At 30.3% G+C, this 115,343-nt stretch carries 94 protein-coding genes and 1 other annotated feature (1 of these 95 running past the window's edge); of the genes, 41 read left to right on the top strand and 53 right to left on the bottom strand.

From position 1 onward, the window contains the following. The 13 genes from ACX6CF_RS01925 to ACX6CF_RS01865 all read right to left on the bottom strand — a co-directional run. On the bottom strand, positions 1-661 hold the 5' portion of the coding sequence (locus tag ACX6CF_RS01925; RefSeq protein WP_458783607.1) for a glycosyltransferase family 2 protein. 272 nt of this gene lie to the left of the window's left edge; only the first 661 of its 933 coding nucleotides appear in the window; the start codon lies at positions 659-661; its stop codon lies off the left edge, out of view. A gap of 275 nt (positions 662-936) precedes the next feature. Continuing rightward, entirely contained in the window at positions 937-1,944 is a 1,008-nt protein-coding gene (locus ACX6CF_RS01920) for a LacI family DNA-binding transcriptional regulator (protein WP_458783606.1), read from the bottom strand. Between the two features lie 160 nt (positions 1,945-2,104). Further along, complete coding sequence (locus tag ACX6CF_RS01915) at positions 2,105-4,366, bottom strand: alpha-galactosidase (protein WP_458783605.1); 2,262 nt, start codon at positions 4,364-4,366, stop codon at positions 2,105-2,107. Positions 4,367-4,471: 105 nt separating this feature from the next. Further along, positions 4,472-5,287: a carbohydrate ABC transporter permease gene (locus ACX6CF_RS01910; protein WP_458783604.1), complete on the bottom strand. Its 816-nt coding sequence runs from the start codon at positions 5,285-5,287 to the stop codon at positions 4,472-4,474. Then, positions 5,287-6,213 carry a carbohydrate ABC transporter permease gene (locus tag ACX6CF_RS01905; RefSeq protein WP_458783603.1) on the bottom strand — a complete coding sequence of 309 codons (927 nt, stop codon included), beginning with the start codon at positions 6,211-6,213 and terminating at the stop codon, positions 5,287-5,289. Before ACX6CF_RS01905 ends, ACX6CF_RS01910 begins: the two co-directional genes overlap by 1 nt. A 90-nt stretch (positions 6,214-6,303) precedes the next feature. Next, the gene (locus ACX6CF_RS01900; RefSeq protein ID WP_458783602.1) at positions 6,304-7,575 is read right to left on the bottom strand and encodes an ABC transporter substrate-binding protein; all 1,272 of its coding nucleotides are present in this window, start codon (positions 7,573-7,575) and stop codon (positions 6,304-6,306) included. 238 nt (positions 7,576-7,813) lie between these two features. After that, the gene (locus ACX6CF_RS01895; RefSeq protein ID WP_458783601.1) at positions 7,814-8,041 is read right to left on the bottom strand and encodes a hypothetical protein; all 228 of its coding nucleotides are present in this window, start codon (positions 8,039-8,041) and stop codon (positions 7,814-7,816) included. 67 nt (positions 8,042-8,108) lie between these two features. Next, on the bottom strand, positions 8,109-9,758 hold the full coding sequence (locus tag ACX6CF_RS01890) for a DUF6056 family protein (RefSeq protein WP_458783600.1): 1,650 nt from the start codon (positions 9,756-9,758) through the stop codon (positions 8,109-8,111). 27 nt (positions 9,759-9,785) lie between these two features. After that, complete coding sequence (locus ACX6CF_RS01885; protein ID WP_458783599.1) at positions 9,786-10,214, bottom strand: GtrA family protein; 429 nt, start codon at positions 10,212-10,214, stop codon at positions 9,786-9,788. Then, positions 10,211-11,158: a glycosyltransferase family 2 protein gene (locus ACX6CF_RS01880; RefSeq protein ID WP_458783598.1), complete on the bottom strand. Its 948-nt coding sequence runs from the start codon at positions 11,156-11,158 to the stop codon at positions 10,211-10,213. Before ACX6CF_RS01880 ends, ACX6CF_RS01885 begins: the two co-directional genes overlap by 4 nt. A gap of 564 nt (positions 11,159-11,722) precedes the next feature. Continuing rightward, the gene (locus ACX6CF_RS01875) at positions 11,723-12,136 is read right to left on the bottom strand and encodes an acyl-CoA thioesterase (RefSeq protein ID WP_458783597.1); all 414 of its coding nucleotides are present in this window, start codon (positions 12,134-12,136) and stop codon (positions 11,723-11,725) included. Between the two features lies 1 nt (position 12,137). Next, positions 12,138-13,532, bottom strand: coding sequence for a sensor histidine kinase (locus tag ACX6CF_RS01870; RefSeq protein ID WP_458783596.1), 1,395 nt, complete (start codon positions 13,530-13,532; stop codon positions 12,138-12,140). A 1-nt stretch (position 13,533) separates the two neighbouring features. After that, complete coding sequence (locus tag ACX6CF_RS01865) at positions 13,534-14,244, bottom strand: response regulator transcription factor (RefSeq protein ID WP_458783595.1); 711 nt, start codon at positions 14,242-14,244, stop codon at positions 13,534-13,536. 172 nt (positions 14,245-14,416) lie between these two features. Between ACX6CF_RS01865 and ACX6CF_RS01860 the strand changes: the two genes are divergently transcribed. From ACX6CF_RS01860 to ACX6CF_RS01845, 4 genes are read left to right on the top strand one after another with little or no spacing between them, the layout of a single operon-like run. After that, positions 14,417-15,334, top strand: a complete 918-nt coding sequence (locus tag ACX6CF_RS01860) for an ABC transporter ATP-binding protein (protein WP_458783594.1) — start codon at positions 14,417-14,419, stop codon at positions 15,332-15,334. Then, entirely contained in the window at positions 15,334-16,083 is a 750-nt protein-coding gene (locus ACX6CF_RS01855; RefSeq protein WP_458783593.1) for an ABC transporter permease, read from the top strand. The genes ACX6CF_RS01860 and ACX6CF_RS01855 overlap by 1 nt, the downstream gene beginning before the upstream one ends. A 13-nt stretch (positions 16,084-16,096) precedes the next feature. Further along, positions 16,097-16,828 carry an ABC transporter permease gene (locus tag ACX6CF_RS01850; protein ID WP_458783592.1) on the top strand — a complete coding sequence of 244 codons (732 nt, stop codon included), beginning with the start codon at positions 16,097-16,099 and terminating at the stop codon, positions 16,826-16,828. 19 nt (positions 16,829-16,847) lie between these two features. Then, positions 16,848-17,225: a YxeA family protein gene (locus ACX6CF_RS01845; RefSeq protein WP_458783591.1), complete on the top strand. Its 378-nt coding sequence runs from the start codon at positions 16,848-16,850 to the stop codon at positions 17,223-17,225. Between the two features lie 120 nt (positions 17,226-17,345). On the opposite strand, the gene ACX6CF_RS01840 is transcribed toward ACX6CF_RS01845, so the two are convergent. Together ACX6CF_RS01840 and ACX6CF_RS01835 are read right to left on the bottom strand one after the other, a co-directional pair. After that, entirely contained in the window at positions 17,346-18,479 is a 1,134-nt protein-coding gene (locus tag ACX6CF_RS01840; RefSeq protein ID WP_458783590.1) for a pyridoxal-phosphate-dependent aminotransferase family protein, read from the bottom strand. A 234-nt stretch (positions 18,480-18,713) separates the two neighbouring features. Beyond that, positions 18,714-19,547, bottom strand: a complete 834-nt coding sequence (locus ACX6CF_RS01835; RefSeq protein ID WP_458783589.1) for an AraC family transcriptional regulator — start codon at positions 19,545-19,547, stop codon at positions 18,714-18,716. Positions 19,548-19,663: 116 nt separating this feature from the next. Between ACX6CF_RS01835 and ACX6CF_RS01830 the strand changes: the two genes are divergently transcribed. From ACX6CF_RS01830 to ACX6CF_RS01800, 7 genes are all read left to right on the top strand, one after another. Next, entirely contained in the window at positions 19,664-20,776 is a 1,113-nt protein-coding gene (locus ACX6CF_RS01830) for a uroporphyrinogen decarboxylase family protein (protein WP_458783588.1), read from the top strand. A gap of 201 nt (positions 20,777-20,977) precedes the next feature. Next, positions 20,978-22,066: a hypothetical protein gene (locus ACX6CF_RS01825; RefSeq protein WP_458783587.1), complete on the top strand. Its 1,089-nt coding sequence runs from the start codon at positions 20,978-20,980 to the stop codon at positions 22,064-22,066. 105 nt (positions 22,067-22,171) lie between these two features. Then, positions 22,172-22,382, top strand: a binding site (T-box leader). 46 nt (positions 22,383-22,428) lie between these two features. Continuing rightward, positions 22,429-23,865, top strand: a complete 1,437-nt coding sequence (gene proS / locus ACX6CF_RS01820; RefSeq protein ID WP_458783586.1) for a proline--tRNA ligase — start codon at positions 22,429-22,431, stop codon at positions 23,863-23,865. A gap of 788 nt (positions 23,866-24,653) precedes the next feature. Then, positions 24,654-24,881, top strand: coding sequence for a helix-turn-helix domain-containing protein (locus ACX6CF_RS01815; RefSeq protein WP_458783585.1), 228 nt, complete (start codon positions 24,654-24,656; stop codon positions 24,879-24,881). A gap of 21 nt (positions 24,882-24,902) precedes the next feature. Then, positions 24,903-25,877: an ABC-three component system protein gene (locus ACX6CF_RS01810; RefSeq protein ID WP_458783584.1), complete on the top strand. Its 975-nt coding sequence runs from the start codon at positions 24,903-24,905 to the stop codon at positions 25,875-25,877. Next, a complete protein-coding gene (locus ACX6CF_RS01805) occupies positions 25,861-26,088 on the top strand; it encodes an ABC-three component system middle component 6 (RefSeq protein WP_458783583.1) in 228 nt (75 codons plus the stop codon). The genes ACX6CF_RS01810 and ACX6CF_RS01805 overlap by 17 nt, the downstream gene beginning before the upstream one ends. After that, positions 26,079-27,803, top strand: coding sequence for a DUF2326 domain-containing protein (locus ACX6CF_RS01800; RefSeq protein WP_458783582.1), 1,725 nt, complete (start codon positions 26,079-26,081; stop codon positions 27,801-27,803). The genes ACX6CF_RS01805 and ACX6CF_RS01800 overlap by 10 nt, the downstream gene beginning before the upstream one ends. A 261-nt stretch (positions 27,804-28,064) precedes the next feature. Here the strand turns inward: ACX6CF_RS01800 and ACX6CF_RS01795 are convergent, their stop codons facing one another. From ACX6CF_RS01795 to ACX6CF_RS01700, 20 genes are all read right to left on the bottom strand, one after another. Then, the gene (locus tag ACX6CF_RS01795) at positions 28,065-29,342 is read right to left on the bottom strand and encodes a hypothetical protein (protein ID WP_458783581.1); all 1,278 of its coding nucleotides are present in this window, start codon (positions 29,340-29,342) and stop codon (positions 28,065-28,067) included. A gap of 20 nt (positions 29,343-29,362) precedes the next feature. Further along, on the bottom strand, positions 29,363-31,375 hold the full coding sequence (locus tag ACX6CF_RS01790; RefSeq protein ID WP_458783580.1) for a peptidoglycan-binding domain-containing protein: 2,013 nt from the start codon (positions 31,373-31,375) through the stop codon (positions 29,363-29,365). Positions 31,376-31,466: 91 nt separating this feature from the next. Further along, positions 31,467-31,859, bottom strand: a complete 393-nt coding sequence (locus ACX6CF_RS01785) for a hypothetical protein (protein WP_458783579.1) — start codon at positions 31,857-31,859, stop codon at positions 31,467-31,469. Between the two features lie 282 nt (positions 31,860-32,141). Further along, on the bottom strand, positions 32,142-32,801 hold the full coding sequence (locus ACX6CF_RS01780; RefSeq protein ID WP_458783578.1) for a hypothetical protein: 660 nt from the start codon (positions 32,799-32,801) through the stop codon (positions 32,142-32,144). A gap of 15 nt (positions 32,802-32,816) precedes the next feature. Beyond that, positions 32,817-33,797 carry a hypothetical protein gene (locus ACX6CF_RS01775; RefSeq protein WP_458783577.1) on the bottom strand — a complete coding sequence of 327 codons (981 nt, stop codon included), beginning with the start codon at positions 33,795-33,797 and terminating at the stop codon, positions 32,817-32,819. 207 nt (positions 33,798-34,004) lie between these two features. Continuing rightward, the gene (locus ACX6CF_RS01770; RefSeq protein WP_458783576.1) at positions 34,005-34,247 is read right to left on the bottom strand and encodes an Imm59 family immunity protein; all 243 of its coding nucleotides are present in this window, start codon (positions 34,245-34,247) and stop codon (positions 34,005-34,007) included. A gap of 12 nt (positions 34,248-34,259) precedes the next feature. After that, entirely contained in the window at positions 34,260-36,545 is a 2,286-nt protein-coding gene (locus tag ACX6CF_RS01765) for a TNT domain-containing protein (protein WP_458783670.1), read from the bottom strand. 83 nt (positions 36,546-36,628) lie between these two features. Then, positions 36,629-37,117, bottom strand: coding sequence for a hypothetical protein (locus ACX6CF_RS01760; RefSeq protein ID WP_458783575.1), 489 nt, complete (start codon positions 37,115-37,117; stop codon positions 36,629-36,631). A gap of 149 nt (positions 37,118-37,266) precedes the next feature. After that, positions 37,267-37,566, bottom strand: coding sequence for a WXG100 family type VII secretion target (locus ACX6CF_RS01755; RefSeq protein ID WP_458783574.1), 300 nt, complete (start codon positions 37,564-37,566; stop codon positions 37,267-37,269). A gap of 36 nt (positions 37,567-37,602) precedes the next feature. Continuing rightward, on the bottom strand, positions 37,603-37,905 hold the full coding sequence (locus tag ACX6CF_RS01750) for a WXG100 family type VII secretion target (RefSeq protein WP_458783573.1): 303 nt from the start codon (positions 37,903-37,905) through the stop codon (positions 37,603-37,605). Positions 37,906-37,950: 45 nt separating this feature from the next. Continuing rightward, positions 37,951-38,277, bottom strand: a complete 327-nt coding sequence (locus ACX6CF_RS01745; protein WP_458783572.1) for a WXG100 family type VII secretion target — start codon at positions 38,275-38,277, stop codon at positions 37,951-37,953. Positions 38,278-38,692: 415 nt separating this feature from the next. Then, the gene (locus ACX6CF_RS01740; RefSeq protein ID WP_458783571.1) at positions 38,693-39,334 is read right to left on the bottom strand and encodes a hypothetical protein; all 642 of its coding nucleotides are present in this window, start codon (positions 39,332-39,334) and stop codon (positions 38,693-38,695) included. Continuing rightward, entirely contained in the window at positions 39,327-39,566 is a 240-nt protein-coding gene (locus ACX6CF_RS01735; RefSeq protein WP_458783570.1) for a hypothetical protein, read from the bottom strand. The genes ACX6CF_RS01740 and ACX6CF_RS01735 overlap by 8 nt, the downstream gene beginning before the upstream one ends. Positions 39,567-39,632: 66 nt before the next feature. Beyond that, positions 39,633-40,037: a hypothetical protein gene (locus ACX6CF_RS01730; RefSeq protein WP_458783569.1), complete on the bottom strand. Its 405-nt coding sequence runs from the start codon at positions 40,035-40,037 to the stop codon at positions 39,633-39,635. A 30-nt stretch (positions 40,038-40,067) separates the two neighbouring features. Continuing rightward, the gene (locus ACX6CF_RS01725) at positions 40,068-41,666 is read right to left on the bottom strand and encodes a deaminase domain-containing protein (protein WP_458783568.1); all 1,599 of its coding nucleotides are present in this window, start codon (positions 41,664-41,666) and stop codon (positions 40,068-40,070) included. After that, positions 41,663-41,911 carry a hypothetical protein gene (locus ACX6CF_RS01720; protein ID WP_458783567.1) on the bottom strand — a complete coding sequence of 83 codons (249 nt, stop codon included), beginning with the start codon at positions 41,909-41,911 and terminating at the stop codon, positions 41,663-41,665. Before ACX6CF_RS01720 ends, ACX6CF_RS01725 begins: the two co-directional genes overlap by 4 nt. Before the next feature lie 20 nt (positions 41,912-41,931). Continuing rightward, positions 41,932-42,747 (bottom strand): hypothetical protein, encoded by an 816-nt coding sequence (locus ACX6CF_RS01715; RefSeq protein ID WP_458783566.1) that lies wholly within the window; start codon positions 42,745-42,747, stop codon positions 41,932-41,934. Between the two features lie 19 nt (positions 42,748-42,766). Beyond that, complete coding sequence (locus ACX6CF_RS01710; RefSeq protein ID WP_458783565.1) at positions 42,767-43,492, bottom strand: LytR/AlgR family response regulator transcription factor; 726 nt, start codon at positions 43,490-43,492, stop codon at positions 42,767-42,769. A gap of 15 nt (positions 43,493-43,507) precedes the next feature. Then, positions 43,508-48,076, bottom strand: a complete 4,569-nt coding sequence (essC, locus tag ACX6CF_RS01705) for a type VII secretion protein EssC (RefSeq protein ID WP_458783564.1) — start codon at positions 48,074-48,076, stop codon at positions 43,508-43,510. Between the two features lie 352 nt (positions 48,077-48,428). Beyond that, a complete protein-coding gene (locus ACX6CF_RS01700) occupies positions 48,429-49,769 on the bottom strand; it encodes a hypothetical protein (RefSeq protein ID WP_458783563.1) in 1,341 nt (446 codons plus the stop codon). 330 nt (positions 49,770-50,099) lie between these two features. Here ACX6CF_RS01700 and ACX6CF_RS01695 point away from each other — a divergent pair, with 330 nt between their 5' ends. From ACX6CF_RS01695 to ACX6CF_RS01575, 25 genes are all read left to right on the top strand, one after another. Then, positions 50,100-50,522 (top strand): sigma-70 family RNA polymerase sigma factor, encoded by a 423-nt coding sequence (locus tag ACX6CF_RS01695; protein ID WP_458783562.1) that lies wholly within the window; start codon positions 50,100-50,102, stop codon positions 50,520-50,522. A 376-nt stretch (positions 50,523-50,898) separates the two neighbouring features. Further along, positions 50,899-51,528, top strand: coding sequence for an HD-GYP domain-containing protein (locus ACX6CF_RS01690; protein WP_458783669.1), 630 nt, complete (start codon positions 50,899-50,901; stop codon positions 51,526-51,528). A 3-nt stretch (positions 51,529-51,531) separates the two neighbouring features. Further along, entirely contained in the window at positions 51,532-52,062 is a 531-nt protein-coding gene (locus ACX6CF_RS01685; RefSeq protein WP_458783561.1) for a hypothetical protein, read from the top strand. A 45-nt stretch (positions 52,063-52,107) separates the two neighbouring features. After that, entirely contained in the window at positions 52,108-53,103 is a 996-nt protein-coding gene (locus ACX6CF_RS01680; RefSeq protein ID WP_458783560.1) for an SAF domain-containing protein, read from the top strand. After that, complete coding sequence (locus tag ACX6CF_RS01675) at positions 53,103-53,681, top strand: hypothetical protein (RefSeq protein WP_458783559.1); 579 nt, start codon at positions 53,103-53,105, stop codon at positions 53,679-53,681. The genes ACX6CF_RS01680 and ACX6CF_RS01675 overlap by 1 nt, the downstream gene beginning before the upstream one ends. Continuing rightward, positions 53,678-54,460 carry a hypothetical protein gene (locus ACX6CF_RS01670; protein WP_458783558.1) on the top strand — a complete coding sequence of 261 codons (783 nt, stop codon included), beginning with the start codon at positions 53,678-53,680 and terminating at the stop codon, positions 54,458-54,460. The genes ACX6CF_RS01675 and ACX6CF_RS01670 overlap by 4 nt, the downstream gene beginning before the upstream one ends. Continuing rightward, positions 54,457-56,277, top strand: a complete 1,821-nt coding sequence (locus ACX6CF_RS01665) for a hypothetical protein (protein ID WP_458783557.1) — start codon at positions 54,457-54,459, stop codon at positions 56,275-56,277. The genes ACX6CF_RS01670 and ACX6CF_RS01665 overlap by 4 nt, the downstream gene beginning before the upstream one ends. Before the next feature lie 6 nt (positions 56,278-56,283). Next, entirely contained in the window at positions 56,284-58,266 is a 1,983-nt protein-coding gene (locus ACX6CF_RS01660) for a hypothetical protein (protein ID WP_458783556.1), read from the top strand. 13 nt (positions 58,267-58,279) lie between these two features. Beyond that, on the top strand, positions 58,280-58,831 hold the full coding sequence (locus tag ACX6CF_RS01655; RefSeq protein WP_458783555.1) for a hypothetical protein: 552 nt from the start codon (positions 58,280-58,282) through the stop codon (positions 58,829-58,831). 90 nt (positions 58,832-58,921) lie between these two features. Further along, positions 58,922-59,485 (top strand): hypothetical protein, encoded by a 564-nt coding sequence (locus ACX6CF_RS01650; RefSeq protein ID WP_458783554.1) that lies wholly within the window; start codon positions 58,922-58,924, stop codon positions 59,483-59,485. 74 nt (positions 59,486-59,559) lie between these two features. After that, positions 59,560-60,006, top strand: a complete 447-nt coding sequence (locus ACX6CF_RS01645) for a hypothetical protein (protein ID WP_458783553.1) — start codon at positions 59,560-59,562, stop codon at positions 60,004-60,006. After that, complete coding sequence (locus ACX6CF_RS01640) at positions 59,996-60,370, top strand: hypothetical protein (RefSeq protein ID WP_458783552.1); 375 nt, start codon at positions 59,996-59,998, stop codon at positions 60,368-60,370. Before ACX6CF_RS01645 ends, ACX6CF_RS01640 begins: the two co-directional genes overlap by 11 nt. Before the next feature lie 11 nt (positions 60,371-60,381). Next, positions 60,382-60,789 (top strand): hypothetical protein, encoded by a 408-nt coding sequence (locus ACX6CF_RS01635; RefSeq protein WP_458783551.1) that lies wholly within the window; start codon positions 60,382-60,384, stop codon positions 60,787-60,789. Beyond that, positions 60,782-61,228: a hypothetical protein gene (locus ACX6CF_RS01630; protein WP_458783550.1), complete on the top strand. Its 447-nt coding sequence runs from the start codon at positions 60,782-60,784 to the stop codon at positions 61,226-61,228. Before ACX6CF_RS01635 ends, ACX6CF_RS01630 begins: the two co-directional genes overlap by 8 nt. 26 nt (positions 61,229-61,254) lie before the next feature. After that, positions 61,255-62,214: a hypothetical protein gene (locus tag ACX6CF_RS01625; RefSeq protein ID WP_458783549.1), complete on the top strand. Its 960-nt coding sequence runs from the start codon at positions 61,255-61,257 to the stop codon at positions 62,212-62,214. 325 nt (positions 62,215-62,539) lie between these two features. After that, positions 62,540-64,069: an S-layer homology domain-containing protein gene (locus ACX6CF_RS01620; protein WP_458783548.1), complete on the top strand. Its 1,530-nt coding sequence runs from the start codon at positions 62,540-62,542 to the stop codon at positions 64,067-64,069. A gap of 84 nt (positions 64,070-64,153) precedes the next feature. Next, entirely contained in the window at positions 64,154-70,879 is a 6,726-nt protein-coding gene (locus tag ACX6CF_RS01615; protein WP_458783547.1) for a glycine rich domain-containing protein, read from the top strand. A gap of 43 nt (positions 70,880-70,922) precedes the next feature. Next, a complete protein-coding gene (locus ACX6CF_RS01610; RefSeq protein WP_458783546.1) occupies positions 70,923-71,870 on the top strand; it encodes a M23 family metallopeptidase in 948 nt (315 codons plus the stop codon). Positions 71,871-71,919: 49 nt separating this feature from the next. Next, on the top strand, positions 71,920-72,561 hold the full coding sequence (locus ACX6CF_RS01605; RefSeq protein ID WP_458783545.1) for a hypothetical protein: 642 nt from the start codon (positions 71,920-71,922) through the stop codon (positions 72,559-72,561). A gap of 12 nt (positions 72,562-72,573) precedes the next feature. Next, positions 72,574-72,858 (top strand): hypothetical protein, encoded by a 285-nt coding sequence (locus ACX6CF_RS01600; RefSeq protein ID WP_458783544.1) that lies wholly within the window; start codon positions 72,574-72,576, stop codon positions 72,856-72,858. Positions 72,859-72,865: 7 nt separating this feature from the next. After that, positions 72,866-73,219, top strand: coding sequence for a hypothetical protein (locus ACX6CF_RS01595; protein WP_458783543.1), 354 nt, complete (start codon positions 72,866-72,868; stop codon positions 73,217-73,219). Between the two features lie 50 nt (positions 73,220-73,269). Continuing rightward, positions 73,270-75,276 (top strand): hypothetical protein, encoded by a 2,007-nt coding sequence (locus tag ACX6CF_RS01590; protein ID WP_458783542.1) that lies wholly within the window; start codon positions 73,270-73,272, stop codon positions 75,274-75,276. 608 nt (positions 75,277-75,884) lie between these two features. Then, positions 75,885-77,024, top strand: coding sequence for an S-layer homology domain-containing protein (locus ACX6CF_RS01585; RefSeq protein WP_458783541.1), 1,140 nt, complete (start codon positions 75,885-75,887; stop codon positions 77,022-77,024). A 107-nt stretch (positions 77,025-77,131) separates the two neighbouring features. After that, positions 77,132-83,872, top strand: coding sequence for a glycine-rich protein (locus ACX6CF_RS01580; protein ID WP_458783540.1), 6,741 nt, complete (start codon positions 77,132-77,134; stop codon positions 83,870-83,872). Positions 83,873-84,046: 174 nt separating this feature from the next. Continuing rightward, entirely contained in the window at positions 84,047-84,556 is a 510-nt protein-coding gene (locus ACX6CF_RS01575) for a ferritin family protein (protein ID WP_458783539.1), read from the top strand. Positions 84,557-84,613: 57 nt separating this feature from the next. On the opposite strand, the gene ACX6CF_RS01570 is transcribed toward ACX6CF_RS01575, so the two are convergent. The 9 genes from ACX6CF_RS01570 to ACX6CF_RS01530 all read right to left on the bottom strand — a co-directional run bounded on the left by ACX6CF_RS01570 (position 84,614) and on the right by ACX6CF_RS01530 (position 93,080). Then, positions 84,614-84,793 (bottom strand): PspC domain-containing protein, encoded by a 180-nt coding sequence (locus tag ACX6CF_RS01570; protein ID WP_458783538.1) that lies wholly within the window; start codon positions 84,791-84,793, stop codon positions 84,614-84,616. Between the two features lie 27 nt (positions 84,794-84,820). Beyond that, complete coding sequence (locus tag ACX6CF_RS01565) at positions 84,821-85,528, bottom strand: HAD family hydrolase (RefSeq protein WP_458783537.1); 708 nt, start codon at positions 85,526-85,528, stop codon at positions 84,821-84,823. A gap of 152 nt (positions 85,529-85,680) precedes the next feature. Beyond that, on the bottom strand, positions 85,681-86,889 hold the full coding sequence (locus tag ACX6CF_RS01560; protein WP_458783536.1) for an AI-2E family transporter: 1,209 nt from the start codon (positions 86,887-86,889) through the stop codon (positions 85,681-85,683). Between the two features lie 263 nt (positions 86,890-87,152). Beyond that, positions 87,153-87,830: a response regulator transcription factor gene (locus tag ACX6CF_RS01555; RefSeq protein WP_458783535.1), complete on the bottom strand. Its 678-nt coding sequence runs from the start codon at positions 87,828-87,830 to the stop codon at positions 87,153-87,155. Positions 87,831-88,258: 428 nt separating this feature from the next. Further along, positions 88,259-89,215 carry a DUF4003 family protein gene (locus ACX6CF_RS01550; protein ID WP_458783534.1) on the bottom strand — a complete coding sequence of 319 codons (957 nt, stop codon included), beginning with the start codon at positions 89,213-89,215 and terminating at the stop codon, positions 88,259-88,261. 87 nt (positions 89,216-89,302) lie between these two features. Next, positions 89,303-90,493 (bottom strand): class I SAM-dependent rRNA methyltransferase, encoded by a 1,191-nt coding sequence (locus ACX6CF_RS01545; RefSeq protein WP_458783533.1) that lies wholly within the window; start codon positions 90,491-90,493, stop codon positions 89,303-89,305. Between the two features lie 28 nt (positions 90,494-90,521). Further along, entirely contained in the window at positions 90,522-91,553 is a 1,032-nt protein-coding gene (locus ACX6CF_RS01540; protein ID WP_458783532.1) for a TRM11 family SAM-dependent methyltransferase, read from the bottom strand. Positions 91,554-91,577: 24 nt separating this feature from the next. Further along, positions 91,578-92,453: an N-acetyltransferase family protein gene (locus tag ACX6CF_RS01535; protein ID WP_458783531.1), complete on the bottom strand. Its 876-nt coding sequence runs from the start codon at positions 92,451-92,453 to the stop codon at positions 91,578-91,580. Between the two features lie 90 nt (positions 92,454-92,543). Next, positions 92,544-93,080 (bottom strand): TetR/AcrR family transcriptional regulator, encoded by a 537-nt coding sequence (locus tag ACX6CF_RS01530; RefSeq protein WP_458783530.1) that lies wholly within the window; start codon positions 93,078-93,080, stop codon positions 92,544-92,546. A 165-nt stretch (positions 93,081-93,245) separates the two neighbouring features. Here ACX6CF_RS01530 and ACX6CF_RS01525 point away from each other — a divergent pair, with 165 nt between their 5' ends. From ACX6CF_RS01525 to ACX6CF_RS01515, 3 genes are all read left to right on the top strand, one after another. Beyond that, positions 93,246-93,713: a hypothetical protein gene (locus ACX6CF_RS01525; RefSeq protein ID WP_458783529.1), complete on the top strand. Its 468-nt coding sequence runs from the start codon at positions 93,246-93,248 to the stop codon at positions 93,711-93,713. Positions 93,714-94,614: 901 nt separating this feature from the next. Next, a complete protein-coding gene (locus ACX6CF_RS01520) occupies positions 94,615-95,094 on the top strand; it encodes a TrmO family methyltransferase domain-containing protein (protein ID WP_458783528.1) in 480 nt (159 codons plus the stop codon). A 9-nt stretch (positions 95,095-95,103) separates the two neighbouring features. Continuing rightward, positions 95,104-95,976, top strand: coding sequence for an AraC family transcriptional regulator (locus tag ACX6CF_RS01515; RefSeq protein WP_458783527.1), 873 nt, complete (start codon positions 95,104-95,106; stop codon positions 95,974-95,976). Between the two features lie 203 nt (positions 95,977-96,179). Here the strand turns inward: ACX6CF_RS01515 and rlmH are convergent, their stop codons facing one another. The 8 genes from rlmH to ACX6CF_RS01475 form a co-directional block, all read right to left on the bottom strand. After that, positions 96,180-96,659: a 23S rRNA (pseudouridine(1915)-N(3))-methyltransferase RlmH gene (gene rlmH, locus ACX6CF_RS01510; RefSeq protein ID WP_458783526.1), complete on the bottom strand. Its 480-nt coding sequence runs from the start codon at positions 96,657-96,659 to the stop codon at positions 96,180-96,182. Between the two features lie 112 nt (positions 96,660-96,771). Next, complete coding sequence (locus ACX6CF_RS01505) at positions 96,772-98,058, bottom strand: UDP-N-acetylglucosamine 1-carboxyvinyltransferase (protein ID WP_458783525.1); 1,287 nt, start codon at positions 98,056-98,058, stop codon at positions 96,772-96,774. A 177-nt stretch (positions 98,059-98,235) separates the two neighbouring features. Next, entirely contained in the window at positions 98,236-99,138 is a 903-nt protein-coding gene (locus tag ACX6CF_RS01500; protein ID WP_458783524.1) for a two-component system regulatory protein YycI, read from the bottom strand. Between the two features lie 45 nt (positions 99,139-99,183). Next, positions 99,184-100,593 (bottom strand): hypothetical protein, encoded by a 1,410-nt coding sequence (locus ACX6CF_RS01495; protein ID WP_458783523.1) that lies wholly within the window; start codon positions 100,591-100,593, stop codon positions 99,184-99,186. Between the two features lie 40 nt (positions 100,594-100,633). Beyond that, positions 100,634-101,413, bottom strand: coding sequence for a hypothetical protein (locus tag ACX6CF_RS01490; RefSeq protein WP_458783522.1), 780 nt, complete (start codon positions 101,411-101,413; stop codon positions 100,634-100,636). A gap of 225 nt (positions 101,414-101,638) precedes the next feature. Next, positions 101,639-103,387, bottom strand: a complete 1,749-nt coding sequence (locus ACX6CF_RS01485; protein WP_458783521.1) for an ATP-binding protein — start codon at positions 103,385-103,387, stop codon at positions 101,639-101,641. A gap of 24 nt (positions 103,388-103,411) precedes the next feature. Continuing rightward, positions 103,412-104,098 (bottom strand): response regulator, encoded by a 687-nt coding sequence (locus ACX6CF_RS01480; protein ID WP_458783520.1) that lies wholly within the window; start codon positions 104,096-104,098, stop codon positions 103,412-103,414. A 212-nt stretch (positions 104,099-104,310) separates the two neighbouring features. Then, positions 104,311-105,897, bottom strand: a complete 1,587-nt coding sequence (locus ACX6CF_RS01475; protein WP_458783519.1) for a peptidoglycan DD-metalloendopeptidase family protein — start codon at positions 105,895-105,897, stop codon at positions 104,311-104,313. A 575-nt stretch (positions 105,898-106,472) separates the two neighbouring features. Here ACX6CF_RS01475 and ACX6CF_RS01470 point away from each other — a divergent pair. Further along, a complete protein-coding gene (locus ACX6CF_RS01470; RefSeq protein ID WP_458783518.1) occupies positions 106,473-109,874 on the top strand; it encodes a hypothetical protein in 3,402 nt (1,133 codons plus the stop codon). 411 nt (positions 109,875-110,285) lie between these two features. After that, a complete protein-coding gene (locus tag ACX6CF_RS01465; RefSeq protein WP_458783517.1) occupies positions 110,286-111,110 on the top strand; it encodes a hypothetical protein in 825 nt (274 codons plus the stop codon). An 81-nt stretch (positions 111,111-111,191) separates the two neighbouring features. Here the strand turns inward: ACX6CF_RS01465 and ACX6CF_RS01460 are convergent, their stop codons facing one another. Then, positions 111,192-115,157, bottom strand: a complete 3,966-nt coding sequence (locus ACX6CF_RS01460) for a fibronectin type III domain-containing protein (RefSeq protein ID WP_458783516.1) — start codon at positions 115,155-115,157, stop codon at positions 111,192-111,194. Positions 115,158-115,343 lie beyond the last annotated feature (186 nt).

Genomic DNA, 115,343 nt, shown 5'->3' with positions numbered 1-115,343 from the left:
TAGTTATACCTTCTATGGCAAGTCCCATCAGCTTACAATAGTTCCACTTGGTTTTTCCTGCTGCTCTTTCATCTCTATCAAACAGAATTTCTTTTTTATTGAATCCTATCAAACTGAATAATCCCTTTGTATATCTTCCAGTTTCCTTGAACTGTTTTAGTGCATCAATTGCTTTACGGTTAAGTAAACGGAAGTCACCTGTATCTTCTTGAATCTCAACTTTTGAGAGTTTTCCTAATAATTTATAAAAGCAATGGGCAGTGAATTTTTTTGTGAAACTTTCACCTTTTCTGCTGGACCTCTTCGCATAGACATCATCATATCCTGCTTCCCATTCTTTTATCATCACTGGTATAAGTTTTGGAGGATCTTGCAGATCAGCATCCATTATAATTACAGCATCTCCAGAAGCATGATCAAGACCTGCAGCCATAGCAATCTCTTTTCCATAGTTCCTTGATAAGTCTACATATGAAACTCTACTATCTTGTAATCTTAATGATATTATTTTGGCTAAAGTCCTATCTTTACTACCATCATTGACAAATAACAGTTCAAATCTATAATCTATATTATTAATTACTTTTATTACTTCATCATAAAACATGTCAATTACTTCTTCTTCGTTATAGCATGGTACCAAAATTGTTATGGTCTTCAACTCTTCTGCCTCCTAAATACCAATATTATGTAAACTCAATGTGTAAGGTGAGTATTTTTATTGTTAATAAATCCATAATAGTATTTTTCAATATGGTTGATATTATACATTTTAGTAAAGCTTTCTATTTCTTACACATTTTGTTTTTTTATCTCTTGTCAGTATAACTATTTAATAATTAAGATTATATTAATAAAAAAGTACCGGTTAAGTAATGTTATATTACTTAATGGTACTTTTTTATGTTATCACTAATAGCAAACGAAAGGTCTACTTTATCTTATTTTTCTACTACTTTCCCTAATTATTAATTTTGAAGGTATAGTTATTTTCTTAGGAATATTTCTTCCTGTATTAATACGTTCAACTATTGTTTCTACAGCTGTCTCCCCCATGAATTCCGTATAAACTCTAATGGTTGAAAGAGGCGGAATAATATATTTAGCAGTTGGAATATCATCACAACCAATAATTGATATATCTTCGGGTACTTTTAATGAAGCTTCATGTAACGCTCGCAACGCTCCAATCGCCATAATATCACTTCCAATAAAAATTGCTGTTGGTCTATCTTTTTGTTCAATCATCTTTTTACATAATTGGTATCCATTTTTCACATCAAAATCGCCAATTTGTATATAATTACAATCTAGCAAACTTTTATTTTCCATTACATTATAAAAAGTCTTTTCTCGAATATCCTGTATTATAGTTTTATCATCACCGACTATTACTTTACCACCTATATAGCCAATTTTTTTGTGTCCACTACTCACAAAATACTCTAATACATCTTTTGTAGCTTTTTGTAAATCTATTATAACAGAATCAAATATATTTTCATCAGGTGATGAGTCAATAAATATTATATTATTTGTGATTTTTTGTAATTCCTTAATTTCTTTGTCACTAAAATTTCCAATTGCCATTATTCCATCAACAGCTGTTAAATTTGTTTCTATAATACTATTTTCTTTCCTGAAAATCTTTGTAATCTCAATTTGTTCTTCATAGCATTTTCTTTCCAAACCCATACGGATTGAAAGGTAATATGGATCCTCAAGTTCTTGCTTCTCCGAAAAATGATGTACAATTCCTAGTTTCATATGATTTATTATTTTTTTTCTCTCTCTTACTGTTGTATAATCTAATTTCTCAGCTATCTCAAGAATCTTTTTTCTTGTCTCATCTAAGACAGATAGCGTTGAATCACAGTTTAATACTCTCGACACCGTAGCCGGGGATACCCCAGCTTCTTTTGCAATATCTTTTATTGTAGGCATCAGAACCACACCTCCGAAAATTCATATCATTATTATTTACTATTAATGCTATCTAATCAACTTTAAAGTTTAATTGTTTTTTCTATTCTCTTATTTATATCACCTTTAATGCATTTTGTCTACTTTCACCATATTTTCTGGAGGATATCTTCTATCTCTATTATTTTGACTTCAGAACAAGAATTTGTGATGAATAGTCTCCAAATCCAAATTTACCCATTGGCTTTTTACCTTCAACAACCTCTTTCATTCCTAAATCATTTTCAACCATAATCTCATCAAAAATAAATCCAATATTCATTAATTCATCACCATAAAAAGTTCGAGACATATTATCTATAGTATAATTAAAATTATCATTTAGTCCCTGTAATCTAATTCTTTCAAATCTTGGATTAGGTTTTGCTAAACATTGATATATACCTACGATAGCTTCTTTCTTGTCTCTACTTACAACCATCCATGATGTAATATTTTTTTCAAAAGGACTTTCTAATCTATAAAAATCTCCGCCATAAATTAAGCTACTGTATTTCTTAAAAAATTCAATTTGTTGTTTAATTAATTTCATCTCAGTGTCTGTACATTTTGTTATATCCAATTCATATCCAAAAGTTCCAAAATAAGCTACATTAGCTCTTGTTGGAAGAGACGTTGCACGTCCAATTTGATGATTAGGCACAGCTGAAACATGAGAACCCATTGATTTTAATGGATATATTAAAGAAGTACCATATTGAATTTTAAGTCGTTCCATAGCATCCGTATCATCACTTGTCCATGCCTGTGGTGAATAATATAACATCCCTGGATCAAATCGACCTCCACCACTTGCGCAAGATTCAAATAATATTTGAGGAAACTTTGTTGTCAAACGTTCATACAAATTATAAACGCCTAGAATATATCTATGCATCATTTCACCTTGTCTATCAATAGGTAAATTATCAGAATATGGTTCAGAAATGCTTCTATTCATATCCCATTTTATATATGAAATAGGTGCTTTTTCTAATATTTTAGCAATCATATTATAAATATACTCAACAACTTCTTCTCTTGAAAAATCCAATACAAACTGATTACGCCCAGGTGATTCTCTTCTGTTTGGAGTACTAATAATCCAATCTGGATGTTCTTCATAAAGATTACTTATTTTATTTACCATTTCTGGCTCTATCCATAATCCAAACTCCATACCTATTTCATTAATCTTTTCACCCAATCCTGCAATACCGTTAGGTAATTTATTGTAATCTACAAACCAGTCTCCTAGTGCAGCCTTATCATTGTTTCTTCCCTGAAACCATCCATCATCTAAAACAAATAGCTCAATACCAACTTCTTTTGCGACCTTTGCAAGAGTAACTATTTTTTCTTCATTAAAGTCAAAATATGTAGCTTCCCAGTTATTTATTAAAACTGGACATCTTTCGTCTCTCCATCTACCTCTAATAAGTCTTTCTTGGTATAACTTATGATAAGTTTGGCTCATACCATTTAATCCAGTTCCGCTAAAAACCATAACCACTTCAGGGGTTTGGAACTCTTGTCCTGATTCTAATAACCACTCAAAATTGAAAGGATTGATTCCCATAGTCATACGTGTTCTGTCATAATGATTTACTTCTACTTGCGCTAAAAAATTCCCACTATAAACTAGATTAAATCCATAAACCTCTCCACAATGTTCAGTAGTATCCGCTCTTTTAAGTGCAAGGAAAGGATTATGATTTGCACTACTAGCTCCACGAGTACTTGATATAGCTTGAATTCCTGAATTCAAAAGTCTATTTTCCAGATGTCTTTCTCTTGCCCATGCTCCAGATAATTGAATCATCTCATACTCTTTATCATCAAAATCCACACATGCACTTAGTGCACGTTGTATGATCAATTTTTCATTTCCATTGTTAATAAACCTTGTATTCCTAGTTATGACATTTCTATTCTCATAAATTGTATATGTTAATATCAATTCCGAATTTATTAATTTATCTACCAATATAATTTCTAGAGTTGTTGCTTCATTATTATTTTCTACATAAGTTGCAGGCATTTTACCATCCATTAACTTAGGCTTGCCTGAATATATCCTATAACTTTTATATTCATAATCAGTAATGATACTACCATTTTCTTGTTTTATCTGGAATGCGCCTTCACTATAATCCGATGTTCCATATGTTGGGTATTCTTGTTTAATATAATCTAATGAAAACTCTGAATCCCCTTCAAACTGACAAACAGTTAGTGGTCTTGGTGCTAATTTTAACAAATGCTTATAGGACTCTCTATGCTTAATTTTTTTACCATAATACAAATGTCCTAATTGATTATTCTTTAATATTCCAAATATATAACTTACACTATCATTATAAAGATGAAACTCTTTAGTTTCATCATTAAACACAATTGACATATTGATCCTCCACTCTAATATACTAACATAAATATTTACAATAACCTTTGACTTCTTTATATATAACTCCAATCCATACTAAGAAATAGCTTAAATCCAACTATATTATCCTTTTACCGCACTATCTACCATTCCTTGTACAAAATATTTTTGTAAGAAAATAAATAAAGTTGCAATAGGCATAATCGCAATTAGAGCCGACGCTGCTGCTCCACCTAAATTCGTTGACGATTGCGCAAAAAACGTAGCTACTGATAAAGTAACAACTCTCATATCAGTTGACTGTAATAAAAATAGGGAAAATTGATATTCGTTCCAAATAGCTACACCCGTTAAAATAATAACTGTTGAGGTAACAGATTTTAGTAATGGTAAAATAACTCTATAAAAAACACTAAATTTACTACATCCATCAATTGTCGCGGCTTCGTCTAAGCTTTTTGGAATAGTCGTTATAAAATTGGTATATAAAAATATACTTATTGGCAATTGAAATGTTGATACAACTAATATAATACCCCAGTAAGTACTAATACCATTTATTTTAGACATCATTGTTAACAAAGGTACTAATACACTAAGTGGTGGAACCATCATTACTGCTATCACTAGATTAAGAACTATTTTATTAGTCTTTGTTCTATTTCTAGCTAATGGATAAGCTGCCATAGCACCAATTAATGTAATTATTACAATAGATATCACTGTTATAATAAAACTATTTTTCATAGCAGCAAATATATTAGCCTTTTTAATAGCATATATGAAATTTTCTAAATATAATTCTTTGGGCAAAGCCCATCTTGATGTTAAATCCGTTTTCGATTTAAATGCTACGTTAATCGCAATTAAGAACGGAATAAAATGTAAAAACGAAATAATAATAGCCAATGGTGTTTTCCATAACGTTGACTTTTTCATCAATATTCTACCTCCCTCTTATTAAACGCTTTTTGCATAGCCAAGCTTATAACCATGATAATTATGAATAAGATAATACCCATTGCCGAAGCATATCCAGCTGACTGACTTCTAAAATAAACAGAATCTATTAAAGTTGAAATAGAATGTGATTCATAACCTGGACCCCCATTTGTTAATGCTTTAATTGTATCGAATAACTTCAAACCTCCAATTAAGTTCAACGTTACACTTGTCACAATAGCAGGCATTAATAAAGGCACTGTAATGTTTTTGAATTGTTGAAATTTCTTGGCACCATCAATATCTGCTGCTTCATAATATACCTTAGAAATTCCTTGTAAACCAGCTAAATATATAACCATAGAAACACCAACAAACTGTAATGTATTTACAATTACAATAATCCATACCGCTCTGTTTCCATCTGCTAACCAATCAAGCCTATCTAAACCAAAACTCATCATTATATCATTTAATGCACCATGGTTGTATTGAAATATAAAGTACCAAATGTATCCCATAATAACTGCTGAAATTAATACTGGTAAATATATTATAGTTCTTGCAAGTGTTCGTCCTTTAAATTTTTTATTTAAAAACACTGCATAACTAAGTCCCAAGATTTGTTGAATAAATGTACTACCAAATCCATAAATAAGAGTATTTCTAAAAGCTATTAACATATTTTTATCTTTAAATAAATTCATAAAATTATCAAATCCGATATAACTATATTTCTGAGAATAACCATTCCAATCAGTAAATGAAATTCGCAAACCACTTATAAATGGATATATTACAAATATCAGAAATAAAATTAATGCAGGCATATACATAATATTGATTGCATTCTTAGATTTTAAAAATCCACTATAGTTTTTTTCATGACATTTTTTTGATGTTTTTAATTTATTCGTTTTCATTAACACCATCCTTTATTAATTAAAAAGGTAGGATTTTAATAACTCCTACCTAATGTTTTTTGTCCAAATTTCTAAGTCATATTACAATTCTTATTTATATAATTTATTAAAATCTTCTAGCATTTTATTTGCTGCTTCTTCTTTTGTCATACCACCTGCTATAATCCCTGAGCCTGTTGAACACATTGTATCCCACATACCACTTGGTAAATATTCTCTATCAAAGAATGGGAATGCCTCAACATTTTTCCATAGTTCATAGCTATCTGCTAAATTACCTGTATCACTTGTCGCTGTAGTTAATCCAGCTGGAATGCTATTAGCTGTAGCTATTTTAGCTACAACCTCAGGTTTTGCTAAATAATCTAAGAATAATTTTGCTTCCTCTGGATGTTTAGAATCTTTCCAGATACCTACTGCTGTACGTTCACCCGAAATCAATGATGGCTCATCTCCTTCATAATAAGCTGGTACAGGGAAAAATCCTAAATTAGCTTCTGGATTATAAGTCAAAGCTTCTGAAATAACATAATTACCAAAGAATTCAAATGCAGCTGTCCCTTCCGCTAAAGCTCTAGCTGAATCTGAAAACGCAGAAGTTAAAGCATCTACATTCAAATATTCATTATCTCTTAATTGTGTCATTAATCCGGCAGCTATTTTCCATCTTTCAATATCAAATTCTCCCGCCTTTAATTCATCACCTAAATAATTATCTTCATCTGTTATAAACATTGAAGGGGCTACCCAATCAAAAAAGTTACCTACTGTCCATTGATCTTTTCCACCAATATGAACTGGTGTAACACCTGATTTTTTAATTTTTTCCATGGCATCAAACATATCTTCCCAATTAATAATTTTTGTTACATCGACACCAGCTGCTTCAACAACATCTTTATTATATGCAATTCCAGAAATATCAACATCCATTGGTAACACATAAATATGACCATCTTTATCTGTAATTACTGGCTTAATTGCAGGATGTAAATCTTTAACCCATGATTGATCATCTAAAGTCATCATGTATTCACTATAGCGAGCAACTGACCATCCATGTGTAGTCCATAGATCCGGTAAATCATTAGTCGCCATTTTTGTTTTTAATATAACTTCATAATCTGATGTACCTGGAATATAATCAATCTCTATTTCAGGATGTTCCTTCATGAAATCTCCAACTACTTCTTCTAATGCCTCTGTTACAGGTTCATAAGCTTGAAAGTTTTCCATGAAAGTTAGTTTAACTGTTTCCTTTTTTGTATCTTTATTTGTTTCTTCCCCATCTTTCTTTTCTCCACATCCAGCCAAAGAAAATACTAATACCATTACTAGTAATAGAGCATAAATCTTTTTCATAATTTTTACCTCCAATATTTTTTCTTATTATAACAATTTTTGTTTACCTGATTATTTTAGTAAACTTTTACTAAAATGTCAATACTATTTTTCTTTTTACAACAAATTATTATAAATAAACCTTTATTCCTCCCATTAGTATGTTTATTATATTCACTAATTTGCCTTTTATCCGTTGAGCAAATTGTTTATTGCAAATAAGCTTTCCTAATCCAGAGTAAATATTTACTAAAATATTCTATTTTTTATTGTGTTCATTACCTTTATTAAAATATTTCCTTAGTATGAAGACTATCCATAGAATAATACTATATATCATTATGTTAATCATTAATTCTTTACATGTTTCTGGTGATATCTGTCCCAACCTTCTATAATGATTTAACTCTATGAAAACAAATCCCATAAAACATAAAATTATATATATTGTCTTAATCTGCAATTTCTCATATATATTTTTTTTCATTATTCTCTCCCTAATTAAGTTAAAAAAAACTGCCTTAAATATCTTATAAGACAGCTTTTTCTTTATTTTATTTCATCCAATTAATCTCATAATCTTTATCAAACCCAAGATACAAATCATAATATGTTGAATAATAATCATTATGATAAGGCATTACCCAACCATATATATACTTAGGTAATTTCTTCTGATCAATAGGTCCTACTTTATTCTCTTCAATAAATTGTTTTGCATATTCAACGTTTTCATCATACACTACTGCGTTATCAGCATATCCCTTAATAATAGGTATCAAAATGGTAAATGAAACCAATACAATAGTTAAATATCCAATTATAATACCTGATTTCTTGTATTTTACTTTGTCATATCTGCCCTTGTTAGCTGTTACTAACATATATGCAGTAATAGGAATAGGTAGTAACCAAGGCAAATTAAACACTATACAACCTAGACATCCACATATAGCTGAAATACCATACTTATTCAGTTTTGGTATTAAACAAGCACTATATAAAGCTAACATGAATATAGGAAATACAAGATTACGTGGTCCAAACACTGGAGATATAATCATCATAAACTGAGCACCAAAGGCTAAAATAACTGCAATAATTGGAAGTGCATTATTAGTGATAAATTTATTTTTATAAACTAATATTCCTGCATAAATCAATGTATATAAATAACCCAAACCAATAAATGCTTCAATACAAAATTGTCCAAGTGTACCATAATAATAAATAACTTTTCCTGTTATCACTTGCAATAATAATGAAGCACATGCACTACCGCCAAAAATAACAGCAAGATTTCTTGTCCACCTAAACCTGTCTGATATTTCCCCCCCATATTTCCTAATAACTCCAAAGGAAGCTATTATGCTTAACATATGATAAGGTAACATAATTTTTGAAAACAAGAAATAATCACCTTGTTTTATTAAATTATGTTTTATCAAAGGTAAGAATCCTTCTACAGGTGAATCTTCAATAGAAGCACGCAATAATACAGCTGGTGAACAAATAACAGTTAACATTCCTAGAGTTGCTGCTACTAATGTTACTATTTCCATCTTGTTAATTTTATTTTTTCTGAAAAATCTTTTTTCCAACAATATAAGCAAGGTTAATCCAAATGTCATAATACTTGATTGTTCAACAGTTGCAGCGGATAAAAAAGCCAACACCGGAACATACCATTTCATTTTATTACTATATGTAGAACGACTTAATAAGTACCAATAAACCAGTAATATGAAAATAGGATAAACATAATTAAAGGAACCCGTTAACCAATAAACACTTTGTCTAGTTAAGTCAGGGTCCAAAAACGCAATTGCTATTGCCATAATAGTGGCAGAATAACCTATTAAAGATTTTTTTTCTTGTACTTCTATTCCCATACATATTTTTGCTCCAAAAAATACTATTCCTGCAAGCATTAAAGAATTACAGATAGCCCAAAAATACTGGTTAACACCTAAAAAAATAGTTGCAAGCAAATGTACTATAGCTCTACCATTGGCCCTCATATAATGATCTAGATGCCTGGTTACAAAATAATCAAAATCTACCCGAGTAAAACATGCATAGAAAAAATCATCTCCATATAACCTAACATTGAAATTGACTATTGCTGTTATAATAAATGTCAATAACGTTATAAAAATCAATCCGTATTTATTCCAAAAATTTCTTCTATTGATATCCTTCAATTCTCCAATCTCCTTAATATAATAAAATCATGTTCTGAATACTAAAAACTGTGAAAACAGGTAATTAAGTACAAGTACTACTACACTAATGATTATTTTTGATATCATTGCTTCGACTTTTAGAGATGTAAGTACAAATACTCCACCTATTTCAATTAACATCGTAACCCCTCTAGATGAGAAGAAACTAAGAGCTTCAAGAATAAATTCTTTAGTATTACGACATTTGCTTCTAAAAACGAATATCTTGTTAGTTACATAAGCAAAAATAACTGCACAAATAACAGAGATTATATTTGCAATATTAGGATTCATATTCACTGGATAGACAAGAAGCCAAAATACTCCAAAGCTGACTAAAGTAGTCAAGCCACCAATAAATACATATCTAAATATCTTCATCAATTGTTCATTATGCATCATTTCTTCTATATAATTAATTAGTCTTTTTATCATATGATTTTCCTGTCCTTTTTAATGCTACTGCTAAGATTATGAGATACTATATATTTGGGTCTGCCTTTAACTTCATCATAAATACGGGAAATATATACACCTATCATTCCTAATGACAACATGATTACAGATCCAGTGAAAAGTATTAATAATATAACGGTTGAAAAACCACTAATAGCATCGCCGGAAAAATAATTAACCAGCGTTTGAATTCCTAAAATTACTGCAAACAAAAGAAAAATCCCACCGCCAAAAAAAGTTAGATACAAAGGTTTACTTGTATGAGAAAGTATAGCATTAAAAGCTAATTTCATTAGTTTATAGAGAGAAAAACTAGTCTCTCCTTCTAATCTTTCTTCAACGGTAAAGAAATAATTGGTTCTTTCAAAACCAACCCAATCAATTAGTCCTCTGAAGAAAAGATTACTCTCTTTGAACTGTCTGATTGTATCTACTACACTACGGTCAATCAATTTAAAATCCGAAGAATTGTCCAAATCAAGACCTGTTGTTTTCTTTAATATGTCATAAAACCTTTTTGCAGTAAATCTATATATAAAATTTTCTTTTCCTCTTTGTTGTTTAACTCCATCAACGATATTAACCTGTGACCTATCCATAAGCAAAAGCATATCTTTTACACATTTTGGAGGATGTTGTAAATCAGAATCCATAATAAGATATCTACTAGCATCTATATTATCTAAACCAGCACAAATAGCCATCTCTTTACCAAAATTTCGGGCAAATCTAATGGCTGATACATTGCTATATTCTTTTTCCAATTTACTTATTTCAAGCCATGTAGTATCTGACGAACCATCATCAATAATCATATACTGACAAGAAATATTGTCCTCTAAAAACGTATCATAAATAACAGCAAAATTCTTACATATTGCCTGCGCTTCATTATAGACAGGTATAATAACTGCAAGATCCACTTATAACCACTCCTTAAACATATATACTCCTTTTAATTATTTCATAGAAAGTCATACTATATCAGTTCAATATATATATTATTTTTATAGATTATCCTTAATATGTTTATAATATTTTTCAATATTCAACAAATACTAGTATACACTTTAATATATCAATTATCAATAATTATATATTGCTTCATATTATAGCAAATACATCTACTTTTGTATATACATACATGGTACAACACTACGGCAATTTCATGAAAGCTATCCTTTTTGCTACAGCCATATTTTCAGGGGCTACATCTTTTCTTGTTATATTGGCATCATCTTTTCTTGTTACATCCAAACTCCAATGCATACTTTCTACTCCCTAATGCTCTCTCGCTGCTTTCCCGAACTCTTCTGCATTTTGTACACTCCCAATATAATATCTTTTTTCAGTTCGTAACTTCCCTTTTTCCTCTATCTTGCTTTCTATCGTACCTATTTCCTCTTATACCATGCCAAATTATCATTACAATACCAAGAGGTATTTTAGCTACTTTAGTACCTATAAAGACACACCCAGAAATAAACTTAATAAATATTTTCTAATTTCTCCCATATTTCAGTCTTAACTTTTTTTATATTGACTATTTTAAAGTTGTTATTTACAAAAGTATGTTTGGTACTACCTTTTGCAATAATTTTATTATCTATTTCTCTTACCACGTGGTAATTGAAAACCATTTTAACTGGATTCATTTCTTCTATCCAAGTCTTAATAATAATTTCATCTTCATATTTAGCACCCTCTATATATTTACACCATGATTCTAATACAGGCATCATAATGCCCTCTTCTTCCATTTCTCTATATGTCATTCCTACCTCTTTTATAAATTCACCTCTCGCCAATTCAAACCATGGGTAATATTTTGAATGATGTACAACCCCCATCTGGTCTGTTTCAACATATCTTACTTTTAATTTTGTTTCATGAATATACATATTATGCCTCCTGTTTTTTATTAGATTGTTGGAATCTTATTATTGCTTCAAATCCTTTTCCATAATCACTCTTTAAAATAAGTTCACCTTTATGTGCTTTAGCAATTCTAGCTACCATGGGCAGGCCTAACCCATGCCCATTATCTGACGAACATTTATTGTTAGATGTATATGGCAGTTGGGTTAAATAAGATAATTCATTTCGTAAAACACCTTTCCCATTATCAGATACGCTGAACCAACATTGCTCATTATCTTCTATGGATGTTTTTATAATTATTTCACATCCTTCAGGGTTATGTTTAATACTATTTAATACTAAGTTATAAATTGCTCTTATTAACAACTTTTCATCTGCTATGATTTCTATGTTCTCATTAGGTATATCCAAAGTAATTATAAATTTTTCATCTAGTCCATTGTTAAGGAAATCAACCACCACCTGCCTAACAATCTTAGATAACCTTATGGTCTTAAGATTAATTGGCTGCATTTCATATTCTAACATAGACACAAGATTCAAATCACTAACAAGTGAACGAAGTTTTTCACCTTGTTGTCTAATAATACCCGCTTGTTGTCTCTGTTCCACAGGGACATCTATATTTTCCTCTAATCCACTAGCATAACCTAGAACCATAGATAGTGGTGTACGAATATCATGAGAAATACCTGCTATCCAATTGGATCTTGCTTCATCTCGTACTTTTAATGCTGTATTTTTTTCTTGTAATATATTAGAAGTATTATTAATACTATTAGCAATATCATATAATACACCATTTGTTCTAATCGATATTGGTTTTTCCTTTGCAAGACTGTGTATCCCCCTAATAAGAGGTTTTACTGATTTTATTAACTTTGTCCCTATTATAATTGATAATAGTAACGCTAGAGCAATATTGATAATTAACATTGCAACTATTTTTAACGGCAATGAGCTAATCCAATTAACAGGAACCTGATACTGATATTTAGCATAACTTCTTTTGGGATAGCCTACTACAATAAGACCATCCATATGTTCCCACACAAAAACTGGATAGTTCTTTAAATAGTTTCTTGAAAGCTTTGCAATATCAGTTAATGTGTATGAATAGGGAATTTCTTGTGGTAACCTATAATCCCAAATAACTTGTCCATTATTATCTATAAGCATTGCCCATACATTTTTTTGTAATAGCTGTTTTTTAGTAATATCACTTAAAATATAGTTTAAATTATTATCACTAAAATCTCTAGCTATATTTTTCAACATATTTCCAGGTGAATGCCCTCCATTCATTCCTTTAAATACAAAAGAAGCCAAAATTGTATAATTAAGTATCAGTATAAGAATACATATTATAATTGTTGAGCCTATGAAGCGACGTAATATACGGGATATACCATTCATTTTATTCCTCCTTAACCATTAACTTATATCCTAACCCTCTTACTGTAATAAGGTTCTTTGGTTTAGAAGGATTTATTTCAATTTTTTCTCTTATACGCCTAATATGTACCATTAAAGTATTTTCATAACTATAATAATCATCGCCCCAAACTGCTTGACACAGAGCATCAGTAGTAACGATACGTCCTTTATTATCGTACAATTTCAATAGTAGTCCATGCTCCTTTGCTGTTAGAGACTGTTCTTCTTTATCATTTCTCACTTGTGCACTTTCTAAATCAATAATATACCCTTTTACTTCAAAGCTAGGCAAATACCTAGGCGTTATAGTAGTATATACACGTTTAAGTACCGCTGTAAGTCTTAAAATAAGCTCTCTAGGCAAAAAAGGTTTAACTATATAATCATCCGCACCCAATCCAAGCCCCAATAACCTATCTTCATCTTCACCTTTTGCAGATAAATAAAGCACCGGCATATTAGAAAATTTTCTTATTGAAGAAAGCAAATCAAATCCATTACCATCAGGGAGCATAACATCTAATATGGCAATATCAGGATTATTAGCACAACAAATAGCTAAAGCATCAAAACAATTAGCCGCATGGTATATACGAAAAAAACCCTCTTTACATAAAAATCGCTCTATCATATTTCTAATTTCAACCTCATCATCAACAATGAGTATTTTTTTATCTTTTATATTTTGCATATGTAATCACCCATCTTCTATTATACATAACATTTTCATTATTTCCATTATCCTTATACCTATAATTTAGATTTAAGGTATTTGTAAGGTATTCTTTAGCTATTTGAAAGGTGACAAAGTTATAATTATGTTGAATTTAAATAAATATTTCAGAATGGAGTTGAACTAAAGAATGAATACAATCGTATCAACACACCAACTATCCAAACATTATAATGGTATATGTAGAGTTAATGAAGTCGATATGACAGTATATGAAGGAGATATATACGGTTTTCTTGGTCCAAATGGAGCAGGAAAATCAACTACTCTAAAAATGCTGTTAGGACTTGCTAAGCCTACTAATGGTGATGTATTTATATTTGGTAAAGATTTTAATAAAAATCGCCAAAGCATTTTAAGTAAAACAGGGTCATTAATTGAATCACCTTCTTATTACGAACATCTAACAGGATTAGAAAATATGCGCATAATACAAAGACTTTGTAACGCACCCCAAAAAAATATTGACGAAGCTTTACATATAGTTCGTCTGGAAAATCAAAAGAATAAACAAGTGAAACATTATTCTCTTGGCATGAAACAACGTCTTGGTATTGCAATGGCACTAATAAATTTCCCTAAATTATTAATATTAGATGAACCAACTAATGGTCTTGACCCTAACGGAATAAGAGAGATTCGAGAACTTATTAAATCATTACCTCAAAAGTACGGTATTACTGTTTTAATATCTACTCATCTTCTATCAGAAATAGAACAAATGGCTACTTCTGTTGGTATTATTAATGATGGCAATCTTTTATTTCAAGGGGCTATGGATTTATTACAAGCTAAGAGCAAATCTTATACTTGTATAAAATCATTAAATACTTCTCTAGCTAAGAAAGTATTACTTGCAAAGACTTATACCCCTTTACCCGAAGCAAAAGATAATTGTCTGATATTTAAAAATATAAATGATAATCAAGTAGCTGATATAAATAAACTTCTTGTTGAATCAGGTGTAAAAGTAACTCGAATTGAAGAAAGCAAAAAAAGTTTGGAGGATATTTTCCTAGAACTTACAGGAAAGGAGCGAAGTCTTTAATGAAAATTCTTATGTTAGAATTTCTGAAATTACACCGCAAAAGAATAATTCTAATGATTACCTTATTTATAGGTATAGAGATATTATGGGCTCTTATGTCAGTCAGTATAGCCTTGTCTCGTAATCCTAGCGATACTGGTTGGATAGCAACTATGGTAACTTTATCTTCAATGAACGGATTGTTCTTACCAATAATTTCATCAGTGGTAATGTCTCGTATTTGTGATATGGAATATAAGGGTAATACATGGAAACTTTTAATGTCTGTTAATGTGAAACCAAGTAAAGTATATGCGGCTAAATATATATGTGGTAATGTACTCCTATTATATGCTGTTCTTTTGCAAGCTCTGTCCATAATAGTTTTTAGTATTCTCAAAGGCTTTGCTGAACCAATACCAATTTCTATGGTGCTAAAATTTATAGGTGGAACAGTACTTACCACTATGGCTATACTAGCTTTACAACAATGGATTTCCCTGTCAATAAAAAATCAAACTTTTGCTTTGTGTTTAGGAATGATTGGTGGTTTTTTAGGTATGACAGCAGATTTTTACCCTATATTTGTTCGTCGTATTTTTATTTGGTCTTATTACACTGGTTTATGCCCTGTTACATACCATTTTGCTAATAATTCAGCAGATTATATTATTCAAAATCATGGAATAGGTATTTTTGCTACTGTTATTATAATGACTATTATATTTTATAATGCTGGAAGTTTTCATATTTCTAGGCAAGAAATGTAGGAGGTAATTGGATATGATAAAAAGAATAATTTCTGCAGAAATATTAAAACTTCGCCATTCTCATTTAATTATAGTTCTTATGATACTCCCCTTCTTAAGCATAATAATTGGTTGTACTAATTATTATTTTAATCAAGGTGTATTACAGAACGGATGGTATAGCCTATGGACACAAGTAGGTCTATTTTATAGTGAATTTTTTCTACCTATATTAATAGGCATATGTTGTGCCTATATATGCAGATTAGAACATCTAAATAGAAACTGGAATAAAATAATGACCGCCCCAATACCCGCTTCAAGTGTATTTATTGCCAAACTTATCGTAATTAGTGGAATTATCATTATAGTACAAATATTTTTCCTTACTCTTTATTTTTTTGCTGGTAAACTTTTTGGATTTTCATCATCATTTCCTAAAGAAATTTGGGGTTGGGTACTTAAAGGTTGCTTGACTTGTATAACTATATCTTCGCTACAACTTGGATTATCTATGCGTATTAGAAGTTTTGCTGCTCCTATCGGCATTAGTCTTTGCGGTGTTTTTATTGGTTTGGGAATGTATGTAGCTAAGGCTGGTATGTTCTTTCCTTATTCTTTATTAACCATTGGAATGAGTGCTCTTAGCGTGGAAAGTACAACTGGTTTTACTAGTATATTGTTTTTTATTAACAATATTTTATTTATTATACTGTTTTCATCAATTGCAATTAATAGATTGAAAAAAGTTGATATAAGAAGTTAATGAAAGGAGAAATTATTATATGAAGAAAAAAAAATTGTTTTTTTTAATTTTCATTTTGGGGATAGTATTTTTAGTGATATGGATTATAGCATCTTGGTTTTTTAATCCTGAACGACTAACTCCTGAAAATTCTAGTGGAAAAAAAGCATATTATACTATGGTAGATAATACTGATGTTAAGCACGGTAAAACGGATGAACGTTATGCCTATTTACTTCCTTGCTATAGTAAAAAAGGTACTGAGAAAAAGCTGTCTTTTTCTGCAAGTAAGCAGCTAAGAGAGGGCGCTTATCTTGAATTATATGTAACTACTTTAAGAGGTGTTACTTACTGGCAGGAAGTTGAATTTAGTGAATTACCTGAAAATGTTCAAAGGATTTATACTCCAAAAAAGTGACTTAGTCACGTGATCTCAAATTATACAGTAGCTGTCACCTATAAGTTAATCGTATTACAAAATACTTTAACAAATAATATGTGACAGCTACTTAATTATCAATAAATTTCTAATAATATTTTATATTACTTTGATAAATACTTCATGCATTTTACATTTCAAATTAACATTGTACTTTCTTAGAACTGCATCTAGTGCTTTTAAAGTCATATATAATTTATCTTCATAACAATTTTCACCCATATGTCCTATTCTAATTACTTTATCTTTCAGAAAGTCAAATGCACCTGATATCATAATATGATGGTCTTCAACCATATCATTAAGTATTGATTCACTGTTTACACCTAATGGTATACAAATCGTAGTAACTGTATTAGAAAACCCTGACATAGGATATAACTTAAGTCCTGCTTCTTGTATAGCTTTTCTGACTCCTTTTGCTATCTTACTGTGTCTTAGAATCATATTTTCATCATCTAACACTCTATTAACTGCTTCATCAAGAGCATATATATCACTGATTGATTGGGTATAAGGAAACCATTTATCCTCATACCAATTTTTCCATAAGGAAAGATTACAATAAAAACTTGATATAGGATTATCTCTATTCAAGATTTTATCCCATGCTTTATCACTTATGCCAAGCAATGTCAATCCTGGTGGTGCTGATAGACATTTTTGTGAACCACCTAATATGATATCTATCTTCCACTTGTCCACTTGTACTGTTTCTCCACCCATTGATGATACCGCATCTACAATAGAGATAATACCATATTTATTTAATAATGGACAAATTTTATCAATAGGATTAGTAATCCCTGATGGTGTTTCACAATGTACTAAAGTGGCTACCTGAAAATCATGATTCTCCTGCAAGAATAACTCTAGCTTATCTACATCAATCTCTTTGGTATAATCTCCAGAAAAGTAAGTTACATCACCACCATATAGTTTAGCAAAATCCCCAAAACCTTTTCCAAAAATACCATTATCAATACATAAAACTTTATCGTCCCGTTCAATTAATGATGCACATGCTGCTTCCAAGCCTAGAATACCTTCTCCTGCTAAGACAAGAACATCATTTTCTGTATTAATTATCTTCTTAATTTTATTACATGTTTCTTTATAGAAATCATAGAAGTTAGTATCAAAATCAGGGTTTGTTATAGATTTTGCCATTGCCATTCTAACTTCTTCACTTACATATGTTGGTCCTGGTGTCATTAATAATTGATTTTTCATAGCTACCTCCCTTTCTATACAAGATATTGTAATCAACTCTTCTGGATTTACTATATCATATATAGAATTTTAGTCATTCTTATTTATTGTGAATTAATCTTATTATATATAAAAACTGTCTATATAGTAAGAGACAGTTTTTATAATTTAGAAGTGTACAGCAAATAATATATTTTATTAAAGATATTGATAGTAGGGATATAACAATATAGGTTTACGTAAATTTTTTACTTACTATATTCTTTTTGCATACATTGTTGGTGTCATACCCTCATGCTTTTTAAAATACTTACTAAAGTAATAAATATCACTAAACCCCGTTTTTTTAGCACATTCTGAAATTTTATACCCATCATCTATTAATTGTTTTGCTCTAGTTAACCGTATATTCATCAAATAATCTATAGGTGATTTTTGGGTTACTTCTTTAAATATATTTCCTAGATAGGATATACTTATGTTAACCATGGAAGCTAACTCTTCTAATGTAATTTTCTCATTATAATGTTTACACATATAATCTATAATTGTATCAACTTTTTTTATATTATAATAGTTTATTCCCTCTTGTGTCTTCCATGATATTAGATAGTTCATCAATTCCATGAAATGGGCTTTCATCTTTAATTCTTTAAAAGATTTATTGGAGAGCCAAAGGCTGTTTAATTCGCTCATTGTCTTTTTTATTGCACTAAAAAAGTATTCATCATTAATCTTTTGCCCTAACTCAAATGGTAAGGGGGTAGATTTTAACTCCCATTCATTAGTCTCATCATTAAATTCAGGGCATGTATATTGAAAGACGATTGCATAACACTTCATCAAATCATCCTTATATGTATAAGCATATCTATCTGAATTGGGAGGAAAATATATTAAATCACCTTTGCTTCCCTCATAAACCTCTTTGTTGTTTCTCTCAAAATGAGCTCTACCCTCATAAATCAAAATAAAGTTATGCCTATAAAATGGTCCTCTAAATGACCAGCTTGGAGTACACACTCGGCGAACGCTGTATTTTAATTCCGGCATAATATTTTTCAATAGATTATAATCAACTGATTCCATTGGGTACCTCCAACATTATAATAAGATATTACAAATTCTATTATATACTACATTGTTCAATTACGTAAATAACCCTATAATTAATTATGAAATAATACAAATTGGAGGTTATAATTATGTTACCTGTAGATTTAGAACAGTTTTGGAAAGATGACGAGTTAGCTCATAAGGATAATTGCTTTAATACTGATTCTCCCCAAGTCGCATTAGGAATAAGGATGAGTAATGAATGTGTTTTTGCTGAATTAGGTGAAGAAGGCAATCCCTGGGGATACACACCAAAAGAATTCAGAATAGAATTAAATAAACGATATAATGATAAAGCTGAAAAAATTGTTGGTAAAAGATTATTAAAAGAAGATTTTCCCACTGAAGTTGAATCTTTCCCACAAATAAAGCAGATCGGTGAAGTTTTTAGCGGTCGTTACGAAGATAATAATAACAGCACTTGGCTTCATGGATCTTGCAGTACACCTAAAGAACTAGAAAATGTATTAGATAAAGTAGACAAATTGGATATTAGAGAATTCATGTTACCATCTAACTGGGAAAGTGAAAAGAAAAGGATTTTTGAAATCTATGGTAAAAAGCCAAAATTATTGCGCCATGTAAGAGGTCCAGTTACGTTAGCTATGTCTATATATGGTGATATCAACTTAATCTATTTGATGTATGATTTACCAGATTTAGCAAAGCGTTTCAGTGATACAATTATTGATGTAATTATTGAAATGGGTAAAATCATGGATGAAGAAGCTGGTTATAACCCTGAAGAAGCTCCTCATGGTTTTTCTTTTGCAGATGATAATTGTTCTTTACTTACTCCAGAAATGTATGAACTTTTTGGTTACCCAGTTTTAAAAAGAATATTTGATTATTGGTCACCTAATGAAAATGATAAACGCTTTCAACATTCGGATTCTGAAATGGGTCACTTATTACCTATCCTAGGCAAATTAAATCTTACAGGATGTAATTTTGGTCCAACAGTATTAGTAGATGAAATAAGAAAATATATGCCCAGAACAAGAATAGATGGTTGTCTAGCCCCCTTTACATTTATGAATAACGACAAGGATAAGATCATTGAAGAAGTAAAAAGAGATTGTCTAATGGCAAAAGAATATAAAGGTCTAAACTTATTAACTGCAGGTTCTATTAACAACGGAAGTTTGTTGACCAGTATGCGAGCTGTCATGTATGCCATTCAAAATTATGGTCGCTACTAAAATAAATATACCTGTATATATTGACTTCACATTTATGATAAAGTAAAATTGTATCTATATAAGTTGAATTAAATAATTGCTAATGAGCCGACAATTATTTTGTTCTATTCAAGTTATAAAATCAAGAAAAATATATTGAAATAGTGTATAGATGTTTAAGTTCAATATATATATGTTTTATCATAATGAGAGGTGGAAAGTATGAATAATAATAAATCGGAAAGCGTATTGCTTGATGGAGTCAGGTCTGCATTAATAGCTTTTTTAATTACTTTAGGATTTTCTTTAGTAATATCAATAATTTTTAATATGTCCTTTTTTGAAGATTTCAATAATCTTATGTCAGGTAATTTAGGTGGGGACAAAGGAGCTACAGCAACTAGTATAGTACGAATAACTGTCATGATATTTAACTTTTCATTATTTAACGCTGTAGGAACTATTAAATTTGGAATCTTAATTTTAATTTTTATACCTGTTATAGCCTTTTGGTTAGCTAATAAGCAAATTGATAGAAAAGGTAATATGAATTCGTCCAACATAATTGTTTATGTAATAAGCTCCTTCATATTTGCTTTGTTACAATTTTTTATTTCCTTGATTACTAAGGGAGATCTTGTAGAAGGTATACCAATTAATTTTGCTACTTTTGGTAATCTTTTAACTACTTTTATACTATGCTTATTAATTCAACTTTTTATTAAACTTAATTATAAGAGAGATTCAAAAAATGGTGGAATAAAGTCTTTTAAGAATACTTACAGGATAATGGGATTAATAGGAATTGTTATTATATTAGCAGGTCTTATCTCGGGATTTGGTAACTATAGCAAACATGGTATATTGATAATTATAGCAATTATACTTATGTTACCTAATATGATTGCTTATAGTTTCTTTTATATGATAGGTCTTACAATGGAATTTAATGATAAGCTTCAAGAAGCATTGAACAAGTTTATTAATATTGATTTAACTTTTGAGAATAATATGTATATCAGATATTTAGCAATAGTAATATTTGTTTTAATTGTAGCCTATATTATTTATAAAATGGATAAGGAAAAGTTAATAAAGAATTCTCTCATATATTCAGTATCCCTAGGTCTTTTTATTGGAACTCTAGGATATTGTTCAAGTATTAATTTTATTGATATTGATTTTATTGGTAGTATTGAATTTAGTGTAAGTAACATTTTCTTATCAGCTTTTATACCTTTTGCAACAGTATGGATTATAGTTTTAATCTATTATTTGATTAAAAAGGTTAAAGATGTTATCAAGGAATAGTAATTATTCATATAAAAATATATAACATAAAAATTACATACCTTGACAAAAATGATATTCTACATTAGAATCATATAATAAATAGTACTATAACTTGATTATAGATATTTGATGTTGAAAAGAACTAGTAGATATTGATGTATCATTTCAGAGAAGAAGTTATAGCTGAGAAACTTCTATGAAACCAATATTGAACCTATCTTGGAATCCTGTATGAAAATACAGCGGTTGCCTTCCGTTATAAGGTCACGAGATAATAATTATATTCATTAATTATTAACTAGGGTGGTACCACGAATATAACTTCGTCCCTTTCGGGATGGAGTTTTTTTAATATATAGATATCGAAGGAGAGTGAAACTATGGCTAAGAAAAATAAGTTTGTAGAAGCAATTACATCAATGGATGAAGATTTTGCTAAATGGTATACTGATGTAGTTAAAAAAGCTGAGTTAGTTGATTATTCAAGTGTTAGAGGATGTATGGTTATAAAACCTTATGGTTATGCCATATGGGAATTACTTCAAAGACAATTAGATGACAGATTCAAGGCAACTGGACATGAAAATGTTTATATGCCAATGTTCATACCAGAAAGTTTACTTGAAAAAGAAAAGAGTCATGTAGAAGGTTTTGCTCCAGAAGTAGCTTGGGTTACACATGGAGGTACAGAAAAATTAACTGAAAGATTATGTGTAAGACCAACTTCAGAAACATTATTTTGCGAACATTATTCTAATGAAATTCAATCTTATAGGGATTTGCCTAAATTATACAATCAATGGTGTTCTGTAGTTAGATGGGAAAAGACTACAAGACCATTCCTACGCTCATTAGAATTTTTATGGCAAGAAGGTCATACAGCTCATGCTACAGCTGATGAAGCAATGGACGAGACAATTAATATCCTTAATCTGTATGCGAAATTCTGTGAAGATGTTCTTGCTATACCAATGATTAAAGGGCAAAAAACAGATAAAGAGAAATTTGCAGGAGCAAAAGCAACTTATACTATTGAAAGTCTAATGCATGATGGAAAAGCTCTTCAATCTGGTACATCTCATAATTTTGGAGATGGATTCGCAAAAGCTTTTGATATCACTTATACTGATAAGGATAATAAGTTATCTTATGTTCATCAAACATCTTGGGGCGTATCCACAAGATTATTAGGTGGTATAATAATGGTTCATGGTGATGATAACGGATTAGTTCTCCCACCAATGATTGCTCCAACACAAGTTATTATCATACCTATAATGCAGAAAAAAGAAGGGGTACTTGATAAAGCTAATGAAGTCAAGGAAACTCTTAGCAAATTTGCTAGAGTTAAGATTGATGATTCTGATAAGAGTCCTGGATGGAAATTCAGCGAACATGAAATGAAAGGTATTCCTCTAAGAGTTGAATTAGGCCCTAAGGATATAGAGAAAAATCAAGCTGTAATTGTAAGAAGAGATACTAGAGAGAAATATTTTGTATCCCTTGATGAGCTTGAAACTAAAGTCACTGAACTTTTACAAGATGTCCAAAAGAGTATGCTTGAAAAAGCAAGAATCCATAGAGATAAACATACCTACACTGCAACAACTATGGATGAATTATCAGATATAATGAACAATAATCCAGGTTTTGTAAAAGCAATGTGGTGTGGAGATACTGCTTGCGAAGAAAAGATTAAGGAAGAAACAGGCGCTACATCTAGATGTATCCCATTTGAGCAGGAAGAAGTCTCGGATGTATGTATTTGCTGTGGTAAACCAACTAAGAAAATGGTTTATTGGGGTAAAGCGTATTAATAAAATTCTTTTTTATGATATTTTATGTAAACGTTAAATTGTAAAAAATTTGATGAAAACTTTATATCCTAAAAATTCAAATATATTAATAACTCAACTTTCCCACCTTTAATTTAATGCAGGTAAATTAAGGATTATAGGTTTGGTTCGCAGAATAAAAAGATAGAAGAAACGCCTATATTTTTATTCTGCAAAGCCTTTTAATTAGCTTACCTGCATAGAATATTGAAGTGGGAAAGTTGAGTTAATAATCATTTTGATTATTATGGGTTTTGCTATTATATAAGATGTATGAGTAAGCACTCTCCTAGTTCAAATGGGAATATAGTGGAGAGCATCATGGATTTTCCATGGTTTTAGTTTATAACGAAGGTTGAGAGTATATTGCAGAAAAAAAGCCAATGCTTGTTTTTTCTGCGTTGCTTTTAACCTCTTTTTTTATATAAAAATATATTAAAAGGCGTGAACCTCTATGATGGTAGTAGCGAGCTATTGTGCTATATAATAATTCATTTGGGTATATTTGTGGTAAATAGGTTAGCATAAAAAATCTCCTTTATCAGTAACAATATGGTATATAAAATTAGTATTTAATAAAAGTTGATATTTTATTTATTATGTATTAATTAATAAGTATAGTAACTAGACTTTTGAAAGAGATACTGGAATATAAGGAGTTGAAAATCTTATTTCAAATTAAATCATTAGAAGCATTTTGAATGTGACTATTGTATGTTGACTTATTGTATGCTTTTCGTGTAATATATATAATAAGGTAGGTGAAATATATGGATATCATTAAGGTGTTTGCCTATAACGTGAAAAAATATAGAACTGCGAAGGGGTTATCTCAAGAGGCTTTTGCAGAAAAGTCAGGACTCCACAGGACATATATAAGTGCTGTAGAGCGTAAAAAAAGAAGTATTGCATTAGATAATGTTCAAAAAATAGCTAATGCATTTGAGATAGAAACATATTTGCTTTTTATAGAAGATAAGCAGACAAAAGAAGAGTGAAAAAAATTTGGGGGCATATTGATGAATAGATCATATTATTTTAATTATATTGAAGAAAAACTACAAGTATTGGCTTATAGAATTTCTCAACGTGGGAAATTGAATATCTTAGACTTGAATATCTATTCGGAGACGTTCTTTGCAGATTTATTAAATATCCTTTTTAATCTTGAATTAAAAAATATGAATGTATACAAACAAAATGTTGAAGGAATAGATTTAGTAGATGATAAAAATAAAATCATTGCTCAAGTTTCATCTACGAGTACTAAACATAAAATCGAGAAATCTTTGAGTAAAGATATTTTTAAAAAGTATGTCGGATATAGATTTATATTTATTTCTATTGCCAAAGAAGCCATTAATTTAAGAGGACATAGTTATACTAATCCACATGGTGCATTATTTTCACCTAAAGATGATATTGTGGACATCGGTACAATATTAAATATAGTTTTAAGTATGGCTATTGATAAGCAAAAAGAATTCTATGAGTTTATTAAAAAAGAGCTAGGGTCAGAAATAGATATAGTTCAAGTGGATACAAATTTAGCTACAATTATAAATATATTAGCATCAGAAAATTTAAACGAAAGTATAGATTCCCCGGAGATTAATATCTTTGAAATTAATAGGAAGATTGAGTTTAACGATCTTGTAAGTGTCAAAGATACAATTGATGATTATAAGATATATTATCATAGACTGGACGAAAAATATTCTGCGTTTGATAGAGAAGGAGCAAACAAGAGTTTGTCTGTTTTTCAAATAATAAGAAAACAATATGTACTATTACAAAATGAAGAAAGAACTTCTTCCATTGTGTTTTTTAGTATTATTGATAATATTATTGAAATTATTACTAAGAGTAAAAATTACGTTGAAATTCCGTATGAAGAATTAGAAATGTGTGTATATATATTAATAGTTGATGCATTTATAAGATGTAAAATCTTTAAGAATCCGGAGGACTATAATCATGTTATTACCAGATAATATACATCCAGAACTTAGTATTTATTATAATGGTTCTGTAGTTCTGACGGAACTTAAGATTAAATCGAAGCAACAAATACTTGATTTATATCAACAAGTTAAAAACAGAAATGATATGTCATTTCCCACTTTTGTATTGAGTTTAGATTGGCTATATCTACTTGATGTAGCCAAAATAGATGAGAATGGGTGTGTGGATTTATGTTCTTAAAAAGTTTAAAGATATCAAACCAGAATGAAGTTTTACGAGAAATGCACTTCATTTCCGGCTTGAATTTAATAATTGATGAAACTCCGACTACTGATGCGCAATCAACTGGTAATAATGTTGGAAAAACCACTGTATTAAAATTAATTGATTTTTGTTTAGGCGGAAAACCATCCATCATATATACTGACACTGAAAATAAAAAAGAAATATATAATTTGGTAAAAAAATATTTGATTGATTATGAAATTTTAATCACATTAGTTCTTGTTGAGAGTTTATCTGATGAAAACTCTAACAAGATTTTAATTGAGAGAAATTTTCTTTCTAGAAAAAAAGCTATTAGAAGAATTAATGGGAAAGACATCCTTGATAAAGATTATGAGGATGAATTATTAAAATTTATAATACCACAGCAAAAATCAGAAAAACCTACTTTTAGGCAAATAATATCTCATAATATAAGATATAAGGATGAGAATATTAACAATACCTTAAAAACATTGAATAGATTTACATCGGATGTAGAATATGAATCATTGTATTTATTTTTATTAGGTTGTACTTTTGATGATGGCGCAAAAAAACAATCAGTATTAGCAAAAATAAAACAAGAAGAAACTTATCGTGTTAGACTTGAAAAGAAACAAACAAAAACAGCTTATGAAATTGCACTTTCAATGATAGAAGACGATATTGTAACTTTAAATGAAAAGAAATCTACTTTAACTATAAATGAGAATTTTGAAGAAGATTTAGAGCGACTTAATTTGGTTAAATATAAAATAAATAAGAGTAGTTCAATGATAAGCAAGATGGAAATTCGTAAAAATCTTATCCAAGAAGCTCAACAAGAAATGGAGCATAATATATCAACAATTGATTTGAAACAACTTGAATTACTGTATAAAGAAGTAAAAAGCAATATTTCAGGAATACAAAAAACTTTTGAAGATTTAGTAGCTTATCATAATAATATGCTTGTTGAAAAAACTAGGTTTATTACTGCGGAATTACCTTCGTTAATAGAAAAAATAAAAACCGAGGAAGCTGTTATAAACGATTTACTTCAACAAGAAAAGGAATTATCAGAGGAAGTTGCAAAAGGTGATTCTTTTGAGGAACTTGAAAAAATAATTGTAGCTTTAAATGAAAAATACCGAACAAAGGGAGAGTATGAAAGCGTCATCGCTCAGTTAGAAGAAGTAGATAACAACATGGAAGATTTGCATAAAGAAATCAAAGCCATTGATGATTTTCTTTTTTCAAATGATTTTGAAGAAATGATAAAAGTACAGATTAAAAAATTTAATAAGTTTTTTTCTACAATTTCATATGAACTATATGGAGAGAAATATGCTTTGAAATATGATAAAGTTATAAATAAAAATAATCAGCAGATTTACAAGTTTAGTGCATTTAATGCAAATATGAGTTCGGGAAAAAAGCAAGGAGAGATTCTATGTTTTGATTTGGCTTATATATTATTTGCTGATGAAGAAAAAGTACCGTGTTTACATTTTTTGTTGAATGATAAAAAAGAGTTAATGCATGATAATCAATTAATTAAAGTTGCCGATTATGTCAGAAATAAAGATATTCAACTGGTAGTATCAATTTTGAGGGATAAATTACCAGAAGGTCTAGAGAATAAAGGAAATGTTGTAATAAAGCTTTCTCAAGAAAGTAAATTATTTAAAATCGAAGATAATACTTAAATAACTGAATTAGTGGAATAAATTAGGATAGTTTAAAATCTTTTAGTTGCCAACTATATTTTAATTATTTTTATAAGTATTATCCTCTTCTTACTATGGATTATACGTTTATCTAAAACATCCACTGAATCAAATGATAATGAAGTCTACTTTGAATCTGATGACGATGACATTTCCTATGATAGTGATTCTTTTGGTAATGATTAATATAGAAGGTAGAATCCTAACTTAATGATTCTACCTCAATATTAATATTTAATATCATTTTGTTAATTTAATTAATTCATCATTTATTTCAATGATTATTTCATCTGGGTCTAAATTATTATTTTTAAACAGAAATAAATTCCATGACTTATCGTTTAATGTTAAATCGGTTTTAACCCTTCTATCATATTCTTCTAAATACGCATTGACTTCTTTTTTTTCTTCATCTATAAACAATTCATATTCATTATCAAATTTTAATTCTAGGTTATCAATTTCTATAATATCATTAACGTCTAATAAATTTTCTGCATATAAGTCTATAGCATATAAATGATCAGGTTCGATAGTCATAATATCATTTAATATATTCATCTCTTTCTTATCATTTCTTAGATTAATAACTGTTTCAGTAAAATCAAAGCTATTTGTCATTTGAGGCTGAATAATAGCAATGAATTGTACATTATTTAATGAAACACCAGAGTAAATTACAGAAAAATTGCTTATGTTGTCTTCTAGAAATTGCCTTTTCTCATCTACCCATTTTCTATCAGATTCTTCTAGATCAAGACTATCAAATACTTTACCTATAATATGAGCATTTATGATATTTTCATCTGTAGGTGTCTTTTCTGCTTTTGAAGCTACTTCCGTGAATTCCTTTATTTTTTCTTTAGTTAATTTTTCTAATTCATTGGCATTTATTTTGTCATTATATTGTTGTGCACTTAATTTCCAATAACATATATCATCAATTTTCACTGTTAACGGAAATCTAGATTCTTCTGTCTCTTTTAAATCTTTTAAAGAAAGATTCAATTCTTCTGGGGTTTCTAATACAATTTCCTTGATTTTTTTATTTTCTTGTTGATCATTTTTTCCATCAGATGGTACTTTTGTATCTAAAATGTGTTTTGTATCTATTGTTAGAGTAAGAGATTTATCACCTACTATAACCCATTTACCTGAATAATCTATAATTTCTCTATCTCTATCATACTGGCTATACTGAAATTTGAAAGTACCGTTATCACTAAATGTGTACATGTCATCATATCCATCTCCTAATTGATTACTGGCATGCCACATACCTATTAATGATTTTCTATAATCAGTATTATCATCAATGGGTTCTTTTTCAACATTTTCATCATCATTGCTGTTGTTTTTAGTATTAATAACAGTTTTCTTCTGATTACTTGAAACAGCTGAATCTTCTATCTCTGTACCTTTAACTGATTTATCTCTTAAAGCAAAGTATGATACAGCTCCTCCAATTATCATAATAATAACTACACAACATATAAGCCCTCTATAGTTTTTTTTCATTTTACTCTCCTTCCAAAAATCTAGTTATGGGTATAAAATTTATACCTATTATAATATTTCTCACTCTCATATTTATCTTTAAAATAAAGACCATTACTTATAGATAAGCTTCCACCTGCTTGAGCTAGATAAACTCCTTTTTCAGAATTATAATCCCTACCATCAGGTGTAGGACGAATAACTTGAACGTGCCCTATACTAGGAGATTCATCAATACACGAAATAGTCATATATCCCTCATTAGCTCTTTTTTGAGCTTCTTCAGGGCTTATCTCTTTCCATCCATAATTTTTCCCTTGAGCATCTAACCAAATAGCTAATCTATTTGCATTTAACTCTGTGGCTGTAGCATTTTTTTCATCTTGATATAAGATATATCCTTTTTTCAAATTACGTCCTATGGCTTTTCCTGTAGCATCTTCTAAATTCCCTTTTTGATTTATTTCTACGAATCTAGGTAATTCAACACCCATTGCTATAGAAATGTCCCACGCATATATGTTACAATATGTAGCACCGCCTCTAGGTACGTACCTTGGATTAGATTCTACATTGAATTGATCTATCAATTTATTGTATGTTTCTGATGTCCTAGGTCCAGAATTATAAGTATATAATGGTTTTACTGCATTCCATGATGTAGTATCTACCATATTATAATTCGAATTAGTATTAATCTTGGTTTCTTGATTATTATTATCTATCTTGATATCTTGATTATTCTCTACCTTAGGCTGTTGATTAGTAATCTTATCTTCCCAAGGTTTTGTTTTATAATATGTAGCAAAATTTATATCCCTTTGATCTTTTTCTGTTCTATATCTATCAATATTACTCCATGTATTATATCCTGAATAAGTTGCGCTTGGAATATCTGGTTCGTTACGGCTTATTGCTTTATTATATCTATTAAGAGCAACATTTAGACCACCTCTTATATTGTATTTCCAATCATTTCGGATATGTTCAAAGTCATATTTATCACTCCAAGATTTATCATTAAGCTGCATTATCCCCCAATCGGTAGATGTTACTTGACCATTTTTATTCTTATTCTCATTTGAATTTGCTAGGTTGTTTCCTTCATATTGAGTCATTCCGCTTTCTGTCCAAGCTATTGCTAGCCCAATATCTTTTGGAAGACCTATCTCCTTACAGTACTGGTCTATATAATTTACAATTTCCTCATAACTAGGATTCCCATATTTTCTTTTATTGTTTTCAACATTTGAGCTTTCTTTTGGTTTTATTATTGGGGTTTCTTCTGGTTTTTCAATTACAATAGGATTTGCTTTAACAAATAAATACTCCCAAGTTGTTTCTCCAACTTTTCCTTGGTATTCATCAAAATTCCACAACTTATTATTTCCTTTGAATTTATTGACTACTTCTAACGTTCTATCTCCAAAATAACCGTCTTCAGCTAATGGATTTCCTCTAGAATCTGTATAGCCTAATTCATTTAATCTTTGCTGCATAAGCTTTACATACTCATTATATTTGTTATTATCATAAGTTAAAATACCTTCAAGTTTTGGCATGGAAATTAAAGTATCTTCTTGTTTTGGCTGTTTATTAGTTATGACTTCATCATTATCCTTATCAAAAAAGTCTACTAAATGCTCTATACTAGATTTTATTGTAGATTGGATTACCCCCAATATATCAGCAATTTTACTGCTCAAGCTTATATAATATTCTTCAATCTTATCTGATAAATCAATTATATCAGCTTTTGGTTCTTCATTTATCTCGTTGAAACTATCCATCAGTTTTTTTTCTACATCTGCATATGCTGTTATAGCTTTGTTAATAAACTCTGATGTTTTATTTACGCTTTTCTCTAAATAATTAATCTCTCTGCATAGATTACGGAGTTTTACATCAATATTTTGTCTATATTTAACGTCACTATCCAAACCACTTCTTATAGATATTAATTTATCACCTACATCGTTCACTTTATTTGAAATGTTTTGTATATTAGCTATTTTATCTTCTAACCCTTCCATATTTATACTTATATTATTCATACATCTTCCCCCTTATTTTATCAAATTTTTTAAATTATTTCTACATTTATCATTAATATAATTTTATAACAAATATTATATTAATGATAAACTATTCATAAATTTCTTGATATATTTCCCATATTGTTATAAAACTTTCGTTTAAATTTTTAGTTAACTCTACTAAATTTTTTCCATACTCATTAATGATATCATCAGATAGATTTTGATCATTGCTGTTAATAATATTTTTTGAAGATGTATTTTCTCTATATACCATAACAGCTTCCTCCACCATTTTTTTGGTCATATACAAGTCATCTTCTAATTGTAAAATCTCTTTGCTTAATTTATTTAGTTCACTATTAATGTTATTTAAAGTCTGATTATTAGTACTACATACAGCCAAATTTTTCTTGTCAAAACAACTTAATTTTGTAGACATAGTCTTTAATTCAATAATTTTTTCATCTATGTCCTCAACACGTTTTGTTATACTAGACATAATAATTCCTCCTTGTATTATAATAGTTGATATAATAAATTTAACTTAATGAAAAAAATATTTTCAATGAGTACTTACTATTATGGTATATATAATTTATATTTTTTTCAACAAATCCTGACGAAATGCATGATTTATGGGATGAAATGCATGGAGTTAGTTATTTGGGTTGTTTTTTGATAATTAGAAGCTTAGATATGTGTATATAAATATAACTCCTATTACTATTTTTATTTAGGAATAGGAGTTATATTATTAGCTTAAACAAACTACTGAAAATCTTTACTTTTTCAATTTAAATTTAATTACTTCCCCTGTATCCATATCTATTTTAACTTGATATTTTACATCTGATTGTTCCTTTATTGAAGAACTAACCTTAAGTATGGCATAATCATTATTTATAGATAGCGTAGCTACAGGTTCTTCATATTGAAAAATAGTATCTATCCCAATCTCATTAATACCAATCTCATATATTTCATTAATATCAAAACTTACGTTATCTAAGTCTAATTGAAGAAGTATTGTGTTTTTTGTATCATTATCATGTACAGCATCAATATAACTAATACTACTTTTTTTTGTATTAATAGTAATTTTTATAATACCATGTGGTTTTGAATTATCTACATAAGGGAATTCATAATAATACCAAATTTTTTCTGTTGTTTTTTCTTGAATTTCTTTTTTCCCTACTGACTTTATCTCAATTCCTGTTAATATTGAGTCATTACGCCATTCATCTGCTCGAGCATTTGCATAAATGAGACCATCATTTATTGAATTAATTGGCTTATCAATTATCATTTCCCTTATATCTTGAAAATCTAATGGATGATTTGATGGTTTTTCATTTAATGCTCCGCTAAAGCTATAAACTCCGATAGCAAATAATATACCTATTAAAGTGATGATTATTCCTAATATATTCTTTTTCATTTTACCCACCTATTTTTATTTATTAAATTTGCTAAATAAATCACAATATTCTTTAGTCTCTCTTCCGTATTCAGCAGCCGCATCTCCAAAACCATTATACCTAGCAAGAAGCTGTTGTAGTTGCTCATTAGTAGCAGTATCTAGATCAATACCAAGCAAAGATGCCTTATATTTTAGAACTAAACCCACATAAAATATATTTGTCTTACTGTCTTGAAGTTGATACCACATATTTTTACTATCATGCCAATCATCATAATCTAATTTTTCACCTTCTACATAATCTTTGTCTATACCCCAATTGTGTGAAGCAATAGCTGTTCTAGCAAAGATTTGTCCTAGCCCTGTAGATGAGTCTTTTCTCATTGGACCGTTAACTTTAGGCGGTCCTATTAACAACTTTTGAACCCATGTCAACTGTTGATACCGTTCAATTTCATCTTCAAATCTATAATTTTCCATAACAAATGAATCTGCTACAGCATCTCTCATATCATACATTCGTATTTCTTTTAAAAGAATTGCTTGAATCAAAGCTTTGGGAACCCCTAGCCTTCCGCTTACATATGAAATAGTATTATCATTATTTAAGACCATGTCTATGGACTTATTTGTTGAATAAAACCCTATATTTTTATTTTCTTCAATAAAATGCAAATGCTCTTTCACTAATGTCACTAATTGATTTCTAAGATCTTGTTCTGTTAACCTATTCACATTTTTATTATTGACTATGATATTATTATGTTTATCAAAAAACCTCTTCAAGTGATTAATATTTGATACTATATTTGAACGTATTCCCTCTATCAGTGTTCCTATTTTTTTACTTAATCCTATATAATATCTTTGTAAATCATCCGTTAGATTAATAATATTAGATTCTGTTTCACAGCATATATCCTTAGAACTAATTAATAGTTTTCTTTCTACATCATCATAATCTTTTATTGCTTGATCAACAAACTTTCCTGACCTATATATATTATATTTCAAATTTTCCAGTTCTCTACACAACTTTATAAGTAAACCATCTATATTTTGCCTGTATTTAACATCACTATCAATAGTACTTCTTATATTTGATAGTTCATCTTCTATATAACTTATCTTTTGAAGATAACCTTTTTAATCTACAAACCTTTACCTCCAACATATCAATTTTTACTACAATATTAGCCATCATTACTTCTCTCTCTTTTATTACAGGCTCCTTAACACTTTGTCTGCTCTTAACCTTTGGAGGAAATCTTGTAGTGCTTCACTTTCATTTTGATATAACACATCTGAAATTTGACTACATCTTTCATCAGATGTGAATACGCTCCAATCATCGTTAACTTTTCTAATACATACTTCATTTGGATAAATATCATGATCCCCAAACCAGTTATAATTAATTAGTTGTTCAACCAAAATTATTTTTTTTACTTCTTCTATAGTCATTGTATCTCTCTCCTATTTTAATTCAACTAGTATTTTCAACTCAATTAACCATTCAACAGGCATTGGCAATTCATACTGTATTCCAGTATCTACAGTAGTACCAAACCCCTTAGCAATTTTACCTTTATGAACTATTAATTTATCAAAAGTCAATTTATATTTACTCATATATGCCTCTATTTTTGCCTTTAACTTTACATCAGTAGAATTATTAAATTGTTTCTTTATGTTAGCAAAATCATTTATTACCTCATATTGATGATATTTGGACACATCTTCAATATAAGGTAATGCTCGTTGGTTATAATTATACGGTTTACCATTATCGAGCGGTGAAGTATATCTACCATTAGCTGGACCATATCTATCAATTATCTCCCCAATAGCTGGTGAGTATGAATCCTTAATTGCATTACCTGTTTCATCTAAGATATAGCCTCCCTGTGGAACCTGTTCCCAATCTATTTTTCCGTCTTTTAACACACTTGAATCCTTAGGGATTTGAACATCATCTGGCCATTTCCCAGTAGATGCAAATTCATCAGCAAGATTTGTACCTTTATAATCATCAATTCCTTTTAAATATTTCCCAAGTTCATCAATATAACAAGTTGATTTCTTTAATAATTCACTTGTAAGTTTACTAGTCCTTTCAACTATTTCATCAAGCATCTTAATCTTCTCATCAGGTAAATCATCAATATCTATTTTATATATGATTCCATCTGGTGTTACTACTTCAAAATACTCTTTTGTTCTAGTAATGCTCCTAATAAGGTCTGGTAAATCATCTAACTTAGCAGTTATTATCTTGTTGATTCGTTTTGTCGCCTGCATTACTCCTTTTATTGCTTTTTTGAATCCACCACTTTTAATAAATTTAACTATACTGGCTGCGGTCTCTCCACCTTCAATTGCTGCACATAGGACTTCCCCTATTATACTACCTATCATAGCTCCTTTATCAAAAGGTTCAGCCTCATTATATGTAGTCTTCCATTCCTCTATAGCCTGAGTTATCATCATTTTCAATGCATCCTGGTATTCGTCATATACTACAGCTTTTGCCATAAATGCTGCAAAAACCTTAAGTTGGCCAGGATCTTTTATAATGCTATATATCCCTTCTATAGTATCAATAACTGTTTTTAATGGCGCTACAGATAATCCCCAAAAAATCCCTACACGAAATTCTTGTCCCTGCTCTTTTGCACTAGAACCATATGTAAGTCTAGCCCACGTATAGAAGTTATTCCTTTTTACTTCTTCAGGAAAGTTCCAATGATTAATTTCATTTAGTGCATCTAATGGATAATAATATTTAGCATAATATTCATAGGCTGCTAAACTTCCGTATTTATTTTCATTAGTAATTATACAAAGTTTATCATCTTTAAGTGGAATAGGAGGAATGTTTTCATAATATTCTTCAGGTAATAGATTAGCAACAAATTCAAAGGTACTATAGTCATTCTCTGTCATATTAGCCCAATGTAACAGAGTCTTCAATTTATATTCTTTTGGTAAAGCTTCGTAAGTAAAGATTAAATTATTTCCTCTATGGTATTCCTCGAATCCAAGTAGGAATTTGTAAACTGCTTCATCCAGATCTTCATCTATATTTGAATTATAATTGCCATTATTGTCTGTTAGGTTTACTTCAAACCCTTTGTAATTCTTCAGAATATTTTCTAGTGATTTTTTAAAGTCTATAATATCTTTTGATTTGATTTCTTCAGCTACTTTGTCTTGATAAATATTCTTCTCCAGTACTAATCCATCAAAGTCAAGAAATTCAACTTTATTTTCATAATTGAATTTATTATAACTTAAATTAATATAGTTGTCAGTATTATTCATAACCTTTTTGCTAGAGAAAAAGTCACTAAGATTTTTAATAGTAGTACAAAGCCCTTCAATGAATCCAAAGAGCCCTATTTTAGATAAGAAATTAAATCCTTTTAGTATAGGATTCTCATGGTTAGTTTTATTTTCTATTTTTATAGGTTGAGTCGCATTATTAAGATTACAGGCAAGACATTTCAATTCTCTTTCTGTTTGTTCATACCTATCTTTTGTATTCTTAACAAAATTACTCAATTCATATAAATTACTAGCAATTTCATCTAATTCTTTTTGTATATGTAACATTTTGCTGTTAATACCTTTTTGATATTTTACATCTCCATCTAAAGAGTATTTTAACGAGCGAAATGAATCTTCAATATCTGATACATTGTATGAACATCTTTTCAGACTATGTTCATTTTCACCCAAATTCCTAGTTTCTATTGACATATTACCCAAAAGCAATCACCTCATAAACCCCTATGGAACAAAACAGGATAATTTCTAGCTTTTAAGTTAATGTGATTTATATCTTATTTTTTCCATGTTCTTATAAAAATATTTTTTCCTTCTTCTATAACCCCTTTAGTTACTTTTGACACTGTAATTTGTTCTTTTTTTGGTAACGGGCATGGTTTGATAGTTTTTATTATGTTTAAGTTAATAGTATTAGTTATATCTTTAGTTTTTCCTACTAATAGACTTGCTGTTCTTTGCTTATCTACATATTCATTCTGTCCATAATGTTGATATAACTTATTAATCTTTTCCTCAGATTTTCTATACTCGTTACATGAATATACAAGTAACTCCTCATAATTCTTAGTTTTAAAAATTATTTTACTAAGATTTTCATCTACTTCCCTCATCAAATTATTAATATTACCTCTACTAACAATTTCATCATCTAGATTATTCTTAGTTGTTTCATGATCATAAGCTATTAACTTAATCGTTCTCTGTATATCATTAATTTTTTCTGCTAAAATGCTCATATGTTGTAGTTGAGCTGTTATTTGCAACCATGCCACCACCTTAATTTGGACAAAATATAGGACTGCCAAAATTAATCTATAATTTAGCTAAATAAACGGGTAAGGGTGTGAAAATTAAAATATGGATAAATATTTTATAGCTAAATTATATTTTGGCAGTCCTTATAAACATTTTATTATGAGAATAAATCTACAGTTGCTGTTTTAATAGCAGATTCTGCTGAAGTATAATCTGTAGCAGCATTTGTTAAAAATTTCTGATACGAAACTATAACCTCCGAATATTGTTTAAATTCATTATTTAATTGATCAAATTTTGATACAAATTGATTTGATGCATCGCTTTGCCATTCATCTTGCAAATTATGCATTAATCTAGTTATGTCTGCCATAATATCTATGAATCTTTCATTAATAGTTCCTATTGTACCTGCTTTATCATTTAATAATTGAGTAGTAACTTGAAATGATGCCATATGTATCCTTCCTTCCATTGTAATTATTTTTATTATTTATTTAGCTAATCTTTTAGCATTACTGACAATATTACCTTCAGTCTCTCTATATACCTTTGCGGCTTTCAATAAGAACTCAGCATAATTATTAAGAACTTGTTGTAAACTCCTAAATTTAGGTTCAAAAGCAGTGATTTGAGTTACATAAGTTGTATTACCATCACCTTTCCATTGACTAGATAGGCTTTCTACTTCACTAATTAATTTTTTATATAATGTTTCATATTCCTCCACTTTAGTTGTTACATTTTTTGATTGTGTTACTAATGTTTGTGGTGTTACACTAATTGATTTTGCCATAATATAAACCTCCTTTTAAATATAAGCAATCCTGAGTTACTTTTTTTAATCATAATAGTCTGATTGTCGTTCTAACCAATCGTAATAATCTTCAAGCCTTCTATCATCTTCTCGTTTAATGTCATATGCAACATCAGATATTCTAGTTGCTATATCAGATATTTTTCGGGATGTAGACTTTATGTCTCCTTCTAGCATCTCCCCTTGACCAATAAATTCTCTGGATGCCTCACCTTTCCATATGTACACTATATCGTTGATGATATTATTTAAATCTCTTGACTCATTCGTTAAATCATTGGACAATTGTCTTATTTTTTTTACTTGTCTCATAACATGTGAATAATTGATTCTTCTTCTAGGTCGGACCATTTTTTTCCTCCCTTTGCAATACTTTACTTATCAATATATTGATTTGTTTTTATTATGTTTTGTTACAAGTAATATGATATAGAAAAATTAAAATATTTTCAACAAATCCTGACGAACGACACGTTTAATGGGATGAAATGCATTCAAAAGTAAAAACAACCAAAAAAAAGCACAACTTCTTGTGCAATATTTACAATAGAAATATGTCGTATTTTGTAATCTATTTGCTATGAATATGACGTTAATTATTAAGAAAATATATACTTAAAGCAATAACTCAAATAAATGATATGTTTATAAAGATGGAATTTGATAACTTATTCCAATCATTAAAGTGAAGAACTGAACTCCTAAAATAAGTGCAGGCATGAATTTTACATATTTACAAAATTCAAACCTGCACTCATTTAATTACCTAAGATATCTTGTTATCCTCTATTACCATTTCAATTTGGTATTTATTTATGTAATAATGATTAATAATATATTTTATACCCATACCCATTAATATAGACAATATCAATGATATAAAACCAAGAAGTAAAATAGCTTGGTCATTGGATATATTATCTTTTAAACTTCTTCCCACAAGTATACCCATAAGAGGAGCTACCAATATGAAGGTCAATCCACTTTTATTTTTTTTAGGATTATTTTGATTCACCTTTTTAATATAGCTAATAGAGTATACTGTCATAAAAGTTATATAGATAATCAAGATAAGAAAAATTTCAATTATAGTTATTCGTCTATTAATTGAAAATACTTTAAAAACTCCTAACAAACATTCAATGGATACTATAAGTAGATTAGTACCAATATATAATATAAACTGCTGTATAAGATTATTTTTTATAATCTTATTTCCCCAAACAATCATACCAACTATTGTAATAGCAAACAGAGGAAATGTAATATAATTATAGATTCCAAAAATTGCTGGTAAAAAACCAAAGAAAATAATTAAAAACCATTCGTCTTTTATCATTTTGCTTGAGTAAGGTTTTTCTTTCATAAAATCTTTCATATTCTTTTCTATTATTGATTGATTATCCATTTTTACCTCCAACTATAAAGCCATCCATTGTATCTAATCCTTCCTCTTTATAGATTTCAGCTAAAAATAAATATATACAAATTTTTTCTACACCAGTATATCCTTTACCATGTTCATACTCATTTAAAACTGTTGGAATTGCTTGTGCCTCTGTAAAGTTCATTTTTTTATAAAATGTTTCAAAATCTTCTCTTACACATTCTCTCAATTCTTCATATTCAAATATCATCACTTCTATCATCCTTGCTTTATTCAGCATAAACTATTTAAGCTAATATTAGAAATAATCTATTAATAATTATGGTTTAAGATTAAGAATATACTCTATACGTGATTTTGTATCAAAAGTTGTTTCTATAATTCTATAATCCTTTTTTCCCATTATCTTTTTACATATATTTACATCTTGAATTAATTGCTCTTTATCATTTTTATTAATGTTATCTTCGTAACTAATTATTTTCATAATAATATTGAGTTTATCATATATATAATCTGGTATTTCTTTTAATTTAAAGCACTCAATTGCTATTAAAATATAGTAAGCTGTCTTAGTAAATTTATTATAATTTAATTCTCTCCAATCTTCTTCTAAAATTTTTGCTACTGATTGAGATACCGTAAATCCGTCTTCTTCAATATATTCCTCAAAACTATAAATAATTGAGTCTTTAATATCATCATAAGTAATATTATTATTCATAAGAACACAACCTTTCTATAATCATAACCTCTATGGCATAACTGTATTATTTGTAAAGATATTTAAAGTTATATTAGGATACCTTTTTCTAAACTCCAATATAATATTTGTGCAACTCTGACAAGTATCTAATTCAGTAAAAAGATTAATTTCTCCTTTAATACTTAAGTCTTTTATTTGTGTAGCTATATCTTCGAGAATCTTTGCCTCTGTATCATTATATCTAGGAAATCCATCCTCTACATAATTTTTAAATATACGCAGATTTGCTTTGGGGGTATATGAAAAATCTATAATATCAGCCCCTAGACTTTCTGCTGAATGTATCTGACTATGAGCATTAAATTGTTTTTTTATACCCTCTATCTTAACATCAGCTGTTGCAACATTACCTTTGTGAAGAGAATTTAATTTTCTATCTATTTTTTTCCTTTGAGTATTAGATAAATTCTTATACTTATCAGAATTCCTAAATGCATTTATAGAATCGGATACTTTATTTCTTATGGTTCTGGTCTTATCTTTTAATACTTTCCCAAGAGAATTATTAATTTCCTCTACTAACTCTTCATCCTTATCAGTAGAATTCAATGCATTAATAATGAACTGTTCATCTGCATCAGTAGAACCTAAAGTACTATTATAATCAGCTATCATTTCTTTTAGCATGCCATGAGATGCTAAACCTGATGCCACCTTGTAACCATATATGGATACTCCTTCTAGAAATACTCCTAAACTATACAAACCATAAAATACAACAGCAGTATATGTAATCGGTTTAACTATACCAATTAAATCATCAGGTATTCCATCATTAACTTCCAGTGCAAAATCGGCATTGCTTTTTACCGTTCCCCATATATTTCCTTTAGGCTTATCTGTTTTTTCCCAACTAGACCATTCATGTTTATAATACTGAATTTCTTTTCTTTCAAGTAACTTATATAATTCTTCCCTAAGCTCTCTCTTATGTTGCTTTTCTTTCTGTGTATAACCTGGTATACCTGTTACATACTCTTTGGCTCCATGTGGATCCATGCTATATAGAAATTGTAATTCCTCTACTGTTAAATCCAATTCTCTATTTTGTACGGCATGTCCTAGAGCCGTAGCTGATGAGGATTCTGCCAATCTTTTTGCTGCTTCTACACTTCTGGCACCATACCCACCGTGTACTAAATTACGGCTGGCTTCATATGTATCCTCGCCAACATATTTCCATATTACATTTTTATCTGTGAATAGTATATCATTGTTTTCCAGTATTTGTACATTAGCTCCTAGCCTTTCTGCTACTCTTGATTGTATTATGTTTTTATTTTTTGTTATATAAACGCTATCTCCATATGCATCAATCAAATCTACCATAGCTGATAGTCTAGAAAATTCATAGATATCGTAAGGGGTTATAGCTTGTCCTGTTTTCTCTTTGTATAAGAGTTCATTTTTTTTAACATATATCTTATAATGTTCCCATACACCAGTTTTTTCATAACTACCTTCTGCTACTCCTGTGGTCATTTCTCCTGTGTCTAATTCTTTTAGTTTTCTAAATAATGCTTTGATTTTTGCATCAGCTATGTATTTGGTACTAGACCATTCATTTAATTTGCTTACATTAATCAAACCATCAATAACTTACTTCCATCTTTAATTCCTGCCTCTTCAATAGACAGATTTGAACCTATTTCTTCACCTTTATCTATATAACACAACATTAAACTTTCACTATCAAAACTAATTCCTTCAAGATTAACTACAACACCTGTCATTAACTGCTTAGCAACATTCACCTTCATAACCATCGGTAATAAAAATTCATATTTTTTATTAATTGCAGGTACTATAACCTCTACGTTTATTTTATCCAATTACATTACCCCCTTAATAATTATTGGTAGATTTTTTTTAATTCCTTTATCTGATTATCAACATGTTTCTTAATACTTTCCAAATCACTGATGCTTATTATGACATTGTCTTTATCAGAAGTTATATTACTTGTTTTCCACAAATATTTATCTCCACCTAGAATATAAAAAGTCGAGATACCATCTATTTTTTTATTACTTAACTTCATTAAAAAAGTCATTATGTATTTTTTCTTATTACCAAAAGCTTCATAAAAATCTGTTGCTGTATCTTTGCTACATCCTATATTAATCAGTCTATCTATCGCTTTTTCTTTAGACTCTTCTATAAGTGTAACTAGTTCTTGGAATTCATCATAAGTAACTTCAAAAGAAAAATTCTCTACCTCGTAATTATTGTAAACGTGGTAACACTCCTTAATATTATCAATAACCTTTTCAATATTTCTCATTGGTGTTAGGGCATATGTATTTTTCATTAATCTATCTTCATCTAATTCAACAGCATGTTCTTTGGATATATAATAGCACCTTGAAAATGTTTTATCTCCTATTCCTTTACCATTACATTTGAGAAATACCTCTGGTTTACAACAATGGCTGATCATTTCATATAGATCATCATCTATTGTTATACTTCCATCAATATCTATTTCAATGTATTTTTTATTCTCTAACTGTTCTTTAACTCTATCCCATTCTTCTTGTATCTCTTCTTGACTTAATTTATGTGTATCATCTTCTACTCCATAAATGTTCTCTGCACCTGTTAGAGCAGCCAAAAAAGCAAATTCCCGTAATGTAAGTACGAATCCTGCTTCACCTATTTTGGGCATTGATTTTCCTCCTTACTTTTTATAGATTTAATCTTTTCTTTAATGTATTTTTATAAGTACGGGATATATCTATCTTCCCACCATTCTTCATTTCTAGAATCATTTCTGTAAAAAAAACTTTTTTGATGTTGTCCACATTTACAAGATAGCTTCTATGACAACGTATAAATTGGTCATTCAGTCGTTTAACTAATTCTGATAAACTATCATAATATCCTATTCTCTGATTAGGTGTGTGGATGTAAACTTTTTTTTGAAAAGCTTCAAAGTACAAGATACGTCTATATTCCAAATGATATATAGAAGATCCAACATTAACATGAAATACATCATCATTTTCCCCTTGCAGATTCAGATAATCTCTATATATATCCCCAATCAAAATTTGCATATCATCTTGTATCATAGGCTTTTTAAAAAAACCAGATGGTCTTATAAGCCCTGTCATTACGTTATATACTGAATCTGTACGCTTAGTATTAAATACTATATAGGCATTTCTATCTTTTTCTCTTATCTGTTTAGCTAACTTGATGCCAACTAAATGATTATTATTATAATCAACATCTATGATATAGATAGAAATACCATCATCCAATTCTAAATAATCTAATACCTGTTTTATTTTAGTGGTTAATAATGATATTTTCATGTTATACCCAGTTTGATCTATAATGTTTTGTATCTGTTTTTTTAATCTTTCCATATATAATATTGAGCTATCACACAAAACAACTTTCACCACAAAGCTTCACCTCCATCATAATTGAGGTGTTTTTATGGTTACATAATCGCTTCTGTTTATCAGATATCCAAAACCAGGATTTAGTGTTAAGCTTCTTTGCTTATAGTCCATTTGAACATCAAATACATTCTGAGAATCCATTTTACCTCCAAGAAGAATACCGTTCATTCCTTTAAACACATTATTATATAGCGGATGACCTGTATGTGGTGATAGTGTATTAGTATCAGCTGTAAATATAAAACATACTTCTAAGCCCATACCGCTTCTTACAATATTTTCTACTAATTTCAGAGAGTCATCAGATATCATCTCAAAGAATTCATTATAATCATCTATGAGTATTATGATTCTCTGGTATTTTTTCATATACTCTTGTTCTTTGACTACTTGTTCATCTTCTTCACGGAACGCTTTCAGATCTTTGAATCTTACTTTCATCTCTTCAACTAGACCACCAATAAAACTATCAAAATCCTCAGTAGTGTTAACATAACCATCAGCTTGATATCTTGACGAAGCTTTTTGTAGATTCTTTCCATTCTCTACAACAAATACTTTCCAATCTAACTTGGATGCTATAGTGTTCAATAGAGATTTTAACAGATTCGTCTTACCAGTCATTTCATATCCTAATATTAAATATGAACTTAGACCTGTAAAATCTACAGCTACTATCTCTGCTTCATCAATATCATAACCTATTGGTATCATTCCATTTTCTATAAATTCTTTTGAATCCTCATGTTCCAATAAATGGTCTATAGTTAATTTTTCAGGAACAAATGGAATAGGTTTAGCCTTATTTCCTATCCAGCTTTCATCCATTTTCATGAATAAATCTCTCAGCTTTTGAACTCTTTCAGCTTCATTTACTGATTTACATGCTAATGCTGTCTGGAATTCCAATGGAGTCTCGACTCTAAATAATCCACGTCCTTTTACCTGTTCTGGTTCTAATCCTCCAGTTTGTCCAACTATAGAAACATAATCATATTTATCATTAAGTTGCAATGCTACCATTAATTTTATGCTTTGAGTGATTTTAAATTTAACTGAATTAGCATTACTAGCTGTGATTACCATGTAGATACCATAATTACCACCTTCTCGTGAAAAAGTCGTAATTATACCTTCATGATCTGAATAAAGTTCATTAAAGGCCTCATAGTTGTCAAGTATTACAATCATAGCAGGTATCTTTTCTTTTGTTGCTTCCATATATGCTTTTAGTGTGCCTACACCATACTCAGAAAACTTTTTCTTTCTATTATCAAGTTCTTTTTTAAGCATTTTAAATAGTTTATCCAATTTGTCCGATTCCTCAGAGAATATAATCCCCCCTGTATGAGGTAGATATTTGTAGTATCCCATTGTCCTTCCACCAAAATCTAGAAGGTACAGATTAACAAATTCTGGTGTATACGATGTAACAAGGGAATATATCATAGTTTGTAAAAAAGTAGTCTTTCCTGTTCCAGGCGCTCCTACCAAAAGTACATGTCCCATATTCCCTATATCAAGTTTTAGAGGGAACTGATTCTGATTAGCTGGGTCATCTATTAAACCAATAGTAGGACATAACCAATGATCTACTTCCTGCCAGTCCTCACCATTCCAACCACTATCTTTATCCTCTATATCTTGTATGAAAACTTCTTCCTCTAATGGATCAAGCCATAATTTTAGAGGAGCAATACCTTCATCCTTAGCTAAGTCAGCGATATAATCCACTACTGCAGTAAGCTGAGTAGTAGAGCTCTTAACTGGCTTAGGTTTACATGAAACTGTCTGAATTGATCTTCCACAACCATCAATAAGAGATATTTGGTTGTCCTCATCATTTTCTATTTTGTCCGTAGGAATGTAAGAACCACCGCTCCATCCAGATTGAAGCAATTCAAAAATCTCATTATTACCAACCTGTACATAACATCTACCAGGCTCTTTGATATTAGCTGCTTCAGGTCTTTTTAACATTTCATTACTATCAGATTTATCAAGCACCTTGAGACATATTCTGAATCTTGTATTACTCCATATCTGGTCATCAACAACACCTGATGGTTTTTGTGTGGCAAGGATTAAATGTACTCCAAGACTTCTACCGATTCTTGCTGCACTGACTAATTCCTGCATAAATTCTGGTTGTCCAGCCTTAAGCTCGGCAAACTCATCTGATATTATGACTAAGTGTGGTAGAGGGTCACTAGCTTTCCCTTCTTTGTATAATTGCTGATATTTATCAATATGATTAACTCCATGTTCAGCAAAAACTCTTTGTCGTCTTTTTAGCTCACTCTGTAGTGATACTAATGAACGACGAATTTGATTTCCACCTAAGTTAGTAATAGTTCCTGTTATATGTGGTAATCCTATAAAACAGTTAGCCATTCCTCCACCTTTATAATCAATAAGTATAAAAGCTACATCGTGAGGATGATAATTTACTGCCATTGATAAGATATAGGATTGTATGAATTCACTTTTACCTGAACCAGTCATTCCAGCTATCAATCCGTGTGGTCCGTGATATTTTTCATGGATATTCAATAAAAATTGTGAGCCTCCAGCTTTAAGTCCTAATGGAGCTTCAAGAGTCCTATAAGATAAATTATTTTTCCATCTGCTCTTTATTGATAGATTTTCAATTCTTCCAATTTTGTACATTTCCAAGAAAGTAAGCATGGATGTTAGAGAAGCAGAAGATGCAATCTCTTTTATTTTAATTCCTGCAAGTGCTCTCGAGTATGAATCTAAATCTTTTCCTATCACAGAATCCGTATTAAATTTTATTAAACCTGTCTCTGGTTTATCTCTATTATATAGGCTACTCTCCGTTTCCTCGCATTGAATAAATGCTTTACATTCCTTTGGAAGTAGATTAAGTTTTTCATATATAAATATTGTTGAAACCCCAAGCTGCTTATTAGTATTAGTTAAATATTTCATTACTAGCTCATCTTCCACTAACTGAGGATCTGCAATATATACTAAAAAATGGGGTAAGTGCATTACCTTTTGATCTTGACCATTATCTTTACTTTCATCTCTATCACTTAGCACTTCTTTCAAACATAGGAAAACATCTCTTACCTCATCTCTCGATGAAGCTACAAAACGAAGTGCTTTTTCAGGTGCCCATACATGAGGTAACTGTTTAACCCATTCCCATTTATCTGATTCCTCAGCATTATATACACATACGATTTTCACTTCATCATAACTGTGTAATGCACTAATATGTACAATGGATGCCATAGCAGCATCAACTGTTATTTCTCTTTTCCCTATCATTCCCAACATGTTATTACTCATCATAGAAAAGGCTATAGGCATATTAGAGATTCCATCAAAATTATTTCCTATATCTTTTAATTCACCCATAAGATTGTCGTCTCTCATTGTAAAACGATCTTTTGGTTTTTTGATATTTATGATTGATGGTACTGTTCCTGTCCCTAATCTAATGTCTAAAAAATCTTTATTAGAAGGCATACGCTCCCAGAGTCTTCTATCTCTATTCGTAGCTCGACTTATCAATACAGTAGGTTCTGGATATGTACCCAAAAGAACTTTTTTGTTATAAGCTATCTTTTCTTCAAGCTTAGAATATTCATTCTGCATGTATTTCCTATAGCGCTTAATACGCTTTTTTTCTTCTTTACGCTTACTTTTTTTCTTATGTCTTCTAGACAGTATAGGCCATAATACAGCTCCAAGAAGCATAGAACCGGTCATAGCAATTCCAGGTATCACCATAAAAGGATTATTTCTGCTGGAATATACAGTAAACATCATACTTACCATCATAGCCATTGCCATAGTCATTGCAGGACCTATAGTTAATATAAGAGGCTGCTCTTTCTGATCAGGTGGTGAAGGCGGTGAATCAATATCCATAAATCCTTCTTCTAATTTCTTGATAATTCTTGGTGAACGCTGAAAATATAAATCCTCTTTTTTAGTTTTCTTTTTCTTTTTTCCAATAGTATTATCTTTAGGTTTTATAGGAATATATGGTGAAAGATTACATTGTTCTAAATGTATTGAACTATTTATGGTAATAGATTTACCTAGGTAAAACATCTTGAGCCCCATTATATGTATGAAATCTCCATAAGATAAGACTGTAGATTCTGTCATCCTACCATTAACACATAGACATTTATTACCTTTTGTACTAATGGTCGCTCTACCTTTTTCAATACTTATTACGGCATGATTAGGCTTCATATCAAAGCCGTTGTAAACAATGGTATTTTTATCAGAATTGCCTATAAGAATTTGTTTCTCATCTTCAATACTATATTTTTTGTATGTTAACTCGATATCTGTTTCCCTATCAACATAGATAGTTGCCTTTTCTTCGGTATCTGTAATGGAAACATCTATTTTATCACCAACATTTATCTGCTTTTTGGATACAACCATATCCTCAGTAGGTGCTAAAAACCATTCTCCGTTAACTATAACAACAGTAAGTAATGAAGATAATTCAATATTGCATATACTACTTTCGTGTGAAAGTATATATTCTTTTACTGTATCGTTATAATAAACATATAATATCATATCTTTCATAGAAGTAACTTCGCCTCCAAAGTACAGAATATACTCTATATATTCTTTTAATTGTGGCACACAACAAAAGAGGCTATGCCTCGTTTTGCAAAACGGCTTTGTACGATAGGAAATTTCCTATAAGCAAAAAAAATATAACTATAACCCTTATTTTTCAAAGTTATTTATTAAATAGTTATATTACTGCTGATGTCACTTATATTCTTATACATTCCGTGTCACTTCTTACGATTTACTTGTATTAAATAATTTTGTGAATTTATCTTTTGGATTTTTATAATTTTTGTGATAATAGTCACTTAATTATTTCTAGTAAAAATGTCTCTAAAAATAGTGGTCATAATTCTTTCTTTCAATGCTTGACTAACTGACTAAAAAAATTCTTGATACCCTCAAATATAGGGCTAGTGATTACTAAATAACTGAAGACTATTAGAAGAATTGCAATGAATAAAATGAATATCATATATTTCAGGAATTCTTCTTTTTCTGTAGTTTTTATCTCTACTCTTTTTAATAAAATAGGCTTATGATGTTGATTTAATTCTTTTTTTTTTAATATTGAATCTAATATACCTTTTTCTTGTTCTTTTATCTGTGGTAGCACATTACATAATATTTTTTCATATACTTTGCTAGCCTCTTCATCATCATCAAAAGGTTGTGGATTATAAGCTGCTTGGTAACAATCCAATGGTTCCATACTCCCTTTAACAAATTGAAACATATTATCTCCACAGAAACTGAACAAATACTTATTAGCATTTATCTTATTCTCGGATTTCAAAAATTCATCTAATTCATTGAGTTCCCAATCTTTTACACCGCTTACAATAATTCGTTCTTGAGCCCTCTTGAATTCTGCAACATCACACATATCATAAGGTCCCATATCTAGAACTACATAATCATAATCTCCTAGTATTAGATCAGAAACTGCAAAAGCAGGATCATAAGGATAAAAATCTATCCCCGCAAGAGAAAAAAGGTCTTTTTTTAGTTCAACATTATCATAGGAGTTTTTTATGGATTCAAAAGCATCACTCTGCTGCATTTCAACAACTGCGACTCCATTTTTATTTCTCAGTAGGAAATTACCCATGGATATAGCCGTATGAGTAGTACCAATTCTTCCAATAGTACCAGCCACAGCAATCACGATTGTTCCAACAATTTTATCTTTTTCAACTGTTATGATATCTCCTGTTTTCTTTTTACCAAATCTGCCTTCACCAGTTTTAATAAATTCTTGTTCTCTTTTATTTCGGTTGACAGCTTCTTTATCCCATTTGATGGCTTTAGCATAAGTTGAAGGATTTTCATATAATTCAACAAAACTTGATAAAATATGGCTATCTGCTTGATCTGCTTGTCCAATAATATCATAGATACCCATTGATATTAGATCATTTATAATCAAATTACCTGAAAAACTATAAGGAGCAATAATAATAATTCTGATACTTTCATTTTTCACCTGAATGCCACGAATAAATTGGGGTACTTTTCTACAATCTTCAACACATGAGATATCTAATATCAACATGTCCATATTTATTTTATCTATTATATATTTTTCTTCTAATATGTCAATATCTCTATCAATCTTTTTGAAGACGATTTCTTTACACAATTGCTCTGCTGCTTTATCTATGTCTTCCAAATATTTAGGACTTGAAATAACTGCAATCAAATCTATTCCTCCTTTCTTAAAATAATATTTGACAAAAAGATTTCTAAAAGTACAAATCACATGTCTAAAGTCAGAAATTTTTCTGCTATCATGCGTTTTTTCAAATTAATGAAGTCATTTTAACATATTATAGTTTTTTTGTAAACCAAATATATTATTTCTATGCCAAATACGACAATTAATAACTCTATATAACAATTCTAATAAATTCATTATATAAATAAACAATTAATAATTCAACAAAATGCGACATTTATATATACTAATAGATGTATTGAATAACATATAAATAATTTTCAATTAATAAAAACAATAAAAGGAGTGTTAACCATGATACAAAAAAAAGACATGGACAAAAATGAAGGTATTTCAAAGGAACTATTAAACATTATTGACTTAGAGGACAAAAATGAAATGAATCAAAAAAGAAGATATTATAGACATAATATATCTTATGAGCATTTACAAGAACAACATTTTTATTATGATACAAATACATTAAATACAAACGATAAAATTATTGACTCATTATTAGATTTCTCAGAAACAATAGAAAATACTAACTTATACGATGCTTTTAAAAAACTAAAACCTTGCGACATAAAAATTATTAAAATGAGATATGTGAATCAACTGAGTTTTAAAGAAATTGCCGAACAATTAGACATGAAAGAGGATACTGTTGGAAAAAGGCACAGAAGGGCATTAGATAAGCTCAGAAAAGATATTATTAAAACTAAAAATATAAAATAATATAAATTATTTTAAAATTTTGTCCGATTTTGTCTTTTTCTACGGCTATATTATAAGGGGGATTTTTACCCTTTTATAAGCCATGTGCAATTTTACTGTACATTGACAATTATATATTTGTGGTATTTTTAGGTACGTAACTCTTTTGAAACAGCGGCTTGAACCATGCGCCATAATTGGAATTATTATATTCCATAGCGATCAATCTTGGCTTTAACATTTCTTTGGTAAAGAAATTCGCAATGACCCAAAAGAGGTATAATGATACTTCTATCCAGTCTTAACTCATCGTATAGAGGGTAGCCCGCTCTGCAGAGGGGGAGGTGTGAATCCTATGTCGTCTTTAAACCAAAGACAGCCTAAAAAACCTAATTAAATTATTAGTCATAATATTTATACCTTTATTGAGGGGGGGATAAATATACAATATAAAACGCAAGAATTAGAAAATACGATTAATCTTATTAATCAACATGGCAAAAGAGTGGGTATCTTAGCTTTTAATTTGTCAAAACAATTGGAGTTACCAGATAAGTACTGGTTTTTGAATTATATTGCAGGTCGGTGGCATGATTTTGGTAAACTTGCAATCCCAATATATATTCTTAATAAACCTGCTAAACTAAATAGCATGGAGTATGAAATAATGAAAAAACATCCAATTTACTCTTATGCTTTTGTGAACATGTGTGGGTTTGGACTATACACAAAAAAAGCTATATTATATCATCACGAAGATTATTGCGGCTCAGGATATCCTTTTGGTCTTTCGAAAAAAGATATACCCTTACCTTCTAGAATACTTAGAATCTGTGACGTCTATGACGCATTAACAGAAGATAGGGTATATCGGCCTAGATTTAATTATCAAAATGCTTTATCTTTGATGGATGAAGATTGTGCTAATGGTAAATTTGATTATCGCATTTATTCAGCTTTTAAATCCATGATGATATCACAACCAGTTAGTAGACTCAGCCAAATATACAAAACAGGGAGTTGGTGAGTATTGAAAGCTAAGCAATTACTTATACTAATTTGTTTAATGCTAGTCTTGTCCAGTTGTAAAAACAAGGAAACAGAAGATACTTCACAGATAATTGTCATGAATGAAGCAAAAACTCTAGAAGAACATTATACGATCTATACAGATGGCGAAAATATTTTTCTTCAAGATGTTAAAAATGATTCAACAAAAGTATTAAGGAAATGCTTAGAAACAATAAAAGAAGTCCTTTTATTACCAGAGATTGGTGAAAATACTGATTTACCAAACCCTGAAGATTTGATTGAACAAAATGAAGTAACGCCCTTTACTTACGAAATGTCATTAGAATCTTCTGCAAAATATATACTCGCATTACAAAAGGATGGCTGGTCTATTGTAGCCCAGTATGCTAATTATCTATATAGAGATATGTATTTGAACAAAAACCAAAAATATATGCGAGTTATAATTTTAGAAAATAAACTTAAAGTTTTTGAAGATATAGGAGGTGAACTGCCTAGCCCACAGTTATATATAAATGAAAATAAGTAAACATCATAAGTACTAAGAATTATGTATATAAAGGAGAGCTTAACAATGAGAAATTGGATTAAGTATCTCATAGTTACTATTATTGTAGCATTGTTAACAAATGGTGGACAGTTGTATTTCTGGAATCACTACATTGACAAAATAAAAACTGACTATGAGAGTGAAATACAAATTCTATCCTCTACCCTAGAAGACATAGGTAAACTTAAATACGTATACTCAGTAAGAACAGAAACAAAACCGGGTAAAGAAATTAATCTAGAAAACTTAGTAAAAGTAAAAGTGCCAGAATCAATCATTAATGGCTCCTATGCCATGAACCCTGAAGACTTACTGGGTAAGTATTATAAAGTCAGCATTTCCCCTGGTACATTAATAACTGATGACTTATTAATGAAAGAAGAAATGGATGATACTGTAAGAGAAATGGACCTTATAGCTGATACTTGGTCAGTAGGTTTAGAAATCGGCGACTATGTAGATTATGAAATTACATATCCATATGGTGAGAAGTATATAGTTCTTTCTCATATACGTGTAGAAGCTATTAATGATAAAACCATTAAAACATACTTAACTGGTGTTCAACGACATATATATAATGGTGCATTAGTGGACTATTTTCTTCATGAAGAAAATGGAGCTACCGTCAATTTAGTAAAATATATAGAACCAGGTGTACAAAAGCCCTCAGAAGTATCTTATTCTGTACCTGACAACATCCTTTCAGTTATTACTGAGGATCCAAATGTAGCTAAAAAAATCAATACAGAACTCAATACCCTAAAAAGAGATATCATAGAAAAAGGTATAAATCTTGTTTCAGAATTTGATTCTTCAAATCTATCTAGTGGAAGAAGTAAAATAGTAACCGATATTAACGGGGCAGAAAGAGAATATGATGATATTCTTGAACAATTACAGGAAGAAGAGAGAAAACAAGCTGAAAGAGATGCTTATGAGAACCAGAAAGAAGCAGAAAAACAAGCTACTAAAGATGCAAAAGATGGACAAAACTCGGAGAAGGGGATGATGAAATAGTGAGAATAGGTGTTTTAGGTTTTACTGATAAAAGACCTATACTCTATCCACTTATGAAACTTCTGCAAGCTACTGGAGATGTGATAGTTATAACAGATGACTGTCATTTCAAAAGGCTGATAGAAGATTATTCCTCATTGGGTCACCTTGGAAACATAATGATTTGTGTCACAGATGCTACTCCTGATGAGGTGTGGGAAGAGATAGAATTAGAAGAAAATGATTTTGATCATGTTGTATATGACTTAAGAGATACAATCCATGAGGATATTCAATTTTACATTCATGTAAAAGGATCTGACTTTGAAGATGGTGAAGAGGAATTTTTAGAATGTGTTGATGATTTCAAAAAGATTAAACTCATGTATGATGGAAAACAAGACAAATCAAAAGAAACCATTAATATTCCCATAAGTCTAAAACTTATTTCAACACTTGAAGTCTTAGAGAACAAAAACCTTTTATTACCCCTACCAAGTAAAAAAATCAATCTAGCGATTGCAAAACTTATAGCACCAAGTATTGATATGAAAATGAAAGATGCTATAAAAATACTTAAGAAGGGGTGGGAAACATGAAAGTAGCAGTTTACTCACCTGTACGTCGACAAGGTTGCACAACATTAAGTGTTCTACTGGGTTCTGCAATAGCTCAAGTAACTAATATGAAAGTATGCTTAACATATACAGGTACAGAATCAGATGCTTTTAATATTGCTCTTGGACTTAATCAAGTTGAAGATAGAACAAAATCTCTTACTCAAGTCATAAGGATGCTTGAAGCAAATAGCATAACAGGTGAAGATATTAATGATTACCTTACTCCACTAACTGACAATCTAGACATCATGCAGACATCGAGCGATTACATTACCACAGAAGAAAGTGACAAATTACTGACATTTGTATTAAACAATCTGACTCATGATTTAATAATTACTGAAATCAATTCTGAACCTTATGAAGAAAATACAAAAGAAATATTATCTAATTCTGATATTATAATAGTACTTCTTTCACAAGGAATGGATGTAATAAATAAATATAAGAATTGGAAAGACAGCGATATATTTCCAGATCAGAGTAAGGTAGTCTATGCATTAAACTATTATGACCCTAATGTAAGTGCATTAAGGGATGTAGCTAAGATAATGGGAGTAAAGCCTAATAAGATAGTAAAAATAACTACCAATCCATTTGTTAAGAAAATGACCAATACAGGGTCCTTACATAAGCTTCTACCCTATATTTATAACAAAGATATAAGGGTAATCAATCTACATGCAGATATAAGAGACCTATGCTATTTGGTCATGAGCAATTTAGGTATAAAGATAGATTGGGGGAAAAACAAATGACCAATCTATCCTTAACTTTTATTGTATTATTCGGGGGTTTTATAGTATTAATTATATGGTATCTTAAGAGTAAACATGAAAAACACGATATTGAACATTCGGATGTAATGACTTTTGAAAAACTGGTGGACACAGTAAAATATACTTTAGCAGACCTTATAAAAGAAGAAAATTATAATGGTTTTAGCGACGAAGATTTCAAATCATTTTATAAGAGAAAAGCACGTATTCAAGATGCAATGAATAATTGTGTTTACGGTATTGACTCTGCTAAAGTTATAGTTCAAGACTTAATACGTTCCGTTATTATGGATGAATTACCTACAATCTCCGATATTAACGGCGTATTCGATTTTTATTCAAGAACACTGGAAACTAGAATTAAATTTGAAGTTCTCATGTATTTCTATAAAAAAAAATATGGAAAAGAAGCATTGGCCAAACTTGTTGATGAATATAGACTTGATAGGGAAAGATATATCATTGAAGGTAAAACAGCACCTTCATATGCTGTAACTAGTGAAGATATTGATATGATCTATGCAACTAAACATTTCAAACTAACCTACCCTGTTCTAGTTGATTTACTTACAGTCCTTGTTTATCAAAAGTATAAAGGTTTCGGTATTATTGATACATTGCGTGAAATGAATATAAACGGCTTCAACTGTGGTACATCTGGTTCTATTTTATCTAATCTGAATAAAGATGACACAGTATTGAAAGCACCAAGGTCAGTCTGGTTGTATTTTAGAGGTAAATATATTCATCTAAGATTTTTAACATTCAATACCGAACAAGAACTAAGACGTGTTATACAATTAATCTGTAGATATAATAATCCAGGTCCTCTTACAGAAAAAAGGGGTTATCTGGTAAATACAATGTATGACAAATCAAGAGTCCTTGCTCTACGACCTCCAGCAGCTGAATTTTGGGCAGTTTTTGTTCGTAAATTTTCACTTAATGATGTATCTCTTAGAAGTCTTATAGAAAAACCTTATGTACACAATGCTACCATAGTTGTTGAATTACTTAAATATCTTATGATGGGACAAGTAACATGTGGAGTTACTGGACGTCAAGGCTCAGGAAAAACAACTCTGATGACTGCTTTAATAGAATTTATTGACCCTAAATATACAATACGTGTTCTGGAAATGGCTCCTGAGATGTATCTTCGTGAATTATATCCAGAAAGAAATATTCTCTCTGTACAAGAAACAGAATTCGTAAGTGCGGCAGAACTTCAAGATGCACTAAAGAAATCAGATGCTGCTGTATCCATAGTTGGTGAGGTTGCAACAGACCCAATCGCTGCTCGTATGATTCAAATGGGACAAGTTGCTTCTATATTCACTATATTTTCCCACCATGCAAACAGAGCTCCTGACCTTGTTAGAGCGCTACGTAATTCTCTAGTTAATGCTGGTGGATTTACTTCTATGGTTACAGCTGAACAACAGGTAATTGACATTGTACGTATTGATGTTCACTTGAACTATACTACAGACGGTAAACGTTACATAGAACGTATTTCTGAAATTGTCAAACTAGATGAAGGTGTACCCTATCCTTCTTATCAAAAACAGGACGCTCTACATTCTATGAATGCCATTACCAAAGAATATTATACACGTATTACTGACAGACAGACTTTCACAACTAGAGATATTCTTAAATATGATTTAGTCACAGATAAATATGTTGCTTTACAATGGTTTACTCCTGAACTTACACACTACATGATGAGTTGTTTACCAAAAGATAAACGCATTGGTTTCTCTAGATTTGTCCAGGAAAACTGGGAGGTGTAGTTAAACATGAACATGATGCTTTTAACTCCAATACTTATATGTGTTTTCGGTATAGCAGCAATAGTATTTATTATATATAGTGACAAAAAATCTAGGGGCAAGAAAACTAAGAATTACAAGTTTTATAACAAGATGTTTCAGAGATACGACCATTTTTTTATTACAAGAAATGGTATTAGAAGATTATATTATAGAATAGCAGGATTATCTGTTTATACCAAAAGAGAAATAAAGGCTACATCTGTTAGATTATATTCTCTATCCATAGGTGCTTTTTGGGGTATCAATCTAGCTGGAATAATAATTTTCAGAGATATCTTTACTTCTCTTTTGCTTTTAATGTTTGCCTTTCTAGTCAAAACAGTATTAGTTGATAAACAGATTGATCATATTCATTTCAAGTTACTTAAGCAACTATTAGAAGCTCTATCTTCTATAAGACAAGCCTACCTTAGATTAGGTGTTATTCCTGATGCTATAGCTGAAGCTGAAGTAGGTCCCTTGTTAAAACATGCATTTGAAGATATATATCTAATATTAACAGCTGCTGACGGCGAAAGAAGACTTGAAGAATTCTATGCTTCTACACCATTTAAACTCCTTCAGACTTTTTCTGGAGTCTGTTTTATATTAAATAACTCAGGTGACAGTAAACTTGCAAATGGTTCTTCTAATTTTATACAAGCAATGGGAATGATGCATTCTGAAGTACAGATGGAAATACAGAAATTAGTCCTACAGAAAGCTAAATTTGGTATTCTTGAATATTTACCTGTAATACCTCTTGTAACACTTAAATTAATAGAGGCTTTTTTCATTAAACAAATACCAGGAACTGCTATTATATATCATGGACCTCTAGGCTATATATCCAAAGTAGTCATTTTTCTATCCGCTATTATTGGTTATATTACTATTACCAAGATTAATAGTCCAATGGTTGTCAAAAAAGATGATAGAAACATATTTATCAATAATCTAATAAAACATAAATTTTTTCAGATACTTATTAAAAATATAACACCAAAGAAAAATAGAGTTATCAAGAAGAAAAATTACTTAATAGAAAAATCTATGTCAAGCAAAGATATAGTATATCTATATGCTAATAAAATAATATGTTCATTCTTAGCATTTACCTTAAGCTTATTTTTCATATATTTTTCGGTTGAATTAGGAAAAGATTTTATTCATAGCAATGTTAGAGAAGTATCACTAGTAGCTGGAGAAGAACTCGAATATAAAGATATTGTCACAAGGCAAAAAATGGATGATATATACCTGAATATTCACCCTATGCTAGGCACTAATAGAACCAGAGATTTTGTTAATACATATCTACCCGAATTAGAAGAGTTTGACAAACAAGCTCAAATAGAAAGATTACATACAAAATATAAATCTTATTACAACACTAATTTTAAATGGTGGATGTTGTTAATCTGTTATGTTATCACTATTGGTGCATGGAGAATTCCAGAAACAATACTAAGAGCACGTATTTGGCTTTTAAAAACTGAAGCTGAGGAAGATGTATTACAGCTACAAACTATAATTACCATATTAATGAATACATCTGCCGATACTATGGAGACACTATATTGGCTTCAACGTCAATCCCGTGTGCATCGAAATATACTTATTGATGCATATCATGAATACCCCTCAGATCCAGAATTGGCACTACACAGGTTAAAAAGCAAAGTCGCATTACCTGAATTCAAGAGATTAGTTGATAAATTAATACTAACCATACATCAGATCTCTCTAGCTGATGCTTTTAGTGACCTAATTTCTGAGAGAGATCATCTTTTAAGAATTAGAGAAATTACACAACAATCAATATTGAGGAAAAAACGTTCCTTTGTAAGTCCCTTATCTATGGCACCATTACTACTAACAACATTCTGCTATATACTGATGCCACTAGGGATATTAGGAATAAAAGAGTTCTTATACGCTATTGAAGAATTTCAGAAACTGATGTAAGGAGGCACAAAATATGAAATGTAGCACAAGTATCGTGACATTATCCCCTAGTAGAGAGGTGTTTAGAAAGGTGAAAGGTGAAAATTTCTATCTTTCTAGAATTATTATGGAAGGTATCGAAATACCTGCTGTTGGTTCTGAACACATTCTTGGTAATCTCCAAGGACGTGTTGAAGTACAATATTATTTGCGTTCAGAGACAACATCCGATAATAAGCTCTTTACCTTTGTATATATAATTACGGCAAAACAAGTCATTACTAACAAACCAGAGACAAATTGTATTCAAGTTGGTGGCTATGTCGTTAAAACAAAAGGTCTTTTAATAGAAAATAACACTTGCATGGAAGTTTTACCTTTCATAGTGAAATACAAATCTTATGACAGCAATTATAATGTAGCACACTGTGTTGCAAAAGGAGCTAAAGCTAGAGAGCTAGCCAAAATGAAGCGTGGTGATATTGTTGAAGTTACTGGAAAGTTTAAAAAAGAACATAACACCTTAGAAGTCCTAGTAGAAGAAGTAAACTTCTACAAAGCTTATAACAAATTAAAAATAAGCTGATATCTAGCTCAATTAGTTTACAAAGTACAATATGTAAAAATAAAATAACTAGTGGACAGTTTAGTCCAACATAAAGGAGGAAATTAACTCATGGAAGGCGAAATGGGTACTGGCGCAAGAATTGCCATCGCACTTATAGTTTTAGGAGTACTTATATCAGTAGTATTCACAATTTTAGGATTTACAAGAAACACAACTAATCAAGGTATTACAACAGTTCAAAACTCACTTGAATCAATGCAATTAGCTGTATATGATGACTATGATCAACAGATGATGTCCGGAACTCAATCATTATCAGCTTTGAAGCTATTTGAAGGAAGACCTATAGGATTGATTGTTAGAACTGCGTCACAAAGAAGTAATCCAAAAGTTATTACTGATTCTTCAGATGAAGGTTTTAATTATGGAGCTATATTCAAAAATGCGACTTCAGATTATAAAGTAACTGGTATGACTAAAGAAACTGGTGAATCTTGGTACGTAAAAAATCTTAATACAGGTGATTCAGGAACAATGACTTATAACATGAATTATATAGAATGTAAAAAATCTGGAACAAAAGCATACATTCGTCCTACTGCCAAATTCCTTGCCGAACTTATAAAAGATTCCACAGGAACTATAGTTGGTATTTGCTTCACACAACAATAGTAGAATACTAAGTCCTTAGATTGTAATATATCTAAGGGCTTTTTAAAATTATTTTTAGGAGGTGAGTATGTATTATGGATGAATGGAGTAAAGCCATATGGATATTTGTTGAACTTATAATAGCGTCACTCATACTCTTATCTATGGTATTACTTGCGAGAACAGCTGGTGATATAGGTAGAGTACAGCAACGTGAAATAGATGCAGTAGCTGAAACAAAAGAATTCCGTACTTATTTTCGATATGAAGAGAATGAAGAAATATATCCTCAGGATATAATATCTATAATATTTGAAACTAGGGGATATCCAGAGATCTGGGTTGATACAACAATAGAAGAAGATGAAGAATTTAATTACAAATGGACTACTTCCCTTCCATCAAACGATATAACATGGGATCTGACATATATATCAGAGAATATACTACCATACAAATCTCAATATGAATCTTCTATAGTAAAAGATGCAAATGGAGAAATAACCAGAATAGAATTTAGGAGGATTAAATATGGAAAATGAGGTTAATTCTATACTAAGACAAGCAATTATATTAGCAATTATAGCTCTTATTATAGGTGTCTGCTGGATAACTATCGCATGCGGACAACATTTATACAGATCTTTCAACAACTCAATTAATAATTCTATATCATATGCTTATTCATCCGAAATAGATTCTATACGAACTTATCACGGAGACCTACCTGCTTCCTCTATTTACTTTGCATTAGAAAAAAACAAAGATTGTATTAACAAAATTTCTGGATATGCATATGGAATTACAGTTTATGCTATTGAAGATTTAAAAGAATTATTTCAGTATCAATTGAACTGTAATATAACAAAAAAAAATGGAATATACGATATTGAAATAAAACCATAGGAGGTAAAATCATGCATACTGACGATATGATTGATATTATTATCACGATATTGCTATTAGCAATTTTTATACCTATAACTGTTTCACTTGCACACCCTTTTTATAGAGGAGAACTAGGTGGTTTTGGTGTACAAATAGAAAAAACTGCATTAAAAACTCAAGGAGAACTATTACCCAATCAAAAAAGTTTTACTTCTAATGATACTATGCTTCTATTAGCTGTAGCAGATGAGTACTTCCCTGAACCAAAAATTATTGAAATAAATGGCACTGTCATTAATATAAATTCTGCTTTTTTTACTAATAAAATACCGACTTTACAAGCTGCATACGCAGCCATGCCTTATGTAAAAGATATGAATATTGAGTTATATGTAGGAAAATATGGACTTAGAAAGTGGGTAATTTCCAATGAGTGATTTTTTTAACCGAGTTATTGGTCTTTTCTTAGCTTTTATACTACTGATTATTGCACCTCTTTACCTTCAATCCCTTAGCAGGGATTTAACCATAAAAAGATCTATTTTAAATGAAATGACTAACTTTATTGACAAAGTAACAGATACAGGTCATATTTCTGATCTTGATAAAACTGATTTCTATACAGGCTGTTCCTCATATGGGGCTGTAGTAGATGTAAAAATTAAACATTATATGAGAATTGTTAATCCAGATGGTAATGGAAGTACATACAGCACCTACGTTCTTACTGATAAGATTACTGATTGGAATCAAGGTGATATTATAGAAGTTGATGTTAAGGCTATTGACTACACCAGTGCTCAGAAATTAACCTCTCGCTTCAGCAAAGTTTCTGCACCTCCATTAAATTTTCAACTAGCAGGTATGATACGATGATTTAACATAGTAAGGAGGTTTTATATTTGAAAAGAACAGGCATAGCATTATTAATATGCTTATATTATATCGGAGGTTTAATTATATTTTCTACATCATACATAAAAAAAGATTTACAAGAATTTGAACAATTAAGGCTGTCTTTTGCAGTTGATTATGCTTCTGATGCAGCCATATGGGAACTTCTTAATTCAAAAGACCTGTCTATGGATTACTCAGATACCAACTATCTAAGTGCTGATCCTAAACTAGCTTTAGAAACTTTTGTAGATGTTTTCTCAGCTAATTATGGATTGAATTTTGATGAAACAAACAAAGCCCATATAAAAATGAACTTTATACCGGCATTTGTAGTTGCTATGTACGATGGTTACTATGTAGCTACACCAACATTAGTTAATAATGATTATAATTATCCTGAAAACGAAATAAACAATGGTGATTGGGATTTATTATTTGGTCCAAAATTACCTTATACTTATGAATATAATGGTTCCACCTATGCTCTAAACATGAGTGGTGAAAATGCTTTAAAGATAAATAAAAATATGTTATCAACACATAAAGATTTACCTCCTGGAATCTCTTCAAAAGAAGATAATCTGGGTGAAATTAGTAGAATCATATCTTCTAATATCTCCTATACAGTTAATAAATTAAATGAGACTAATACTCGTTGGGCTAATACATTCTATATTCCTCGAAATCTTACAACATATACTGGTGTTAACTCCATAGAAGGACCTTCAGTATTAGCTCTTGTACAAAATGTTGATTTAGCTACTCTACGACCAATCTCCGCCTTTAGTGTTGCAGGTTCTAAGATACAAAAGGCAAGAATGGTAGCAGGTTATACCAGAGATGGAACAAAATATTACTGCTATGCAGATAAGTTACCTACTTTTATTAATGTTGAGAATCTGTACCCTACTATAAAAGAAGCTGCTACTGCAGGTTATTATTGTGATATAAAGTATATGGAATGATATCGTCAGTCTATATATTTTATTGAAAATAATATAGAGGTTTTAAAAGGCAATTATGAATTGCATAATTAGGGATATAATCAATTGATAATTATTACTCATACATACAGTTCACCCTTATTATTATAAATTTATTTAACTACTTCTAACATAATACCTTTTGATACAAATATATTCAATACTAATTGATTGAACATATTATAAATTCACACTTTATATGTTTGTAATAATCTATTAAATATGCTATATTATTATCAATGTTATTTAATTTACATAATACATTTGATTATCTATATTTACTTAATATAACAAAGGAGATCATATCATGAAAAAGATAATTTGTAGTATCATTATTATTATAGTTATAGTATTATCAACAGGGTACGCCGAGTGTTCCGAAAACTATGATGAAGTTGGAATGGAATTATTAACAATGGAATTAAACGATGCTGATTATTGGGGGTATCGAGAAATAACTCCTCCATGTGATTATTTTAAATGGTATCAGACATTAACAACATATTTACCTAGTTTAGACCAATGGAGATTTGATGGAACTAGACATTTCTTATTCCCTATATCATATAATAATATAGATTGTATAGATAAACAAATTGATGCATTAAAAGATATTGAAGGTCTAGTTAGTAGGTCTGAAGAAGATATGTTTCATAAAAAAGGTAATACATTCTTTAAATATCTAAAAAATGACCACCTTATATCAACTGTAAATTCTGAACCTGAATCAAAGTATGTAGCTACTCTTACTTTTGATATACCAGATAAATATGATAATATTATAGGTGCTGATTTAAAAGCAAAGTTATTCTTAGAGGAAGATGGTATCTCAAGTTATGAAAACTATGGTAGATATTCGGGAAAATATGTAAAATATGCTTTAGCTATAACTAAAAACAGAGATAAATTAGATGAAAGAAATAGAAGTTATTTTAAACCTTTAGCTAATTTATTAGCTGATAAAGTTATATCAGAAAAGTATCCTGATACTATATCTAGAAAACTTAACAAAGATTCTATTGATAGAAATGATTATGTAGAAGCATTAACGACTTATCTGCATAACCAATATACAGATTATCTCCCCCACTCCTGTGGTGAAGGATTAATAGTGCAAAAAGGATTCTTAAGGTTTGATAATGATTGGTCTAATCCAATAATATATGTGAGCCTTAACAGAGAAGAATTCAAATTTGGTCATATAAATACTACTTATACTTTTAAGAATTATATGAAAGAAGCTGTTAAAGATAATGCTACATTCTCATGTACATTAACTGATATTGACTCTAGTTGGGCAAAAGATGCAATATCAGAATTAGCTTCTCTAAACGCAATCAATGGTTATGCTGACCATACATATAAACCTAATAACAAGATTCATTTATCAGAATTCATCACTATGTTTGCTAAATTATTCTATCCTGAATATTTTGAAACTGAAACTATTCAGGGTAAAACGAGACAAAGAACTGTAGGAGATAACATTATTGATAATGTAGGAAAATGGTGGACACAATATTTCTCAATTGGGTCTGATTACTTGATTAAAAACCAAGATATACGATACTACTATCTGATGCACATGGATAAAGAAATGGAAAGGCAAGAAATGGCCTATATGGTTGCTAATCATCTCAAACTAGATTTAAATCAATTTACTGATACAGCAATAGATATAAATGAAGCTGACGAACAATACAAAGCTCATATTAATGCCTGTATATCAGCAGGAGTTATTATCGGTACAGGTGATGGAAAATTCAATCCAAAAGGTATAGTAACTAGAGCTGAAGCAGCTCAAGTTATCTTAAATGTTATAAATTATAATAAATAATACAAAAAATAAATTATTTGAATATATAAAAAAGGCGTTAGGGGTATTCCCTTAAACGCCTTTTTTATATACAAGGAGACTAATATGAAAACTCGTAGATTACCTCGTAGCTTACTAAGTATTATTTTAATTTTATATTTAATATTAAATAATTCTTATAATATAAATGCCTTTGTACAAGGTGAATCCGGAAACGTAAGTCCCAGTGAAGGATATAATACAAGAGGTGGGATAAATTGGCTAGTATATAAAGTATGTATTGTAAATATGGAAGGTAAAAACCAACTTACAGGTGAAAATATACTTAAACCAACGGATACTGCTCCACAAATAATGGTTAAATTCAACAGACATTTCAGCAAAAAATTTCCTAGAATATTGGACTATACATTGTTTGTAGAGGATACCAAAGATCATAGTATATGGACTCCAAATGCTTATTTATCTGAATACAATCCTTCTAATAATGCACTAGAACCTATAGATGATATTATAAAATCAAAGAAATTACACAGACTAAAAAGCAAAAGTAATCCAGGTAATATTTTCTACAGTAATCTAAGTAACGAAATAAAATCAATGTCAGATTTGAAAGAAAAGTATAAAACTGATAAAAATTGGTGGAAAAGAGTGTATAACAATACCTCTAATAAAGAAACTAATTCTGTTCAGCTATGGAATTATATTTTGGGTACAGAAAATAATATAGAAGGTAGAATAGAAGAATATACAGGTATAGATAAGGAAAATGATAATACACTTAAAACTGAAACTCCAGAAGATAAATTAGAAAAGAAGCTTAAATATCTAGATTTACTTTTAACGCTATATACTTTAGATGAAACTCTTCGTGAAGACCTAGAAAAAGTATTACCTAATTATATATATGATATTGATATATTAAAGAAACCCTTATTAATAAGTATAGAATCTGGTATTAGAGTATCATCAACGGATTTGTGGAAAGATAAAGTTTTTTCTTATATGAGTAGTACTGATTATCTTATGTATATGTATGGAGCAGTGCAAGGTATAACAATTTATGATGATCCACTAAAGCCAAAAGATGGACTAAATAATGATACAAAAAGTATATTTGAAAGATCATACACCTCATCATTTGATGCCCTTCCTGGTATATTCAGACTAACAGAAAAATTCCAAAAGCAAACTAAAAATCCATTTTCATTTGGTATGTCTGGTATTATTGGAGGATATTTTTCAACCAAAAATGGTACACCTAATTGGAATTACTGGTCTGACCACACCGGAGTTATGCATGGACTAAAATTTGCACCTGAACAAATAGGATTTATACTTATTGGTACGGGAAATAATTTACCAGACCCTAATCCTAATCTTACTATTAAAATGAATGCTACAGCAGGTCCAGATGGTAAAAAAAAGTATATAGTCCCTGTTGAAAATGAAACTATTGGAGTTAATTCATATATAGATATTACTTTATCTCAAGATAGCATCTCACAATGGAATCTTTTATATAACGATCCTAATATAAAATATGATTTTAAACTATCATTAACATCAACTGAAATAGAAAATATTACTAAATTAAATCCATCATCTCCTAATATTAATACTAAAATAATTAATATTAATAAAGATGAATTATTTAACATATTAGACAGTAAACATTCCTTTCGATATCAACAAGATTTTACTACTACACCTATTGCTGAAGGAGAAACTAAACACATAGAATATACAGCAAAATTGGAAGTTGATTATATTCTTAACTCTGAAAAAATTCATAAAGAAACTGAAATAGCAAAAGATTATGTTGATTTCAGTAGAGGTAGAATACCTCCTGAATTAACAGGAAGCTATACTTCAACAACAGAAGTATTCTCAGAAATCAAACAAGGTAACCCAGGTAATGAAACATTTGAAGCAATGGCAGGCGTTCCTACTACTAGGAACTTATATTTTTCATCTGGAGGTGCAGAATATATTGTAGACGTTGCAGTTAAATTTCAATCTGGGCAGCAAACAATAAGAAATTACATATCAATATTTCATAGTGTTCCCTCCCAAAACAATATGCCTATTATTAATAATCCTTGGAACAAAGATAAACCATTACCAAAACCAACTCCCAGATCAAAAACCGACCATATGAAGACTACAACAACAGAACATATAGTTCAAGAAACAAAACAATATCTAAAATATCCACGAATCAGCTCTAAAACAGGATCTTGGTCACGTTCCAGTGTAAGTGCTCCAACTCCAAGAATAAGTACAGCTTGGGATGGAACTACTAGAGAAGAGACAACTACCACTGGTTCAAAGACAGTAACTGATAAACCAGCTGTACCAGCAAAAAAAGATAAAGACGGTAACATTATAAGTTCATCAGAACCAGCTGTAACCCATGATGAATATCAACAAGTATGGAATGGATACTCTGGAGAATATAGTCTTGAATATAGGTGGGTTCAACAGGGACATAATAAAATGGTTGGTGGTAAATTGGAGTCATGGGCACAAACTATTACTTATGACTACTTGGAGATAACAGATGTTGCTGTTTATGAAATTTCTGAATCAATAGTTGATGGTATGAGAACATTAACATCTACAGATAAAATTAAAGGCAGAATCGTCCAAGGTAAACCATCTGTATTTTACAATATTGATAGTACTAATACAGCAAAAGGCGGCCGATTAGTATACTCATTAGAAACCTCACAAAATGACCATGTAACATGGGATGAAGGCAACTCAGATAATGCAGAAAACAACATGACCAATAGCGGCAATGTTAATGAAGAAGCTATATGGAAAAAACGAAAAGAAACCCTTAATTCTGTTACAGTTGTATCAGATTTTTTAGTTTTACAAACAACTCAAGGGGATAAATCAATAGTTTATTTTGAGCAAACATCTAGTCCTCATCAAACTCAAAAAAATATAGAATTAGCTAAAAGTTCTTTAGAAGAGCAATGGGATAGAAATTCTACCTCAGCCAGTAATTGGGAATCTGATGCAATTGAAATATCCGGTTACACTGGTAATTATAAAGATGTTAATACAGCTCATTCCAGTAAAAAAGTTGAAAACATAGCAACAGCTCATGATGCCAACAATACCTCTGTAACTAGACCTTTACGACCTACTTCACCACTTAGACTAACAAAAACCTCAATAGATATAATTGATGATATACCTAACTCCGAATATATTACAGGAAAATCTAAAGTCTTTTATAAGAAAGTATTACCAAGTAAAGGTAATCCAGAGGAATACACTCCAAAATTTTGTTCTGATTTTGGCAAAACAGGATTGGAGATTAAATCAACCTATTCTAGAAATCATTCTAAGGTAAATGACATTGTAGTACACAATCCCGTATCTGTTCAAGATGCTATGGTAGAATCATTACCAATGGATAGAGATCAACGTACTAAGGAATCACTACCAAAGAATATGGAAATTGATACAAGTATAATAGAATATGACAGAGTATTAGTAGAAGTACCTGTTGAACCAGAATATAAAATGGTTAAAATCCCTAATCCTTTATTCAAGAAGCTTAAAATTATACCTAATCCTGATTACAAACCAGGTGAATTTGTACCTGGTACAACAAATACATTTAATTATACAGGCTCTGAACAAAGATATGTTGTCCCCCATGATGGTAAGTATATATTAGAAGTATATGGCGCTGAAGGTGGTGGACAAAGATTAAGTGGTAATAACAATTCAGGACCTGGTGGACTTGGTGGATATTCCAAAGGCGAAATAGACTTAAAAAAAGGCGAAATATTATATTTATATGTTGGAGGTCATGGTAATTCCTCAACACATGGTACTGCTTATGGTGGATACAACGGCGGTGGTAGTGGATACGCAAGTAATGAAAGCGAACCTGGTAATGGTGGCGGTGGTGCTACTGATATAAGGAGAAACGGAAAAAATTTATATGATAGAATAATTGTCGCTGGCGGTGGCGGTGGCGGCGGTGAAGATACTAATGATAGTTATGGTAACGGCGGTGGCACAACTGGTTCAACTAACCACTACCCTGGTACTCAAACTCAACCAGGTTTAAATGCTAGTTTTGGTTACGGTGCATCGACCAATAGAGGCGATGGTGGCGGTGGTGGCGGTGGCTACTACGGCGGTGGAACAACATCTTCTGATAATGTTGGCCATGATACACAAGGCGGTGGTGGTGGTTCTGGATACATAGGCAAAGTAAATAATGCTAAAACCCAACCTAGCATACAATATGGTCATGGACTTATAAGAATAACCCTTCCAACTCATAAAACCCCTGCTACAGGTGATAAATACATAATTATCCCAGGTAGTGAAGATATGATTATAGATAATCCTAATTATGAATCAGAAAAAGCAGAATATATTTTTCCTTACACTGGAAACAAAACCAATTATCATGTACCTGTTAATGATGAATATATCTTAGAAACTTGGGGTGCACAAGGCGGTGGTTCTAACGGTCAAGGTGGAAAAGGAGCTTATTCTAAGAGTACTGTTCATCTACAAGAAGGACAAGTAATCAATGTACTCGTTGGTGGCCAAGGTCGTTATGCTACTAGTGCCGGCGGCGGCGGTGGTGGAACCTTTATAGTAGATAATAATAATACTCCTTTATGTATCGCTGGTGGTGGTGGCGGTCAACAATATACCAATACAGTAGGTGAATATTCACACGGAAGAGCTACTCGACAAGGAGGTATTGCCGCTGAAGCAACGAATACCTCAGAGGGATATGGCGGTAAAAGGAATAATAATAGTGGTTCTTCTGGCGGTGGCGGTTTTTATTCAAATGGTACTTCAGGTGATTTTGGAAGTTATGGATATGGATATCTACAAGGAGGGTATGCACAAACAGGTGGTGTATCTACTGGGACACCATATGGTGGATTTGGCGGTGGTGCTTCTACCCACGGTAACTCTGGAGGCGGTGGCGGTGCTGGTGGTTATACTGGTGGCTCTGGTGGCAACCATAGTACTCCCGGCAGTGGCGGTGGTGGCGGCTCTTATCACATGGGTAATAATAGTATAACTATATCTGGTAGTAATTCTTTCTTATCACCTACAGGGGTATCAGAAACAGGTCATTCTGGAAATGGATATGCTAAAGTATCTTTATTATCCACAAATAATGAAGCCGAACCTAAAATACATATAATTGGTACTGGTGAACCAAAATTCATAGAGAAAAAAGTATTAATAACTGGTGGTGCTACAACTAAATATGAATACAAATTAGTGCCTAGAAAAGTAGAAACAAAACCTGTAACTGATGAATCCGGAACTTCTTTTATTCCCGGAAATTTCATCAATATAGATTATGGTTTTCAGATATATTTTCCCAATAAAGGAGACTTTTATGGAAATGGATCTAGTGGATTAGATACTACATCTTTTGTAAGAGGCAAAGGTTATATTAACAATATGGATACAACTGAATGGACAAAAAATAAATCTGTAGCTTTTTCATTCAATGTCATTCATGATGGTGTTATGTATAGACCTATGGAAGAAATACCGTTAGATGTTAATAAAAAGAAATATAATTTCTACTTACCCTTATCTGTAAGAGAAGCTGCCTCTGCAAAAATAAATTTCAGTGCAAAAGCTAACAACTGTCATTATTTTGATGCGGATAGCTATACTAACAGAGTTAGATCACATAATAAAGAGGCCAAACATTCAGCATATAAACCCTCATATGTAGATATCGTAGGTAGAATAGGTAATTTAGTTATTGAAGATACAGGTGACTGGAGACTTTCTAATTTATTTAAACAACCTATATATGATAAATGGTTTATTCAAAATGTTGTCTACAAAGTAGACCAAAGCAAACAAAGAAATATTATTTCTGATAAAGTTGATATTAGAGGCAATCCTGTAAGCCCTATGAAAAACTACTTAAATACTTATGGCACAATTCCAAGTTTTAACCTTAATCCTATTAAATTTCCATTGTCACCTTCTTTAAATAATATAGAATCCATAAAAAACCAACCCCAGCGGTTAGGCTATTTAACTTATATGGATATATCTACAATAGGTAATTATAATAAACTACAAATTATACCCTATTATTACAACTTATCACTAATTGACGGTAGTATACAACCTTTAGATGTATATATGAATACTGAAACAGGATATAGACCCATAAATATATTTGATATAGTCAAACCTGACTGGAACTCTAATAATATATATCCCTACTACTATAATTTAGATTGGGATAAAGAAAAAAGCAGAAGATGTGTTTCAAATCTTGAAGAAAATACAACTGAAGATGTATTATTATTTACCAAACAAGTTAATAGCGCTAATTTAGAGATTGTAAAAGACTCTCCCTATGGCGTAATCTCTTCCGGTACTGCACAACTTATACAATTAGATGAAAAAAACAGAACATATATTGGTACTTCCAAAACTAATGGTATAGATAATAATCCAAGTAGAAAAATTATTGAGCCATTCTTCTCAATGAATTCACAGAGATGGCATTTCAAAGTTGGTTTACCTTCATCAGCTGTAACCGTACAACATAATAAACCGTTTACTCAATCTAATATTCTTGCCAATAACAATTCAGTTATTATAATGACACTAGATATCAAGATATATGGTGAGACGTATAATTTAGACTATAAACATCCAAGTGGTAATGGTACCGTTACTCTTGCTGGAAAAGATTATGATCTTAACTCAATTCCTTATAATGTCATATCAGTCTATTCCACTAATAAATCTTCTGCTGAAGACTTATCAACATCTGGAACCCATTAACATAACTTTATTATTCTAAAATCATTCTTTAGGAGCGGATTATATGAAAAAAATTATTATAGCTATTGTAATATCAACATTGTGCTGCTCTAATACCATCTATGCAGAAAATGCTTCTGGTCTACTTAACATATACGGAATAAAAAAACTGGTTTCAGTAGAAATCGAAGAACAACTTTTACAAGATATAACCAAAGAATATCACAATGTAAGTTTAGAAATTAATAAAGATAAAATGATAGAACAAGCTATTGATATATACTCTTCCAACTATAATTATATATTAGATACATATGATACAGAAATCAATAGATTACAACAAGAACTAGATGACTTAAAAGAAACTATATACAAAAATCGAGAAAGTTCTGTTGAAACACTGCTGGAATTTGATTCAAAGTTTAAGTCAATTGAACATGACCTTAAAGATTTAATCAGTGAAAAAGAAGTACATAAAGCTCAAATAGATATGCTAGATTATGACAATAAAAATATAAATACCATGCAGAAAAAACAAAATCAATTGAAACACAAGTTAAATAATCAAAAAAAAGCTTATGAAGAAGCTATTTCATATCCTGAATTAGGAGATATAACTAATCTTGACTACCCCTTAAAAAACCCTAGTCACGTTACTTCTGATTTTGGTACAAGATTAGATCCTATTGGTAAAGAAAAGCAACAATTCCATAGCGGTATTGATCTATCAGCTAAAGTAAAAACAGAAGTAACTGCCCTATTTAATGGTACTGTAGAAACTGCTGGATTCAGTAATGAATTAGGGTATTACGTTATTCTTAACCACGGTAAAGGCATAAAAACCATCTATGGTCATTTAAATCATTACATTGTCTATCAAGGACAAAAAGTAAGCCAATATGAAGTCATAGCAAGTTCCGGTAATTCTGGCAGTAGAAGTACTGGTCCTCATTTACATTTAGGGCTTTATATTAACGGTAGCCCTGTTAATCCTAGTAAAGTATTCAAATAACTACTTTTTTAGATTAGTCACATTAAAATATTTATAAGGAGGCATTCAAATGCTAGTAACTTCAAAAAAACGCTACTTACCTACAACTATAAACACTTTGGTTTTGGTTAAAAACGATGATTTTTTCTATATACATAGAGATGTCTATGATAAAGCTATCATATTAACTGATAGATATACATTAGAAGAACTCATCAAAAATATTGAACCTGAACATAATCTTTCAGCTATTCAATATTTTTACGATAATACCCCCACACCTATTAATATTCTTGCTCCTTTCCTTGGTCTTGTGGTAGAAGGTTTACCTGAAGATATTGAAATTCTTACAGGAGCTATACACATCATAACCGCCGCAACAGACGTTAAATCTTATACTAGGGTTCATACAGAATTGCGTAAGACATTGGAATTTTCTTTATATATCCAAGAAGAATATGAAATGGCTTGGGAAAGATTTTTTATGACCAGTATTCCCTATGAAGAAAGAAACACACTAAACATTAATCAACCTGGAAGTTTACAAGAGGAACCTATAAATAACTCTGTTGAAGAAAAAATTCTAATTAATCCCTTACCTGATCTTGAGAATAATGACTCAGACCTTGTTGAAGTAGATGATGAATACTCAAAAGAGATGGAAAAAGAAAAACTAAGAAATATTCTTCAAATAGATGATTTAAATATGTAAGGAGAAGATTAAATGCCTGAAAAATTATTATCAACCAACCAAGAAGCCTATAATAATCTTGAGGAAATCAACAAATTTATAGGAGATATCATAGATTCTTCAAAAATCTTTCGTAATAAAATTGAAACTACTTACGATAAAGTTGAACTAGCATTTCTCAAACGTCTCTTAGATTCAATAACACTTGTAGAACACGATGCACTGATATTGAAAGAAGAATTTGCAGATATCAGGAATAATATACCTATGGAACTTAATAAGGATAAAATGGCTACAGAAACAGAACAGAAAGGATGATTTAGCTATGGGTGGTAAAGCCAAATTATTAAACCCTGAATTATTGGAGAGTCTTTATATTGAAAGTATACAATTCAAAAGTAAAGCCGAAGAAACATCAAATAATATACGTGTCCTTGTCAACAAAGTTACAGACCCCATGTTTTTACATAGTATAAAAAGTAATGACAGCGAGAAATTAATAGAGTCTATTATGACAAATAAACAGTCACTTGAAGATTTACTTGAATCTCTTAAAACCACTGCTAATTATATTGACAGTACCTTAGAAGGTACAATTTGTCATACCGAAGAAGTACATGGTCTTAACAATAAAGATGAAAACAATTCTTATAATGAAAAAAGCACTTTCAAAAGATAGCTAACCCATTTCATTATAAAAAAACAAATTGTATCTTAGGAGGGAAAAAAATGATATATGTAGCATCATTATCCGCTTTTGGCAAAAAAACATTTGGTGATAAAACACTTCAAACAAAGATAGATAAAATTATTGAACAAATACACTTAAGTCCTAAAATAACAGGAATGGATACTATTGTCCTAGGTCCAAAAGACCTTTCTGCAACTCAAACCAGGAATGCCTTAACATCTGCTTTACAGAAAAAACATGAAGATATTCTTGTAATCTATCTTTATAATACAGATAAACAAGGAAAATATCTCGAAAGTGAAAATTTAATAGCTAAAAAATTAGATAAAAAAATCAATCTAAATAACTTCAAAGAAACTGTAACAGAACTTGTAGAAAACAAATCATTAATAAAAAAAGAAGATATTACTAAAGTTAAGAAAAAGAAAGAACAAGAACCTGAAGAAAAACCAAAAAAGAAAAAATTCATTAAAAAAGAAATAAAGAAAGAAGAGAAAATCAAACCCGAAACCATTAAAGAAGTACCCACTCCATCTGACGAATCTATAGAAAAACCAGAAGAAGAAATTGTTGAAGAACCTATGAAAGTTGTGAAATTCAGTACTGTCAAAACTTGTGAAGAACGTATTAAGGAATGTACTAGTTTTTCAGATTGGAATCTCTTCAAGAAGCTATTAGATAAAGACACCATTGTGAAAGACTTAATGACACAAAATAATCAATTTGCTGAAACTGTCAGTATGCTCCGCAACGTTGAGCAAGAAATTGTCACTATATTCAAAGATGAAAATAAGACTTCTGAACAAAAATTTGAAGAAATCAGAGAACTTGGAATAAAACGCTCAGGCTATAAATCTTCTTGGAACAATATGATTACTGAAAAAGTAATGTCTATACTAGCAACCATGACCGTATCAGCCGAGTCAATTATACACTCTCGTTTAAGGGATATAACTTCTTCACTTGATAAATTCGCTTCTAAAACCATGTTATATTATAAAGAAGATAAAGATAAACTTGATAAACTAATTCAAGAGCGCTTAGACCTGCAATTTCAGCTACACGAACTATCTAAGAGTTTAATTACTGTATATCAATCCATGGATGAAACTGTTAAAGATATTATATCATCATTTGATAATGAATTACCTTCTGAAAATACATATATCAATGAAATATATAAAACATCAAAGCAAATTTTTACTCCTATCAATGCGCCACAGCTTGCAACTAAATTAATGAGTGACCTTCAAAAAAACAGAATTTCTCTTTCGGCATTAGAAAAGAATATTCAAGAAGTCATATCTAAAGTATTTCAGCTATGTGAATTAGATGAAACCATCATACTTCATCAAAACAAACTCATTAAACTTCTTGAAGCTAATAATGTAGAAGATGTGGTGATTGTTGATACAATATTAAAAAATGCATTAAGGCTATATATTGGTCCTTTAGAAGTAGGTACAAGAGCTACAGCAATAACGTGGGCAGGTATATTATCTAGAAGGCATAACACATTGATCATTGATTTAACTGGTACCAACAAATTCCGATCATATGGTATTGAACCAATAACCCTTGAAAATTTTCTAGATAATAGAATTCAAGAACAATTTTTATGTGTAGAAGGTGACTTACTATCAACTTCAGTAAAAATTGAAGATATTATTATTGAACTTAAAACAAGACTTAATTATTATCCATATATAAATATAATACTAGAAGCATCTCAAACCTCTCTCATTAAAACTCTTGCAGAACATGCACTTTCGGTAACCTATATTACAGATTGTACTACAAGAGGGAATACATTAATTAAAAATGCAATAGATAATATTACTATTGAGAATATTGCACGTAAAATAGTACTTATTGACCCACCAACAGATGAAATGTCCATATTAAATGAGTTACATATGGACCCTCTTATTACTAAGCTCATTACTCTTCCTCATCTGTCTAAAGTGAAAGCATGTAGTGTGAAATCTTTACCTCCTTTTAATGATAGAGATATCACTACTATATTTGAAGAAGCCTTTAGATAAAATATTGAAATTTACTTGCAAAATAATTATTTGTTCATAATATATATACGGGGTGAATCTGCCGGACCAACTACTACTTATCTCAACACTTATGTTTTCTTGATTTCCCATAGAAATCACTTTAAGTTTTCCTCTTCTCCTTCAAAAAATAATATAGAGGCTTTAGTAAGACTGCATAAGAGTTGAGTATCCATTTCTATGGATATACAGATAATCGATTATTATTATTCTTATATGGAGATTCACCCCTAATCACTAGTAAAATAACATCTATAGATGCCCTTATGAATATTGATGATAGATATTATTCTATTAATATATCTAATAATATTCTGCTAGACTATGACACTTCTTATGATGATTTAACCACATCTAAAACAATTAATCTTACATAATCTTAACTTAAGGAAAATACAAATTTTCCATTTCTTTATAATTCACCTTATGATTCACTTAATAATTCACATTCTAATAACTTATAATAACAGCCAATATCAAACTTATTGTATATAATTTTTAATTATATATGACCGAAAATTATATTTATTATAATAACTTTATATGTTATTATATATATATCTTTTATAAAAGTATTGGAGGTTATACAAATGAAAAGATTATTGTCATTTACAATGATTCTTACAATTATTTTTAGTATCAATGTACCTATATTAGCTTCATCAGATGAACCATCTTCTTGGGCAAAAGAAGAAGTTGAATCAGCAATCAAAAATGAATATGTACCAACCCAATTACAGAGCGAATATCAAAAACCTATTACAAGAGAAGAATTTGCTGAACTATTTGTTAATGCTGTTTTTAAAGATTTTAATCGATATATCCAAAGTTATGCTGGTATGACTGAAGAAGCAGCATGGGGTACTACTACACTGACTATTGAAATGTTCTTAGAAGCAATATCCACAACTGAGAAATTCACGGATACTGATAATAAATATGTAAAAGTAGCTAATATACTCGGTATGGTCAATGGTATTGGTGATAATAAATTTGACCCAGACTGTTTTATCACTAGAGAACAAGCGGCAGTAATGTTTGTTAATTATTTTCAAACTGTTTACCCTAATAATACAAATGAAGCTCCTAAATACTTAGATGATCTAGACCAAGTTTCCTCATGGGCTAGAGAAGCTGTAGCAAGAGCATATGGTGCTCGTTTTCTTAAAGGTAATGTAAAAGCTGATACAGATAGATCTGGTAATATTCTCAAAAAAGGACATTTTGATTCCAAGTCTAATTTTACTAGAGAACAAGCTATTATTGTTATTTCAAGACTAGGAATTGATGGTATTGATATATTATATCACCTAGTACTCAGAGGATATGTTGAAATTAGTATGGATACTATACTTTCTGGATTTGATATAGATGGAAATACTATTAAAATGAAAAGTACTGGATTCGATTATAAATATTGTGAACTTAAAGAGCACTGGAGAGTGTCTAATCTAGATAAATATGCAGATAACTATACTACTGAACAATTAATAGCTATTTTACTAAAGCCAAGCACAGCAAAATCTGAAATGATGACACCAAAACATATTGAAAGAGTTTTATCTGGGGAAAGGACCTTATATGATTATAAACTTTTTACGGTAGAACATAACATAGATGATTATCTTGCTGTAGTAACTAAAATTGATGGCTATGGCTATATGTGTGGTGGAGGTAGTAGACTTCTATATGGAGATAATAACCAATACACCGTGAGTGTACAGAATTAACTATTTAGATAATAATTAACAATAATAAATATACTGCAATATTAAAAAAGCTTATGGATTAATGATATCCTAAGCTTTTTTATATTATTAAAGATTGGAGGTTCAATATGTATAAAAACAGAATACTTCTTCTACTTGTTATCATAACCTTATTAATTCAAGTATTATTCAATAATCACGTTTTTGCAACTGGTCCTATCGGTACAAATGGTTCTATACCATCAGGTGGTAAACCTGGTCCTGGAGGAATTAGCCTTACTCCATCCTTTAGAGTAGGTATAATATCAGAAATTTTTAATGAACCCTTAGATTTTTCAGAAGAAAATGCTGCTAATATTGAAGAGGATATTATAGCTCATTATTATAATCACATGCCTAAAATGAAACATTCATTTATATTCTCACCTTATAATCCAGATAGACCTTATCTGAAAGAAAGTGTATGGTTATCACCAGATAAAGCATTAATTGGATGGTATCAACCATCTTCAGGTAATCTAGTTTACAATAATAAAGAAACACTGGCATATAAGCATAGAAAACTTCTAAAAAATCCTGCTGATAAGATTACAAAAGGAATATTTTCTGATTTACTATTTAAAGAAATAGGTAAACAAGGTTATTTATGGCAACTAAAAGAAGATAAGTGGAAAGATATAGGAGATACAGTAGAAAATGGAGCAGAAAAATCTTCTAAAGTTTGGAACTATATATTAGAACATTGGGATGGCACTGGGACTTCTATAGATCATAATATAAAAGGATATACTAATTATGTAGCTCCTGAAAAAATAGGTATAACATATGAAGAGAAACTAAAAAATCAATTAGGTCATTTAGATTTACTAATGACATTATACTACCTTTCTGAGCCAGGTTCAGATCAACACACTACATATCATGATGAAATAGAGCGTTTTATCAGATTTGATAAGCAAGATGTAAGGCCAGCTCTTATTGCCGTAGATACAGTAGTCAGAGTGTGTGCTCCTAACTATACTGATAATAAAAGTCAAAGAATATTCCTACCCTCATTTGATTATGTAATGTATGCAGCCAGCGTATCTCCTGAAAATTATTTTTATGACCCCTTAGTTCACTCTTTTGGCGAATTACTTAACAGTTTAGATTATAAAGCTGATCATACCTTTACTTTGATAGAACATCTTGTTCAGAAATCACTAGACCAGTTACCTAACCGCAAACGTACTACCGACTTAAGAGGAGATGCTTATAAAAATAATGGATTTTCATGGGGATTTGGTGGAGTTACTGGAGATAAATATTTACTAACAGATAGAGATTATCCTGATTGGCGTAACTCATCTGTAGAAAATGGCATTATGGAGTCATTAATATTTTATGGTGATTCTAGAGGATTTATAATTGGCACACCAGGTAGCGCTTTTAAAAATGATATAATTCCTACTGGTGGTTTTGAAATTATGACCAATCCAACCGAAAAAGTTACTGTCGATAGATATAAACCTACAATTCTAGGTGAAAATGTAACCGTGACCATTAAAGGTAATATATCAGGTGACGAGGAATCCCAATGGATGAAAGCTCTTGATAACATAAAAGATGGTTCAAAATTTCCCCAAATAAATATTGGTTTATCTGTTTCTGGTGCAGTAGAATGCCAAGCTGATACTGACGTAAACTATCCTCTAAAAACAAGTTATCAATATAAAGGTAATAATAAATTTGAATTTATTGATAAATATGAATTACTAAAGTTTTTAAAAGGAGATTCCATAGAATGGAATCATCATCTAGCAAATTTTAAAATAAAAACAGGAACAACATATGAATTTGATTATACCGCTAATATACAAATAAAACTATCCGATGATGAAAAAGGATTAATTCAATTAAATGGTATACCAGACAATAAAGCAAAAAAAATGTTTATTATTCCCAAATTTATACCTATAGAATACAGGTCCTTTGTTTCGGAACCTATAGCCTTCTCAGAATTAAAACAAGGTTCCATTTACCATGAAGACTTTGAAGCAATGGCAGGCACACCTACCACAAGAGATCTGTACTTTGCTGTTGGTGGTTCTGAATTTATAGTTGATATCGTAACTAAATATTATATAGATCAAGAAGCAACAAGAAATTATAGAAGCTGGTATTCAGGTACATCTTGTGAGTTCAAAGCTGGTGATACCGCTCCTGATAAATCTGTTGGAGAACAATCGGCTCATATGCATGACGGCGGAAAATACTCAAGAACTTGGACAGGTACCATTCCTAACGATGCACAAGCTGTAACAAAAAGCGGTTCGGGCAATGTAACCGCAGTATGCCCTGCTAAACCTGATCTAAAACCATACAAAGCCACTTTAAAGGAAGCAGAAGCATTTGCTAAGAAAATAAATACTACGACAGTAAAACACAAGTCCGCTTCCGATAAAAAAGTTAGAAAATTCAATAACTGGGGAGCATCCGTATCTCCCTCCACAACACTTCCCACAGATACTAAAGCGACCTCCTCAGCATGGCATACAGAAACATCTGGAACTCCTCCAAATGAAACAACGAAAGATGTAGCTGATCCTACATCCGCAACAGCCACCCCATCAGGACCTGGTAATTTTACGATAACAGTCACATGGAGTAATCCTCCACATGTAATATGCGGTCCATGTTGTACTCATGAGCTTCCTGGGATAGAAGATACTTGGACACAAGAAATAACGTATGATATTCAAAAAATAGAACAAGTAAATGTATGGAAGATTGAAAGAGGATTTGCCGACGGAATGGTCAAGCTTCTTGATACAGATGAAGTAACTGCGACTGTAAAACAAGGAGATCCTAATATCTTCTTTAATATAGCTGCTGAAGAATCATCAGAAGCTGGAAGACTTCGCTACTCATTAGAACCAACACAGCATGATAACGTAGTATGGCATGAAGGTGTAAGAACAAATGCATGTAATGGTATGGGAGATAATGGGTGCAATAAATCGCCTGCAAAAGGCGGACATGTCAATAATTGGGCAGATGGTATCCTTTATACTAACAACAAAAATCAGAATATAGAAAACTATCATGAATCTCAATCAGACGCTAAAGATAAAATAACATCTGAATGGAATAAATTTGATGAAAGGCGTAATACAGAAAATACCGCCACCGTAATATCTGATTTCTTGATTCTTCAAACTTCTTCAGGTGATCAATCCATCATATACTTTGATAAAAATTCCAATACTGTAGTCTCACAAAAAAACTTCGAAAAAGTGGTTAATACTGTTGAAGAAATGTGGGAAGATAATCCAGAATCAGCCAGCCATATTCTTCCTAAAAAAATTAATATTGGTTCATACAACGGTGAATTCTTCAATCCTAGGACTAAGTATAAAGGAAATGGTGATAAACATGAAACAATAACTGCTTTAGATAATGATCCTGCTAAAACAATATCCAGGCCTCCACGCCCTTCTGATTTATTAATATACAAAAAAAACATTGACATACCAGACACTAAAAAAAATGGTGAATACTTAACTGGTAATACAAAGGTTTTCTATGATAACATACTAAGTCATAAAGGGAAGTCTCAAGTATATACTGATACTTACGATAATGATTTTAATGCTAGTGGATACGTTTTACCAGCTCCCTACTCTAAATCAAATACTAAAATTAATGACATAGTAATTCACAACCCTGTTTCTGCACAATATGCAGTTGTACTCCCCTCAGCGGCTACAGATCAACGTACTTCTGAATCTATAGTTGGAGGTAATCTTCAAAAAGATATAGAAGAATATGTGACTAAACTAAAAGTGCATCATCCAAATCAAAATTTTGTTGTTAATGGAGATGCAGAAAAAATAGCTAACGATGGTTCAATACAAAATTTCAAAGGTGAACCCTCTTATAGCGAGGATATTATATTTACTAGAACAATACATCCATCTTATATAATCTCTGGTAAAAGTTCTTTTCAAATAAGTGTCCCTGGTAACTCTAATAAGATAGCTAAATATGTAACCACAACATCAGGTATTGAAAACACTGATTATACTTTTACAGGTAAAATAAGTGCTCATAGATGTGAGGGTTATTTTGAAATTGAAGCACTTGACTATCTAGGAAATGTATTAAGAAAATGGACATCAGGCAAACACAATAATAGCTCTGTCATTACAAAAACAATCAACTTCACTGCCCCTAACAATACCGAAAAAATAAAAGTATCCATTGTTAATGGTCTTTCACATAATTCAGTTACTAACCTAAAAGACTGTATTTTTGCAGATAATTTATCACTGACAATGGAAGGTGGTAATACTGCTGAATGGATACCTCTATCCTATGCTATCTCCCAAGAAACCTCAATCAACAATCCTGATTATGTACCAGGGCATTATGTAGATAATCCTAAATATAGACCACCTGTTATACATGATGGAGAGCGTAAAGTCTATACTTATAATGGCTCATACTCAACTTATACTGTTCCTATTGACGGTAAATATGAACTAGAAGTATGGGGAGCTGAGGGTGGAAATGGTTCTGGTGGTAAAGGTGGTTATTCCTACGGAGAGGTAACTCTATCCAAAGAAAAAAAACTATATATCTATCCAGGTGGTAGTAATGGATGGAATGGCGGTGGTTCGGGTCATGGACGTACAAGCCAAGTAGGTGGTGGTGGTTCAGACATCAGATTAGATGGGAATGCATTAAGTAATCGTATTATAGTCGCTGGCGGTGGTGGCGGCCGTGGTGATAGAGGTAGCGGCTCTGATGACGGTTATGGTGGTTATGGCGGTGGTACTTCTGGCGGTTCTGGAGGAGACAGATGTGGTTCTCGTGGTTATGGCGGTACTCAGTCTCACGGCGGTTCAGGTGGTAGTAATGGTGGTCATAGCGGTGGTCTTGGCTATGGAGGTTCTAATAATAGTGGTTCCAATTCTGGTGGCGGCGGTGGTGGCGGTGGCTACTATGGCGGCGGTGCTGGAGGTAATGATTATTCTAGTTATAATGATAATGATGATTCTGGCGGTGGCGGTGGCTCTGGATACATCGGTGGTGTATCTAATGCCTCAATGACATCGGGAAACCAAACCATACCAATATATACTGGTGGTACTCAGACAGGTAATAGTGGTCATGGTGTTGTAGTGATTACAGAGCCCGATGTATATATCCCTGGTAATAATGAACCAGAAGAAATATATATCCCCCCAAAAGGTACTCAGAAAATCACTATCTCCTCAGAAATATCAAAAACCATTGCTGAGCCACCTGATGACTGGTATGAAACAATCATTGTTAAAATACCTGCCTCTGAAATAAAACTTCCTAATAATGAGGTTATACATGCAAGTAAATACTTAACCCTTGATTATCCTTTCCAAGTATATTTCCCTAACAAAGGAGATTTTTATGGAGATGGTTCTCATGGTCTATCAAGAACTACTAATCAAAGAGGTAAAGGCTTTAAAGATTATATGAATACTACAGAATGGACAAAAGAAAAAATAGCTAAATTTGATTATAATGTCATTTATAATAATAGCGTATATCCAGCTGGCTATGAAATACCTCTTGTTGTAGACGAAGATACATATGATTTCTATCTTCCCCTAGCCAACAAAGAAGCTATCAGTGCAGGTGCTAAATTTTATGCTATTGCAAATAATGGCAATGCAGTAGATAACTCATACCCTACCAATAAATCAAGAGGTCCTAACAGAAATGCTAAACATTCTGCTTTCAAAATGTATAATATAGATATCATCGGTAGAATAGGTAATCTAGTTATGGAGGATACAGGTGACTTCAGGTTCTCAAATATATTCAAACAATCTGTTATACCAACTGAGTGGTATATACCTAACGTAGTTCCAAAAGTATCAATAGATCAACAAAATAATTATCTCGGACATAATATAGACATAAGGAGTGAATCTGTCGGAGCAACTACTAATTATCTAAATACTTATGGTTGTCTTGATTTCCTTCAAAAATCACCTTTAAGCTTTCCTCTTTCTCCTTCAATAAATAATATAGAGGCTTTAGTAAGGCAACCGTTAAGAGTGGGCTATCCAGTATTTATGGATATTCAGACTATAGGCAACTATTACTCTCTAATGAAAATCACCCCTTATTATTATGGACTAGATATAACTACTGGTAAAATTACACCTATAGATGTTTATATGAATGTTGATGATAAATATCAACCCATCAATATATTTGATAATGTTAAAGAAGATGGTAATATAGCTCCTGTATATGATTATCCTATAGCTCTAAATTGGGAAGAAGAAGCACCAAGAAGAAATTATCATACCCAAGAAAGAAATATCACTGAATTCGTTAGAGACAATACATACAATGTAGATACACAAGGAAATGAGATTCCTCTACCTATACCATTGGGAAAATATCATACTTTTGGTAATGCTCAATCAATGCTGTTAACCGGTAGAAATAGAACATTTATAGGAACTTCCAATACCTATGGCATGAATAGAAATCCAGACAATATACTAAGAGAATATGATTATAATCAGCAGGCTCAGAGATGGCATTTTTCATTCAAATTACCATCATCAGCTATATTCGTGCCTCATGGTTCTAAAATTACAAATGATAACATGGACATAATAATGAATGATAGAAGTGTTATAATCGCAACGGCTAAAATAATAGTTGCTGGAGATACCTATTCCCTAGAATACAAACACCCTAATGGAAATGGAAGTGTAACATTAGCTGGTAAAACTCATTCTCTAGATACTATCCCTTACAATGTATACGCTGTATACTCATCAGAAAAATCTTCTTCTGATGATCTGGATATATCGGGAACCCATTAAATAAAGCTACTCTTATATGAAAGAGAAAGTTATCCAAGCTTTCTCTTTCTTTAATTCATCTTATCCACAGAAATTATAATTAAAAAAAGAATAACAATTTTATTAATCAATATTAGAATAATCTGTACTAAAGACGAATAAAATTAAGAGAATACAGTAATAGTAGGTGACTATATGAGTTATACAACCGAAGGTCAACCTCAAGGTATAGCTAGCAAATTAACTAATTGTATAAGAGAATCATTAATTTCAGAGATTGTAGCTATTAATCAATATAATTATCATATACATAATAGTACTTGCCCATCCCTCGTTAAATTATGGATGCATATTAGGGATGAAGAAATACGTCATTTTTCTATGTTTTCTGAATTACTAAGAAAATATGATCCTATGCAACAAAAACTATTTGAAGAAACAAAAGGTCATATAGATATTGATTATAGTAACTGTTTTTCATTGAAATCCGATACAAGAATTAATATACCTAATTCTATAAGAAGTGATATTAAGGGAGAATTAGAAGCAGTTATCTTATATGAATATATACTCACCAGTAATAAATACAGAGATGTATATGAGGTATATAATGAAGTTATAAATGAAGAAAAAGAACATTTTGAAGAATTATCTTATGCCATAAAAGATTACGATACTACTTTTGGAATAAAAACCCACCTGTAAAAGTGAAGGGCTATCTTATGTAACTAGTACATAAAATAGCCCTTTGCTTATATATTCTCACTCATCTGGAATAACAAATACACAAATAATGTAAGCCCATAATCCAGCTCCACCAAATATTATTCCAATCGTAAATAATAATCTAATAATTGTTGGATCTACATCCAAATACTCAGCTATGCCTCCACAGACACCATTAATCTTTCTATTTTTTCTAGATTTTACAAGCTTTTTCATTACTCTCACCTACCCTGAAAAATTTTATTAATCTATAACATCAAAGATTTTACGTATATCACCATCTAAAATCTTATATTTAGATGCTACATCTTCTGGTTGTTCATTTGATAAATTAGAATGTATATACAAGGAATCAATTCCCATATCATTAGCACCTTTTAAGTCAATATAATCATTACCGATAAATACAGTATTTTGTGGATCAAGTTGTTCAGTTTCCAAAAAGTATTCGTAAAACTTAGTATCCGGTTTACGTATACCTACATCAGATGATATACATATACCATCAAAGTATTTTTTAATCCCTAAGTATTTAATTTCAGAATTAGCAAATGCTTTTTGAGCATTTGATAATAAATAGATTTTTTTGCCTTCAGCTGCAAGTCTTTCAAGAGTCTCCATAACCCCATCATATAATTTGATATACTCTGTTGATAATAGTCTGAAAGTTTTCGCTGCTTGTTTTGCCTTTTTCTTAGGTTTTATTCCCTTATCCTTATACAATTTAAAAAATACATCTTCAATCTCATAATCTGGACATTCATATTTACTATTCATCTTAATAAGTTTATTAACTATATTATTGTACTTTTCTTTTAGTTCTTCTTTTTCATAATGAGCACCGTTGTAACCATAATAGATAGCAAATTTTTCCCAAATCTCGTCTTTCTCTTCATTTGTCTTGATATCTATCAAAGTACCATATAAATTAAAAACATAATTGTTATACATCCTAAGACCTCCGTCTAATAATGAAGCGACACAAAATCGCAATGATATTTACCTTGTTTTTATAAGTTGAATGCTTCTATATAATTTTTGAATAATAATTGTTATTGATTCACCTTATATATTCTACCTTGATTTTATTATAATTGCAAATGTCATTTTTTCAGGTCTACCAAAACTATATTTTTCTTATCTTGACGTCTTTTTGCCCATCTATTGATAAATATTTTAACGATTCCACCCATAGGTATAGATAAGATTACACCTGGTAAACCAAAGAATTTACCAAATACGAACATAGCAAGTAATATGAACACTGGATGCATACCAATACTTTTACCTTGAATTTTGGGACTGACAAAGACGTAATATACCTGTTGTATAATTACAATATATGCACCTACAAATACAGCCTCTTGCCATCCGTCTTTTACTAATGCAATGATAACGGCTGGTATAATACCAATCCAAGTCCCTAGATAAGGTATAATATTAGTATATCCTGCGAATGTACCCACAATGAATGCATAGTCAGATTGTATTATTATAAGTGAGATAACTGTTACAAAACTTAATAACGTAAGGTCAATAATTTTACCACGAATAAAACTAAGGAATACAATATTAATTTCATGTAAAATTTCTTTTAGGCTATTTTTCCTTTTATCATTTAATGTTAATCTTAGTGCATTTTCAAGTAAATTATGAAAATATTCTTTGTTCATTATGAAATTGAAAGCAAATACAAAACCAAAAGAAATGTCAATTATATATCTCCCTATGGTGGTTACTTTAGCTGTAACAGAAGTTGCAATAGCTTTTATTTGATCTACAATATCTATTAATAATTCTTTTAAAAACTGTGTAATATTGGCAGCTATACCCATTTTATTAAGAGATTCTTCTATTCCTCCTAATTCTTTGGAATAATTTTCAAAGGTTTCAGTTAACTGTTTAATCAAATCAGTGATATTAAAATCTCTAAAACTACCATTAATCATAACAAAAACACTATTAACAAGTAACGTAAGTATAGTTATTATAGAAACAAGAGTCAATACAAGACTTACACCTCTAACAATAGCTTTTTTTTGTTTTCTATGAGTTCTTTCCCATTTTTTGTTTATTTTTATTTTACTCATAACTTTTTCGAAATATTTTACAATTGGGTTTAACAGATAAGCAATAACTAGTCCCCATAAGAATGGTGACAGTATCTTAACTATAAACGAAAATGCATCAGAAGCACCATTTATTACATCACCAATATTAGTCATGACTAAATAAATGATATAAATTATTACAAAACCTAATGTTATGTATTTAATTTTTTTCATATAACCATGGTCCAGTTTAATTTTCATCTAGTCTAATACAATCCTTTCATATTATAATAACAACAACTAAAAAGTTAGCACTAATTATATTTTCTACAAATTAAACATATTTAGTCATACTAAATTAAGTATCTCACATATTTAGTCGTTATACAAGAATTTTTATGCATTATATAATTGAATTCAAACATCTATACCCCTATTTCAATAAGTTCAATATATTTTTCTTGATTTTATTAGCCTAATAGCTCTAAATAATTGATGGGTTTATCGCAATTATTTAATCCAGCCTATATAGTATCGAATTTATATCCAACTCTAACAACAGTATGTATGTATTTTGCTTTAGCTTTTAATTTTTTTCTTATTTTCTTTATATGTGTATCAACAACTCTATAATCTCCAAAATAATCATATCCCCAAATAGTATCAAGTATCTTCTCTCTTGTAAGCACCCTGCCCTCATTTTCTATAAGAAATACTAAGAGTTCATATTCCTTTGGAGCAAATTCTATCTTTTCATCATCTAACAATACAGAATATGCAGCTTTATCTATTGTAATACCTGATTTATCTATAATATTTTTTAATCTATCATCATTATTGGCAACTCTTTCTAGTAATCTTTTACTTCTAGCTAATAATACTTGAATATTAATAGGCTTTATGACATACTCATCAACCCCTAATTCAAAACCTAATAATTGATCTTCATCATCATCTCTTGATGTAAGCATTATAATCACTACATCAGATTTTGATCTTATTCGTCGGCATACCGACCAACCATCTAATTTGGGCATTACAATATCAAGCAATACCAAATCAACAGAATTCTCTTCAAAAATCTCTAGAGCCTCTTGTCCATCAGCAGCTTCTAATACTTGAAATCCATTCTCTCTAAAAGCAACAGATATTAAATCTCTCATAATAATTTCATCTTCAATAACTAAAACAGTTCTTTCCATAACTACTCCTTCTTTTTAATGAAATATATATTAATTATTTAATTAGAACTTTATACCTATGTTTTTCTAATTATCAAATAAATTGCGTAATTTTTTACTTATATTAAATATATACTATATTACAATATATTTCAACTTAACATAATAGTAAGTATAAGGTTAATTTTGTTCATAAATAAGCAGCTATAATACAAACTTTCAAAAAATTTATACTCAGCCACTATATAAATACATTATAATTTTGCAAAATCAAATCCGTTACATCGTCAATAGTATAATATGCAATTCAAATGAAATTAAATATGTTATTTTAATTATTATTTCACAAAAATTGTACATTATATGAAGGAAAAAATCAAGGAAAATATATTGAACTTATTGAAATGATTTTATAGATGTTTAAGTTCAATATAATAGCTATTTATTATTTAATCGGTAGAAATAATTTTTGATAATATAGCTACTAGTAAGGAGTATTGAAGATTAGTCTGAAACTTGTCATCACCAATATAATATAGAGTATGGTTATCATTATCTTTCAAATCAAGTATTGTAAACATTGCTACTACTAGATTGAAATTTTTGTTTTTCTTAAAATACTTAGTACTGTTTAACAGATGGTAAACTTCGTATATCTCTGCAACCTCCAACTCGATATCCTCTAAGACAACAGCACTCATCAATCCTATAAGTGCAAAGATGACACCTTTTATTCTCATCCCTTTTTGTTTCATTGATTTATAGATTGATATACAGTTATCAATAACCATATCCCTTTTATCTTCTGTGACCACTAATGCAAGAATATGAGACAGTAATTGCAGATTATTGCCTCTGCGAAAACAATCTTTAGCTAAATTCTTATAATAATAATCTATCTCTTCCATTAACCTATCAGTATCTTTTCCTGCTTCTGACAAAAGTACTGAAAAAGTATAATCTTCCTCACCAGTTATGAAAGAATGCTGATCCTGCATATCATAATATATATCTCTAGAAGCTTCTAATCGTTCTTTTACATCTTTCTCATCTAACAAAATGAATGCAATAAACAAACTATATTGTGAATACAAATCAAATTCATTAACCAACTGAATATTATCTAATAAAAAGTTTATCTTAGTAAACGGATAATCATATTTAATTATTAGAATAGTCGCTATTATGAATCTTAATTCGCCACTAAGGGGCGAAAATCCCACCTTTCTCTTGATTCTTTCGCTCATTTCATCAAATAATTCTAATTGAAAGGGTCTGTTGGATATAGAATATAATAAAGATACTATTTTTATTGTTTCATTAGATATATCCTTGTCTAATTTGGATTTTATTTCATTATAGATACTTAGATAATTATTAATGATTTCTTTATTTTTTGCATTCACAACTATATCCTCCCTTATTTTTTATGATTAATTCATAAAAGTAAATTACTAACTCTTATACTAATTACTTTTCGAGCATTCACATTACTATAATTTTTCTACAAATAACACTTTTAGATAATTACTCTCTTTATATTTAGTATTAACCTTAAAATCAGTTGGTAAATAAAATTCTTCTAAAATATTATATTCATTATTTGTTTCGTGAAACGCTCTACTCATAAATTCTTTAAATCTTTTCATATCAAAAGAACTACAATTAGTAGATGCTACTATTATACCACTTTTTTCAGTTATTAAGATAGCTTCTTTCAATAAATTTGTATAATCTTTTGATGCACTGAATATATGTTTTTTAGATTTCGCAAAGCTAGGTGGATCTAGAATAACTAAGTCAAACAGCAAGTGTTTTTTTACTGCATATTTAAAATATTTAAATACATCTTCTACTATTATATCTTGCTCATCTAGATTCACATTATTAATACTAAATTGCTCTATAGTCTTTTTTCTACTCCTATTAGCCAAATCTACACTCGTAGTTTTCTTGGCTCCCCCTTTTGCTGCAAAAACAGAGAATGCACCTGTATAAGAAAACGTATTTAATACATTCTTATCTTTCGCATACTTTTCTTTTATCATATTCCTAACAACTCTCTGGTCAATAAAGAAACCTACCATAGCCCCTTCATTAAGATAAACAGCAAAATTAATTCCATTTTCTTTTATGATAATAGGAAAATCAGCTCTTTCACCAATTACAAAATCATCTTGATCTATATATTTTCCCCCATCACTAAATCTTTTCTTCTGATATATGCCTTTATATTCCGTTATCTCTGTTAACGCCTTAATGATATGCTCTCTAAACATATAGATTCCTTCACTATACCAATTAATTAAATAATAACCGTCATAGTAATCTATAGTCACTCCACCGATATTATCTCCCTCACCATTAAAAACACGAAAAGCTGTTGTTTCTCTATCATCATACATTTCCTTACGAAGATTAATAGCTTTTTCAACTTCATTTCTGAAGTATTCGTAATCTATCTTATCTTGTTCATTATATGTTAATACCCATCCATTCCCTTTGTTTTGCTTACCATAATAGCCTTTTGCAACAAACTTTCCATTATTGTCAATAAGATTAATGACCATTCCTTCATGAGTAAGCTTATCAGTGTCAATAACTGCGTTTTTCTCAATAAGAGGATATCCTCCTGCTATCTTATCGATAAAATTTTTCTTCAATCTAATATTTGTTTCATTCATATGATTCATCCTAACTTCATCTATATTCTTATATCTTAACAGCTACTATCAAGTTTCTATTTATTGATTGATTAACTCTATGTAAGTAATCATTATAGGGTGGTTCATTCAATACTTTAAATCCGTTTTCTTGTAATACTGTTGATATATCTCTATACTTCATTGTAAACTCATTATATGATAGAACCATACTTCCTTTTACTTTCAACGCATGATTCCATGCGGGTATAGCTGTTTTAATAAGCTCTAATGGACTTCTTGATATATCTGAGCCCTTATTGTTTTTACTTCCATGCTGAACTCCATAAGGTAAATCAGATACGATTATATCACATGATTTTTTCTTAACAAGAATATTAGCTAATGTAGTATCCGAATTAAACATTTGAAACGTCTGTATGTTTCCATTATTATAATCAATTTTATTAGCTGCTGATGTAAGGGTAAATACATCTGCTATCTTTTTACCTTTTGAATTAGACTGCTTAGAATTTATAGCCTTATGCTTATACCTTCCTTCTTTCAAAAATCTAATAAGATAGGTCCCGATTTCCTTAGTCCATTGTGCATTTATTTCTATCCCTTTAACATCATATCCTCTAATGAACCCTTCATATAAAGTAGTTCCTTTACCACACATTGGATCAAATAGAGTAATCTTATTACTGTGTGTATTACATGAACTAAGAGCAAGATTAACCATGAGTCTTGTAAATTGTTCGTTTGTTTTACCATTATATTTTAAAATCTGAACCATACTCTCAGGGAAAGTATGAAAATCAGGAATACAAATAGGTCTTAACAATTCACCTTCTACTATTTCAAATAAAGCATAATAAATAGATGAAAATCCTAAAACTCGAAAATCTTCATCTTTCAACTCTCTATCTGTAGAAAAACCTATTGATGCTGGGAGTCCTAGCTCTACCTCTTCAATATTATTAATCTTCATATCATATGCTCCAGCAATCGCTTCAAGCTCTGAACTAGCGATTTTAAGTGCTGAATCAAAATAAATACGATTATGCCCTGGATTTGCGAGTATTACGTATTTATTCATATAAACATCCTTCCTTTCATTCTGTTATTTTTTCTTATTCAGTTCAAACCAATCACTAATCAGTTCGCTTTGTCTGAATCCTCTACTCTTATACATATCATAAGCTAACTTATTATTTGTTACAACAGATAATCTAATTTTCGTCACTTCTTTTGTATTAAGAAATTTGATTGCGGTTTCTAAAAGTCGTTTCCCATATTTTTTACCTCTAGCAGCTTTAATTAATCCTAAATCAAATTCTCCCACACCATCTTCAATATAGACTTGTAAAAATCCCACCATATCATTATCTACCGTTACTATATAGTAGAGATTATTATCATCTGCATTTTTTATATACTCATCAACCTCTTTTTCTGTTAACGAAGCCCCATTAGGAACTTCACTAAATGCATCATTATAAATCTTTAAATATTCTATTTTATTATCTTTTGATAACTTGATTATATCTAGAGGTGAATATCTGATTTTTCTATCTTCCAGTATCATTTTTATTGCAGAATATTTCTTTTCCCAATTTAAAGAGTTTAAAATTCTAATTATTTTATGATCTGACACCCCTAAGAATATTTCTTCTGCTCCATTTTTTTTGGCTATTTGCTTTGCTTCAGTTATTATATCAGATACAACTTTTTCATTATCATCTATTTTTTCACTTATATCTAAATTAATTACATATGCTATTCCTTTTTGACTACATTCCTTCAATACAATTACTACTCTTCCACTTACTTCAGCTTCGTCAATTTTTATAATGACTCCTTTACCGAAACCATAATCCTCAGACAACATTTGTTTGTCTATTTCTTCAAAAGATGATTTACTTACTTTATCTCTATTAATAAATTCTATAAGCTTTATTTTTTCTGATTTACTTAATTCTAGATAGTTTTTAATCATAAATACCTCCATGATATCTATTTTAAGTTATCCATTTTTCTAGTATTTTAATTATGGCTATGGGATTTCTACTATTAGATAGAGAAATAATTAATCAGATAATTTATTATCAGACAATACTTGTATTATCTTCGTTATCTTGTCTGCCATCTCTACATAAGATTCTTTCATGCCGCCCTCAATCCATTGTATTGTTATAGCATCAATACCTCCTACAACAAATTCTTTTAAATATATATCATCTATGGTAGGCAATAATTCTCTAAAGTTTTCTGAAAATTTTTTACCAATTCTTTGGGAGAGCTTATCTAGTTGATCACATTTCATTAAAAGATTTGTATAGGGGGATTCTTTTAGCACCTTGAATCGAAACCTTAGAAGATCATTTAGACTTGGATTCTCTTGATTACCAATCTCTATAAGAACCTGTTGCAAATAAGTTTCAAAACAATATAGTAAAATTTGTTCTTTCTCCTTAAAATGCCTGTACAATGTCATACGTACTAAACCAGCCTCTTTTGCAATCTCAGACATAGTAATTTCTGTTAGGTCTTTAACTTCTAGCAACCTAAACAATGCGTTTTTTATCAAGTCTTTTGATTCTTTAATCTGCTTTTCTCTTTTCATGTTACATATCACCTCATGTGTATAAGATAATGTCCATCTATTGAAATCCGCTCTACAACATTATATAATATAACCATAAAAGTTACAACGCAACATTTATTAAAATTATTTTATCTACATTACCAGATTATTCGAAATAACTTTATTGAAGGAAGGATGTTAATTTTGAAAAAATTGATTAATAAACTTTTCCCCAAAAACATCAATAATAACTATACTGGCTACAAGTTTGCTCAATATTTCTTTTATGCCTTAACAGCTCTGACATTATGGCGCAGTCAGCATCACTTATTTGCAGCAGATGGAGGTGCACAGTCTATTGCAACGATTCCCCTAGACACCTTTACTAAAGCTGGTGAAGCTACTGTAATAGGTATTTTTAGCTTGTGGGGTCTTTCACAATTAATTATTGGAATATTATATTTAATTACATCTTTAAGATATCGTGCGATGATACCACTAATGTATCTGCTTATGTTTGTTGAGTATCTCGTACGCGCAACTTATATTCCAGCGTGTAAACCTATTACTACAGTTGGGACAGCGCCAGGAGAAGTAGGTAATCTACCACTTATTGTATTAAGCCTTATCATGTTAATTTTTTCATTGCTCACACCAAAAGTCAAGAATTAATTAATAATCTACCTAGTCTTTTAAAAAGCCCCTTTAACTATTAATTAGTTAAGGGGGTTGCTTCAAAAACCGCAGTTATTTATGGTACGGTTCACCGTATATACTACAGCGGCGGTTTTTTATTAATCTTTTATACAATGACCACACTCTTTATATTTTCTATCAATGAATGACTACTTTATTTTCAGCAATATAATTCTCATAAATATAATTCATCCTGTCACTCCTTCGTTCAAGATAGATTCTAGCCTATTTTTCACTTTTTCTGCTGGTGATAGTGCTGCAATTGTCTTTTCTATTTTAACCTTTACGGGACGGTTTTTCATCTGTTTTATGAGTTGCCTTTTCTAATGCTTCTCACCCAATAGCTTGGAGCATTGATTCTTCAAGGGTTTACTCCCTGAAATGTGAAGTCACAAGATAGAGGTTATTCTTGACCTTGGTTTCACTTTGTAATGTAGTTTCTGTACTTTCTTTAGTAGTAATTGTTTGTTCCGTTTTTAACTTCTCCATCTTGTGACCTCCTTCCCTTACATTTCTAATTCTTCTTCATCAATATAAGTTCTCTTAGTAATTCGTACTGTTTTTCACGTCCTTTTTCTTCTAATAATGCTTCTTTAAATGTTATAATGATCCCTTCCATAAAAAAACTAATTCATGTCTCATAATCACCTTTTGCATGAATATTGAATAGACATTCGTAATAAATTTCTCTATTCATCTTAAAATTTTCCATAACAATTGAGCAAAAAACATCAAATCCAATACTATTTCCAACATTTATTATCAAGATAACGTCCATTGTACTTGTTAAACTATATATGTAACAGCAAATATATATATCCGTAAACATAATATTGGTATATAATCCAAAATAATTACGGTAGAAAGAAGGATAATAATGAATGTAAATCTAACACAAATTGCATCTGTAAAAAAAGATGAAAAAGGTTTTTATATTCAACTAGCGAATGAATTCAAAGATGGACTAATTAGTCTTACTGGTTTTACTAACTTAAATATTTTGTGGTGGGGTAATCTTTATGATACTATAGAGTATAGAAAGAATGTGGTTATAAAAAAACCATATAAGACTGGACCAGATGAAGTTGGTGTTTTTGCAACTAGATCACCTATTAGACCAAATCCAATATTACTTACTGTTATTTATGTTGCTAATGTTGATATAAAAAATGGCCGCATCTATACACATTATATTGATGCAGAAATTGATACACCTGTACTTGATATAAAACCTTATTTCCCATGTACAGATATTTCAAAAAACACGGGAACACCAGAATGGTGTGCTATGTTACCTGATTCAATTGAAGGTTCAGCAACATTTGATTGGTCTAGTTTTTTTAATTTTGAAGAATAAGGAGCTACAATGAATAATCGAAATGCGATTTTCAAATCAATTAACACGATAGAAGAAACTATTGAGAATAACATTTTAATACCTGAACTGGCCAAGCAATACGGTTTCTCATCCTACTATTATAGTAGGCTATTTAAAGGAATAACTGGATTTTCACCAAAGAGTTATATTACTGGAAGAAAATTGACCTTATCGACTTCTGATGTAATTTTGAATGAAATGAAAATTATTGATATTGCATTTAAGTATGGATTTGGCAGCCATGAAGCTTATACCCGGGCGTTCCAGAAAATGTTTGGATTATCTCCTTCTGAAGTGCGTAAAAATAAGACGTATCCTATGGACCGAGGCATGAAAAAATTGACACCAGCAAGAATTCAACAAATGGATCATCTTGTGAAATCGACTCCAGAACTTATTGTGAAAGATGATATAAAATTAGTGGGTATTCCATTTTATTATGATATTCAATTTAATAATAATTTGTCTGAACCTTGGGGGCATTTAATGAGTCATTTAGGTGTTATTAAAAATAAAGTTGAACCCCAACGGTTTTATCAATTACAATATTGGTTTCCTGAACAAGATACTGAAAGTATTTATTTTTATATTGCTGTTGAAGTAAGCGACTTTGAAGATATTCCAATCCAATTAACAGAGAAAGTGATTTCTAAGCATAAATATCTAAAGTTTCAACATAAAGGGTTAGCAAATCAAGTTGGATATACCTATAAATACATTTACAATGAATATTTACCAGAAACCGATTACCAATTACCATATTTGTTTAACTTTGAATATTACGGAAAGCAACACTTGGGTCCGTACAATGCTGATTCAATTAGCGATATATATATACCCGTTAGCTTAGATATAAAGTGAAAAGTTAAGTTTTCTTTTTCTTCTATAATTTATAAATGTTAAATTTTTTTATAAAAACAGGAATCATTAAACATATTATTCCTGTTTTACAAAACACAATATTTACAATCCTTAATCACTGTTTCAACTTACATTATTTCCTTACTCGTCTCGAAACCCCTTCCACATGTGTAGTATATGTAGAAACTCACAAAAAATCGCCGTTATTTATGGTACGGTTCACCAGCATTAATTCTAAAACATCTATATATCTGTTCAAGTAATATAACTCTCATCACCTGATGGGGAAATGTCAATGTAGAAAAACTTAATCTATAATCAGCTCTCTTCAGCACTTCTTCCCAAAGTCCTATTGAGCCACCGATAATAAATGTAATATGGCTTTTACCTTCTATTCCTAGATTATCTATTTTTTGTGCCATTTTCTCAGATGTTAACATTTTCCCTTCAATTTCTAATGCAATTACATATGAGTTATCTCTTACATTCTTTAATATTTTTTGTCCCTCTTTTTGCTTTATCAATATTTCCTGGGTAATAGACATTTTATCAGGAGTTTTTTCATCCATGACTTCTATAATCTCTAATTTACAGTATTTGCTCAATCTCTTACTGTATTCATCAACTGCCATTTTCAGATACTTTTCTTTTAGTTTTCCAACAGTAATTATAGTAATTTTCATCCCATCATCCATTCGTAAATTTTATTTATATGCTTTATTAATAGATATCTTCCTATATTAAAAAAGGACTTATCAAAAGTCCTTTTTTTATTATCATTTTAATAGTTATTATTTATACCACCTTGAACATTGATTTATCTGCTTTCTCTGCAACTCTAAAAATATCTGCTCCAAGGTTCGCTAGCTTATGCTCTATATGTTCATAACCTCTATCGACAAATTCAACACTAGTTATTACTGTTTCACCTTTAGCTGCCAATGCCGCTAAGATAAGTCCTGCTCCTGCACGAAGGTCAGGTGCTGCAACTTCTGCTCCAGTTAACTGCTTAACTCCTTCAACAACAGCAGTATTACCTTCCACTTTTATATTAGCTCCCATTCTGTTCAATTCATCAGTATAGGAGAATCTGCTTTCAAAAATACTTTCTGTCATAATACTTGTTCCAGATGTCTTTGATAACAACGCAGTCATTTGTGGCTGCATATCAGTTGGGAATCCTGGATATGGCAATGTTTTGACATGTATATTCTTTAATGGTTCATTAGCTTTAACACGAATAGCTTCATCATATTCTTCAATGACTGCACCCATTTCAATAAGTTTAGCTGAGATAGCCTCCATATGTTTAGGTATTATATTTGTTACAGTAACATCTCCACCCGTGATAGCACCAGCAATCATATATGTTCCAGCTTCGATTTGATCTGGAATAATCATATATTCAGTTCCGTGAAGTTCTTCTACTCCAGCTATTTTAATCACATCAGTACCAGCACCTTTTATCTTTGCGCCCATACTATTTAAAAAGTTAGCTACATCAACGATATGTGGCTCTTTTGCTGCATTCTCAATAACAGTTGTTCCTTCTGCAAGAACAGCTGCAAGCATTATATTTATTGTAGCGCCAACGCTACTCATATCTAAGAATATGTTAGTACCTATTAAATTATCTGCTGTAGCTTCAATTATACCATGCTGAACTTCAACTTTTGCGCCTAAGGCTTCAAAACCTTTAATATGCTGATCAATCGGTCTACTACCAATATTACATCCACCTGGTAATGCTACTTCTGCTTCTCTATACTTGCCAAGTAGAGCTCCTAACAAATAATAAGATGCTCTTATCTTCTTAATATAATCATAATCAACTTTTAGATTGTGAATATTTCTAGTATCTACTTTAATTTTATGTTCATCTATATATTCGACCAGTACACCTAGTTGTTCCATTGACTGCAATAAAACTTTGATGTCTTTAACACACGGTACATTCTCAATTATACATACATCATTAGCTAAAATCGCAGCTGGTAATATTGCAAGAGCCGCATTCTTTGCACCACTAATAAAAACTTCACCGGTTAGTCTCGTATTGCCCTTTATCACTAGTTGTTCCACTTTTACACCTCTCTTAAGTAAACTTTCCCACTAATGGGCTGTAAAATGTTATTTTTCTTACTAAATAATATTATTTCAGACGTTTCATTCTCTGTCTAGTCTAATCTGCGTATTTTTTTGACCAAAATAAATTATAGCATACTTTACTAATTTTGTAAAAGTAGTAATTTGATACCTCTAGTTTTCATCTTCCTCTAGGTCAAATATACCTTTCGTGTAGAATGTATCTTTATTCGTATACGCATTAATATAATGGACTTCATTATTACCAAGCCTTATTCTATACCAAGGCTCTGCTTTCAGAATAGTATTTGTATCAGTAATATCTTCTTCTTCAACATAATAACCAATATCTATTCCGTTTATTTTTATAAGTTCATTATTATCCTTTTGTCTAATATTATGCATGAATTTATATAAAACTTCATCTATAGGATAGATTTTTTTACTTTCACCAACAAATCTAATTGGTTCATAACGATTCTTCACTCGTGCTTTTACTTTACCATTATCATAAAAAATAATGCCTGCAGTATTACTGAGGATTGTTTCACCTTTATATATATCGTTATATTCAACCTGATAATAATTATAATTGTCATCAGGTTCATTACTGGTTAACATCATATTACCTTCAGTAGTCAATTTTTTCATTAGAGTTTCACTATAATCTTCAATTGTAGATTTATCAAAATTCTCAACTATCTGGTTTTCAAAACTGTTAGAGTAGAAAATACTACCCTTCTTGGTTCCTTGATATATAATAAGATTTTCATTTTCTTTACTATATCGATGATCCAGATTTATATATGTAACAACTACATTTCCAAACAATTGTTTTCTGACCTTGTCTTCATCTAAATTCCTAAGTTTTACTTCTATCCTTTTTCTAGGTCGAAATTCTGGTAATAAACAATATATATACATATCATTTTTACCTAATACTTCTCTTAACTGTACCTCTTTTTCCGTAGTTAAAGTATAATCTTTCTTGCTCTTGTATTCATACATTCCATAGAGCAGAACATTCATAACTAGAAATAATATTATAAAAATATTAAGTATCCTACCAAAATTCATATTAACACCTACTTCTTACTAATAGTAAAATATACTTTTTATGACCTACTCTTGATTAACAGTTCTTGCCTCATTATTAAAAATTATATTATCTGTAATTACCGTCCAATTTAATTTCATATTTTCTTTCAAATAATTGATTTTATAACCAAGAAACATGTCATTTATTTTCTTTCCTTGTTCTTGCGGATACTTTTCTAACATTCCATTAATAACACTAATATAATCTACACTAAATTTTTCAGGTGGTTTAATGTAATCATCTAAGTCTAGATCTAGTATGATTCTCTTGTAATTAACAACTTGTCCATCCATCACAGTTAATTCCATGGGATATTCCATATTAAGATGTTCCATATAATCTTTTGGAATATCAACATTAATATCATTATACTTATAAGAAAAATAAAATATACTTTTATTACCTGAAACAATATAATTGCTTAATGAATATTCTTGTTTATTAATAATCTTATCTTTCTTATTAATAAATTTTTCTGCTATGTAATATGAATCAATTATATGCAGGTCTTTTCTATTCTGAATATCATTATTAATGTATTCAACTACACCTTTAGTATCATAATACACGAAAACACTCTCATCAGTATATGTAAATTTCTCTGCATCTTCATCATTAGCTAATTTCCATTTAATATTGTTTTGAAAAAAACCATTAACATAATCTTCTAATAAACCACTCTCCAACTTATCATCAACATAGAAAGGTTTTTTTAGATATACCTCATCTGTATATAGAGAACCTTTCTCTGGTAGTAACACATTATTAGTGAATAACTCAAGTCCCATATTTCTAGTGGACATAAAACTTGGAAGCACTTGATTATTCTCTATATCTCTCATTGATTCAAAAAGAGTATCATTAAATACTTGAATATCTTTTCTTTTTATCTTAAGTGCCTTAATATCATTATAATATTTATCATTTACAAAATATACAAACACATATTCATTCATCTCATCTGTTGGCACAATAATAATCTCATTAAAATTATTAATCTTACTTACAAAATCCAGATTTCTAATATTAAGATCTTTTACTAACAGATCAGACTCTATTAGAAATGGATATTTTAACAGCAGATTGCTTTTTTCCCATAAAATATTTGTAGGAATCTGTTCCTCTACCATTTCTCCGTCAGCTACTATTGCTTTCAAGAAGTTTACTGAATTACTGAATAAATCCTGAAATTTTTTATTGGTTTTTTTAATAAGGGAATATTCTTCTTCTGGTGAGTATAAAGCCATTATATCAGGCTTAATAAAATAATATCCATTGTCTTTTTTACTTTCTTCTGTAGGATTATGATAATTCATTATATCATAAAAAAGGTTAAGGTCCGATAAATCATCAAACCATAACCTTGTTGTCTGATATAAACTAAGCACTATTAATGCCATTAAGATTACTGTTTTTAACATATTATTTTTCATGGAAATCACACCATTACTTTTTATATAATCCTTAATCCTTTTAATTACTAGTTAAATCACTAAAATTCTTAAATAGATCAAATGAATCATCATCAACAGATTCTTCTTCTACTTTTTCATCAGAATCTTGTTCATCATCATTAATCTTAAATTCAATTTCTATATTTTCAAGTTTTTCTCTTGTTTCTTCTTCTTTTCTATTAAGAACATAAACTCTATATTCTGTATCATCATCTTTCATAACTGCAATACAGATGTAATTGATTCCTATAGTATTAAGTTCAATTGTTTCATCAAATATCTTAGAAAGACCTATTGTCTGGTATTTGGATTGATATGTGATATTAAGTTCACCATCTTCTGTCCAACTATCATAAACCATGATACCAACAGTTATACCTTCTTCACCATTTCCTGATATCTTCTTAGTAGAAGAAAATGTCGGTGCAACATTAATGAAATTACTACTTGATTTTAGAGAACTTCCATCACTATCCTTCACATCAAACCCTTTATTTAATTGGAGATATGAAAAGGAATTAATTTCTTTCTTAGCTGCATCTGATTCTTCTTTGTTAGAATCCATGATATCTTTATTAAGGTCTATATATAAATCAGTCATAGGATGACTTTGAGTATTAGCTTCACCATCATTATAAATAAATTCATCTTCATCTAATTGAAATTCTTCAAAGAAACTTAATTTTGGGGTTTCTTGACTAATGTCTCCATTAAAATCTGGGGCTGCACATGCAATTATTGGCATACATAAAATTAAAAATGCACTTATTATGATTATTCTAATTGTTTTTTTACACATATGCTTACCTCTTTCATCAAATATTTCTTCTTATATTAATTATATCTCTAATCAACCTATATTATTAAAGATAATTGGTCATTTCACTAATTAATACTAGATAATATAAATCTAACAAGAACATCGAACTATATTCTATATATTATCTAATACAATTATACTAGATAAATATTACAATTTTATTACAATGAGTTAACTATTACATAACAATATTCCAAAAGGCTTCTATCCCTCATACGGAAAGTACAGATAAAAGCAAGTTCCTACTCCAACTTCACTAGTAACATTAATATGTCCTCCATGATAATCCATGATTTCTTTTGCTATAGCTAGTCCCAGTCCAGTTCCTCCCATAGCTCTTGAACGTGCTTTATCAACACGATAGAACCTATCAAATATTCTCGTTAAATCTTCACTAGGGATACCCATTCCTGTATCTTCTATCATTGCAACTATATAATCACTTTCTTCAAATACATTAATTGTTATAGAATCTCCTTCATTACTATATTTCACTGCATTAGATATTATATTCTTAATAACTTGTTCAATTCTATTGGCATCACCAGTAATCTTATAATCACATTGATTAGAATTATAGATCATTGTTTGTTGTTTTTTCTTAGCATGTATCTGGAACTTATTGATACTTCCTTCTACTATATGTGATAAGTTAATAGACTGCATCCTGAATTTTGTCTGCTTATTATCTAGTCTTGAAAGTTCTAACAAGTCTTGTACTAAAGCCGTCATTCTATCACTTTCATGATTAATGACATTAAGAAATTCTACTGTTATCTCTTTATCATCCACTGCTCCATTAATCAATGTTTCCGCATAGCTTTTAATAGTTGTAAGAGGAGTTCTTAATTCGTGAGAAACATTAGCTACGAATTCTTTTTGCATCTCTTCCAACTTTTTATGTTTTGTTATATCTTGGATAACACATATACTTCCCATAATATTCTCATTCTGGTCCAAATAAGGCGCAAAACACAGGTTGACATACTTTTCCTTTATTCGTATGATATGCTGCCTTATTCCCCCCTTTATACGCGTCAAAAGTCTATCATAAGTAGTATCTAGATAATCTCCAAATATATCAATGAAAGTATTCTTGTTAGTTAGTCCTATTAGATTTCTAGTTGCAGGATTACCGTGTATCAATAAACCATTAGTATCAAATACTAAAATTCCATCAGTCATATGAGCAAAAACTGTTTCTAATTTATTTTTTTCACTTGATATTTCAGTTATATTATGATTAAGCTCTTTTGCCATAATATTAAAATTCTTAGTTAGTTCTCCTATTTCATCATTAGAAAGAACTTCAATGGGATTATCAAGATCCCCCTCTGACATGTCCCTAGCCTTATCAGATAAAGCGATAATGGGTTTTGTCAAAAAATTAGAAAACATGAATCCGAATGCAATTGAGAGAATTATTGCAAAGAGAATGGCCAATAGAATTATTTTGATAGTACTGTATAAATTTGTTTTAACCTGCCCTGATGGTGCTAACATATAGATAACAGCAACTACTTGTTCATCAACCTTTATTGGTCTTGCATAACCTACGTACTCTTTTTCTTCATCTTTATTCTTCTCATATACTTTATCAAATTCTTTCATGGTATTATCATTAATGGCTGCTATGACCATTGGGGTAAGATATGTCTCTTCAACTATTTTATCCGCAAATATTACTTTTCCATTAGTATCAAGTAAATATAATTTTCTTTCACTATCTCTATATTCTTTAATAGCATTTTCCCACTTGCTGATGGCTTCCTGCTTGGTACTGCTTTTACCTATAGCTTCCATACTTGTGGAAATAGACTTCTCGAGGCTACCCTCTATTTCTCTATATGCGTTACTACTAATTCGTGTAACAATCATAGTTCCACAAGCAATCATAACAATAAGCACCAAAAGTACATATATAGTAACCATTCTCCATTTTAAGCTTCTCATTCTCATCTCACCCAAATCCCTAGATTAACCTTTAAAGTAGTAACCAATTCCTCTTTTTGTTAAAATAAATTTTGGTTTGCTAGGTACATCTTCTATCTTTTCTCTCAGTCTTCTTATTGTTACATCAACAGTTCTAACGTCACCATAATATTCATATCCCCATACTTTTTCAAGGAGCTGTTCTCTAGTGAATATCTGATCTTTCCTAGTCGCTAAAAATTTGAGTAATTCATATTCTCTTACTGTTAAAGGTATAGCTTCATCATCTATTTTAACTTCATAACGATCAGTATTTATACTCATGTTATCAAAAGCCATAATATGTACATCTTTTGATTCTTTACTATCTAATACAGTTCTTCTTAGATTGGCTTTTACTCTAGCCATTAATTCTCTTACGCTAAATGGTTTAGTAACAAAATCATCCGCTCCAAGTTCAAGCCCTAGAACTTTGTCTACTTCTTCTGCTCTAGCTGTCAACATTATTATAGGTGTATCATATTTATTTCTTATCATCTTACATACTTGAAGTCCATCCACCTTCGGCATCATGATATCAAGTAACACTAAGTCTGGTTTTTCTTTTTCAAATATCTGTAATCCCTCTTCACCATTAGATGCAGTTATAACACTATAACCCTCTCTTTGAAGATTAAATTTCAGAATATCAACAATCGCTTTTTCGTCATCTACAACAAGTATTTTTGACATGTTAACTCTCCTCTCACATATTCCCTTCATAATTACAATATTAATTATCTATATAAGTTGAATATATATATATATTATTCTATCAAATAAAACTCTTCATGTAAATATAACCTATTAAACCATTTATAATAATTTTATCCAATTAATGTCATATATTTTTTCACATCAAAAAACTCACCACTAAGGTGAGTTTTATTATTATAATTATTTTATTAATCAAGATATTTCTTAGGATTAGCTGCTACATTATTGAATCTAATTTCAAAATGAACATGAGGTCCAGTACTATTACCAGTACTTCCAAGTTTCGCTATCTCTTGATATTGAGATACTTTTTGACCTTTTTTCACAACTACTTTGCTACAATGAGCATATCTTGTCAAAACACCATTTCCATGGTCAATATCAACTGCATAACCGTAAGTTGAACTCTTCCATCCTGCAAAAATGACAGTTCCACCATCAGATGCTCTAATAGATGTTCCTACTGGTAAACCTCCTAGGTCAAGACCATGGTGGAAACCTCCACGTCTATATCCAAATGGTGATGTAACTATACTTCCAACAACAGGATATATGAAATTACCTGTTGAACCTTTTGATGGGAATGGTTTAATACCAACTTCTATTACTTTGGCTTTTGGTTCTTTTACAACTGTTTCATCAACAACAATTCTTGACTGCTCATAGCCATTAACCTTAGTTACTACAGCTGTTACCTGCATTTGTCCTTCAACACCATACTCAATCACTGTATTAGTGCCGTTGTATTTATTCTTATTCTCAACCTTTTCGACTGTATATTGAATTGGTTTTGTATAAATTATTTTTTCTTCACAAGCAACTGATAGTTCAGGCTCTGGAACTGTAACTGTAATTTCTTGACCAATACTAATATATTTTTGATTCTCTAACCCTGGATTAAGTTTCATCAAAGCAGAGAGTTTCATATCATTCTTTTGGGCTATTTCTGATAAAGTATCTCCTTTAGCCACTGCATATACTTTTTCTTCTTCGTTTTCTTTTGTAATAAGTTCCGTTGCATCATTAACATTAGCTATATCATCTCTATCAACAAAACTTTTTATTATCTCAACGTTTTCTGCAAAAGAAACACCGACTGTCTCAACTGGAATTTCTGCATCCTTATTATCAGATTCATTTTCATCAGTTACATTTGATGTAGTCTTGAATACCCTATCAGCTGTCCCGATTTCGTTGTAATTCTCGTTCTTAACTATTACTGGCATTCTTACTGATGATGTATAAGGCACACGTACTAAATCAATATCGTAGCTTTCTGATTCACTGATATACATGCTCTGTGCTCTTTTCAATACTTCTTTAACATCATCTTCATCTTTTAATGCAACTTCAAAATCATCACCTATTTTAAGGACATATCCTTTTATCCTAAATGAATCTTTATCATTCGCTAAAGCACTTCTTAGATTATTAAGTAATGTATCTTCATCAGTAATCTGATTATCCTCAGCATATTCAAGATAATACTTAAGTTCTTTATCAACTTTCATATGTTCGCCGTTTTCATCTTTTATCTCAGCTTTAGCGACAGAATAAACTCTATCCGCAACAGATTTGTCAATTACAATTCCCATACTGTCACCATCATAAACTACATTATAAGAATTAGCTGTTGCTGTTGCTTTAGTTTCGATTTTACTAGAAATAAATACGTTTCCTATTGTGAAAAAGATAAATAGGGAACAAAATATCAATATTATTTCTTTTTTATATTTAAATAATATATTTTCTTTATATTTTGGCGCTCCATTCATAAATACTTCCTCCGAGTAATACTTTTTAAATCATCCTGTAATACTTCTGTAATAATTGTAATTTAATTTTACCAAAAAAATTGGTAAATGTAAAGCTTTTTATAAAAATTAGGTAAATATCTCATATATTGGTATAACTAAATCGCTCTAATTATTAATACTTATATTACATTTTTGTAATATTATCACCAAACCCTTTCCATTTTTTATCACTCATAACCTATATTTTTCCCATAAATACATGGTTTTAATACATTTCATTTCTAACCATATTAACCACCTCTTATATCTTTTGGAAGATTTTGCGAGTTGATATTTTAAATTTTGTCTTATACAATGATTATTGTAATGGTTAACATAATCAGTCTACATAATAACCAAACCTTGATTGCATGTATATTTTTTTTGCAATCACATATATAAGTTGGTACATATTTAATGACATGGCACTGTCATTTTTTACGCTCTAGCAACTTATAAAACCAAAGATAAAAAAATCCGAACTACTCTATCGGTACTATAGAGATAAGTTCAATAACTAAAATTCAATCTATTTAATAAGGAGGAAAAAAGTAATGAAAAAAGCAATGAGAAAAGTCATGGCGTTTGCACTTGCTGCATTCGTATTATTTTCAACTGTTCCTAGTTTTGCTGCGACATCAATATCTGATCAAGCTAAACTGGACAAACTCGAAGAACTAAACGTAATTAAAGGTGAGGGTCATGGTATAGACGGTACTAAAACTATGACTAGATATCGTTCAATCGTAATGTTACTTAGACTTTTAGGTCTTGAAGATGAAATGTTAGCATTCGATTACGAAGGTCAAGAAACTTTTGCTGATGCAGAAGGACAAAATGGTTACCAACAAAGATTAATGGCGTATGTAAAATCTAACCCTGAATTAGGTGTTGTTGGTTATCCAGATGGAACTTTCAGACCATACAGAGAAATTAACTCTCAAGAATATGCAAAAATCTTATTAAAAGCATTAAGCTATGTTGATCCTGATGATTATACTTGGGAAACAGTAGCTGCAAAAGCTCAAGAAATTGGTCTAGTAGACTCTGCAAGCGATATTAACTTAACTGATGAATTCGTAGTATTCAACCTTGCAGCACTTACTTATGATTCATTAACTCTAGTATCTAAAGGTGACAACATTACATTAGGTGAAAAACTTGATTACCCTATCGTAACTACTTTATTAGATATTAACTCAGTATCATCATTAAATTCAACAACTCAAGACATATCTCTTAACAAAGCTATGTCAATAGCTCCATCAACTAGCGTATTTACATTAGTTGACGAAGACAATAAATCTTTTGAAGTTACTAGTACTTCATTAAGAGCTAACGACACAATTGTAAGACTTACAACTGCTCCATTAAAAGAAAACACTCTTTACACTCTTACTTATAATGGTGTTAATTACAAATTCGTTGCGAAAGCTGCTGATACTGAAAAACCAGAATTACAATCAGCTGTTGCTTTAACAAACACTACTATTAAATTAAACTTTAACGAAGAAGTAGATGTTAACGCTCTTATTACATCTAATTATGAAATTAATGATTTAAATGTTTTAAATGCTGCTTACGATGTTGATGCAGATGAAAATCCAATCAAAACAGTTGTGATTTTAACTACATCTTCACAAACTCAAGGAACTATCTACAAAGTTGAAGTTTCTAACGTAACAGATTTATCAGGAAACATGATTAATAGTGATAATGACAGTTTCCAATTTGGTGGTTTAGCTAAAGACGAAACAAAACCAGAATTACAATCAGCTGTTGCTTTATCTAATACAAGTGTTAAAGTAACTTTTAACGAAGATATGGAAGAAGCTTCTGTTGAAAACATAGCTAACTATACAATAGAAGGAATCAATGTCTTAAAAGCTGAAAGACAAACTGCTAAAAACGAAGTTATATTAACAACTACAGCTCAAACTTCTGGAACTATCCACAAAGTTGTTGTTTCTTCAGTAAAAGATGTATCTGGTAATGTAATCAACTCAGATAATGATGAATTCTTATTCGCTGGTCTTGCACCAGATACAACTAGTCCAAGATTAACTTCTGCTGTAAGTTTAACTAATACATCTGTTAGATTAACTTTCAACGAAGATGTTAATGAAGTTACTGCTGAAAATATTGCTAATTATGAGATTGAAGATTTAGTAATAGTAGAAGCTGAAAGACAAACTGCTGAGAATGAAGTTGTTCTTACTACTTCTGAGCATAATCATGGAACTCTTTATAAAGTTCTTGTAAATAACGTAACAGACCTATCAGATAATGAAATTGATTCAGATCATGATGAATACTTATTTGTTGGTTTAGAAAAAGATACTACTGCTCCTAGAGTATCTGGTGCTATATCAATAGATAACAAAACTGTTAAAGTAACATTTAACGAACCAATGGATGAAATTACTGCAAAATTACCATACAATTACTACTTTGGTTCAGAACTTGGTTACCCAACAAAAGTTGTTAAAGATACTGTAGTAACTGATGGTACTGTATGGGTATTAACAACTGGTGCTCAATCTTCAGAGATATACACTGTTGATGTAACAGGTGTAAATGATCTTAGTGGAAATGTTGTTGACGAAGACCATGATACTGCTGATTTCGCAGGAATTGGTTCTGCTGACGGAACTGCTCCAAAATTAAGTTCTGCTGTTGCAACTAATAACAATACTGTTGTTGTTAAATTCAACGAAGAAATTGATGAAGATACAGTTCAACCTGGTGACTTTACTTTCACTGTAGAATCAGGTACTGAAGATTCAGATAACAAGATAGCTGATGCAGCTCACCCAACACAAGCATCTGTAGCTGATGATAACAAAACTGTAACTCTTCAATTTGCTACAGCTACCATGTCAGCGGGTGTTATCTACAAAGTAACTGCTGTTGATGTTAATGATTCAACTGGTAATGCAATCATTACTGGTACTAATGATTCAGCATTATTTGCTGGTACTACTGTAGATAACGATGCTCCAAGAGTAATATCTGCTGTATTATTCAATAACCAAACATTAAACATTGGTTTCAGTGAAGCTGTTACTATTAATGGCGAACTTGATGATGATGACTTTAGTATTGCCCCATCAGATAGTGATGTAGAGTTTACTGGTACTGTTAACGAAGTAGTAGTTAGCTCAGATAAGAAATCTGTAACAGTATACTACACTGGTGATACTTTTGAATCAGGTAAATTATATACTGTAACTGTTGCATCTGATAAAATTAAAGATTCTCTCGGTATTGATTCTCTAGATACAACTGATAACAAAAACGAAGCAGTATTTGGTGGAATCAATAGTGATGTAACTAGTCCTAAGATTTCTGGTGTAATTGCTGTAGATGAAAATACAATAGATATAATCTTTGACCAAGTTATAGAATCTACTTTATCATCATCTAATTTAGATGATATAATCATTAAATACAATAATGAAGTAGTATCTGCTACTGACGCTCGAGTTAGAGAAGAAGGAACCGAAGGAAACAAATTACGTGTATTCTTCTCAGGTACACCATTTGATAGTAGCAAAGTATATGATATAGAATTAGACGATAGCAAAATTGTAAATAAAAATGGTACTGTAATGAGTTCATCAGACAATAGTGCTAAATTTGCTACAGTAACTACTGAAAACAAAGACCCCGAATTAGCTAGTGCAGTTGCACTTTCTAAGACTCAAACAAAAGTTACATTTAGTGAAATAGTAGATGGTGTAACTGTTTTAACCGGACCTTTTGAATTTAGTCTTACTGAAGTAGCAGTAACTAACGTTGAAGTTGGTGAAGATGGTAAATCATTCATCTTAACTCATGAAGAAACTGAAACTGGACATATGATTACAGTTTCTGTATCAGCTGGTTCTATAACCGACGAAGCTGGTGTTGGAAATGTAAATACTTCTGAAACAGTTAAGTTTGTTGCTAAATAAGTAACCGAAATTAATTAAAAGGGTTATCTCACTAATAGATGTAAATCTAGGGTGGGATACCCTTTTTTTGTTGCACTAAAATATAAAATGCAAGTTATTTTTGCACTATAGATTATACTAATAAAAATGAATATAAATAGTAATATTACAAAATTTAGTTTAATTTGTAGTATTTTATCATAAATTGTTTAAATATAATAGCAAATATATCAAAATAAAATAAAAAATAAAAAAAAGCAAAAAATAATTGATTTTTTTGTATTAAAGTGTATAATAAATTGTAAAATGAATAATATTGTTTTAAATTGTTATTAACGCTGCAGCTTAATATAAAAATTAATATTCACATATGGTTATTTAATATAACTCTATACAATACTTCAAATAAAATTTAAGGAGAGAATTTAACAAATGATTAAAACAAAATTTAAAAATAAAATAAGTTTGTGTTTAGCAATGCTATTAGTAGTTATTTCTTGTAATTTTAATGTATATGCTGCCGGAGAACAAATCACTGGTGAAGAAAAGGAGAGTAACAATACTTGGGATACTGCTAATGTAATTACTTTAGGAACTCCTATTGAAGGTACTGTTAGTAATAGCAGTGATGTTGACTATTTTTCTTATACTCCAGATGAGACTAAAAAAATAACTTATATCTTTATAGATAATAATAACACCACTTATAATTTATACATAATAGATAAATCAGATAATAACAAGGTAGTGGATTGCGCTAATACTAGTGGTGTTTACCAGAAAGAATTTAAATTTGAATATAATCATGAATATATTATGAAAGTCAGCTCTAACAGCGGAAGTAACTTACCATATCAATTAGCAGTCTACGGAGATAGAATCAAAGAGTCAGTATTTATAAATGATCAAGAAGTTGAATTTAATGGTGAATTAGAATGCGCTAATATTCTTAATAACCCAACTGCAGTAGTTATGGGTAAATTCACTAACTCAGAAGATCATGATTATTTCCGTTTTACACCTAACAAAAGCGGTAATACAAAGCTAGCATTCCATCCTTATAATAGTGGTAATTATTTTATCTTCTTATATGATGCTATTGGAAAAAATTATGTATATCAAGGTAATATAAGTTGTGATGGACAATCATCACATATTATTGAATATAATGCAATGAATAACGGATTATATTATGTTGCTATAGTTAGTACAGATAATAGCACTCACAATAGAAGCTACTATATAAGAAATTTCTAATTATACTATAATAGAATTAAATTGAAAATAAGTAATATAAAAGGACAAATCTCCCTAAAGAGAAATGTCCTTTTGTTAATGTTAAGTATTATTTTTATTTTTCTTAACCTTGATACCTGCTCCTATAAATGCACTACCAAATAAATAGAATAGTTGAGCTGGTATTCCACCTGTTTTTGGAAGTTTATCAGCTGTTCCTAGAGGAAATTCTCCATCAAGTATATCTATTATCTCTTCGCCATCAACAAATTCTTCGGTATCATTATCTGTATCAGTACCTGTTATATTACCTTCTGGAACGGGTTCCTCTGGTATTTCTATCAATGGTTCTTCTGTTGGAACTGGTTCTTCTGGATCTATAGGTTGTGGTTCTAGTGTAGGTTCTTCTGGATCTGTAGGTTGTGGTTTTACTGGATCTGGTTTAATTGGGTCAGGATTATCAGGCTCTTCTGGCTCTTCTGGTCCGGGATATACAACTAAATAGAAATTTGCAAATAATTTTAAGTTCTCTTCAGCTGCAAATTCAAGGTCATATGAATTTGTAGATTCACCGCTTAATTTTGTATAACCAGTAGCTTCACTGAATGTATACCAACCATCAAAAACATAATTACCAAATCGTTCAGCCCTTATTGTAACACTATCCCCATATAAATATTTAAACGTCTCACTATTTTGATGAATTCTCCCTGAATTCTCTTTACCTGCCATCACTTTAGCTTCTATAGTATATTCTTTTCTTATGAATTCAATAACAATCCTTTTATTACTATTCATATTAATCTCAACCAAATATTCTCCATTATCTACAGTAATAGTATACTCCATCTTAGAATCTTCTTCATCATTGACTATATAAGCAACAGGGTAGTAACCTTTATTAGGAACTATTTTAAATGTTGTAACATAGTCTTCTATAAACTCACCATTATATCTACCACTAACTGATGAATCATTAGATAATTCTGATGCATTAAGGCGACCATTATTTTCTACATCTACAGTTAACATATAAGATACTATATCTTCAAATAAAGGTAAAGGTTTCCTATTTTGATTCATACAAACTAATCTAGGGTTAGGATAATTAGTTAATATATTCCATTTCTTAAACTCATCAAGTGTATTATGAGGTACACCTTTCACTGCTACTACTGTACCATAATCATATTTGATATCGTTTCCTGCTAAACATTTTTCAAAAGTAATTTGTGAATTACTTACCAAGTTATTAACATACTCCTGCCATTTATTGGCTAATTCCTCAGTAATCTTATTATTCTTATTTTTTTTCATAAAAGATACTGTACTATTAATCTCATCTGTTAATAATTCTTGTGGAATTACCGCAACTTGAACCTCTCCTAAAAGATTGTTGATACTGGAATTAGGTTCAATATTAAATTGTTTGATATTAAATTCAGCTAGGTAGGTTTCATTGCTAGTAACTGAAACTCTAATTTCTTTATTGCTTGAAACAAATTCTTTAATTTCACCAACAACTCTATACCACTTAACTAAGTACATATCATCTGTTCCATCTTTTTCTGGTACAGCTCTCAATGTAACATTAGTATGAATATCACTAGTTAATTGAGCCAATAAGTCATCATTTGAAACAACACCTGCATTACCACCCTCTGTGTGATTAACTGTGGTAGTGAATTGTTTCAAACTATATGATGCTGATACTGTGACATCAGCATTAAAGTTATTAATCGTTAATACGTTTCCATTAATACTATAATTATCTTCATTTAATCCATTAACTGTCCATACTAGATTATCATAATCACTACTAATTGGATTTGCAGTAAATGTGATTGGTACATTATCAGCTAGATATAAATCAGAACCATAATTATCTTCTATAATCTGTGGAACTTTTTTCTGCCCAGCCATACCAACAACAGCATTATTCTTAACAACAGTAATCTTATGATATTCTGGTATATCTATTTCTACTTCTAGACTTGAACTATCTGTTAAGCCTGCTGCCCAAGTATATTTATGCATATCAATTAAGTCAAATTTGTAATTTAAATCATTTAGATCAGTAAGTTCATCCCATGTAGGAATTGTTAGTGTATGAACGCCGGATAATCCTAGATCTGAAGGTATATCAATATGTCCTATATCATCTGACTTTTCTCCATTAACATAAACCCATAAATCATATAATTTAGCTTCTTCATTATCTCCATCAATACATGTCATTCTAGTATTAATATCAATACTTTCACCTGGTCTTGCTGTGATAGTATGGCTATGTGAGTAATCAACTTCATCTGTACTGGGATTATCAAGTTCAATAGTACCAGTTCTTACATCATCCATTAATTCTCCTTCTTCACCATAAGCAGTACCATCTAGTGAATAGAATTTATAGCCATAAATATCATCTTTTGAATTAAAATATATTTCAATAGTTACATTCTCTGCTATTCCTGTTCCAAAATGATTTTTTGCTGTCCCTTCTATTCTATCAAATTCATATCCTCGATATGAGTAAGCTGATAGATTAAACCTATCATCTATTATTGAAGTTATAATCTTAGCAAAATCATAATTTCCATCTGTACTATTTACTAAGTTATTATCAAGATATACTTTTATAGTAGCTGCTTTAGTTACTAATTCAGTTTCAGCTTCTTCACTAGTCATAAATGAATTACTTGCAGTTACTTTATAGATATATTTAGTACCTGGAATTAAACTATTATCAATTACATAATATCTATTAGTTACATCATCAAATTCAATAGCCAAACTATGATTTAATAGAACTCCATTCTCATCATATACTTTTATATCATAATCATTTGCATTAGCTAATTTCTCCCAATATACTTTTCCTGACTTCATGGTTACATCTGTTGTATTAAGTACAGGAGCATCTAACCATACATTAGAAACACTTACTTTGATATTTTGTGTAGCTGAATCTAATATTGTTTGAGGATCATCATTATATTGATCTACTAAATCAAACTTAAAGTCTTTTGAATAAGTTCTACTACTACTATCAAATACATAATTATTATCTAACTCAGTTTTAGTACTTGGTATAGTTATTATATCTTGTACTGTGTTAGGAAAATTATTCTCAGCAAATAATGGAGTGATATTATTATGGCTATACACCTTGACTTCGTTTAGACTATTCCCGCCATTATCACCTTTAATTACATTGTATGAAAATTCTAGGTCAACATTGTCACCAACTTCATACACACCCTTATCTGGAGATATATTCAATTCAGCTTCTAATGGATTATCCTTTGGATCATGTCCATGACCTGCTATTCCTGCAAAACTTCCATCTGCTGGATAGTAATCTTTATCATATACCTGTGCTTTATCATCGAAAACTACATTTATAAACTCATTTTGGTCGATAATAATATCCATATTTTTAAATTCAGGCTGTGATTCATATCCTTTATAGGAGTAAGCTTTTAATTTAACCGAAGTACCTTGTTCATATATTGCACTATATCCATTATTTACTTTTGTACCATCTATATACACTTCTCCTTGGGAATCATCATAATTTAGATTAAGCGCATATATGGTTTCTACTATTGGAGTAGCTTCATATCTTATATTATTCTCAACAGTATAATCAACAGCTGTATTAAATAATGTTGGTCTTCTTCCAATAAGTATATCATTTATACTATAGATTGATTCCGAACCATTACTAGTATCTGTTATTTTCCAACCTACAATCCTATGACTATCGTCACTAGCTGTAGCTGTTAATTTATATCTATACTTTCGTTCTTTTTCAACCCTAACATCAGCACCATTTACTTGATTAACCGCTAATGCAGCAGATTTTTTTATTATCCATTTTATGATATACTCATTTTCATTTAGCATTATACCAGATATCATATCCATATCTCTGCTATCGCTTTCTAGTTCATCTAAATCCTCTGATTCATCTAGTTTATCCCTTGACTCACTTGGATTTTCTCCTGGGTCTGCTGGGTTTTCAGCTGGTTCTTCTGGATTCTCCACTGGCTCTTCTGGATTCTCCACTGGCTCTTCTGAGTTAATAACTTCTTTTGCACAAGGAATAATAGGTAAAGCTAAAGATTTAGCTTCATCAACTGAATTTTTTGATATGAGAGAAAGTATGATTAGTATTGTTGATATTATTATCAAAGGTGATGATTATGAATTATTAGAGGTTAGTCAGAAATTTGAAGATCATAAAGATGAAAT

This window comes from Vallitalea sediminicola (assembly GCF_054408565.1).
The sequence above is the reverse complement of the archived record's forward strand: the minus strand, read 5'-3'. Positions and strand labels throughout refer to the sequence as shown.

Bases quoted from the DNA above. Each gene is read 5' to 3' on its own strand.
- ACX6CF_RS01920 (WP_458783606.1), bottom strand. From the start codon at position 1,944: ATGCCTACAATAAAAGATATTGCAAAAGAAGCTGGGGTATCCCCGGCT.
- ACX6CF_RS01915 (WP_458783605.1), bottom strand. From the start codon at position 4,366: ATGTCAATTGTGTTTAATGATGAAACTAAAGAGTTTCATCTTTATAAT.
- ACX6CF_RS01910 (WP_458783604.1), bottom strand. From the start codon at position 5,287: ATGAAAAAGTCAACGTTATGGAAAACACCATTGGCTATTATTATTTCG.
- ACX6CF_RS01905 (WP_458783603.1), bottom strand. From the start codon at position 6,213: ATGAAAACGAATAAATTAAAAACATCAAAAAAATGTCATGAAAAAAAC.
- ACX6CF_RS01900 (WP_458783602.1), bottom strand. From the start codon at position 7,575: ATGAAAAAGATTTATGCTCTATTACTAGTAATGGTATTAGTATTTTCT.
- ACX6CF_RS01895 (WP_458783601.1), bottom strand. From the start codon at position 8,041: ATGAAAAAAAATATATATGAGAAATTGCAGATTAAGACAATATATATA.
- ACX6CF_RS01885 (WP_458783599.1), bottom strand. From the start codon at position 10,214: ATGATAAAAAGACTAATTAATTATATAGAAGAAATGATGCATAATGAA.
- ACX6CF_RS01875 (WP_458783597.1), bottom strand. From the start codon at position 12,136: ATGTATATTCATGAAACAAAATTAAAAGTAAGATATGTTGAAACAGAC.
- ACX6CF_RS01870 (WP_458783596.1), bottom strand. From the start codon at position 13,532: ATGAATGGTATATCCCGTATATTACGTCGCTTCATAGGCTCAACAATT.
- ACX6CF_RS01865 (WP_458783595.1), bottom strand. From the start codon at position 14,244: ATGCAAAATATAAAAGATAAAAAAATACTCATTGTTGATGATGAGGTT.
- ACX6CF_RS01860 (WP_458783594.1), top strand. From the start codon at position 14,417: ATGAATACAATCGTATCAACACACCAACTATCCAAACATTATAATGGT.
- ACX6CF_RS01855 (WP_458783593.1), top strand. From the start codon at position 15,334: ATGAAAATTCTTATGTTAGAATTTCTGAAATTACACCGCAAAAGAATA.
- ACX6CF_RS01850 (WP_458783592.1), top strand. From the start codon at position 16,097: ATGATAAAAAGAATAATTTCTGCAGAAATATTAAAACTTCGCCATTCT.
- ACX6CF_RS01845 (WP_458783591.1), top strand. From the start codon at position 16,848: ATGAAGAAAAAAAAATTGTTTTTTTTAATTTTCATTTTGGGGATAGTA.
- ACX6CF_RS01840 (WP_458783590.1), bottom strand. From the start codon at position 18,479: ATGAAAAATCAATTATTAATGACACCAGGACCAACATATGTAAGTGAA.
- ACX6CF_RS01835 (WP_458783589.1), bottom strand. From the start codon at position 19,547: ATGGAATCAGTTGATTATAATCTATTGAAAAATATTATGCCGGAATTA.
- ACX6CF_RS01830 (WP_458783588.1), top strand. From the start codon at position 19,664: ATGTTACCTGTAGATTTAGAACAGTTTTGGAAAGATGACGAGTTAGCT.
- ACX6CF_RS01825 (WP_458783587.1), top strand. From the start codon at position 20,978: ATGAATAATAATAAATCGGAAAGCGTATTGCTTGATGGAGTCAGGTCT.
- proS (WP_458783586.1), top strand. From the start codon at position 22,429: ATGGCTAAGAAAAATAAGTTTGTAGAAGCAATTACATCAATGGATGAA.
- ACX6CF_RS01815 (WP_458783585.1), top strand. From the start codon at position 24,654: ATGGATATCATTAAGGTGTTTGCCTATAACGTGAAAAAATATAGAACT.
- ACX6CF_RS01810 (WP_458783584.1), top strand. From the start codon at position 24,903: ATGAATAGATCATATTATTTTAATTATATTGAAGAAAAACTACAAGTA.
- ACX6CF_RS01805 (WP_458783583.1), top strand. From the start codon at position 25,861: ATGTTATTACCAGATAATATACATCCAGAACTTAGTATTTATTATAAT.
- ACX6CF_RS01800 (WP_458783582.1), top strand. From the start codon at position 26,079: ATGTTCTTAAAAAGTTTAAAGATATCAAACCAGAATGAAGTTTTACGA.
- ACX6CF_RS01795 (WP_458783581.1), bottom strand. From the start codon at position 29,342: ATGAAAAAAAACTATAGAGGGCTTATATGTTGTGTAGTTATTATTATG.
- ACX6CF_RS01790 (WP_458783580.1), bottom strand. From the start codon at position 31,375: ATGAATAATATAAGTATAAATATGGAAGGGTTAGAAGATAAAATAGCT.
- ACX6CF_RS01785 (WP_458783579.1), bottom strand. From the start codon at position 31,859: ATGTCTAGTATAACAAAACGTGTTGAGGACATAGATGAAAAAATTATT.
- ACX6CF_RS01780 (WP_458783578.1), bottom strand. From the start codon at position 32,801: ATGAAAAAGAATATATTAGGAATAATCATCACTTTAATAGGTATATTA.
- ACX6CF_RS01770 (WP_458783576.1), bottom strand. From the start codon at position 34,247: ATGACTATAGAAGAAGTAAAAAAAATAATTTTGGTTGAACAACTAATT.
- ACX6CF_RS01765 (WP_458783670.1), bottom strand. From the start codon at position 36,545: ATGTCAATAGAAACTAGGAATTTGGGTGAAAATGAACATAGTCTGAAA.
- ACX6CF_RS01755 (WP_458783574.1), bottom strand. From the start codon at position 37,566: ATGGCATCATTTCAAGTTACTACTCAATTATTAAATGATAAAGCAGGT.
- ACX6CF_RS01750 (WP_458783573.1), bottom strand. From the start codon at position 37,905: ATGGCAAAATCAATTAGTGTAACACCACAAACATTAGTAACACAATCA.
- ACX6CF_RS01745 (WP_458783572.1), bottom strand. From the start codon at position 38,277: ATGGTCCGACCTAGAAGAAGAATCAATTATTCACATGTTATGAGACAA.
- ACX6CF_RS01740 (WP_458783571.1), bottom strand. From the start codon at position 39,334: ATGGATAATCAATCAATAATAGAAAAGAATATGAAAGATTTTATGAAA.
- ACX6CF_RS01730 (WP_458783569.1), bottom strand. From the start codon at position 40,037: ATGAATAATAATATTACTTATGATGATATTAAAGACTCAATTATTTAT.
- ACX6CF_RS01715 (WP_458783566.1), bottom strand. From the start codon at position 42,747: ATGCCCAAAATAGGTGAAGCAGGATTCGTACTTACATTACGGGAATTT.
- essC (WP_458783564.1), bottom strand. From the start codon at position 48,076: ATGAAAGATATGATATTATATGTTTATTATAACGATACAGTAAAAGAA.
- ACX6CF_RS01695 (WP_458783562.1), top strand. From the start codon at position 50,100: ATGATACAAAAAAAAGACATGGACAAAAATGAAGGTATTTCAAAGGAA.
- ACX6CF_RS01680 (WP_458783560.1), top strand. From the start codon at position 52,108: ATGAGAAATTGGATTAAGTATCTCATAGTTACTATTATTGTAGCATTG.
- ACX6CF_RS01670 (WP_458783558.1), top strand. From the start codon at position 53,678: ATGAAAGTAGCAGTTTACTCACCTGTACGTCGACAAGGTTGCACAACA.
- ACX6CF_RS01665 (WP_458783557.1), top strand. From the start codon at position 54,457: ATGACCAATCTATCCTTAACTTTTATTGTATTATTCGGGGGTTTTATA.
- ACX6CF_RS01660 (WP_458783556.1), top strand. From the start codon at position 56,284: ATGAACATGATGCTTTTAACTCCAATACTTATATGTGTTTTCGGTATA.
- ACX6CF_RS01655 (WP_458783555.1), top strand. From the start codon at position 58,280: ATGAAATGTAGCACAAGTATCGTGACATTATCCCCTAGTAGAGAGGTG.
- ACX6CF_RS01650 (WP_458783554.1), top strand. From the start codon at position 58,922: ATGGAAGGCGAAATGGGTACTGGCGCAAGAATTGCCATCGCACTTATA.
- ACX6CF_RS01645 (WP_458783553.1), top strand. From the start codon at position 59,560: ATGGATGAATGGAGTAAAGCCATATGGATATTTGTTGAACTTATAATA.
- ACX6CF_RS01640 (WP_458783552.1), top strand. From the start codon at position 59,996: ATGGAAAATGAGGTTAATTCTATACTAAGACAAGCAATTATATTAGCA.
- ACX6CF_RS01635 (WP_458783551.1), top strand. From the start codon at position 60,382: ATGCATACTGACGATATGATTGATATTATTATCACGATATTGCTATTA.
- ACX6CF_RS01630 (WP_458783550.1), top strand. From the start codon at position 60,782: ATGAGTGATTTTTTTAACCGAGTTATTGGTCTTTTCTTAGCTTTTATA.
- ACX6CF_RS01620 (WP_458783548.1), top strand. From the start codon at position 62,540: ATGAAAAAGATAATTTGTAGTATCATTATTATTATAGTTATAGTATTA.
- ACX6CF_RS01615 (WP_458783547.1), top strand. From the start codon at position 64,154: ATGAAAACTCGTAGATTACCTCGTAGCTTACTAAGTATTATTTTAATT.
- ACX6CF_RS01610 (WP_458783546.1), top strand. From the start codon at position 70,923: ATGAAAAAAATTATTATAGCTATTGTAATATCAACATTGTGCTGCTCT.
- ACX6CF_RS01605 (WP_458783545.1), top strand. From the start codon at position 71,920: ATGCTAGTAACTTCAAAAAAACGCTACTTACCTACAACTATAAACACT.
- ACX6CF_RS01600 (WP_458783544.1), top strand. From the start codon at position 72,574: ATGCCTGAAAAATTATTATCAACCAACCAAGAAGCCTATAATAATCTT.
- ACX6CF_RS01595 (WP_458783543.1), top strand. From the start codon at position 72,866: ATGGGTGGTAAAGCCAAATTATTAAACCCTGAATTATTGGAGAGTCTT.
- ACX6CF_RS01590 (WP_458783542.1), top strand. From the start codon at position 73,270: ATGATATATGTAGCATCATTATCCGCTTTTGGCAAAAAAACATTTGGT.
- ACX6CF_RS01585 (WP_458783541.1), top strand. From the start codon at position 75,885: ATGAAAAGATTATTGTCATTTACAATGATTCTTACAATTATTTTTAGT.
- ACX6CF_RS01580 (WP_458783540.1), top strand. From the start codon at position 77,132: ATGTATAAAAACAGAATACTTCTTCTACTTGTTATCATAACCTTATTA.
- ACX6CF_RS01575 (WP_458783539.1), top strand. From the start codon at position 84,047: ATGAGTTATACAACCGAAGGTCAACCTCAAGGTATAGCTAGCAAATTA.
- ACX6CF_RS01570 (WP_458783538.1), bottom strand. From the start codon at position 84,793: ATGAAAAAGCTTGTAAAATCTAGAAAAAATAGAAAGATTAATGGTGTC.
- ACX6CF_RS01565 (WP_458783537.1), bottom strand. From the start codon at position 85,528: ATGTATAACAATTATGTTTTTAATTTATATGGTACTTTGATAGATATC.
- ACX6CF_RS01560 (WP_458783536.1), bottom strand. From the start codon at position 86,889: ATGAAAATTAAACTGGACCATGGTTATATGAAAAAAATTAAATACATA.
- ACX6CF_RS01555 (WP_458783535.1), bottom strand. From the start codon at position 87,830: ATGGAAAGAACTGTTTTAGTTATTGAAGATGAAATTATTATGAGAGAT.
- ACX6CF_RS01545 (WP_458783533.1), bottom strand. From the start codon at position 90,493: ATGAATGAAACAAATATTAGATTGAAGAAAAATTTTATCGATAAGATA.
- ACX6CF_RS01540 (WP_458783532.1), bottom strand. From the start codon at position 91,553: ATGAATAAATACGTAATACTCGCAAATCCAGGGCATAATCGTATTTAT.
- ACX6CF_RS01535 (WP_458783531.1), bottom strand. From the start codon at position 92,453: ATGATTAAAAACTATCTAGAATTAAGTAAATCAGAAAAAATAAAGCTT.
- ACX6CF_RS01530 (WP_458783530.1), bottom strand. From the start codon at position 93,080: ATGAAAAGAGAAAAGCAGATTAAAGAATCAAAAGACTTGATAAAAAAC.
- ACX6CF_RS01520 (WP_458783528.1), top strand. From the start codon at position 94,615: ATGAATGTAAATCTAACACAAATTGCATCTGTAAAAAAAGATGAAAAA.
- ACX6CF_RS01515 (WP_458783527.1), top strand. From the start codon at position 95,104: ATGAATAATCGAAATGCGATTTTCAAATCAATTAACACGATAGAAGAA.
- rlmH (WP_458783526.1), bottom strand. From the start codon at position 96,659: ATGAAAATTACTATAATTACTGTTGGAAAACTAAAAGAAAAGTATCTG.
- ACX6CF_RS01500 (WP_458783524.1), bottom strand. From the start codon at position 99,138: ATGAATTTTGGTAGGATACTTAATATTTTTATAATATTATTTCTAGTT.
- ACX6CF_RS01495 (WP_458783523.1), bottom strand. From the start codon at position 100,593: ATGAAAAATAATATGTTAAAAACAGTAATCTTAATGGCATTAATAGTG.
- ACX6CF_RS01490 (WP_458783522.1), bottom strand. From the start codon at position 101,413: ATGTGTAAAAAAACAATTAGAATAATCATAATAAGTGCATTTTTAATT.
- ACX6CF_RS01485 (WP_458783521.1), bottom strand. From the start codon at position 103,387: ATGAGAAGCTTAAAATGGAGAATGGTTACTATATATGTACTTTTGGTG.
- ACX6CF_RS01480 (WP_458783520.1), bottom strand. From the start codon at position 104,098: ATGTCAAAAATACTTGTTGTAGATGACGAAAAAGCGATTGTTGATATT.
- ACX6CF_RS01475 (WP_458783519.1), bottom strand. From the start codon at position 105,897: ATGAATGGAGCGCCAAAATATAAAGAAAATATATTATTTAAATATAAA.
- ACX6CF_RS01470 (WP_458783518.1), top strand. From the start codon at position 106,473: ATGAAAAAAGCAATGAGAAAAGTCATGGCGTTTGCACTTGCTGCATTC.
- ACX6CF_RS01465 (WP_458783517.1), top strand. From the start codon at position 110,286: ATGATTAAAACAAAATTTAAAAATAAAATAAGTTTGTGTTTAGCAATG.